Source organism: Streptomyces sp. NPDC001373 (assembly GCF_042895815.1).
In the GTDB taxonomy this organism is placed as follows: Bacteria; Actinomycetota; Actinomycetes; order Streptomycetales; family Streptomycetaceae; genus Streptomyces.
The window spans coordinates 1-112,379 of record NZ_JBIAWQ010000018.1 but is presented as its reverse complement, the minus strand read 5'-3'; the positions used below and the strand labels follow the sequence as shown (position 1 = coordinate 112,379).

General features: G+C 74.8%; 106 protein-coding genes and 2 pseudogenes (1 of these 108 running past the window's edge). 67 read left to right on the top strand and 41 right to left on the bottom strand.

Going from position 1 to position 112,379, the window contains the following annotated elements; translation table 11 throughout:
• From ACFY15_RS29995 to ACFY15_RS29965, 7 genes are all read left to right on the top strand, one after another.
• Positions 1-269: the end of a YcaO-like family protein gene (locus ACFY15_RS29995; protein WP_390826397.1), read on the top strand. It extends 1,096 nt beyond the left edge of the window; 269 of the gene's 1,365 nt are visible here — the last part of the coding sequence; its start codon lies beyond the left edge, outside the window; the stop codon is at positions 267-269.
• Entirely contained in the window at positions 244-963 is a 720-nt protein-coding gene (locus ACFY15_RS29990; protein ID WP_390826396.1) for a type II CAAX prenyl endopeptidase Rce1 family protein, read from the top strand. Before ACFY15_RS29995 ends, ACFY15_RS29990 begins: the two co-directional genes overlap by 26 nt.
• Positions 960-1,721 carry a type II CAAX prenyl endopeptidase Rce1 family protein gene (locus tag ACFY15_RS29985; RefSeq protein ID WP_390690325.1) on the top strand — a complete coding sequence of 254 codons (762 nt, stop codon included), beginning with the start codon at positions 960-962 and terminating at the stop codon, positions 1,719-1,721. The genes ACFY15_RS29990 and ACFY15_RS29985 overlap by 4 nt, the downstream gene beginning before the upstream one ends.
• A complete protein-coding gene (locus tag ACFY15_RS29980) occupies positions 1,718-2,722 on the top strand; it encodes an ABC transporter ATP-binding protein (RefSeq protein ID WP_390690324.1) in 1,005 nt (334 codons plus the stop codon). Before ACFY15_RS29985 ends, ACFY15_RS29980 begins: the two co-directional genes overlap by 4 nt.
• 1 nt (position 2,723) lies before the next feature.
• The gene (locus ACFY15_RS29975) at positions 2,724-3,473 is read left to right on the top strand and encodes an ABC transporter permease (RefSeq protein WP_390690323.1); all 750 of its coding nucleotides are present in this window, start codon (positions 2,724-2,726) and stop codon (positions 3,471-3,473) included.
• 2 nt (positions 3,474-3,475) lie between these two features.
• The gene (locus ACFY15_RS29970) at positions 3,476-4,282 is read left to right on the top strand and encodes a class I SAM-dependent methyltransferase (protein ID WP_390690322.1); all 807 of its coding nucleotides are present in this window, start codon (positions 3,476-3,478) and stop codon (positions 4,280-4,282) included.
• Positions 4,283-4,375: 93 nt separating this feature from the next.
• Positions 4,376-5,545, top strand: coding sequence for a D-alanyl-D-alanine carboxypeptidase family protein (locus ACFY15_RS29965; RefSeq protein WP_390690321.1), 1,170 nt, complete (start codon positions 4,376-4,378; stop codon positions 5,543-5,545).
• Positions 5,546-5,576: 31 nt separating this feature from the next.
• Here the strand turns inward: ACFY15_RS29965 and ACFY15_RS29960 are convergent, their stop codons facing one another.
• From ACFY15_RS29960 to ACFY15_RS29940, 5 genes are all read right to left on the bottom strand, one after another.
• Positions 5,577-6,557 (bottom strand): 1-phosphofructokinase family hexose kinase, encoded by a 981-nt coding sequence (locus ACFY15_RS29960; protein WP_390690320.1) that lies wholly within the window; start codon positions 6,555-6,557, stop codon positions 5,577-5,579.
• Positions 6,554-6,802: a hypothetical protein gene (locus tag ACFY15_RS29955; protein WP_390690319.1), complete on the bottom strand. Its 249-nt coding sequence runs from the start codon at positions 6,800-6,802 to the stop codon at positions 6,554-6,556. Before ACFY15_RS29955 ends, ACFY15_RS29960 begins: the two co-directional genes overlap by 4 nt.
• A 15-nt stretch (positions 6,803-6,817) precedes the next feature.
• Positions 6,818-7,423 (bottom strand): CBS domain-containing protein, encoded by a 606-nt coding sequence (locus tag ACFY15_RS29950; protein ID WP_390690318.1) that lies wholly within the window; start codon positions 7,421-7,423, stop codon positions 6,818-6,820.
• A 171-nt stretch (positions 7,424-7,594) separates the two neighbouring features.
• Positions 7,595-9,094 carry a sensor histidine kinase gene (locus ACFY15_RS29945; protein WP_390690317.1) on the bottom strand — a complete coding sequence of 500 codons (1,500 nt, stop codon included), beginning with the start codon at positions 9,092-9,094 and terminating at the stop codon, positions 7,595-7,597.
• On the bottom strand, positions 9,091-9,834 hold the full coding sequence (locus tag ACFY15_RS29940) for a response regulator transcription factor (protein ID WP_390690316.1): 744 nt from the start codon (positions 9,832-9,834) through the stop codon (positions 9,091-9,093). The genes ACFY15_RS29945 and ACFY15_RS29940 overlap by 4 nt, the downstream gene beginning before the upstream one ends.
• A 184-nt stretch (positions 9,835-10,018) precedes the next feature.
• Between ACFY15_RS29940 and ACFY15_RS29935 the strand changes: the two genes are divergently transcribed.
• The 3 genes from ACFY15_RS29935 to ACFY15_RS29925 are packed head-to-tail and all read left to right on the top strand — an operon-like array spanning position 10,019 to position 12,655.
• The gene (locus tag ACFY15_RS29935; protein WP_390690315.1) at positions 10,019-11,389 is read left to right on the top strand and encodes a ferric reductase-like transmembrane domain-containing protein; all 1,371 of its coding nucleotides are present in this window, start codon (positions 10,019-10,021) and stop codon (positions 11,387-11,389) included.
• Positions 11,390-11,436: 47 nt separating this feature from the next.
• Positions 11,437-11,877 carry an FMN-binding protein gene (locus ACFY15_RS29930; RefSeq protein ID WP_390690342.1) on the top strand — a complete coding sequence of 147 codons (441 nt, stop codon included), beginning with the start codon at positions 11,437-11,439 and terminating at the stop codon, positions 11,875-11,877.
• On the top strand, positions 11,870-12,655 hold the full coding sequence (locus tag ACFY15_RS29925) for an FAD:protein FMN transferase (RefSeq protein ID WP_390690314.1): 786 nt from the start codon (positions 11,870-11,872) through the stop codon (positions 12,653-12,655). Before ACFY15_RS29930 ends, ACFY15_RS29925 begins: the two co-directional genes overlap by 8 nt.
• Before the next feature lie 27 nt (positions 12,656-12,682).
• Here ACFY15_RS29925 and ACFY15_RS29920 read toward each other — a convergent pair whose 3' ends face one another.
• Positions 12,683-13,261, bottom strand: a complete 579-nt coding sequence (locus tag ACFY15_RS29920; RefSeq protein WP_390690313.1) for a hypothetical protein — start codon at positions 13,259-13,261, stop codon at positions 12,683-12,685.
• A 15-nt stretch (positions 13,262-13,276) separates the two neighbouring features.
• A complete protein-coding gene (gene htpX / locus ACFY15_RS29915; protein WP_390690312.1) occupies positions 13,277-14,191 on the bottom strand; it encodes a zinc metalloprotease HtpX in 915 nt (304 codons plus the stop codon).
• 340 nt (positions 14,192-14,531) lie between these two features.
• Between htpX and ACFY15_RS29910 the strand changes: the two genes are divergently transcribed.
• The 3 genes from ACFY15_RS29910 (at position 14,532) to ACFY15_RS29900 (ending at position 18,612) form a co-directional block, all read left to right on the top strand.
• Positions 14,532-14,780, top strand: coding sequence for a three-helix bundle dimerization domain-containing protein (locus ACFY15_RS29910; RefSeq protein WP_390690311.1), 249 nt, complete (start codon positions 14,532-14,534; stop codon positions 14,778-14,780).
• A 127-nt stretch (positions 14,781-14,907) separates the two neighbouring features.
• On the top strand, positions 14,908-16,740 hold the full coding sequence (locus ACFY15_RS29905; protein ID WP_390690310.1) for a glycoside hydrolase family 15 protein: 1,833 nt from the start codon (positions 14,908-14,910) through the stop codon (positions 16,738-16,740).
• A gap of 375 nt (positions 16,741-17,115) precedes the next feature.
• Positions 17,116-18,612, top strand: coding sequence for a purple acid phosphatase family protein (locus tag ACFY15_RS29900; RefSeq protein WP_390826410.1), 1,497 nt, complete (start codon positions 17,116-17,118; stop codon positions 18,610-18,612).
• A gap of 71 nt (positions 18,613-18,683) precedes the next feature.
• Here the strand turns inward: ACFY15_RS29900 and ACFY15_RS29895 are convergent, their stop codons facing one another.
• Both ACFY15_RS29895 and ACFY15_RS29890 read right to left on the bottom strand, forming a co-directional pair.
• A complete protein-coding gene (locus ACFY15_RS29895) occupies positions 18,684-19,571 on the bottom strand; it encodes an SDR family NAD(P)-dependent oxidoreductase (RefSeq protein WP_390690308.1) in 888 nt (295 codons plus the stop codon).
• A gap of 122 nt (positions 19,572-19,693) precedes the next feature.
• Positions 19,694-20,446 carry an ABC transporter ATP-binding protein gene (locus ACFY15_RS29890; protein ID WP_390690307.1) on the bottom strand — a complete coding sequence of 251 codons (753 nt, stop codon included), beginning with the start codon at positions 20,444-20,446 and terminating at the stop codon, positions 19,694-19,696.
• Between the two features lie 198 nt (positions 20,447-20,644).
• On the opposite strand from ACFY15_RS29890, the gene ACFY15_RS29885 reads away from it, so the two are divergent.
• The 3 genes from ACFY15_RS29885 to ACFY15_RS29875 are packed head-to-tail and all read left to right on the top strand — an operon-like array spanning position 20,645 to position 27,821.
• Positions 20,645-23,935: an FtsX-like permease family protein gene (locus ACFY15_RS29885; protein ID WP_390690306.1), complete on the top strand. Its 3,291-nt coding sequence runs from the start codon at positions 20,645-20,647 to the stop codon at positions 23,933-23,935.
• Complete coding sequence (locus tag ACFY15_RS29880) at positions 23,932-26,865, top strand: hypothetical protein (protein ID WP_390690305.1); 2,934 nt, start codon at positions 23,932-23,934, stop codon at positions 26,863-26,865. The genes ACFY15_RS29885 and ACFY15_RS29880 overlap by 4 nt, the downstream gene beginning before the upstream one ends.
• Positions 26,862-27,821 (top strand): ABC transporter ATP-binding protein, encoded by a 960-nt coding sequence (locus ACFY15_RS29875; protein WP_390690304.1) that lies wholly within the window; start codon positions 26,862-26,864, stop codon positions 27,819-27,821. The genes ACFY15_RS29880 and ACFY15_RS29875 overlap by 4 nt, the downstream gene beginning before the upstream one ends.
• Positions 27,822-27,967: 146 nt before the next feature.
• Here the strand turns inward: ACFY15_RS29875 and ACFY15_RS29870 are convergent, their stop codons facing one another.
• From ACFY15_RS29870 to ACFY15_RS29860, 3 genes are all read right to left on the bottom strand, one after another.
• A complete protein-coding gene (locus tag ACFY15_RS29870) occupies positions 27,968-28,261 on the bottom strand; it encodes a hypothetical protein (RefSeq protein WP_390690303.1) in 294 nt (97 codons plus the stop codon).
• A gap of 140 nt (positions 28,262-28,401) precedes the next feature.
• On the bottom strand, positions 28,402-29,280 hold the full coding sequence (locus ACFY15_RS29865; RefSeq protein ID WP_390690302.1) for a universal stress protein: 879 nt from the start codon (positions 29,278-29,280) through the stop codon (positions 28,402-28,404).
• Positions 29,281-29,394: 114 nt separating this feature from the next.
• The gene (locus ACFY15_RS29860) at positions 29,395-30,072 is read right to left on the bottom strand and encodes a CBS domain-containing protein (protein ID WP_390690301.1); all 678 of its coding nucleotides are present in this window, start codon (positions 30,070-30,072) and stop codon (positions 29,395-29,397) included.
• A 373-nt stretch (positions 30,073-30,445) separates the two neighbouring features.
• On the opposite strand from ACFY15_RS29860, the gene ACFY15_RS29855 reads away from it, so the two are divergent.
• From ACFY15_RS29855 to ACFY15_RS29815, 9 genes are all read left to right on the top strand, one after another.
• Entirely contained in the window at positions 30,446-31,132 is a 687-nt protein-coding gene (locus ACFY15_RS29855; RefSeq protein ID WP_390690300.1) for a helix-turn-helix domain-containing protein, read from the top strand.
• Positions 31,129-31,884, top strand: coding sequence for an HAD family hydrolase (locus ACFY15_RS29850; protein WP_390690299.1), 756 nt, complete (start codon positions 31,129-31,131; stop codon positions 31,882-31,884). The genes ACFY15_RS29855 and ACFY15_RS29850 overlap by 4 nt, the downstream gene beginning before the upstream one ends.
• The gene (locus tag ACFY15_RS29845) at positions 31,881-34,280 is read left to right on the top strand and encodes a glycoside hydrolase family 65 protein (RefSeq protein WP_390690298.1); all 2,400 of its coding nucleotides are present in this window, start codon (positions 31,881-31,883) and stop codon (positions 34,278-34,280) included. The genes ACFY15_RS29850 and ACFY15_RS29845 overlap by 4 nt, the downstream gene beginning before the upstream one ends.
• A gap of 91 nt (positions 34,281-34,371) precedes the next feature.
• On the top strand, positions 34,372-34,821 hold the full coding sequence (locus tag ACFY15_RS29840; protein ID WP_390690297.1) for a universal stress protein: 450 nt from the start codon (positions 34,372-34,374) through the stop codon (positions 34,819-34,821).
• Positions 34,822-34,952: 131 nt separating this feature from the next.
• The gene (locus ACFY15_RS29835) at positions 34,953-35,450 is read left to right on the top strand and encodes a flavodoxin domain-containing protein (RefSeq protein WP_390690296.1); all 498 of its coding nucleotides are present in this window, start codon (positions 34,953-34,955) and stop codon (positions 35,448-35,450) included.
• A gap of 38 nt (positions 35,451-35,488) precedes the next feature.
• Entirely contained in the window at positions 35,489-36,085 is a 597-nt protein-coding gene (locus tag ACFY15_RS29830; RefSeq protein ID WP_390690295.1) for a hypothetical protein, read from the top strand.
• Positions 36,086-36,190: 105 nt separating this feature from the next.
• Positions 36,191-37,111, top strand: a complete 921-nt coding sequence (locus ACFY15_RS29825; protein ID WP_390826395.1) for a universal stress protein — start codon at positions 36,191-36,193, stop codon at positions 37,109-37,111.
• On the top strand, positions 37,108-37,965 hold the full coding sequence (locus ACFY15_RS29820) for a universal stress protein (RefSeq protein WP_390690293.1): 858 nt from the start codon (positions 37,108-37,110) through the stop codon (positions 37,963-37,965). The genes ACFY15_RS29825 and ACFY15_RS29820 overlap by 4 nt, the downstream gene beginning before the upstream one ends.
• A gap of 96 nt (positions 37,966-38,061) precedes the next feature.
• Positions 38,062-39,792: a GAF domain-containing protein gene (locus ACFY15_RS29815; RefSeq protein ID WP_390826394.1), complete on the top strand. Its 1,731-nt coding sequence runs from the start codon at positions 38,062-38,064 to the stop codon at positions 39,790-39,792.
• A gap of 36 nt (positions 39,793-39,828) precedes the next feature.
• On the opposite strand, the gene ACFY15_RS29810 is transcribed toward ACFY15_RS29815, so the two are convergent.
• A complete protein-coding gene (locus ACFY15_RS29810; protein ID WP_390690291.1) occupies positions 39,829-40,488 on the bottom strand; it encodes a CBS domain-containing protein in 660 nt (219 codons plus the stop codon).
• Between the two features lie 139 nt (positions 40,489-40,627).
• Positions 40,628-41,299, bottom strand: a complete 672-nt coding sequence (locus ACFY15_RS29805) for a DUF4232 domain-containing protein (protein ID WP_390690290.1) — start codon at positions 41,297-41,299, stop codon at positions 40,628-40,630.
• A 768-nt stretch (positions 41,300-42,067) separates the two neighbouring features.
• Here ACFY15_RS29805 and ACFY15_RS29800 point away from each other — a divergent pair.
• The 3 genes from ACFY15_RS29800 (at position 42,068) to ACFY15_RS29790 (ending at position 45,687) form a co-directional block, all read left to right on the top strand.
• Complete coding sequence (locus tag ACFY15_RS29800; RefSeq protein WP_390690289.1) at positions 42,068-43,105, top strand: NAD-dependent epimerase/dehydratase family protein; 1,038 nt, start codon at positions 42,068-42,070, stop codon at positions 43,103-43,105.
• Entirely contained in the window at positions 43,099-44,406 is a 1,308-nt protein-coding gene (locus tag ACFY15_RS29795) for a DegT/DnrJ/EryC1/StrS family aminotransferase (protein ID WP_390690288.1), read from the top strand. The genes ACFY15_RS29800 and ACFY15_RS29795 overlap by 7 nt, the downstream gene beginning before the upstream one ends.
• An 81-nt stretch (positions 44,407-44,487) precedes the next feature.
• Complete coding sequence (locus ACFY15_RS29790) at positions 44,488-45,687, top strand: MFS transporter (protein ID WP_390690287.1); 1,200 nt, start codon at positions 44,488-44,490, stop codon at positions 45,685-45,687.
• A 10-nt stretch (positions 45,688-45,697) separates the two neighbouring features.
• Here ACFY15_RS29790 and glpK read toward each other — a convergent pair whose 3' ends face one another.
• On the bottom strand, positions 45,698-47,215 hold the full coding sequence (glpK, locus tag ACFY15_RS29785) for a glycerol kinase GlpK (protein WP_390690286.1): 1,518 nt from the start codon (positions 47,213-47,215) through the stop codon (positions 45,698-45,700).
• Between the two features lie 38 nt (positions 47,216-47,253).
• A complete protein-coding gene (locus ACFY15_RS29780; protein ID WP_390690285.1) occupies positions 47,254-48,102 on the bottom strand; it encodes an MIP/aquaporin family protein in 849 nt (282 codons plus the stop codon).
• A 1,052-nt stretch (positions 48,103-49,154) separates the two neighbouring features.
• On the opposite strand from ACFY15_RS29780, the gene infA reads away from it, so the two are divergent.
• Positions 49,155-49,379 (top strand): translation initiation factor IF-1, encoded by a 225-nt coding sequence (gene infA / locus ACFY15_RS29775; protein ID WP_390690284.1) that lies wholly within the window; start codon positions 49,155-49,157, stop codon positions 49,377-49,379.
• Between the two features lie 179 nt (positions 49,380-49,558).
• Here the strand turns inward: infA and ACFY15_RS29770 are convergent, their stop codons facing one another.
• Complete coding sequence (locus ACFY15_RS29770; protein ID WP_390690283.1) at positions 49,559-50,326, bottom strand: helix-turn-helix domain-containing protein; 768 nt, start codon at positions 50,324-50,326, stop codon at positions 49,559-49,561.
• Positions 50,327-50,754: 428 nt separating this feature from the next.
• Here ACFY15_RS29770 and ACFY15_RS29765 point away from each other — a divergent pair, with 428 nt between their 5' ends.
• From ACFY15_RS29765 to ACFY15_RS29750, 4 genes are all read left to right on the top strand, one after another.
• Positions 50,755-52,167 (top strand): phenylacetate--CoA ligase family protein, encoded by a 1,413-nt coding sequence (locus ACFY15_RS29765; protein WP_390690282.1) that lies wholly within the window; start codon positions 50,755-50,757, stop codon positions 52,165-52,167.
• Positions 52,164-53,117, top strand: a complete 954-nt coding sequence (locus ACFY15_RS29760; protein ID WP_390690281.1) for a hypothetical protein — start codon at positions 52,164-52,166, stop codon at positions 53,115-53,117. Before ACFY15_RS29765 ends, ACFY15_RS29760 begins: the two co-directional genes overlap by 4 nt.
• Entirely contained in the window at positions 53,114-53,629 is a 516-nt protein-coding gene (locus tag ACFY15_RS29755) for a GNAT family N-acetyltransferase (RefSeq protein ID WP_390690280.1), read from the top strand. Before ACFY15_RS29760 ends, ACFY15_RS29755 begins: the two co-directional genes overlap by 4 nt.
• Positions 53,630-53,807: 178 nt before the next feature.
• Entirely contained in the window at positions 53,808-54,206 is a 399-nt protein-coding gene (locus tag ACFY15_RS29750) for a hypothetical protein (protein WP_390690279.1), read from the top strand.
• Here the strand turns inward: ACFY15_RS29750 and ACFY15_RS29745 are convergent.
• Positions 54,181-55,035: a class I SAM-dependent methyltransferase gene (locus ACFY15_RS29745; protein WP_390826393.1), complete on the bottom strand. Its 855-nt coding sequence runs from the start codon at positions 55,033-55,035 to the stop codon at positions 54,181-54,183. The genes ACFY15_RS29750 and ACFY15_RS29745 overlap by 26 nt on opposite strands.
• Positions 55,036-55,151: 116 nt before the next feature.
• Between ACFY15_RS29745 and ACFY15_RS29740 the strand changes: the two genes are divergently transcribed.
• The 6 genes from ACFY15_RS29740 (at position 55,152) to ACFY15_RS29715 (ending at position 60,079) form a co-directional block, all read left to right on the top strand.
• On the top strand, positions 55,152-55,904 hold the full coding sequence (locus ACFY15_RS29740) for an IclR family transcriptional regulator (protein WP_390826392.1): 753 nt from the start codon (positions 55,152-55,154) through the stop codon (positions 55,902-55,904).
• 108 nt (positions 55,905-56,012) lie between these two features.
• On the top strand, positions 56,013-56,339 hold the full coding sequence (locus ACFY15_RS29735) for a putative quinol monooxygenase (RefSeq protein WP_390690276.1): 327 nt from the start codon (positions 56,013-56,015) through the stop codon (positions 56,337-56,339).
• Between the two features lie 399 nt (positions 56,340-56,738).
• Positions 56,739-56,954, top strand: coding sequence for a hypothetical protein (locus ACFY15_RS29730; RefSeq protein ID WP_390690275.1), 216 nt, complete (start codon positions 56,739-56,741; stop codon positions 56,952-56,954).
• Between the two features lie 8 nt (positions 56,955-56,962).
• Positions 56,963-57,760, top strand: a complete 798-nt coding sequence (locus ACFY15_RS29725; protein ID WP_390826391.1) for a hypothetical protein — start codon at positions 56,963-56,965, stop codon at positions 57,758-57,760.
• An 86-nt stretch (positions 57,761-57,846) separates the two neighbouring features.
• On the top strand, positions 57,847-58,461 hold the full coding sequence (locus ACFY15_RS29720; protein ID WP_390690273.1) for a TetR/AcrR family transcriptional regulator: 615 nt from the start codon (positions 57,847-57,849) through the stop codon (positions 58,459-58,461).
• Positions 58,445-60,079 carry an isovaleryl-CoA dehydrogenase gene (locus tag ACFY15_RS29715; RefSeq protein ID WP_390690272.1) on the top strand — a complete coding sequence of 545 codons (1,635 nt, stop codon included), beginning with the start codon at positions 58,445-58,447 and terminating at the stop codon, positions 60,077-60,079. Before ACFY15_RS29720 ends, ACFY15_RS29715 begins: the two co-directional genes overlap by 17 nt.
• A gap of 90 nt (positions 60,080-60,169) precedes the next feature.
• Here the strand turns inward: ACFY15_RS29715 and ACFY15_RS29710 are convergent, their stop codons facing one another.
• The 13 genes from ACFY15_RS29710 to ACFY15_RS29650 form a co-directional block, all read right to left on the bottom strand.
• Positions 60,170-60,760 carry a hypothetical protein gene (locus tag ACFY15_RS29710; protein ID WP_390690271.1) on the bottom strand — a complete coding sequence of 197 codons (591 nt, stop codon included), beginning with the start codon at positions 60,758-60,760 and terminating at the stop codon, positions 60,170-60,172.
• 193 nt (positions 60,761-60,953) lie between these two features.
• Positions 60,954-61,724: a hypothetical protein gene (locus ACFY15_RS29705; RefSeq protein WP_390826390.1), complete on the bottom strand. Its 771-nt coding sequence runs from the start codon at positions 61,722-61,724 to the stop codon at positions 60,954-60,956.
• On the bottom strand, positions 61,708-62,994 hold the full coding sequence (locus ACFY15_RS29700) for a hypothetical protein (protein WP_390690269.1): 1,287 nt from the start codon (positions 62,992-62,994) through the stop codon (positions 61,708-61,710). The genes ACFY15_RS29705 and ACFY15_RS29700 overlap by 17 nt, the downstream gene beginning before the upstream one ends.
• Before the next feature lie 200 nt (positions 62,995-63,194).
• Positions 63,195-64,436: an NAD(P)/FAD-dependent oxidoreductase gene (locus tag ACFY15_RS29695; protein WP_390690268.1), complete on the bottom strand. Its 1,242-nt coding sequence runs from the start codon at positions 64,434-64,436 to the stop codon at positions 63,195-63,197.
• The gene (locus tag ACFY15_RS29690) at positions 64,433-64,864 is read right to left on the bottom strand and encodes a (2Fe-2S)-binding protein (RefSeq protein WP_390690267.1); all 432 of its coding nucleotides are present in this window, start codon (positions 64,862-64,864) and stop codon (positions 64,433-64,435) included. Before ACFY15_RS29690 ends, ACFY15_RS29695 begins: the two co-directional genes overlap by 4 nt.
• 103 nt (positions 64,865-64,967) lie before the next feature.
• The gene (locus ACFY15_RS29685; RefSeq protein ID WP_390690266.1) at positions 64,968-65,756 is read right to left on the bottom strand and encodes a crotonase/enoyl-CoA hydratase family protein; all 789 of its coding nucleotides are present in this window, start codon (positions 65,754-65,756) and stop codon (positions 64,968-64,970) included.
• A gap of 278 nt (positions 65,757-66,034) precedes the next feature.
• Positions 66,035-67,180, bottom strand: a complete 1,146-nt coding sequence (gene galK, locus ACFY15_RS29680) for a galactokinase (protein WP_390690265.1) — start codon at positions 67,178-67,180, stop codon at positions 66,035-66,037.
• A complete protein-coding gene (gene galT / locus ACFY15_RS29675) occupies positions 67,177-68,205 on the bottom strand; it encodes a galactose-1-phosphate uridylyltransferase (protein ID WP_390826389.1) in 1,029 nt (342 codons plus the stop codon). Before galT ends, galK begins: the two co-directional genes overlap by 4 nt.
• A gap of 45 nt (positions 68,206-68,250) precedes the next feature.
• A complete protein-coding gene (locus tag ACFY15_RS29670; RefSeq protein ID WP_390690263.1) occupies positions 68,251-69,249 on the bottom strand; it encodes a LacI family DNA-binding transcriptional regulator in 999 nt (332 codons plus the stop codon).
• Positions 69,246-71,042, bottom strand: a complete 1,797-nt coding sequence (locus tag ACFY15_RS29665; protein ID WP_390826388.1) for a glycoside hydrolase family 36 protein — start codon at positions 71,040-71,042, stop codon at positions 69,246-69,248. The genes ACFY15_RS29670 and ACFY15_RS29665 overlap by 4 nt, the downstream gene beginning before the upstream one ends.
• 2 nt (positions 71,043-71,044) lie before the next feature.
• Positions 71,045-71,893, bottom strand: a complete 849-nt coding sequence (locus ACFY15_RS29660) for a carbohydrate ABC transporter permease (protein ID WP_390690261.1) — start codon at positions 71,891-71,893, stop codon at positions 71,045-71,047.
• The gene (locus ACFY15_RS29655) at positions 71,890-72,813 is read right to left on the bottom strand and encodes a carbohydrate ABC transporter permease (protein WP_390690260.1); all 924 of its coding nucleotides are present in this window, start codon (positions 72,811-72,813) and stop codon (positions 71,890-71,892) included. Before ACFY15_RS29655 ends, ACFY15_RS29660 begins: the two co-directional genes overlap by 4 nt.
• Positions 72,810-74,159, bottom strand: a complete 1,350-nt coding sequence (locus ACFY15_RS29650; protein ID WP_390826387.1) for an ABC transporter substrate-binding protein — start codon at positions 74,157-74,159, stop codon at positions 72,810-72,812. The genes ACFY15_RS29655 and ACFY15_RS29650 overlap by 4 nt, the downstream gene beginning before the upstream one ends.
• 197 nt (positions 74,160-74,356) lie before the next feature.
• Here ACFY15_RS29650 and ACFY15_RS29645 point away from each other — a divergent pair, with 197 nt between their 5' ends.
• From ACFY15_RS29645 to hypE, 20 genes and pseudogenes are all read left to right on the top strand, one after another.
• Positions 74,357-76,357, top strand: a complete 2,001-nt coding sequence (locus tag ACFY15_RS29645) for a hypothetical protein (protein ID WP_390826386.1) — start codon at positions 74,357-74,359, stop codon at positions 76,355-76,357.
• Between the two features lie 265 nt (positions 76,358-76,622).
• Positions 76,623-77,351, top strand: coding sequence for a ribonuclease H (locus ACFY15_RS29640; RefSeq protein ID WP_390826385.1), 729 nt, complete (start codon positions 76,623-76,625; stop codon positions 77,349-77,351).
• 131 nt (positions 77,352-77,482) lie between these two features.
• On the top strand, positions 77,483-80,173 hold the full coding sequence (locus ACFY15_RS29635) for a SpoIIE family protein phosphatase (protein WP_390690341.1): 2,691 nt from the start codon (positions 77,483-77,485) through the stop codon (positions 80,171-80,173).
• A 270-nt stretch (positions 80,174-80,443) separates the two neighbouring features.
• Positions 80,444-81,073: a hypothetical protein gene (locus ACFY15_RS29630; RefSeq protein ID WP_390690256.1), complete on the top strand. Its 630-nt coding sequence runs from the start codon at positions 80,444-80,446 to the stop codon at positions 81,071-81,073.
• 253 nt (positions 81,074-81,326) lie between these two features.
• Positions 81,327-81,698 (top strand): hypothetical protein, encoded by a 372-nt coding sequence (locus ACFY15_RS29625; RefSeq protein WP_390690255.1) that lies wholly within the window; start codon positions 81,327-81,329, stop codon positions 81,696-81,698.
• Between the two features lie 191 nt (positions 81,699-81,889).
• Complete coding sequence (locus ACFY15_RS29620; protein ID WP_390690254.1) at positions 81,890-83,656, top strand: enoyl-CoA hydratase-related protein; 1,767 nt, start codon at positions 81,890-81,892, stop codon at positions 83,654-83,656.
• 71 nt (positions 83,657-83,727) lie between these two features.
• A complete protein-coding gene (locus ACFY15_RS29615; RefSeq protein WP_390690253.1) occupies positions 83,728-84,783 on the top strand; it encodes a hydrogenase expression protein HypE in 1,056 nt (351 codons plus the stop codon).
• A 60-nt stretch (positions 84,784-84,843) separates the two neighbouring features.
• Positions 84,844-86,628 (top strand): nickel-dependent hydrogenase large subunit, encoded by a 1,785-nt coding sequence (locus ACFY15_RS29610; RefSeq protein ID WP_390690252.1) that lies wholly within the window; start codon positions 84,844-84,846, stop codon positions 86,626-86,628.
• A complete protein-coding gene (locus ACFY15_RS29605) occupies positions 86,625-87,155 on the top strand; it encodes a hypothetical protein (protein WP_390690251.1) in 531 nt (176 codons plus the stop codon). Before ACFY15_RS29610 ends, ACFY15_RS29605 begins: the two co-directional genes overlap by 4 nt.
• Positions 87,152-87,787 carry a DUF5947 family protein gene (locus ACFY15_RS29600; RefSeq protein WP_390690250.1) on the top strand — a complete coding sequence of 212 codons (636 nt, stop codon included), beginning with the start codon at positions 87,152-87,154 and terminating at the stop codon, positions 87,785-87,787. Before ACFY15_RS29605 ends, ACFY15_RS29600 begins: the two co-directional genes overlap by 4 nt.
• Positions 87,784-88,479, top strand: a complete 696-nt coding sequence (locus ACFY15_RS29595) for a DUF6084 family protein (protein WP_390690249.1) — start codon at positions 87,784-87,786, stop codon at positions 88,477-88,479. Before ACFY15_RS29600 ends, ACFY15_RS29595 begins: the two co-directional genes overlap by 4 nt.
• Positions 88,476-89,891, top strand: coding sequence for a hypothetical protein (locus tag ACFY15_RS29590; RefSeq protein WP_390690248.1), 1,416 nt, complete (start codon positions 88,476-88,478; stop codon positions 89,889-89,891). The genes ACFY15_RS29595 and ACFY15_RS29590 overlap by 4 nt, the downstream gene beginning before the upstream one ends.
• Positions 89,888-90,424, top strand: coding sequence for a hydrogenase maturation protease (locus tag ACFY15_RS29585; RefSeq protein WP_390690247.1), 537 nt, complete (start codon positions 89,888-89,890; stop codon positions 90,422-90,424). The genes ACFY15_RS29590 and ACFY15_RS29585 overlap by 4 nt, the downstream gene beginning before the upstream one ends.
• Complete coding sequence (locus ACFY15_RS29580; RefSeq protein ID WP_390690246.1) at positions 90,421-90,525, top strand: DUF6893 family small protein; 105 nt, start codon at positions 90,421-90,423, stop codon at positions 90,523-90,525. Before ACFY15_RS29585 ends, ACFY15_RS29580 begins: the two co-directional genes overlap by 4 nt.
• A gap of 392 nt (positions 90,526-90,917) precedes the next feature.
• Positions 90,918-91,295, top strand: coding sequence for a hydrogenase maturation nickel metallochaperone HypA (locus ACFY15_RS29575; RefSeq protein ID WP_390690245.1), 378 nt, complete (start codon positions 90,918-90,920; stop codon positions 91,293-91,295).
• A 2-nt stretch (positions 91,296-91,297) separates the two neighbouring features.
• Positions 91,298-92,083 carry a hydrogenase nickel incorporation protein HypB gene (hypB, locus tag ACFY15_RS29570; RefSeq protein WP_390690244.1) on the top strand — a complete coding sequence of 262 codons (786 nt, stop codon included), beginning with the start codon at positions 91,298-91,300 and terminating at the stop codon, positions 92,081-92,083.
• Positions 92,083-94,461: a carbamoyltransferase HypF gene (hypF, locus tag ACFY15_RS29565; protein WP_390690243.1), complete on the top strand. Its 2,379-nt coding sequence runs from the start codon at positions 92,083-92,085 to the stop codon at positions 94,459-94,461. The genes hypB and hypF overlap by 1 nt, the downstream gene beginning before the upstream one ends.
• Positions 94,430-94,711, top strand: a pseudogene (locus tag ACFY15_RS29560) (HypC/HybG/HupF family hydrogenase formation chaperone); the annotation flags it as partial. The gene hypF and the pseudogene ACFY15_RS29560, both read left to right, overlap by 32 nt.
• 113 nt (positions 94,712-94,824) lie before the next feature.
• Positions 94,825-95,997 (top strand): hydrogenase formation protein HypD, encoded by a 1,173-nt coding sequence (hypD, locus tag ACFY15_RS29555; RefSeq protein WP_390690242.1) that lies wholly within the window; start codon positions 94,825-94,827, stop codon positions 95,995-95,997.
• Positions 95,990-97,051, top strand: a complete 1,062-nt coding sequence (hypE, locus tag ACFY15_RS29550; RefSeq protein WP_390690241.1) for a hydrogenase expression/formation protein HypE — start codon at positions 95,990-95,992, stop codon at positions 97,049-97,051. The genes hypD and hypE overlap by 8 nt, the downstream gene beginning before the upstream one ends.
• 22 nt (positions 97,052-97,073) lie before the next feature.
• Here the strand turns inward: hypE and ACFY15_RS29545 are convergent, their stop codons facing one another.
• The 4 genes from ACFY15_RS29545 to ACFY15_RS29530 all read right to left on the bottom strand — a co-directional run bounded on the left by ACFY15_RS29545 (position 97,074) and on the right by ACFY15_RS29530 (position 100,313).
• Positions 97,074-97,376, bottom strand: a complete 303-nt coding sequence (locus ACFY15_RS29545; protein ID WP_390690240.1) for a DUF1876 domain-containing protein — start codon at positions 97,374-97,376, stop codon at positions 97,074-97,076.
• A 102-nt stretch (positions 97,377-97,478) separates the two neighbouring features.
• Positions 97,479-98,297 (bottom strand): 3-hydroxybutyrate dehydrogenase, encoded by an 819-nt coding sequence (locus ACFY15_RS29540; RefSeq protein ID WP_390690239.1) that lies wholly within the window; start codon positions 98,295-98,297, stop codon positions 97,479-97,481.
• Positions 98,298-98,436: 139 nt separating this feature from the next.
• Positions 98,437-98,604: a hypothetical protein gene (locus tag ACFY15_RS29535; RefSeq protein ID WP_362067758.1), complete on the bottom strand. Its 168-nt coding sequence runs from the start codon at positions 98,602-98,604 to the stop codon at positions 98,437-98,439.
• Positions 98,605-98,735: 131 nt separating this feature from the next.
• On the bottom strand, positions 98,736-100,313 hold the full coding sequence (locus tag ACFY15_RS29530) for an alpha/beta hydrolase (RefSeq protein ID WP_390690238.1): 1,578 nt from the start codon (positions 100,311-100,313) through the stop codon (positions 98,736-98,738).
• A gap of 163 nt (positions 100,314-100,476) precedes the next feature.
• Between ACFY15_RS29530 and ACFY15_RS29525 the strand changes: the two genes are divergently transcribed.
• Together ACFY15_RS29525 and ACFY15_RS29520 are read left to right on the top strand one after the other, a co-directional pair.
• A complete protein-coding gene (locus tag ACFY15_RS29525; RefSeq protein ID WP_390690237.1) occupies positions 100,477-101,001 on the top strand; it encodes a GNAT family N-acetyltransferase in 525 nt (174 codons plus the stop codon).
• Between the two features lie 142 nt (positions 101,002-101,143).
• Positions 101,144-101,833, top strand: coding sequence for a phosphatase PAP2 family protein (locus tag ACFY15_RS29520; RefSeq protein WP_390690236.1), 690 nt, complete (start codon positions 101,144-101,146; stop codon positions 101,831-101,833).
• A 25-nt stretch (positions 101,834-101,858) separates the two neighbouring features.
• Here the strand turns inward: ACFY15_RS29520 and ACFY15_RS29515 are convergent, their stop codons facing one another.
• Positions 101,859-103,127: a serine hydrolase domain-containing protein gene (locus ACFY15_RS29515; protein ID WP_390826384.1), complete on the bottom strand. Its 1,269-nt coding sequence runs from the start codon at positions 103,125-103,127 to the stop codon at positions 101,859-101,861.
• 384 nt (positions 103,128-103,511) lie between these two features.
• On the opposite strand from ACFY15_RS29515, the gene ACFY15_RS29510 reads away from it, so the two are divergent.
• The 5 genes from ACFY15_RS29510 (at position 103,512) to ACFY15_RS29490 (ending at position 108,043) form a co-directional block, all read left to right on the top strand.
• Complete coding sequence (locus ACFY15_RS29510) at positions 103,512-104,462, top strand: SpoIIE family protein phosphatase (RefSeq protein ID WP_390690234.1); 951 nt, start codon at positions 103,512-103,514, stop codon at positions 104,460-104,462.
• A gap of 133 nt (positions 104,463-104,595) precedes the next feature.
• Positions 104,596-105,567: an MASE1 domain-containing protein gene (locus ACFY15_RS29505; protein WP_390690233.1), complete on the top strand. Its 972-nt coding sequence runs from the start codon at positions 104,596-104,598 to the stop codon at positions 105,565-105,567.
• 79 nt (positions 105,568-105,646) lie between these two features.
• A complete protein-coding gene (locus ACFY15_RS29500) occupies positions 105,647-106,105 on the top strand; it encodes a MarR family winged helix-turn-helix transcriptional regulator (RefSeq protein WP_390826383.1) in 459 nt (152 codons plus the stop codon).
• Positions 106,106-106,276: 171 nt separating this feature from the next.
• Complete coding sequence (locus ACFY15_RS29495) at positions 106,277-106,678, top strand: ribonuclease domain-containing protein (protein WP_390690231.1); 402 nt, start codon at positions 106,277-106,279, stop codon at positions 106,676-106,678.
• A 156-nt stretch (positions 106,679-106,834) separates the two neighbouring features.
• Positions 106,835-108,043 carry a cytochrome P450 gene (locus ACFY15_RS29490; RefSeq protein WP_390826382.1) on the top strand — a complete coding sequence of 403 codons (1,209 nt, stop codon included), beginning with the start codon at positions 106,835-106,837 and terminating at the stop codon, positions 108,041-108,043.
• Positions 108,044-108,086: 43 nt separating this feature from the next.
• On the opposite strand, the gene ACFY15_RS29485 is transcribed toward ACFY15_RS29490, so the two are convergent.
• The 3 genes from ACFY15_RS29485 to ACFY15_RS29475 form a co-directional block, all read right to left on the bottom strand.
• Positions 108,087-108,512 (bottom strand): DUF5133 domain-containing protein, encoded by a 426-nt coding sequence (locus ACFY15_RS29485; RefSeq protein ID WP_390690229.1) that lies wholly within the window; start codon positions 108,510-108,512, stop codon positions 108,087-108,089.
• 251 nt (positions 108,513-108,763) lie between these two features.
• Positions 108,764-109,537, bottom strand: coding sequence for a maleylpyruvate isomerase family mycothiol-dependent enzyme (locus ACFY15_RS29480; RefSeq protein WP_390826381.1), 774 nt, complete (start codon positions 109,535-109,537; stop codon positions 108,764-108,766).
• A gap of 47 nt (positions 109,538-109,584) precedes the next feature.
• Positions 109,585-110,220 (bottom strand): TetR/AcrR family transcriptional regulator, encoded by a 636-nt coding sequence (locus ACFY15_RS29475; protein ID WP_390690227.1) that lies wholly within the window; start codon positions 110,218-110,220, stop codon positions 109,585-109,587.
• A 121-nt stretch (positions 110,221-110,341) separates the two neighbouring features.
• On the opposite strand from ACFY15_RS29475, the gene ACFY15_RS29470 reads away from it, so the two are divergent.
• Positions 110,342-111,796 carry an amidase gene (locus tag ACFY15_RS29470; RefSeq protein WP_390690226.1) on the top strand — a complete coding sequence of 485 codons (1,455 nt, stop codon included), beginning with the start codon at positions 110,342-110,344 and terminating at the stop codon, positions 111,794-111,796.
• Between the two features lie 39 nt (positions 111,797-111,835).
• Here the strand turns inward: ACFY15_RS29470 and ACFY15_RS29465 are convergent.
• Together ACFY15_RS29465 and ACFY15_RS29460 are read right to left on the bottom strand one after the other, a co-directional pair.
• Positions 111,836-111,960 (bottom strand): annotated as a pseudogene (locus ACFY15_RS29465) (IS5/IS1182 family transposase); the annotation flags it as partial.
• Between the two features lie 173 nt (positions 111,961-112,133).
• A partial coding sequence (locus ACFY15_RS29460) for a transposase (protein WP_390690225.1) occupies positions 112,134-112,379 on the bottom strand: 246 nt, incomplete at its 5' end.

Here is a 112,379-nt window from a genome sequence, read left to right as displayed (position 1 = left end):
GGCGGATCGGCTTCGCCGGACTGCCGGGCTACGCCGACGACGACACGACGGCGATCCGCCGGCTGCTGGCGGACCTCGCCGGGGTCAGCGAATACGCGGGCTACCTGGACTTCACCCCGCCGGAGCTGGCCGACACCCCGTGGCGGGTGGTCCGGGCGGTCGTCCCCGAGCTGCTGAGCATGTGCCTGCCCGGGTTCCCGCCGAAGGGCCATCCCCGGATGCGAGCGCACGGGGGCGTGACCCATGTGGTCCCACACCCGCTCCCTTGAGCTGCTGGTCCTGGCGGCCACCGTCGCGCCCGCCGAACTCATCCGCGTCGCCACGGCGTTCGGCCCCGCGGCGAAGGCGGGCGCGGACCGGGAACGGGCCGCCCGCCGCGGGCTGCTGGGCGCCCCCGCCGCCTACCTGGTGGTGACCGCGGCCGCCCTCGCCGTCGCCGCCGACGGCGGGTTCGTCCCGGACACCCTGACCGGCAGGCTGCCCGGCGCGCTCTGGCTGCCGGCCGCGGCGGCGGCCGGCGCGGCCCTGGTCGGTGCGGAGTTCGCGCTCGGCGCGGTGCCCCGGCTTCTGGACGGGACGGGCCTGCCGCGGCTCGCGGTCCACCGCGGCGGCGGCGCGGTGGGCGGTGGGTACGCGGCGGCCGTCCTGGCCACCGCGGCCGCCGAGGAACTGCTGTACCGGGGCCTGTGGATCGGTGTCCTCCACGAGGGCCTGCGCCTGCCGGCCGGGGCGGCGGTCGCGGCGGCCGCGGTGGCCTACGCGGTGGGGCACCTGTTCTTCGGCGGGCTCGCCGTGGCGCAGAAGACACTGTCCGGGACGGTCTTCGGACTGCTCATGGTGGTGTCGGGCAGCCTGGCCGTGCCGCTGGTGGCGCACCTCGCGCAGAACGGGGTGGTCCTCGCCCTGGCCGTCCGTCAGGAGCGCGGCGCCCGCCGGCCCGGCGGACGGGAGGCGGTCGGATGAGCGTGCCCGCCTTCACCGCGCTCACCACCGCCGTGGTCGCCGTCTGGCTGGCCCTGTACCGGCTGCCGTTCAACGATCCGGCACGCCGGCGGCGGACGGCCCTGTGGCTCGCCGGCCGGACGGGACTGCGTCCGGAGGCGGCCTTCGCCGTGTTCGGCACCGTCGTGTACCTGACGCTGGGCGCGGTGGCCCTGGCGGTGCTGCTGGCGTCTACGCCGCTCGCGTTCCACCGGCTGTTCGCCGCCCCCGCGCCCGGGACGGCGCTCGCCCTGCTGCTGGCGGTCCTCGGCACCTCCAGCGCCACCGTCCTGTGCGTGTCTCTGCTCTACCGGGCCGACCCGCGGGCGGACGTACCCGGCGAGATCGCCCGTATCCAGTGGATCGCCTCGATCCTCGCCCTGCCCCGGCACTACCGGTGGATCGTCCCGGCGGCCGCGGCGCTGTTCGAGGAAGTGGTCTTCCGCGGGGCGGTCCTGCTCGGGCTCAGGGCACTGGGCGGCGGCCCCGCCTTCGCCCTGGCGTTCAGCACCTGCCTGTTCGCGGCCGGGCAGGTCGCCCTGGTCTCCACCCGCACCCAGGCGTACGTGCTGGGCACCTCCAGCCTGGTCCTCGGCACGCTCGGCGGCCTGCTGACCACCGCCACCGGCGGCGTGCTGCCCGCCCTGGTGCTGCACATGTCGTTCGCCGGCTTCTACACCAACCTCAGCGCCTCCGCGACCCCCGGAGCGCGCACGGCCCCCGGGAGGCTCAGCCTGTGACCACCAACCAGCCGTCCGCCGACCCGGCCACGGCCGCGCCGCAGCCGCCGCCCGGCCCGGACGACGACGCCGTCGTGCACGCCGACCGGCTGACCGTCGCCTACGGCGCCTTCACCGCCGTCCGCGACGTATCGTTCAGGATCCTTCCCGGGGAGGTGTTCGGGCTCATCGGGCCGAACGGGGCGGGCAAGACCTCGGTCGTCGAGGCGGTCGGCGGCCTGCGGCCCGTCCGCGGCGGCACGGTCACGGTGTGCGGCCACGACCCCCGCCGCGACCGCGGCGCGGTCACCCGGCTGCTCGGCATGCAGCTCCAGGAGTCCCAGTTCCCCAGCCGGGCCCGGGTCGGCGAGCTGTGCGAACTCTACGAGGCCGTCTACCGGGCGCCCGGCTCAGCGGCCGCGCTGCTGGAGACCTTCGGCCTCGCCGACCGCCGCCGCAGCATGATCTCCGACCTCTCCGGCGGCATGCGCCAGCGGCTGGCCCTGGCCCTCGCCCAGATCGGCGACGTCCGCCTGGTCGTCCTCGACGAACTCACCACCGGTCTCGACCCGCACCAGCGCCGGGAGACCTGGCGCTCGGTCCTCGGCCTCGCCGCGCGCGGCGTCGCGGTGCTGCTCACCTCGCACGCCATGGACGAGGTCGAGGCGCTCTGCGGCCGGGTGGGCGTCCTGCGCTCCGGGCGGCTCGTCGCGCTCGACACGCCGGCGCGGCTGACCGAGGCGCACGCGGGCCCGTCCACCTTCGCCGTCGACCTCGGGGCCCCCCGCACCGGCCGGCCCGCCGGCATCGAGGAGCGGCTCGGCGGCCTCGGACTGACCCGGCTGCCCGGCGCACCCGACCGGCCGGAGTTCGCCGGAAGCCACCCCGCCGACTACGACCGCATCGTGAGCCTGCTGGCGCACGCCGGACTCCCGCCGTCGGCGGTGAGCCGTCGCACCCCCACCTTCGAGGACGCCTATCTGCGGCTGGTCGGGGACACCGCCGCGCAGGAAGGGGCCTGAGATGTCGACGCTGTGGCCGATCGTACGATTCGAGTGGCGGCGGATGCGACGGAACTTCGCCCCGGTCTTCTTCGCCCTCGCCTTCCCGGTGCTGATGCTCTGCATGTTCGGCGGGATCTACGGCAACGAGCCGTCCGCGCAGTTCGACGGCCGTGGAACGGTGGACATGTCGGTGCCCGCCTACCTGGTTCTGGTGGTCGCCGTCACGGGGCTGATGAGCTTCCCGCTCGGCCTCGCCGAGTACCGCGACCGCAAGGTCCTCAAGCGCTTCCGCGCGACGCCGGTCGACGCGTCCGCCTTCCTGGTCGCCCAGGGCCTGGTCAACCTCGCGCTGAGCCTGCTCGGCGCCCTGCTCCTGGTCGCCGCCGGGTACCTGTTCTTCGACCTCCACCTGCCGGCCTCCCCGGCCGCGGCCGCCGCGACGGCCGGAGCCCTGCTCCTCTCCGCCCTCGCCATGTACGCGCTCGGGGGAGTGGTGGCCGCGGTCGCACGGTCCGAGCGGGCGGCGGTGGCCATCGCCAACCTGGTCTACTTCCCGATGATCTTCCTTTCGGGGGCGACCATCCCCCTGCAGATCTTCCCGCAGGCCATGAAGGACATCAGCGCCGCACTGCCCGCGACCTACGCGGTCGAGCTGCTCCAGCACGCCTGGCTGGACGGCGCCGCAGACGTCGCCCTCGACCTGGGCGTCCTCGCCGGCGTGGTCGTCCTGGGCACGGCGGCCGCCGCACGCCTGTTCCGGTGGGAGTAGCGGTGCCGGCCGCCCACCCTCCGCCCGCCGGGGAGGTGCCCGCCACCGCCTACCTCACCGCGCTGGCCCGCGCCCGCGCGACGGCCGGGCCGGACGGCGTGCTGCGCGACCCCTTCGCCGACCGCTTCGCCCGCCGCTGCCCCGACTCCGTCGCCCGCGTCACCCGGCACACCGCGGGGACCTCCGTCGTCATCGCCCGCACCCTCCTGATCGACCGCCTGCTGTCCGAGCTGTTCCAGGAGGGGCCCTGGGACGTCTGCGTCAACCTCGGCGCCGGGTTCGACGCCCGCACCCACCGCCTGGACTGGCCCGGCTCCTGCCGGGTGGTCGAGGTCGACTGCGCCCCCGTCCTCGACCTCAAGGACCGCCTGCTGCCCGCCGCGACGGCGCCCGTTCCGGTGGAACGACTGCGCTGCGACCTCCGCGACCCCACCGCTCTGGCCGCGCTCCTGCGGCCCCGCACGGCCGGCCGCAGGACCCTCCTCCTGGCCGAGGGGCTGCTCACCTACCTCACCGAGGGCCAGGTGCGCGCCCTCGCGGGCGCGGCGGCCGACACGGCCGACGCCGGCAGCGCGTGGATCTGCGACGTCCTCTCCCCGGCCTCCGCGCGCACCCTCACCGCCGCCGCCCGCGCCGCGGGAACGGCCCTGACCCTGCACGGCCTGCCCGACCTCGGCGCCTTCGAGCCCGCGGGCTGGCGCTGCGAGCGCCTCGAACCCCTGCCCACGGCCCGGCCGCCCACCCGGGCCACCGGCACGGCCCGGCTGCCCGACGGCGTCCTGCGACTGAGGCGGGCCGGCGCCGTCTGACGGTCCGTCGCCGTGCGCCGGCGGGAGGGGGACGCTACGCCGGTCGGCCCATGTCCGGCTGCCGACGCGCGCCATCCTCCCTACCGTGACCGGATGACCCTCAGTCCGTCAGTGCGCAGGCTCCTGTCCGGGGCGGCCGTCCTGGCCGCCGGTGCGAGCGTCCTCCTCGGGCCGCCGTCCGCCGGCGCGGCGGCCCGGGCCGAGCCGGCCCCGCCGCGGGCCCAGGCTCCGCCGGACCCCGCCCTGCTGCACCGCCCCGGGGTCCACCTGCGGCCCCGCCGGGGCGCCCCCGACCTGCCCGACGACCTCTCCGCCCTGTCCTGGCTGGTGGCCGATGCCGGCAGCGGTGAGGTGCTCGCCGCCCACAACGCCCACCTGGGCCTGCCGCCCGCCAGCACCATGAAGACGCTCTTCGCCCTCACGGCCCTGCCCCGGCTGCCGCGGACCGGCACCCACACCGTGACCGACGCCGAACTCGACGACGTGGGCGAGGGCAGCAGCCTGGTCGGCCTCGACGCCGGCCGCACGTACCGGATCGGGGACCTGTGGCGGGGCGTCTTCCTCAGCTCCGGCAACGACGCCGTCCACGTCCTCGCGGCCATGAACGGAGGCTGGGCGCAGACGGCCGTCCAGATGCAGGCCCGGGCCCGCGCCCTGGGGGCCACCGACACCCATGTCGTCTCCCCGGACGGCTACGACGCGGAAGGCCAGGTGTCCTCCGCCTACGACCTGGCCGTCTTCGGCCGTGCCGGGCTCACCGATCCCGACTTCGCCCGCTACGCGGCCCTCACCGACGCCGCGTTCCCCGGGGACACGGACGCCGAGGGCCGGCCGACCTGGACGTACCCCATCGAGAACACCAACCGGCTGCTGACCGGCGAGGACGGCGTCGGCCGCTACCCGGGCGTCATCGGCGTCAAGAACGGTTACACCTCCGACGCCGGGTACACCCTGGTCACGGCGGCACGGCGCGACGGCCGCACCCTCCTGGCCACCGTCATGAACCCCCAGCGGGGCGGCGCCTTCGCGGTGTACGAGGAGGCCCGGGCCCTGCTGGACTGGGGCTTCGCCGCCGCCGGACGGGTGGACCCGGTCGGATCGCTACGGCCGCCGCCGGCCCGGCCCGTACGGACCGCCGGGCCGCCGGTCGCCGCCCCCACGCCCCCCGCGCGGTCCCACACGGGCTACGCGTGGTCGGCGGCCCCCCTCCTCGCGGTCCTCGCCGCGGCCGCGGTGGGCCTGCACCGCCTCCGGCGCCGCTGAGTCCGGCCCGTACGGGCGAGGGCCCGCCGACTCACGCGCCCCGGTGCCGTGCGCCCGTCCGGAGCCTGGTCCTCACCCGGGAGCGCAGGGACCGGGCCACGTCCACGTCGAAGGACTCCGTGCTGGGGGTGAGCATCGCCGCGGCGGCGGTGGCCACCCCCAGCGCGCAGGCGTCGACGGGGTCCTCCCCGGCGACCAGCCGGGTGACCAGGGCGGCGACCATGCTGTCCCCCGCCCCGGCGTCGCTCAGGGGCCGGCCCGGCAGCGGCGGCGCGTAGAGCTCGGTATGGCCGTGGCCGGTCGAGCACAGCGCGCCCAGCGGTCCGAGGGTGGTGACGGCGACCTCCGCGGCCCCGGTGGCGAGCAGCCGCTCGTTCAGCGCCTCGGCGTCGTCGAAGCCGCCGATGGGCCGGTCGGCCAGGCTCTCGGCCTCCGTCCTGTTGCACCTGAGCAGGAACACCCCGTGCGCGAGCGCTCCGCGGAGCGCCGGTCCCGAGGTGTCCAGGACCAGCCGGGACCCGGCCGCCTCGACGCGGCGGGCGACGGCCGCGTAGAAGTCGTCGGGCAGGCCGCCGGGCAGACTGCCGCTGGCGACGACGTACGGGCACCCGGCAGCGGCCCGCTCCAGCACGTCCAGGCACCGCCGCGCCTCGCGTTCGTCCAGGTGCGGGCCGGGCGGCACGATGTGGTAGCTGCGGCACGGTCCGGCCTCGAACAGCACGAGCGCCTCGCGGGTGTCGCCGTGGATGCCGATGGGGACGTGGTCGACGCCCTCCTCGTCCAGCAGCCGGTTCAGGCGCAGGCCGACCTCGCCTCCGGCGGTGTGGACGGCGGTGGCCCGCCCGCCGAACCGCACCACGTGGCGGGCGACGTTGATCCCTCCGCCCCCGGCGGCCACCGACCTGACCCGGGCGCGGTTCTTGCCGGCCTCCTCCAGGTGCCCGACCTCCCAGCAGAGGTCGACCGTGGGGCTCATCGTCAGGGTGAGGACCGGAGCACCGGCCGCGTTCATCGCACCGCCTCCGTGGGCGCCAGGACGTCCGACCGGGGGCCGGCGGGCAGGACGCTGCACGAGACCGGGCCGAGCAGGTCCGCCACCCGGCGGAAGACGTCCACCGGCAGGTCGTCCACGGTCGGCATGCCCCCGAGGCGCCGGCAGCCGACGCCCCGGGCGTCCCTCACCCCGGCCGCCTCACCGATGGTCGTCGTGGCGGTCACGGACACCGCGGGTGCGGACACGGACGCGGACAGCTTCATCGTCCGGCTCCTTCCTCACAGCCGGTCGACAGCGGCGGGCCGTGACACGGTCAGCCTGCTGTCGACGTCCACGACTCCGTCGACGCTCTGGCAGAGCCGCACGATCACGGGCAGCAGCCCGGGCCGTGACACCGTCCCGCTGAGCGTCACCCGCCCGTCGTCCACGGCGACGGTGATCGCGGACGGAGCGAGGTGCAGGGTCTGCGTGAGGACGTCCTCCACGACCTCCTCCCGGATGGCGTGGTCGCGGCGGAGGAACAGCCGGACGAGATCGCTCCGGCTCAGTACACCGACGACCCGGCCGTCCGTGTCGACCACCGGCAGGCGCTTGACGCCGCTCCGCTGCATCACACGGGCCGCCCGGACCACGCTCCACTCGGGGCGGGCGGTGACGGCCGGGCTCGTCATGAGGCCCTGGGCGGTGGGCGCCGCGCCGGCGCCGCGCCTGCGGAGCAGGTCCGCCTCCGAGACGACCCCGACCGGGCGCCCGGCATCGTCGACGACGGGCACGGCGGTGATGTCGAACTCCTGGAGGAGCCGTGCGATCTCCTTGAACGCCGTGGAGGGGCGGACCGTGACGGCAGCCGGTGTCATCAGGTCGGCGACGCTGCGGTGCCTCATGGCATTCCTCCGTGAAGGGACCGTCCGCGACGCGACGGCCGGGAAAGCCGGGCGGCGCCGCGTCCCCTCCACCATCCACCGGTGCCGGCCGGCGGATCGAGGGCCGAACGGCCCCGTTCCGGCCTGACCGGCCCCAGCGGACCGCGCTTCCCCGGGATGCGCGGCATCCGCTCAGCGGCCCGGCCCGCTGTCGCCGGCCCCGTCCGGGCCGTCCGCCCCGCCGGCCGGCGGGAGCGGCCCGGCGGGCAGGAGCAGCCGGAACCGGGTGAGTCCGGGGCGGCTCTCGGCCGTGACGGTGCCACCGTGCGCGTGGGTGATGGCCTCCACGATGGACAGCCCGAGGCCGGTGGATCCGGTGTGGCGGGAGCGGCCGGTGGCGCCGCGGGAGAAGCGCCGGAAGAGGTCGGGCAGCAGCTCCGGCGGGATGCCGGGTCCGTCGTCGGTCACCGTGAGTCCGGCCTGCCCCGCGCCGGCGGACAGCGCCACGGTGATGTGGGTGCCCGCGGGGGTGTGGAGGCGGGCGTTGGCCAGGAGGTTGGCGACCACCTGGTGCAGCCGGTGGGGATCTCCCGGGACGATCACGGGGTCCTCCGGCAGGTCCAGTTCCCAGCGGTGGCCGGGGGAGAGCGCGTGGACGTCGTCGAGCACGTCGAGCACGATGCGGGTCAGGTCGACCGGCTGCCGCTCCAGCGGACGCCCGGCGTCGAGGCGCGCGAGCAGCAGCAGGTCGTCGACCAGGGTGCTCATCCGCTGCGATTCCGCGGCCACCCGGCGCAGTGCGTGGCGCACCTCGTCGGGCACCGGGCCGCCGTGGCGCAGCGCCAGCTCGGTGTGGGCCCGGATCGTCGCCACCGGGGTGCGCAGCTCGTGGCCGGCGTCGGCGGCGAAGCCCCGCAGCCGCTCCTCGCTGACGTGGCGGCGTGTCAGGGCGTCGCCGACGTGGCCGAGCATGCGGTTCAGGGCGGTGGCCACCCGGCCGACCTCGGTGTCCGGATCCGCGTGCGGAACGGGACCGGGCATCTCCACCTCGCCGGTCGCGAGCGGCAGCCGGGTGACCTCGGTGGCGGTCCGGGCGACCTGTTCGAGGGGACGCAGGGAGAACCGGACCCACAGCGCGGCGGCGCACCCGGCCGTGACGAGGGCGGCGCTGAAGACCACGGCCTCCACCGCCTCCAGGCGGTGGACGGTCTCCTCGACGGGATGCAGGGGCAGTCCGGTGACCAGGACGTCGCCGTCGTCGCCCGGAGCGGCGACCACCCGGTAGCGGCCGAGGGCCGACAGCCGCACGCTGTACCCCCTGCCGTCGGGCCGCACCGCGCTCAGGGTGCGGACGTCGGCCGTGCCGAGGGGGACGGACCGCTGGCTGGCGTCGTCCACGACGGCGGCCTGCGTCACCCGGCCGCCCAGCAGGCGTGCGCCGAAGGTCCCCGCCGCCTGGCCCCGGGTGTCGGGGCGGTTGTCGGCGTCGGGTTCGGCCTCGTGCTCCAGGCTGGCCGCGAACCGGCCCCCGCTCGCGGTGAGCTGCTGGTCGACCCGGTCGATGAGGAAACCGTGCAGCGCGAGGGCGGTGACCGTCCCGACGGCCGCGCACGCCAGACCCAGGAGGACGACCAGCCCGGCCGTCAGTCGGGCGCGCAGCGAGCGGGGCGGGCGGAGCCGGACGCGGCTCACCGCTGCTCCGGCTTCAGTACGTAGCCCACGCCGCGGACGGTGTGGATCATCGGGGGGCGCCCCGCGTCGATCTTCTTGCGGAGATAGCTGATGTACAGCTCGACCACGTGCGCGCGGCCGCCGAAGTCGTAGGACCACACCCGGTCCAGGATCCGCTCCTTGGACAGCACCCGGCGGGGGTTGCGCATCAGGAACCGCAGCAGCTCGAACTCCGTGCGGGACAGCTCGACGACCTTCCCGCCCCGGCTGACCTCCCGTGCCTCCTCGTCCATGACCAGGTCGCCCACCACCAGACGGGGGTTCTGGTCACCGCGCGCCATCCCGGCCCGCCGCATCAGCCCCCGCAGCCGCGCCAGGACCTCCTCCAGGCTGAACGGCTTGGTGACGTAGTCGTCGCCGCCCGCCGTGATGCCCGCGATGCGGTCCTCGACCGCGTCCCGCGCCGTCAGGAACAGCACGCACACACCGGGGCGGCGCGTGCGCAGCGCGCGCATCACGGACAGGCCGTCCAGGTCGGGGAGCATCCAGTCCAGTACGACGAGATCCGGCTCGAACGACGCCGCGCAGGCCAGGGCCCCCGCGGCGTCGCCCTCGGTACGGACGTCCCAGCCCTCCGCGCGCAGGGCGGCCCCGAGCACGTCGGTGAGGTCCGGTTCGTCGTCGACGACCAGGACGCGGACCGGGGCGCCGTCGGGCCGCAGGAGCGGGGAGGGAGGAAAGGAAGGGGCGGGAGGGTGCATGGTGCGTCCAGCATCGCCGATGGCGGCGCCCTGCCGCACACGCCCCGTCTTTGAGTTTCCTCTGAATCCTCTCGGAACGGGCCCCTTCAAAGGCTTCTCAGAGGAACCTCCGCCACGGTGGGAGCCGCCCCACCGGCCGCTCCCGTCCCCGACGGCGGCGGGCCCCGACAGACAAGGAGACGCCGTGGCCGTCCACCCCGGCTTCGACGCGACCCGGACGCCCCCGAGCGGGGCCGTCGGGCCCCCGCTCGCCCCCCGGCTCGTGCCGGCCGGCCTGCACGTGCTGGGCTGGGCCGGCGCCGCCGCCGTGCTCGGCCTGTGGTGGGCCGACACCACCGCCGTGGTCGGTCCCGCCGGCTGGCTCACCGGCGCGGGCCGGATCACGGGCCTGCTCGCCGGCTACGCCTGCGCCGTCATCGTCGTCCTCATGGCCCGCGTCCCCTGGCTGGACCGCACGGTCGGCAGCGACCGCCTGGCCCGTTGGCACGCGGCCGGCGGCCGGTACGCCATCTCGCTGGTCCTCGCCCACACCCTGCTGACCGTCTGGGGCTACGCGCTCACCGGCCATACCGGCGTGATCGACCAGACCGGCCGCCTGGTCCTGCACTACCCGGAGATGCTCAAGGCCACGGCGGCCTGGTTCCTCTTCGTCCTCACCGCCGTGGTCTCGGCCCGTGCGGCCCGGCGCCGGCTCTCGTACGAGACCTGGCAGCTCCTGCACCTGGCCACCTACGCGGCGGTCTTCCTCGCCTTCGGCCACCAGCTCGCCGACGGGGCCGACTTCGTCGGCAACCGCAGCGCCCAGGCCCTCTGGTACGCCATGTACCTGTCGGCCGCGGGCCTCGTGCTCTGGTTCCGCTTCCTCCTCCCGCTGCGGTCGGCGCTCCGGCACCGGCTGACCGTCGCGGAGGTCCGCCCCGAGGGCCCGGGGGTGGTCTCCGTGCTCGTCACCGGGGACCGCCTCGACGAGCTCGCCGCGCTCCCGGGCCAGTTCCTCCGCTGGCGCTTCCTCGCCCCGGGCCTGTGGTGGACGGCCAATCCGTACTCGCTGTCGGCGCCGGCGCACCCCCGGTTCCTGCGCATCACGGTGAAGGCGCTCGGGGGCCACAGCGCCGCCCTGGCACGGCTCCGTCCCGGGACCCGGGTCTGGGCCGAGGGCCCGTACGGCGCCCTCGTCGCCCGGAACGCCCGGCCCGGCAGCGCCCTGCTGCTGGCGGGAGGCATCGGGATCACCCCGCTGCGCGCCCTGTTCGAGACCATGCCCGGCGACCTGGTCCTCGTTTACTGGGCGCGCACCCCGGCCGATCTGGTCCTGCGCGGTGAGCTGGACGCCATCGCCGCCCGGCGCGGCGCCCGTGTGTACTACTCCGTGGACGAACCCGCCGGACACACCCTGCCCCTCACCGCCTGCGCCCTCACGGCCCTCGTCCCGGACCTCGGCCGGCGCGAGGTCTACCTGTGCGGGCCGCCGGGCATGACCGCGGCGGCCGGAACCGCCCTGCGCGAAGCGGGCGTCGACCCGCGACGCATCCACCAGGAGTCCTTCGCCCTGTGAGATCCGCCCCCGCCCGACCCGCCCTCCCAGGAGCCCCCGTGCGCCGCATGGCCCTCACCACCACGGCAACCGTGACCGGCATCGTCTCGCTGCTCGCGCTCAAGCCGCACCACGGCGACCGGCCCGCCGTCTCCGCGCGCCCGTCGCCGGGCACGGACCCGGCATCCGGCGCGGCGTCCGGCCCGACGGCCGGGTCCCCCGGGGCGAACCGCCCGGGTACCTTCACCGGATCCGTGATCGACACGCGCTACGGTCCCGTACAGGTCGCCGTCACCATGAGCGGGGGCCGGCTGACGGCCGTCGAGGTGCTCCAGGTGCCGTCGGAGAACCGGCGCGACCGCACGATCGCCACGTACGCCGTCCCCCGTCTCACCGACGAGGCGATGGGCGCCCAGAGCGCGGACATCGACGCGGTCTCCGGCGCCACCTACACCAGCGAGGGGTACATCCGCTCCCTCCAGAGCGCCCTGGACCGGGCCCGTGGCTGAGGACCCGCCCGGCCCGGCACGGCGCCTGCGCCACACCGAACACGTCATGGGCACGGTCTTCTCCTTCGACCTGCGCCACCCTCCCACCCGGCGGAACCGGGCCGCGCTGGGGGAGGCGGTCGCCTGGCTGCACCACGTGGACCGGATCTTCTCCACCTACCGCCCCGACAGCGCCGTCAGCCGCATCGGCGGCGGGTCGATGAACGTCTGCGACGCCCCGCCGGAGGTCGACCGGGTCCTGAGGATGTGCGAGCGGGCCGAAAGCGCCAGCCGGGGCGGTTTCTCCGCCCGCGCCGGCGGCCGCCTGGACCCGTCGGGGCTCGTCAAGGGCTGGGCGGCCGAGCAGGCGTACGGCATCCTGCGCGCCGCCGGAGCACCGAACAGCCTCGTCAACGGGGGAGGCGACATCCGCCTGGGCGGCGAGCCGGCCCCCGGCCGCCCCTGGCGCGTGGCCCTCGCCGACCCCTGTCGGCCGGGCGGAGTGCTCACCACGGTCGAGGGGCGGGACTTCGCGGTGGCGACCTCCGGCAGCGCCGAGCGCGGCTCCCACGTCCTCGACCCCCGCACCGGCCGCCCCGCCCACCGCCTGCTCGCCGCCACGATCACCGGCCCGGACCTGACCTGGGCGGACTGCTGGGCCACGGCGGCGGTGGTGCTGGGGGACGACGCGCACGCCTGGATCGGGTCGCAGCCGGGATACGAGCTCCTCACCGTCGGCCTCGACGGCCGGGTCCGCCGCAGCGCCGGATTCCCTCTCCGCCGGATCGACGGGCCCTGAGGCGAGGGGGGCTCCGGCGTCCCGCGTTCACAGGCCGGGGGCTCCCCACACCGGGAACCAGCGGCTCAACTCGGCCTCGACGCGGAGGTCGTCCTTGACCACGGCCTTGATCTGGAGTTCCAGAGAGTTGTCCCGCTTCTGGCCGGGCAGCGGGGCGAAGGGGTAGAAGGTGCCGCGCTTGTACAGGTAGACCAGGGCCAGGGGGCGGAGCTCGGCGTCGCGGAAGGACACCAGGGAGCACAGGAGCTGCGGGCCGAAGCCACCGTCCTCCAACGCGGTGTTGACGGCGTGCAGGTCCCCCACCAGCGCGGGCAGGTCGTCGGGGGCCCGGCGGGAGAGCAGCCACGTGTATCCGTATCCGTCACGGCTGAACTCCACCGGCGGGCCGCCGCGTGCGGAGTCCGCGTCCAGCAGGGCCCGTACCTCCTGCCGGATCCCGGTGAAGGCGCCGCCCTCGATGGAGGCGAAACAGACCGAGCCCGCTCCGGTCGGTGTGAAGCCGACGGCCGCCTGGAGGGTGACGGCGGCCGAGGGCAGGCCGAAGAGCTGGTCCAGGTCGGGTCCGACCGGCTTGGACCGCCCGAGCAGCACGTCCCAGAAACCCATGGGCTCCCCCTCCCCTCACGCTTCCCCGCCACCCGGTCCGCCCAGCTCGGCGGCGACCTCGGCGAGGGCCTCGAGCCGCCGCTCCAGGGTGGGGTGGGTGGCGAACAGGTGGGCCAGCGCCGTGCCGGGGCCGAGCGCGGGGGTGAAGAAGAACGCGTTGAACGCCTGGGCGGTGCGCAGGTCCTCCGTCGGGATGCGGGCGATGTCCCCCGTGACCTTGGTGAGGGCCGAGGCCAGCGCGGACGGCTTGCCCGTGAGCATGGCCCCGGCGCGGTCGGCGGCCAGCTCGCGGTAGCGGGACAACGCCCGGATCAGCAGGAAGCTCAGCGCGTAGACGAGGGCCGAGACGGCCATCACGGTCAGGAAGACGACGGCGGTGTTCTGGTCGCGTCCGCGCCCGCCGAACGCCTGGGAGTAGAACGTGAAGCGCACGGTCAGCCCGGCGATCACGCCCAGGAACGAGGCGATGGTGATCACGGTGACGTCCCGGTGCGCGACGTGCGAGAGCTCGTGCGCCAGGACGCCTTCGAGCTCCTCCGTGGTCAGACGGCGCTGGAGCCCGGTGGTGACGCACACGACGGCGTGGTCCGCGTTGCGTCCGGTCGCGAACGCGTTGGGCAGGTCCATGCGCGAGACGGCGACCCGGGGCTTGGGCATGTCGGCCGTGGCGCACAGGCGGTCGAGGATCCCGTGCAGCTCGGGCTGCTCCTCCGGCGTGACGATCTGCCCGTGCATGGCGTACAGGGCGATCCGGTCCGAGTACCAGTACTGCACGCCGAGCAGTCCGGCGGCGATGACGACGACCAGGACGGTGGACTTGAGCAGCACGATCAGCGCGGCGACGAACGCCACGTAGACCAGCCCCAGCAGGAACATGGTGACCGCCATGCGGGCGGTCAGCTGGCGGTCGGGCTCGAAACGGCTGCGCACCGCCATCACCTCGGGTCCGGGTCGTCGGGGCCGGCCCCCGGCTCGTGGAGCCCGACCGGCCGCGCTGCGGCGGTCCCGTACCGGCCGCCGCCGGAAATCCACACGATCATGATGTCGCCTCCGGGTCGGACGGTCCCTCCGGCCGTTCGCGGAGGCCGGGGACCGGTCCAGGGGAGTCCTCCTTCCATCATCGCGCAGTGGCGGCAGCGTTCGCCCGGTCACGGCGGCCGTCCGTCGGGGCCGGCCGGTCCCGGTCGGCTGAAGGCCGGGCTTCCGTGCGCGGACGGGCTGCGTCAGAGTGGAGGGGTCGATCCAGGTCCCGTGAAGGAGGCCGTCCCGCATGCCGGAGGACCCCGAGGACGCCGACACCCTCGCCCGTGTGGCCGACCGGCTCTTCAGGGCCTTCGCCGGGCTCGGCCGCGAGACCGTCGAGAGCGCGGTCGGCACCGCCTACGCCGAGCTGCGGTACGCGCGAGTGCGTACCTACCTCCCGATCCTGGTGGAGCGCCGTGCCCGCGACCTCCTCGCCGCGGCGGGCGACGACCCGTTCCCCGGCGGGGACGGCGACGGGGACCCGGCGGGTCGCTGACGGCCTGCGCGGCCCGGCGCCCCGGGCGCCCCGGAGCGGGACGGCCGTGCCCGACCTACCATGACCAGGGAGGACCAGGTCTCTTCGGACCCCGCACCTGCCACGGCACACCGGTAGGGAGGCCGGCATGGAGTTCCGGAACGGATCCGGGGGAGGGGACGGCTCGCGCTACCTGCCGATCTCCGAGCACGGCCTGATCGGCGACCTCCGTACGGCCGCGCTCGTCGGGACCGACGGCACGATCGACTGGTACTGCTGCCCCCGCTTCGACGCGCCGAGCGTGTTCGCGTCCATCCTCGACGCCGACCGGGGCGGATCGTGGGAGCTCGCCGCCGACGTGCCGGCGCGGACCCGGCAGTTCTACTTCCCCGACACGAACGTGCTGATCACGCGGTTCTACGCCGCCGACGGGGTGGCGGAGATCCAGGACTTCATGCCCGTCGTCGACGAATCCCGCGAGGCGTCCCGGCACCGGCTGATCCGGCGGGTGATCTGCGTCCGGGGCGCCCTGCCGTTCCGGGCCCGGGTCGCGCCCCGCTTCGGCTACGGCGCCGAACCGCACACCGTGCGCACGCAGACCCACGAAGCGGTCTTCGAGTCCCCGTCCCTGTCGCTGGCGCTGTCCACCACCGCGCCGCTGGAAGCCGACGGCGCGGACGTCACGTCGCACTTCAAACTCCTCGAAGGCGAGTCCGCGGTGTTCGCCCTCGACCGGATCACCGGCGACGTCCGTCCGCGGGCCTGCCCGCACGCCGAGGCCGAGGAGCAGTTCGAGGCGACGGCCAGGTTCTGGCGCACCTGGCTGGGCCGCTCCCGCTACCGGGGCCGGTGGCGGGAGATGGTGAATCGCTCGGCGCTGACGCTCAAGCTGCTCACCTACGTGCCGACCGGCGCGATCGTCGCCGCCCCGACGACCAGCCTGCCCGAACGGGCCGGCGGCGAGCGCAACTGGGACTACCGGTACGTGTGGGTCCGCGACGCCGCCTTCTGCGTGTACGCGATGCTCCGGCTCGGCTTCACCTCGGAGGCCGAGGCGTTCATGGGCTTCCTGTCCGAACGGTGCATCGAGCTGGGAGCCGGCCCCAGCGGTCCGCTCCAGATCATGTACGGCATCGACGGGCGCACCGACCTGCCCGAGTCCGAGCTGCGCCACCTTGAGGGGCACCTGGGATCCGCTCCGGTGCGGGTGGGCAACGCCGCCACCGGCCAGCTCCAGCTGGACATCTACGGAGCCCTGATCGACTCCGTCTACCTGTACGACAAATGGGGGAAGCCCATCAGCAGCGACCACTGGGACGAGGTCGGGGCCGTCGTGGACTGGCTCTGCGAGAACTGGGACCAGCCCGACGAGGGCGTCTGGGAGACCCGTGGCGGCCGCAGGAACTTCGTCTACTCGCGGCTGATGTGCTGGGTGGCGATCGAACGGGCCGTCCGCATGGCGAACCGTCGCGGCCTGCCGGCCGATCTCGCCCGCTGGCAGCGGAGCCGGGACGCGATCTACCGTCAGATCATGCGGGAGGGCTGGTCGGCCGAGCGCGGAGCCTTCGTCCAGGGGCTGGGCGACGACGTCCTCGACGCGTCCGTGCTGATGATGCCGATGGCCAAGTTCATCTCGCCCACCGACCCGAAGTGGCTCTCGACCCTGGACGCGCTGACCGCGGAGCTGGTCTCCGACTCGCTGGTCTACCGCTACGACCCCCAGGCCAGCCCGGACGGCCTGCGCGGAGCCGAGGGCACGTTCTCGATCTGTTCCTTCTGGTACGTCGAGGCGCTCACCCGCGCCGGACGCCTGGAGGAGGCCCGGCTGGCCTTCGAGAAGATGCTCACCTACGCCAACCACGTCGGCCTCTACGCGGAGGAGATCGGCCGCAGCGGAGAGCAACTCGGCAACTTCCCGCAGGCCTTCACCCACCTCTCGCTGATCAGCGCCGCCTACAACCTCGACCGCGCCCTCGGCTGAGGCCCCCTGGGGACGGCGGGGCGGCCGGAAGGCGCGCGGGAGGCCGCACGGGTGGCGCTCGTCCCCATCGGCCCGGCGGCAGGACACGCCCCGTCCCGTGAGGCACGCCTCTGCGGCGAGGCCGCCGCAGCCCCCGGCGACCACCGGGTGGTGCCTCCGGGAAACTTTCGTTCAAGAGTGTTCCCCGCAGGCCGCGGGGCGGCCGGTCGCACCTAGGGTGCAGACGGTCAACTTCCTTCGAGACAAAGGCGTTCCATGTCGATTCCGCGCAGATCGTTACTGACCGGCTCGACGGCCGGCGCCGCGGCCGCCGTCGTCGGGGGTGCGGGGAGTGCCGGGGCCGTCGGGCGGCCCGTGGCCGCGGCGTCGCCGTTGGTGCAGCGCACGCCCAGCCGGATCGGGGTGCCGGGCGTGGCCGGGCTGCACCTCCAGTTCGGTGCCGATCCCGCTACCGAGATGACCGTCTCCTGGATCAGCCCCCAGTCCGTCCGACGCCCGCGGGTCCACCTCGGGTCACCGGACGGCGGCGCCGGGCGCACGATCGACGCCGAGACCCGTACCTACCGCGACGGGCTCTCACAGCGGGAGGTGTACGTCCACCACGCGCGCGTCACCGGGCTGCGGCCGGACACCACGTACCTGTACTCGGCCGGGCACGACGGCGCCGCGCAGGAGACCGGGTCGTTCACCACGGCGCCGCGCGGCCGGACCGCGTTCACCTTCACCAGCTTCGGCGACCAGGGCACCCCCAACCTGCGCCGGAGCCTCAAGTGGCCCACGAAGGACACACCGCCGCCCCTCGGCCCCTTCCCGCTCTACACCAGCACCCAGGGCGGCACCGAGGCCTCCGCCGACATCGTGGCCGCGGTCGAACGGGTCGCCCCGCTGTTCAACCTCGTCAACGGCGACCTCTGCTACGCGGGCGTGGCCGGTGCCATCGGCGAGGACCGCGTCGCGACCTGGGCCGACTGGTTCATCAGCAACAGCCGCTCGGCGCGGCTGCGCCCCTGGATGCCCTGCGTCGGCAACGGCGAGACCGAGAAGGGCAACGGCCCCCTGGGCCTCACCGGCTACCAGACCTACTTCACGCTGCCGGGCCCGACGTCCGCCGCCGACCCCGGGACGGACGGCCTGTGGTACGCCTTCACCGTCGGCGCGGTGCGCTTCATCAGCCTGGCCAACGACGACGTGGCCATCGCGGACACCGGCGACCTCTATCTCCGCGGATACTCCGGCGGTGCGCAACGCCGTTGGCTGGAAAGAGAGTTGAAGGCGGCGCGGGGCAGCTCCGGCATCGACTGGATCGTCGTCTTCATGCACCATCCGATGGTCTCCAGCCACCGCGGCGGCGGCAGCGACCTCGGGGTCCGCGAGGCGTGGGGCCCGCTCTTCGACGCGTACGGGGTCGACCTGGTGCTCTGCGGCCACGAGCACTACTACGAACGCTCGCTGCCGGTCCGCGGCACCCTGCCGAACGACGCCCGCACCCCCGTCCCGGTCTCCACCCGCACCGACGTCGCCGACACCGGTCAGGGAACCGTCCACATGATCATCGGAGGCGGCGGCAACTTCGCCACCACCCAGGACGACCTCTTCGAGGAGCCCAGGGCCCGCGTCGTGGTCGACGTGAGCAAGCAGCCCGAGGGCCGCCACCGCACACCGGTCTACCTCACCGAGGACGCCCCCTGGCGCGCCGTCCAGGACCGCGTCCACTCCCACGGCTTCGCCGCCTTCGACGTCGACCCGGGCACCCGAGGCACCGGACGCACCCGGATGCACGTCACGTACTACACCTTCGACGGCCCCTACGGGGAGCTGACCCCGGTGGACACCTTCACCCTGGAACGCCCCCGCGCGGACGCCCCGCACTGACACCGGCCCGACGGCCGCCGCCCGGGCGGCGGCCGCCGGGCCGGGTGCGGTGGGGGTGCGGGTACGGAGGGTCAGGGCGTGAGGAGGCGGTCCTGCTCGACCAGGGGGCGGCCGCCGTGCCAGTCCAGGGCCTCGCCGAAGCGGACCAGCTCGCCGTACAGGGCGGGGTCCGCCTGGGGGGCGGACACCAGGTCGAGCACGGCCCGCGCCGCCTCGGCGGGCGACAGGGCCCCGCTGAAGTCGGTGAACCACGGGCGGGAGGTCGCGGTGTCGACTGTGCCGGGGCACACGGCGGCGATCAGGGTGCCGTCCGCGAGGTCGCGGGCGCGGCGTTCGGCGGCGACCGCGCGGACGGCGGCGACCTGGGCCACCTTCGAGGGCACGTTCAGCCAGCGCGGCCAGCCCGTCTCGGCCGCCGTGTTGTGGTGGATCGCGGCGCGCCAGGACTCGACGGCGTACTCGACCTGGTCGAGGCTCGCGCCGTCGAACAGGGGGTGCAGCCGGGGGTCCAGGTGCCCGAGGGTGCCCAGGCCGCTGGCTACGATGAGCAGTTTGCCGCCGGGCCGCAGGACCGGGCCGAAGGACCGCAGGACGGAATGGGTGGCCGTGTTGGAGACGTCGATGAACTCGTCGGCCCGCGCGGCCTGCGACTCGTGGGGCAGCAGGCGGGTGACGGCGTTGGAGACCACCTCGTCGACGCCGCCGTACCGGGCCCGCAGCTCCTCGGCGAGGCGGGCGATCTCCTCGGTGTCGGTGACGTCCAGGACGCGGCCCTCCACCCGGGCGCGGGTGGAGGGCAGGTCCGCCGCCTCGCGGGCGGCTTCGGTGACGCGCCGGTGGTCGCGGCCCGTGAGCAGGACCAGGTCCTCCGGCCGCATGCGGGCGGCGAGGCCGCCAACCAGGGCCCGGCCCAGGCCCTGGTTGGCGCCGGTGACGAGTGCGATGCGTGAAGTGTTCATGCCCTCACGTGAGGAAGCCGGGGATACATGCGTCCAACGAAACTTACGCATCGGTGGTATGCGTAAGCGTCATGGACTTCCCTGAAGACCCTCCCGGCGCCGACGGCCGCCGGCGGTGCGCCCTACGCGCCGGACGCGGGGGCGTCGGCCTCGACGACGCGGCCGTCGCGCAACTCCACCACGTGGTCGGCGAGTTCGATCAGGTGGGGGTCGTGGGTGGCGACGAGGACGGTGACGTCCTTGCTGCGGACCACCGCGCGCAGCAGCTCCATGATCGACCGGCCGGTCTCCAGGTCGAGCTGGCCCGTGGGCTCGTCGGCGATGATCAGCTCGGGGTCGTTGGCCAGGGCCCGGGCCAGCGCGACGCGCTGCTGCTGGCCGCCGGAGAGTTCGCCGGGGCGCTGTTCGGCGTGTTCCGCGAGGCCGACCAGGGCGAGCAGGGTCCTTGCGTGTTCCTCGCGCTCCTTCGCGGGGACGCGGCGCAGCCGCATCGGTACGCCGACGTTCTCCAGGGCGGTGAGGACGGGGATCAGCCCGAAGGACTGGAAGACGAAGCCGATGCGGTCGCGGCGCAGGGCGAGCAGGCCCGCTTCGTCGAGGGACGCCAGGTCGGTGCCGTCGAGGGTGATCCGCCCGCTGCTCGGTCTGTCGAGGCCGCCGACGAGGTTGAGCAGGGTGGTCTTGCCGGACCCCGAACGCCCCCGCAGCGCGGTGAGCGCGCCGCGGCGGATCCCGAAGGACACCCCGCGCAGGGCGTGGACGGCCTGCGGTCCGCTGCCGAAGCTGTGGTGCACGTCGTCCACCACCACGATCGGTGCGCCGCGGTCCTCCCGGTCCGGCGCGGCCGTCGCCGCAGAACTCTGATGGGCTGTCATGAAACGTGCTCCCCCGTGGAGTCGAGTGCGCCGCGCCCCCGGACCCGTCTCCCGTACCCGTAGGGCCGCTGTGACTTTCTGATCACATTTGCGCACCTGTCACCTACTTCACGCAAGTCCCTTCCGTTGATCATCCGAATCTGACAGCATCGTCCGCTATCCGGGACTGCGAGTCCGGACGGGGGAGGGACTGCACACGTGCTCGGCTTCGTCGTGCGCCGACTGCGCGGGCGATGGCCGCTCGCCGTCGCCGCACTGCTCACCGTACTGATCACGGCCACCGCGCTGACCGCGCTGACGGCGTTCACCCGCGGGGTGGGGGAGGAAGGGCTCCGACGCGCCCTGGCCGGCCCGGAGCGGTCCCGGACGACCGTCGTGGTCACCAGCGGCCGTCCCGCCGCCTCCCGGGCCGCGGACGACGAGTCCGTCCGGGCGTTCTCCGGCAACGTGTTCGGGCGACTGCCGGTGGCCTCGCAGAGCGTGGCGCTCAGCCGCTCCTACGGACTCCCCGGGGCCTCCGCCTCGGGCCGCGACGCCGACCTCACCCTGCTCGCCGCGCTCGGCCGCACGCACGTACGGCTGCTGGAGGGGCAGTGGCCCCAGCCGGTGACCGGCCCCGTCACGGGCGGTGCCGCCCCGCCCCACGTGGCCGTGCCGCGCACGGCGCTGGCGCGCCTCGGCCTGACCGGATCGGCCCTGCCCGCGCAGGTCCGCCTCGACGACCGGTTCGGCGGGCCCGCGCTGACGGTCCTGGTGACCGGCGTGTACCGGGCCGCCGATCCGGACGACGCCTACTGGCGGCTCGACCCGCTCGGCGGCCGGGAGATCCGGACCGGCAGCTTCACCACCTACGGCCCGCTCCTGGTGGACGACAGCGCGTTCACGGCCGGCGGCCTCCTCCAGGAGTACCGCTCCACGCTCCTCACCCCGGACCTGGGTACGATCCGCACCTCCGAAGCCGAGGCGATCCGCACCGCCGCGGGCCCCGCGGGGCGCGACCTGGAGCGCACCGCCTCGCTCCGCACCTCCACCGAACTCCCGGCACTGCTCGCCGAGTCGGACTCCGGACTGCGCGTCGCCCGGTCCGCCCTGCTGGCCGGCGCCCTCCAGCTCGCCGTCCTGGCGGCCGCCGCACTGCTCCTCGTCTCCCACATCATGACGGTGCGCCAGGAGCCCGAGCGGGTCCTGCTCACCGCGCGCGGCGCCTCACGCCGGCGCCTCGGCGCACTGGGCGCGGCCGAGTCGCTGCTGCTGGCCCTGCCCGCCGCCGTCCTCGCCCCGCTGCTCACCCCGCCCCTGCTGCGCCTGTCCGGCCGGATCGGACCGCTCGGCCGGGTCCACCTGGAGATTCCGGACACCTGGCTGGTCTGGCCGGTCGCGGCCGGCTGCGCCCTGGCCTGCGTCCTGCTGACGACGCTGCCCTCCGTCCTGCGCGGCGCCTCCGCCGCCGTACTGCGCCGGGCCGGCAGCCGGCAGGCCCTGGTGACGGGCGCCGCCCGATCCGGACTGGACCTGGCCGTGGTGGCCCTCGCCGTCCTGTGCCACCAGCAGCTGTCGCACTACGGGGGCGCCGACGGCGCGGGCCCGGGCACCGGCCCCGCCGACGGCGGGCTCGGCGTGGACCCCGTGCTGGTCGCGGCCCCGGCCCTGGCCCTGTGCGCGGGCACGCTGCTCGTCCTGCGGCTGCTGCCGCTCGCCGCGCGGGCCGGCGGACGGCTGGCGGCGCGCGGTCGCGGCCTCGGCCCGGCCCTGTGCGGCTGGCAGCTCGCCCGACGGCCCGGCCGGGCCACCGGGCCCGTGCTGCTGCTCGTCCTCGCCGTCTCCAGCGGGGTCCTGGCCCTCGGCCAGCACGCCGCCTGGTCCGCGTCCCAGCGGGACCAGGCGGACTTCGCGACCGCCGGCGGGCTGCGGATCTCCGGCAGCAGCATGTCCCCGATGGGCCAGGGCGGACGCTACGGGGCCCTTCCCGGCGCGGACCGCCTGATCCCGGTGTTCCGCCAGGACCAGCAGCTGCCGGGCGGAGGCACCGCCGACCTGCTCGCGCTCGACGCCGCCAAGGCGGCCGCAGGCGTACCGCTGCGCGCGGACCTGCGCGGCGACCGCTCCGTACGGGAGCTGTTCACCCCGCTCGCCGCCCCCGGGCCGGAGGCCGCCGCCCCCGGCGTCACCCTGCCCGGCTCCCCCCGCCGCATCGACCTCGACGTCACGGTACGGTCCACCGGTACAAGCTGGGCCGCCGTGAGCCTGCTCCTGCGCGACCGGTTCGGGACCGTCCACACGACCCCGCAGGTCCCCCTGCCCGCCGCCGGCGACGGCACCCTCCGCTTCCCGCTGGACGCCCTGACCGACGCCCCGATCGGCTCGGCCGCGACCCCCCTGGCGCTGGCGGGCGTCAGCCTCTCGTACGCGGGGGACGGCGGCCCGGCGGGCGACGGCGCCGAACTCGCCCTGCGCCGGATCGCCGCCTCCGACACCCCCGACGGGAGCGCCGTACCGGTCGCCGCCTCGGCCGCAGCCGGCCCCGCGGGCGCCGGGGGCTGGCAGCTGGCGCCCCCGCAGCCGCCCCGCTCCTCGGGAGCCCCCGCCCTCGCCCCGGTCGCGGCCGGCTCCACCGACGTCCTGCGCCTGCGCTACTGGGGCGGGTCCGGCACCGACCGGGGCGTCCACGCCCTGCTGTTCCCCGCCCCCGCCGCCCCGCCCGCCGCCGTGCTCCCGGCGGTCGCCACCACCGGATACCTCCGCGCCCTCGGCGCCTCCACGGGGGACACGGTCCACCTCACCGTCGACGGGGTGACGGTCCCGCTGAAGATCACCGCCGCCGTCGAGGCGCTCCCCGTGGCCGGACGCAAGGCGCTCGCCGTCGACCTGCCCGCACTCGGCCGGTTCCTTCTGGAAACCGCCGGGCAGCAGGGGGCCCCGCCCACCGAATGGTGGCTGCCCGCCGCCTCGGCCGCCGACCCCGCCCCGGCCCGCGCGGCGGGCCTGCTCCGCGAAGGGGTCAGGACCGAACGCGTCCAGCTGAGCGGGGAGATCGCCGACGGCCTGCTCGACGACCCGCTGAGCGCCGGCCCGCAGAGCGCGCTGGCCGCCCTCGCCGCCGCCTGCGCGGTCCTCGCCGCCATCGGTTTCGCCACCGCCACCGCCGCCGAACGGCGGGTGCGCGGACGGGAGTTCTCGGTACTGCTCGCACTCGGCGCCCCGCGCCGCTCACTGGCCCTCGCCGCCGCCGCCGAGAGCGGGGCGCTGATCGTCCTGGGGACCGCGGTCGGCACCGCGCTGGGCGTCGCCCTCGTCCACCTCATGGCGCCCCTCGTCGTGCTGACACCGGCCGCGCGGCGGCCGTACCCGCCCGTCCGGGTGGACATGCCGCTCTGGCAGACCCTGCTGACGGCCGCCGCCATAGTGGCCGTCCCCCTGCTGTCGGCCGCCTTCAGCGGTCCCCGGGGCCGCGACATCGCCGCCCGGCTGCGCCCCGTGGAGGAGATGTGACCACCCTGCCGCCGTCGGTGACCCCGGAGTCCTCCGCCCCTGCGCAGCCCCCCGAGGCCGTCCCGCGTCCCGCGCCCTGGGTCGGGACCCGGCTGCGGGCCGCCAAGGCCGGCAGCGTGCTCGCCGCCGTGCTGGCGTTCGTCGCCGTCCTGCTGGCCGCGGCGCTGCCACGGGCCCAGGACCGCGGAGCCGACCAGGCGCTGCGGTCCTTCCTCCAGCGCGGCGGGCCCAGCTACACCGGCCTGCTGGCGACCGCGCCGCCGGAGCGGGGACAGGGCCTGGAACGCCTCGACGCGACGAAGGCGACCCTGCTCGCGCACACCGGAGGCAGCTTCCACGTCGAGCCGGACTCCGTCGTGTACGGCAACTGGACCGTCAAGGGCCGCAACCTGCTGAACCCGGGGCTCGCCGCCCCCTCGGGCCTGCCGCCCGTGATGCGCCTGCTGTACGTGCGCAACGCCCGGTCGCACGTCCGGCTGGTGGAGGGGCAGTGGCCGGCCGACACCCCCGTCGCGGGCACCCCGCCCGCCGCCGCCTCGGGCGGCGCCGCCGAGGACGGGCCCCCCTTGCGGATCGCGCTCTCCCAGCGTGCCGCCCGCACCATCGGGGCCCGCCTCGGAACGGTCCTGACGACCTCGCCCGTGCCCGGCGCCGGCCCCCGCGCGGAGGTCGTCGGCCTCTACACGGTCCCCGACGAGACCGAGGACTTCTGGGTGGACCTGGGATGTCTCGACCTCGCCTGCGAGTACCACCAGGGGGAGAACTCCTACTGGGCCGCCGACGCCCTCGTCGAAGCCCCCGACCTGCCCCGGCTGGACGGCTGGAGCTCCACGGCCGAGGACTTCTGGCGGCTCCCGGTCGACACCGGCCGGCTGCGTGCGGACCGGCTCGCCACCACCGAGCAGGACATCGCCTCGTACGTCACCGGGCCCGTCGCCGCCGAACTCGTCACGCAGACCGGGCGCGACATGCTCCGCACCAACTCGCGGCTGCCCGAGCTGTTCGCCCAGGCCCGGGCCCGCAGCCAGGCCGCGGCACCGCTCGCCGCGATCGGACCCGCCGGGGTGGCCGGGGTCGCTTTCGTCGTCCTGTGCCTGGCCGGAGCGCTCGCCGCGGACCGCCGGGAGGCCGAGCTGCGACTCCTGCGGGCGCGCGGCGGCTCGCGCGCCGGCATCGTCGGCCGGCTCCTCGGCGAGGGCGCCGTCACCGTCCTCCCGGCGGCCGCCGCGGCCACCGCGCTCGCCGTCCTGCTGCTGCCCACGCCCCGGCTCGCGGCCTCGCTGCTCTCCGCCGCGGCCGTCACCCTGCTCGCCCTGCTGGCCTTCCCCGTCCGTGCGGCCGTGCTGCTGTCCCCGCCGCGCCCGGCCGCGCGGTGGCGCAGGCCCGTGGCCGAACTACTGGTTCTCGCCGCCACCGCGGCCGCGGTGTCGGAGGTGCGCCGTCGCGGGGTCGCGCCCGCCGGCAGCGGCACGGACCCGCTGCTGATCGCCGCTCCGCTGCTGCTCGCGCTGTGCGGCGGCCTGCTGCTGGCCAGGCTCCTGCCCCTGCTGACGGGGTGGTTCGCCCGCGCGGCCGCCCGCGGCCGCGGGCTGGTCGGCTACCTGGGGCTGGTACGGGCCGCGAGCGGCCCCGGCCGCCGCGGGGCCGCCGCCCCGGGGCGCGGCCGGACCGGCCCCTCCCTCCTGCCCCTTCTCGCCCTGCTCCTGGCCGTCACCACCGGCGGGTTCGGGTCCGCGGTGCTGGAGTCCGTGGACGCCGCCCGCGTCCAGGGGGCGCACCGGACGATCGGCGGCGACGCGGGCATCTCCGCGGTCGGGGCCGGGACGCTCCCGGACGCGCTCGTGAAGGCCGCGGGCGAACTGCCGGGCGTGCGGACCTCCGTCGCCCTGTGGACGGACGACGACTCCTTCGTCCTCGGCACCGCCGAGGGCCGCACCCGGGTCACCCTGGTCGTCGCGGAACCCGCCGCGTACGCCGCGCTCTCCCGCGGCCTGGGCTGCGGCGCCTTCGACCCCGCCCTGCTGGGCGGCGGCGCAGCGGGCTCCGCGGACGCCCCCGTGCCCGCGCTGTTCAGCGCCGGACTGGCACGGCAGGCGGGCCGGGGCACGTACGCCCTGCGGCCCGGACCGGGCGGGGAGCTGCGGGTACGGCCCGCCGGCGTCGTCGACTGCACCCCCGCCCCGTCGGGCCCGGGCGGGGAGACCGTCGTCCTGCCGGCGGGCCCCGCGACGGCCCTCATCCGCGGCGCCGACCATGCCAACCGGTGGCTCGCCCTCGGCTCCGTCGACGCCGGGCGGCTGCGCGCCCTGGCCCGGGCCGCCCGCCCGGCACCGGCCGCGACGCCCCCGGCCGCGACGTCCCCGGCCGCCCCGGCGCCGCAGCAGACGGCGGAGCCGGCCGCGGCACGGGACGCGGGCGCCGGGGCGCAGCGGGCCGACGACCGGTACCTGGTGCGCACCAGCGCCGAGTACGTCGCCGAGCTGGGCGCCGACCCGCTCCAGGGCTCGGCCGAGCGCCTGTTCTGGTCCTGCGTGGCCGCGGCCGCCGGCTTCGCCCTGCTGGCCGTGCTGCTCACGCTGCTGCGCAACGTCCCCGAACGCGCCGCGCTGCTGGCCCGGCTGCGGACCATGGGGCTGCGCCGCCGCCAGGGCGTGGCGCTGATCCTCGCCGAGGCCCTGCCGCAGACCCTGGCCGCCGCGCTGGGCGGGGCCCTGACGGCGGCTGCGGCGGTCGCGCTGCTGGGCCCGGCGACGGACCTGTCCACGCTGGTCGGGGCCGGCGCGCCGACCGGCGTACGGCTCACCGCGGGGGCCGTACTGACACCGGCCCTGGGCCTGGCCGCCCTGGTCGGCGCGGCCGTCCTCGTCGAGGCGGCGACGTCCGGGCGACGGCAGATCACCACCGAGTTGAGAGCGGGAGACCAGCGTTGAACACCGACCAGCCGACCTTCGAGGAACTGCGCCGCAGGGCGGCGGCGGCCACGGAGTCCCGCACCCCCGCCGCGGACGCCGCGATCGCCTGCGACCGCCTGGTGCGGATCTTCAGCACGGACGGCGTCGAGGTGCAGGCCCTCCAGGGGCTGGAGCTGACCGTCGCCCAGGGCGACCTGGTGGCGCTCGTCGGCGCCTCGGGCAGCGGAAAGTCCACCCTCCTCAACATCCTGGCGGGGCTGGACGTTCCGACGGCGGGCAGCGCCGCGGTCGCCGGATACGACCTGCTGGAGCTGTCGGCGCGGGACCGGCTGCGCTACCGGCGCGAAGCGGTCGGCTTCGTCTTCCAGCAGACGGCCCGCAACCTGCTGCCGTTCCTGACGGCCGCCCAGAACGTGGCCCTGCCCATGCAGTTGCGCGGCGGCGGCTCCCGCCGCGGCGCCCGCGCCCGCCAGGCCGCCCGGGTCGCGGAGGTGCTGGACGCCCTCGGGATCGGCGACCTGGCGCACCGGCACCCGGCGCAGCTGTCGGGCGGGCAGCAGCAGCGCGTCGCGATCGCCGTGGCGATGGCGAACGATCCCATGGTGCTGCTGGCCGACGAGCCCACGGGCGAACTGGACTCCGAGACGGCCGCGACGGTCTTCGAGGCCCTCCGCACCGTGAACAGGGAACTCGGCGTGACGGTGGTCGTCGTGACCCACGACCCGATGGTGGCGGGGGAGGTCCGCCGCACCGTGGCGATCCGCGACGGCCGCACCAGCAGCGAGGTCCTGCGCAGCCTGGTCACCGACGAGCACGGCGAGGAATCGGTCAGCGAACGCGAGTACGTGGTCCTCGACCGCTCCGGGCGCGTCCAGCTCCCGCCGAAGTTCCTGGCGGCCCTGGGCATGGAACACCGCGTGGCGGTCGACCTGGCCCCGGACCGCATCGAACTGCGACCTGACCGGAACGAGTGACCCCGCGCCCGCCGGACCGCACACCGGCCCGGACGCACGGGGACGCGAACGGAGCGTACCGCGCGGTGCGGGGCCCGACGCGGAGGCGCTGCGCGGACCGGCCGTGAGGCCCGACGGCCGCCGTACGCGCCCCCGTGCGCCGGGACTCAGACCGCCGAGATGATCGGCGGGGGAGCGAAGCGCACCGCGCCGCCCGCGCGGACGGCTTCCACCGCGCTCTGGTGTATCAGGCGGCTCGACTGCGGATCGCGGCAGGCCACCGGGCTGCCGGCCAGGGCGTACCACTCCTCGCCGTCCCCATACCCGACCGCGACGTGCGCGCGGCCCTCCTGCCACTCGGTGTGCACGGTCAGTTCACCCGACAGTGCCCCGGCCTGCTCCGTGAGCACCCCGCCGTGCCCTGCGAACACACCCGGGGTGGTCCATGAAGTGGGTTCCATCTCAGCTCACCTCGCCGACGGCTTCGTCTTCCAGTCCGGTGCCGTTCATAGTGCCGACGCCCGGCCCGCCCGGTCCAGGGCCGTGTGGCCCCTCGCGCGGGACCACCCGGTCCGGCCGCCCCGGGCCCCGCCCCGCCGGGTCACTCCCGGACACCCCCCTCGATCCGGGGCACGACCGCGACGGGGCAGTGGGCGTGGTGCAGCAGGGCGTGGGCGACGCGGCCCGGCTGCAGGCCGGAGTGGTGCGCCCGGCGGTGCGCGCCGACCACCACGAGGCCGGCCGCCGCCGTGCGTTCCAGGAGCACCTTGTGCGCGGGACCCTCGACGAGGGTCCGGTGCGGGACGACCCCGGGGTGCTCGCGCAGCGGCCCGGTCAGGGCCTCGTCCAGCAGGGTGTCCGCGCGCGCCTGATGGTAGAGGCAGACCCCGTCGGCGAGGGCGGGGTGGGGGGTCGTCTCGTGCGCGGGGCAGTGCCAGGCGCGCACCGCCTCCAGGTCGCAGCCGCGCACGGCCGCCTCGCGCAGCGCGAACCGCACGGCCTCCACGCCCCCGGGGGCGTCCGACACCCCGAGCAGGATCCGCCGGGGCCCCTCGCCGGATCCGTCGCCGCGGACGACGACGACCGGGCACAGCGCACGGGATGCGACGGCCAGGCCGACCGAGCCCAGCAGGAGCTCCTTGAAGCCGCCGCGCCCCCGCGAACCGGTGACCACCGCCCACGAGGTCCGGCTCTCCCGCACCAGCGCCTGGGCGGGGTCGTCGGCGACCACCGCGGTGTCCAGCCGGAGCTCCGGAGCGCGCTGCCGGGCCCTGCCGACGGCCGTCCGCAGGGCCTCGGGGCCGGTCTGCTCCTCCGCGCGCTGTCCCACGGGGCCCGGGGAGAGCTCGCACCACTCCCAGCGGGAGGCGTACACCACCCGCAGCGGGAGCCCGTGCAGGGCGGCCTCGTCCACGGCCCAGTCCAGGGCCCGCAGCGCGTGATCGGAGCCGTCGACACCGACCGTAAGGGGCAGCTCCATCGCGGCAACCTCCTGCGCCGGGCGCTCCGCCGGTGTCGGTCCGGGCCGGCGATGACCCCTCCATGCTGCTCGTACGCCCATCGGCGCGCGAATCGGCGGGGAGGGCGGCGACCGCTACGGGCCCTCGCCCGGGGCCTCCGCGGCCCGGAGCCGGCAGTGCACGTCGACGACGCCCTCCACCGACCGGGCGAGGTGCTCCGCCATGGGGATCAGGCCCGGGTCCCGGACCCGGCCGGTCAGCGTGGCGACACCGTGCGCGACGGTGACCGCGACGGCCTCGCGGGAGAGCGGGAACAGGCGTGCGACGACGCTCTCGCGGATCTCCGCGGCCAGGTCCTCGTCGGCGCGCAGGAAGACCTTGAGGAGGTCGGCGCGGCTGACGATGCCATGGAGCCTGCCGTCGGCGTCGACGACGGGCAGACGCTTGAGGTGCCGGTCGGCCATCAGACGGGCGGCCCGGGGGAGCGTCGCGTCGGGGCGGATCGTGACGGCGGGGGTGGTCATGAGGTTCTCGGCGCGGGTGGAGCCGGCTTTGGCGGTGTCGCCGAGGCGGCGCATCTGCTCGATCAGGCCGGGGGCGTGCTCGTGGAACTCCTCCTTGGGCAGGAGGTCGGCCTCGGAGACCACGCCGACGACGCGGCCCTCCCCTTCCAGGACGGGCAGGGCGGTCACCTTCCAGCGCCCCATGGCGGCGGCGATGTCCTTGAAGCCGGTCTCGGGCGTGACGGCGACCACCTCGGTGGTCATCACATCGGCGACGGTGTACGGAGTGGGGGCGGCGGGAGCGGTCATGGCGGGGGTCCCTCGGTGTGCGGAGGCGGGCGCGGGCACGGAGCACGGTCCCGGGCGGCCCGCCCCGGTTGCGGCGCCACAGGTCCGCGACACCCTGGAAGAGGCCGCAACCGACGAGTACCAGGGCGCGGTCGCTCTCGACCGGCCGGATTCCACCGTGGCATCCGCCACGGCGCGGCGGCGAGACCCGACCGGTCCCCGGGGAGGGGGCCGACCGGCCCAAGCGGGGCGCGGCCGGGCAGGAGCAGCCTGGCGGTGACCCCGTCCTTCACCCAGCACGAGAGGCCGCAGTCATGGGAGACGCCCCCGAGGCCGTGTCCGGCGGACCGCGGCGCGACACGGCCGCCCTACCGCTCCAGGAGCAGTGAGTGCCATGCAGAGTACGCCGAGCACCCATCCGCACCCGTCCGGAAGGACGGCCGGACGAACCGACCTCGGCCGCCGCCTGGCGGCCCGCCGTGAAGCCCTCGACCTGACCCGCGAGGAACTGGGCCGCAGGTGCGGAGTGGACGGCAATTACATCGCGTACCTGGAGGAACACGCCGCCTCGCCGTCCATCGGCACCCTCGTCCGGCTCGCCGACGTGCTCGGCGTCACGGTCGACGACCTGACCGGCGCCAACGCCGGCCGGACGCCCGGCCGGTCCACGGGCCGGCGCGACACGGCGATGGTTGCGCTGGACGAGGAGGAGTGCCGGGAGCTGCTGGGCACGCATGGCGTGGGGCGCATCGCCGTCTTCACCCCCGAAGGCCCGGCCGTCCTCCCGGTCAACTACCTGGTCGCGGGGACCGACATCGCGTTCCGCACCGCCGCGGAGGCCATCGCCGCCCGGGCGGCCGGGACGGAGGCCGCCTTCGAGATCGACAACATCGACGACGTCACGGCCGGCGGCTGGAGCGTCCTGGCCGTGGGCGAACTGAGGGCCGTCACGGCCGCCGAGGAGATCCGCCACCTGGCGGCCACGGCCCGCTCCCAGCCCTGGGCCGGCGGTCCGCGCAGCCACTGGATGAAGATCACCCCCCTCCGGCTCACCGGCCGCCGCGTCACGCACGGATCATGAGCGGCGTGGGAGCGGTCGTCTTCGACACCGACGGCGTGCTCCTCGCCACGGCGGCCCGCCACGCGGCCGCCTGGAAGGAGGCCTTCGACGGCTGTCTCCCCGTGTGGCAGCGGGTCGCCGCGGGACCGTCCCGGCCCTTCGACGCCGTCCGCGACTACCGGGACCTGGTGGACGGCAGGTCCCGCCTCGACGGGGTGCGCGCGTTCCTCGCCTCCCGCCGGATCGACCTGCCCCCGGGGACCCCGCAGGACGCGCCCGGATGCGCGACCGTCCACGCGGTCGCGGCCCGCAAGGAGCGGATCTTCTCCGAGGCGCTCCGGACCCACGGCGTCGAGGCCTACGACGACGTCCGGCCCGTGCTCCTGCGGCTGCGGGCGGCCACCGTGCGGTGCGCGGCCGTCTCGGCCTCGCGGCACGCGCGCCCCCTCCTGGAGGCCGCGGGCCTCCTCGGCCTCTTCGACGCCGTACTGGACGGCCGGGACGGCGGCCTGCTGGGCCTGCCGGGAAAGCCCGACCCCGCCCTCTTCCTGGAGGCCGCCGACCGCCTCGGCGCGGTTCCGGAGGGGACCGCCGTGGTGGAGGACGCCCTCGCCGGCGTGGAGGCGGGACGCGCAGGAGGGTTCCGCCTGGTCGTCGGAGTCGACCGCGACGGCGACCCGGGCAGGGGCGCGGCCCTCCTCGCGCACGGCGCCCACCTCGTCCTCACCGGCCTCGCGCCCCTGCCCGCCGCCCTTGAGGACGGCCGCCTGTGAACGCCCCTTGGCGCTGGGAATACCCCCGCTACGACCCCGGGACCGAACGGCTCGTCGAGGCCCTGTGCACCCTCGGCAACGGCCGTTTCGCCACCCGGGGTTCGGCCCCCGAGTGCGTCACGGACGACGTCCACTACCCGGGGACGTACCTCGCCGGCTGCTACGACCGGCTCACCTCCACCGTCGCCGGGCGGGAGGTCTCCAACGAGGACATGGTCCGGCTGCCGGACTGGACCGCCCTGCGGTACCGCTGCCTGCCCGACGGCGCGGCGCCCGGCGACTGGCTCACCCCCGACCACCCCGCCCTGCGCCACTGCCGCGTCTCGCTGGACCTGCGCTCGGGAACCCTCACCCGCCGCCTGCTCTTCCACGACGCCGAAGGCCGCCGCCTCGGCGTCACCCACACCCGCCTCGTCCACATGGGCGACCCGCACCTCGCCGCGCAGCGCACCGTCCTCAGCGCGTACGGCTGGCAGGGCGGGATCGAGGTCGAGGCCGTGCTCGACGGGGACGTCGCCAACGAGGGCGTGGACCGCTACCGGGCCCTGGCCGGACGGCACCTCGTCGGCCACCGGACCGGAGTCGAGGCGCAGGGCACGGCCTGGCTGTCCTGCGCCACCGCCGGCTCGCACCTGCGGATCGGGCTCGCCGTACGCACCTCGGCGCACCCCCTGGCCCCCATCGGCGCGGCCTGCACGGACACCGCCGCGCGGCAGACCCTCGTCCTGCCCGTCCGGCGCGCGCGGCCGGTCGTGATCGTCAAGACCGCGGCCCTGTTCACCTCGCTCGACCGCCCCTGGGGCGATCCCGTGGGGCGCAGCGTCGAACACGCGGGATCGGCGCCGGACTTCCCGACCCTGATGGCCTCCCACCGGGCGGCGTGGCAACGGCTGTGGAACGACGGGCAGGTGAGGGCGCCCGGCGGAAGCGGGCGGGCCCTGCGCCTCCACGTCTTCCACGTCCTGCAGACGCTCTCCCCGCACACCGCGGAACTCGACGCCGGCGTCCCGGCCCGAGGCCTGCACGGCGAGGCCTACCGGGGCCACGTCTTCTGGGACGAACTGTTCGTCCTGCCCTACCTCGCCCTGCACTTCCCCGAAACCGCCCGCGCCCTGCTGATGTACCGCCACCGCCGGCTCCCCGCCGCCCGCGAGACCGCCCGCCGCGCCGGGGCCAAGGGAGCCGCCTTCCCCTGGCAGAGCGGCAGTTCCGGATCCGAGGAGACCCAGCGGCTGCACCTCAACCCGCGCTCCGGCCGCTGGCTGCCCGACCACTCGAACCTCCAGCACCACGTGGGGTCCGCCGTCGCCTGGAACGTGTGGCAGTACGGCCGGGCCACCGGCGACACGGGGTTCATGCACGGGCCCGGAGCCGAACTCCTGCTGCACATCGCCCGGTTCTGGGCCGACACGGCGACCTGGGATCCCGGGACGGGCCGCTACCGGATCCGCGGCGTCGTCGGCCCGGACGAATACCACGACGCGTACCCGGACACCGACGCCCCCGGCATCGACGACAACGCCTACACCAACGTCACCGCCGCCTGGGTGCTCGCCCGCGCCCTCGACCTGTACGGCGAGCTCCCCGCGGCCCGCCGCGGGGAGCTCCTCGCGCAACTCGGCATGGACCAGGACGGCCTGCGCGCCTGGGAGGACGTCTCACGCCTCCTGTACGTGCCGTTCCACCGCGATGTGATCAGCCAGTTCCACGGCTACGGCGACCTCGCCGAGCTGGACTGGGAGGCGTACCGCGCCCGCTACCACGACATTCGCCGGCTGGACCGCATCCTGGAGGCCGAGGGCGACACCCCCAACCGCTACCAGGCCTCCAAACAGGCCGACACCCTCATGCTGGGCTACCTCTTCCGCCCCGACGAACTCGGCCGGCTGTTCGCCCGGCTCGGCTACCCGATGGACGAGGCGCTCTGGCGCCGGACGGTGGCCTACTACCTGGGGCGGACCTGCCACGGCTCGACGCTCAGCAGCCTCGTCCACGGCTGGGTCCTCGCCCGGCAGCACGGCGCCGACGCCTGGCGGTACTGCCGGGAGGCCCTGCTCGGCGACATCACCGACATCCAGGGCGGCACCACCGGCGAGGGGATCCACCTCGGCGCCATGGGCGGCACCCTCGACCTCGTCGAACGCGGCATCGTCGGCCTCGCCCCCGGCACCGACGGCCTGCACGTCGATCCCACCCCCCTGTACGAGGTGCCGGCCTCCTCGTTCTCCGTCTGCTTCCTCGGGCACCGGGACGTCCGCGTCACCTTCCGCACGGGCCGCATCGGCGTCAGGGTCCCGCCCTCCTCCCGGGGCCCCCTGCCCCTCGTCCTCCCCGGAGACCGGCGCGAGAGCGTCGCCGCGGGCCAGGAGAGGTGGTTCTCCCTGCGCAGGCGCTGAACGGCGGGGGCCGCGTCCGGCGCTTCCCCGTGTGGCGGTGTCCGAACGCCTCCGACACTGTGGAGGTACAGGTACGGGAAGGTGAGTCGGAATGGACAGGCAACCAGAGGAGACGCGGGTCGTGGTGGGCCTGGACGGATCGCCTTCGTCCCAGGCCGCGCTGCGCTGGGCGGTCCGGTACGCCGGCCTGGTGAACGGCAGGGTGGTGGCCGTCAGCGCGTGGGACGTGCCCGGGGCCGCCTCCTGGTCGGCTCCGGCGGTGGACACCGAGTTCGACGAGGAGGAGGCCGAGCGGAGCCTGGTCGAGGAGGTCCGCACGGTCCTCGGCCCGGAGGGCGCCTCCCGGGTGCACCAGCGCCTGGTACGGGGCAATCCCGCCGACGTCCTGGTGGACGCGGCCGAAGGCGCCGACCTGCTCGTGGTGGGCAGCCGGGGCCGGGGCGGCTTCCGCCGGGCCCTGCTCGGCTCGGTCAGCCAGCAGGTCGCCCTCCACGCCCCCTGCCCGGTCACCATCATCCGGCCGGACTCCGCCGCCGGGTAGCGCGGCGGGACCGGACGGGACCGGGGAGGACCGGATGGCCCCCTCGGGGAGCCGTCCGGCCCATGCGGCGGCGCCGCCGGCCGCGTGAGAGTGGGTGCAGACCCCGCCACGCGTACCCAGGAGGATCCGTCATGAGCACCAAGCGCGTTCTGGTCGCCTACGGCACCGAGTACGGCGGCACCGCCGGCATCGCGGAACAGATCGGCGAGACCCTCCGCGAGGACGGCCTCGAAGCCGTCGTGCTGCCCGCCGCCGACGTCCACGACGTCCGTGCCTACGACGCCGTCGTCCTCGGCGGGTCCCTCCGCGGCGGCCACTGGAGCAGCAAGGCCGCCCACTGCGCCGAGCGCAACGCGGACTCCCTCAGGCACCGGCCGGTATGGCTGTTCAGCAGCGGCCCCCTCGACCGCTCCGCCGAGGAGCACGACATACCCCCCGTCGCCGCCGTCGCCCGGCAGATGCAGCTCATCGGAGCGCGCGAGCACATCACCTTCGGCGGCAGCATCACGGCCCGGACCCCCGGGTTCCTCGCCAGGGCACTCATCCGGCAGGGCAAGGGCGGAGACTTCCGCAATCCCGAGCGGATCCGGACCTGGGCCCACCACATCGGCGCCGAGCTGGCCGCCTGAGCGGGCGGCCGACAGCGGACGCAGCACGGAGGCGCGTCATGGACCACCGTAGGCCGGGGGACCCGGCCAACCCGCTCCGCCGTGACGCCGACCGCGCCCGCACCCGTCTGCGCGCCACCTTCGTACTGGCCTGCCTGCTGGCCGCGGTCTTCGGTGCCGTGGTCGGACGGGGCGCCTGGGCGGCCGCCGAACGCGCCGCCGAGGAGACCGCACGCCACCGGCACTCCGTCACGGCCGTCACGGTCGGCGAGGCCGCCTACCGGGACGGGCCGGGGGAGAACACCCGCTCCCTGCCCGTGGCACCCGCCACCTGGAACTACCCGGCCCACCGCGCCCACACCGAGACCGTCCCCGTCCCCGGATCGACCCGCAACGGGGACACCGTCCGGCTCTGGGTCGACGACCACGGCAGCCCGGCCGCAGAACCCCCCGGCACGGCCGACATCGCCCTCAACGCCGTGGGCCTGGGCACCGGTGCCTGGGCCGTGCTCGTCCTCGCCGCCGGCGTCGCCGTCTACGCACGGCTGTGGAGCGTCGACCGGCACAGTGCGCAGGAGTGGGAGAGGGAGTGGGAGCAGGTCGAGCCGCACTGGTCCGGACGGCTGCGCCCCGGCCAGGGCAGCAGCGACGACTGAGGCCGTCGGCGGGGACCTCCGGCCCCGGCCGCGGTCCCGGGCGGACCTCCTGCGCCGGTGCCGGCGTGAAGGGTGTCCCTCATCGTGTTCTCGTTGGGAGGAACCGTGGAAAGCACATCCCGCACTCCGGACACCGGCCCGCTGGTCGTCGGTGTGGACGGTTCGGACGCGGCGCGCACCGCCGCCCTGTGGGCGGCCGCCGAGGCGGTGCGCCGTGACCGCCCCCTGCACGTCGTCCACGGGGCCGATACCGAAGGCACGGCCCTCCACCTGTCCGCGCAAGCCCTCGAACGGGTCCGCGCCGACGCACGGAGCGCCGGCCGGGAGCTCCTGGACGCGACGGCGAAGGCCCTGCGGGCCGAGCACCCCGGCCTCGACGTGACCACCGGGTTCAGCACCGCGGACGCCGTCGACAGCCTGCGGCGGGCCGCGGGCCCCCACGGCACCATCGTGGTGGGCCACCGGGGCCAGGGAGGGTTCGACTCCCTGATGCTCGGCTCCGTCGCCCTGGACGTCGCGGCCGCCGCCACGACGCCCGTCGTCGTGGTCCGCGGCACCGGAGGGGACGAGGGGACCGGCACCGTGCTCGTCGCCGTCCGCGACGTCCGCGACCTCCCGCACGCCCGCTACGCCGCGCGCGAGGCCGAACTGCGCAAGGCGTCCCTGCGCCTCCTGCACGTCTGGAACGTCCTGCACTCCGTCGGCCTGGTCGCCGGCACGCTCGGCGGCGTCGACGAGACCGCCGGGGCGCACGCCGCCGCCCTCACGGCCGTCGGGGACGCCGTCGGCGACGAGTTCCCCGAGCTGGAGGTGAGCGCCGACGCCGAGAAGGGCTTCTCCGTGGCGGGCGCCCTGGTCGAGGCCTCCCGTGCCGCCGACCTGCTCGTCATGGGCGGCCGCCGCGACCCCGGCACCCACCGGATCGCCCGCGGCCTGGGCCGCGTCACCCACCGCGTCCTGCACCACGCGCACTGCCCCGTCCTCCTGCTCCCCAGGCCGGACGGCGACTCCGGGAACGGGTCATGACCGGGCCCCGCGGGCACGCCGTCGTCGTCGGCATCGACCCGGCCGGGAACTGGCGCCTCCCCCTGGCCTGGGCCGCCGACGAGGCAGAACGCCGCCACCTGCCCCTGCGCCTGGTGCTTGCCGTGCCGCCGCGGCACGACACCCGGCACGCGGACGGGGCCCCCGGCCCGACGGCCCCCGCCCAGGAGGTGTCAGACAAGCTCGAAGAGGCCTGTGGCTGGGCACGCGGCCGGCAGCCCGAGCTGGAGGTCTCCGGCGAACTGCCGGCCGGGTTCCCCGCCGCCGCCCTGGGCCGCGCGGCCCATGAAGCCCGCATGGTCGTGCTCGGCTCCCGGCACCTCAGCCGGACGGCCGAGTTCCTCAGCGCCGGATCCACCGTGGTCCCCGTCAGCGCCCAGGCCGGCTGCCCGGTCGTCGTGGTGGGCGACGCCGAGCACATCAGCCGGCAGCCGCCCTACCTCGTCGTCGGCGTCGACGGCAGCCCGTCCGCCGGGGCGGCGCTGGCATTCGCCTTCGACGAGGCCGACCTGCGTGCCGCCACGCTCCGGGTCGTCTGCGTCTGGCAGCCGCCCGCCTTCTCCCCGCAGGACGGGGAGGCGGCCCTGCGGGCCCAGCGCGCCATGCTCTCCGAGGCCACCGCCGGACTGGCGGACAAGTACCCCGACGTGCGCGTCACGCACGAGGCCCTCACCGGCCACCCGGTCGAGGAACTCGGGCGGGCCGCCGAGTACGCCCTCGCCGTCGTCGTGGGCCGCCGCGGGTGCGGCGGCTACACCGGTATGCGGCTCGGGTCGGTCGTCCACGGCCTCCTGCACCGCGCGCACTGCCCGGTGATCACCGTACCGGGGCGGTGAGGCGCGGTACGGCGCTGTGTCGGAGGGGAAAACCGGGGCCGGCGGGACTACCGTGGAGGAAGGTGTTCTCCGTAGAGCCGTCGGCCGGAGGTGGACATGAGCGGAGAGGGCCAGTCCGCCCGGGCCGGGGTGCCACGGCTGCGGCTGGACGAGCTGCTCGACGAGCTACAGGCGCGCATCCACGAGGTCAGGGGGACCCGGGACCGGCTGAACGGCCTGCTCGAGGCCGTCATGTCGGTGGGCCGCGAACTCGACCTGCCCCAGGTGCTGCGCGGCATCGTCGAGGCCGCCGTGGTACTTGTGGACGCCGAGTACGGGGCCCTCGGCGTCATCGGCGACGACCGGAGGCTGGCCGAGTTCCTGCCCGTCGGCATCAGCGACGAGCTCCGCGCGCGCATCGGCGACCTGCCCTCGGGCCACGGCATCCTCGGCGAACTCATCCGCCGCCCCGAACCCCTGCGGCTGTCCGAGCTGTCCGAGCACCCCGCCTCCTACGGCTTCCCGGCCCACCACCCGCCGATGCACTCCTTCCTCGGCGTCCCCGTCCGCGTCCGCGAGGAGGTCTTCGGCAACCTCTACCTGACCGAGAAACGGGGCGGGATCGCCTTCGACGAGGAGGACGAGGCCGTCCTGTCCACGCTCGCCGTCGCCGCCGGCATCGCCATCGAGAACGCCCGGCTCTTCGAGGAGGTCCGCCTGCGCGAGCGCTGGCTGGCCGCCGGCTCGGACATCACCAGCGCCCTGCTCTCCGGCACCCGCCGGGACGAGGTCCTCGAAGGGATGCTGGAGCGGGCCAAGGACATCACCCGCGCCGACATGGGCGTCTTCTACCTCCTCGGCGCGTCCGGGGAGCCGTGCGGCTCCCTGGCCCTGGGGGAGGGGGCCGCGGCACACCGCGGCATCGTCCTGCCGAGCACCGCCGGGACCCTGGCCGAGGCCGCCCTGGCCGGGGACGGGCCGGTCACGGTCGCGGACGTGGCGGACGACCCGCGCGTCAGCGTCCAGCCGGAGCGGTGGGCCGGGTTCGGCCCGGCCGTGGCGGTCACCGTCGGCACCAAGGAGAAGCTCAGCGGGGTCCTGGTCCTTGCCCGCAGGCACGGCCGGGCGGCGTTCGCCACCGCCGAGGTCGCCGCCCTGACCGGGTTCGCCGGCCAGGCCGCCCTCGCCCTCGAACTGGCCGAGCGACGCCGCGACGCCGAGCAGATGAGCATGCTGGAGGACCACGACCGCATCGCCCGCGACCTCCACGACCTCGCCATCCAGCGCCTCTTCGCCACCGGGATGACCCTTCAGAGCGCCCAGCGCCTGGTCGACCACCCCGAGGCCTCCGAACGCCTCGCGCGCGCCGTGGACGACCTCGACGCCACCATCAAGATCATCAGGTCTACGATCTTCGGGCTCCGCGACCACGAGGCCTCCGGCGCCCTGCCCAAGCTGCGCTCCCGCACCGTCCGGGTCGTCGACGCGGCCGCCGCGGCCCTCGGCTTCGTCCCGGCACTGCGCATGGAGGGCCTGATCGACACCGACGTTCCGCCCGCGGTCGCCGACGAGGTCCTCGCCGTTCTCGGAGAGGCCCTGACCAACGTCGCGCGCCACGCCCGGGCCACCCGCGCGGAGGCCTCCGTCACCGTCGCCGGCGGGGTCCTCACCGTCACGGTGTCCGACAACGGCGTCGGCCCGCCCGTGGGCGGCCGCCGCAGCGGCCTGCACAACCTGGAGGAGCGCGCCGCGAGACTCGGCGGCGGGATGGAGGTCGGCCCCCGGCCGCAGGGGCAGCGCGGCACCCGGCTCACCTGGTGGGTGCCGCTCGCCCCGCCGCCGGGATGACGGCGGCCGGACGCAGGAGCCCGGCGGCGGGGCTGCTCACGGGCGGGTGCCGACGTCGTCCGTCTCCCACGCCAGGTGCTCCGTGACGCCGACGACGCCGTCGACGGTCCGGCACAGCCGCTCGACGACGGGGACGAGGCTCCGGAAGGGCACCACGCCGTGCAACGCCACCCGTCCGTCCCGGACGGCGGCGGACACGGCCGTCGGATCCAGGCGCAGGGTCCGGTCGAGGATCTCCGCGGTGATCTCCTGGCGGATGGCGTCGTCGTCGCGCAGGAAGATTCGCAGCAGGTCGCCGCGGGTCACGATGCCCACGAGCACGTCGGTGCCGTCGACCACCAGGAGCCGTTTGACCCGCTGGCTCTCCATGAGCCGCGCGGCCTCGGCGACGGTCCAGTCGGGGCGGGCGCAGACGGCGGGCGCCGACATCAGCTCCTCCGCCCTCGTGCCGGCGGCCTTGTCGCTCTCCCATGGCTCGGGGCGCGGCAGCGAGCGGAACCAGTCGCCCTGGTCGGCGGACTTCGGCAGCAGGTCGCCCTCGGAGATCACACCGAGCGGGTGGCCGGCGGCGTCGGTGACCGCCACCGCGGACACCCGGTGCTCGCCGAGCGTGCGCACGATGTCCTTGAACGCGGCGTGAGCGGGGACCGTGACCACCTCGCGGGTCATCAGCTCGCCCACTTCTCTGTGCCTCACCGTTGTCTCCTTCCGCCGGGGCCGCCGCCCGGCCGCCGGCGTCCGTCCCCTCCACACTGGCCTCCCCCGCCCACGGGGAGTAGGGCCGACCGGGCCCCGGACGGGGGCTGAGCGGCCCGAGCCCCGGGCCGCCGCCCGCCTAGAGGGTCTTGAACGAGTCGCGGGCGCTGACGTGGTAGAGCCCGACCTTCGGGCGGGCGACGGCGCCCGGCGCGGCCAGCGGCAGGCTGACGCCGTCCGCGTTGGGCATGTGGCTCGGGTCGGCCAGGATGTTGATCTCGTCGGCGACGGGACCGGCGGCACCCGACGGGTCGAGGTCCACGGCGGCGTAGGCGGTGGACCCGGGCCGGACCGGGTGCGCCGGTCCACCGATGCCCTCGGGGGGCGTCGCCTGGACGCCGAGGGCGGCGCCCTTGGCGCTGAACCCGACGGCCGGGTGGAGATCGAGCCCGCAGCTGGTCGAGCCGTTGTTGGTCACCGCGATGATGCGGACGGTGGCCGGGAAGCCCTGTTCGGAGGCGACCTTGACGATGAGGTTCCGCGCCGAGCACGGGTGGGTATAGGCGTAGGCCTCGTCCGTGCCCTTGCCGTCCGGGGCCGTCCGCGCCGCGCCGCCGGACGGCGTGGGGGCCGACGTCGGAGCGGGGGCGGGGGGCGGCGTCGGGGAGGCCTGCGGGGCCGTCGTGCTGCGGCTGGGAGCCGGCGCGCCGGCCGCTGCGCCGGTGGACCCGCCGCCCTGGCAGGCCGTCAGGGTCAGGGCGAGCCCGACGAGGGTGGCCAGGGCCGTGGAACGGCTCCGGTGGATGCGCATGGTGGATCTCCCCGTGTCGTACGTCCGGGGCGTGGGCCGCCCGGGTGTGATCCACTATGGCCCCCGCGGCCCGCGACGCGGACCTGGCCCGGGGTGCTGCGGGACGGCGTGTCGGCTCCGTCGGGACGGGGCCGGGCCGGGCACCCCGGGGGGCGGGGTGCCCGGCCCGGCGGGACCGGAGCCCTCATCGGGTTCCGGTTCTGGTGACCGCGACCGCCGTGGCCTTCGGAGCCCGGCGGGCGGACCCCGCACACGCGCGGGGCATGTGCGGGGAACCGTACGGTGTCCGGCTCACCGCCTCCGCGCCCTTCGGGCGGAAAGGCGCCGTCCTGGCCGAAAGGACGAGTCCGCCTGAATCGGCCATCCGGGCCCGGCCGTCGAGTGGTGCCGCCGCGCTTCCGGTTCGGGCGGAATCCCTCCGTCCGTGCTCGATCATCGCGAAAACAGACCAACTCCGCTCTTCTCGGTACCGCGCGGCCGGGCGGCGGGCAGTCTCGGCCACTCTCCCCGGCGCCCCTTGCGCCGACGGGGAGGAGCCGTGGTGAACTGGCAGAGCCGTAACCGATCAGGTGCGTGAGCGCCACTGCCGGTCCGGGCCAGGGTCGAACAGCACCGCCGCCTCGAGAGCGCACCGCCGGGTGTGCGGCAGGCGGGTGCGCCCCGGGAGACACCGGCCGGTGTCCACCCGCACCGCCTCCCCCCGCCTCCCTCCCGCCTCGCACCCCGCCTCGCATCCCGAATGGAGCGATCGTGCAGCACGGTCCCGACATGCCCGAAACCCCCTACGAGGAGGTGGCCGTCACCGGCGGAGCCGGTTTCGTCGGCCGGCACCTCGTCACGGCCCTCAGCCTGCTGTCCCGGAAGGTCACCGTCGTCGACCACGCCCCCCTCCCCGCCGAACTCGCGGCCCTGCCCGGCGTCTCCCACGTCCGCGCCGACCTGCGCGACTACGGCGAGACCTTGTTGGCCCTGCAGGGCGCCGACGCCGTGTTCCACCTGGCCGGCAACGCCAGCGGCACCGAGTCGGTCGCCGACCCCCGCCGCGACTTCCACCTCAACGCCCTGGCGACCTGCAACGTCGGCAACGCCTGCCTGGAACTGGGCGTGCGCCGCCTCGTCTACCTCTCCTCCGCCATCGTCTACGGCACCCCGCTGCGCAGCCCGATCCGCGAGGACCACCCCACGCAGCCCTTCCTGCCCTACGGCGCCTCGAAGCTCTCCGGCGAGCTGACCCTGCGCAGCCTGTACGCGACGGCCGGGCTGCCCGTCGTCATCGGCCGGTCCTTCGTCGTCTACGGTCCCGGAGAGGACCCGCGCCGGGCGGGCGGGGAGGTCTCGCAGTTCCTGCGCTGGCACCTCAACGAGCAGCCCATCCCGGTGGTCGGGGACGTCGACCGCAAGCGCCGCGACTTCATCCACGTCGAGGACCTGTGCCGGGCCCTGATCGTCCTGGCCGCCCGCGGCGCCGACGGTGAGACCTACAACCTGGGCACCGGCACCGCCGTCTCGATGCGGGAGCTGGCCGGCGCGGTGGGGACGGCGACCGGCCGCCCGGCACTGCTGGACGCCGACACCTCCAGCCTCGCGGACAGCTTCACGCTCCTGGCCGACGTCACCCGTCTGGCCGGACTGGGCTTCGCTCCGCGGGTCACCCTCGCCCAGGGGCTCTCCAGCCTGGCCGCCCTGCTCGGCCCCTTCCCCGAGACCCCCTCCGCCAGGGCGGTGTTCCGCCGCGAGGCCCCGGCCCGCAGGCGGCCGGCGCTGACGCCGGCCGGCACGGCCGGTGAGGAGGCCGGGGCGTGCTAGCCGTCGACGGGGGCTCCCCCCTCCTCTCCGCGCACGAGTCGGCCCCCTGGCCCTACATCGTCGACGCCGACCGCAAGGCCGTGCTCGACGCGCTGGACCGGGCGACCCCCTGGCACTGGCCGATGCGCACGGTGAACGACCTGGAGGCCGCCTGGGCCGAGTTCACCGGCATGCCCCACGTCCTGGCCGCCAACTCCGGCACGGCGGCCCTGCACATGGCGATCGCCGCCGCGGGAGTGGAGCCGGGCGACGAGGTGCTCGTCCCGGCCGACACCTTCCTGGCCTCGGCCTCCTGCGTGCTCCAGGCCAACGCCATCCCGGTGTTCGTCGACACCGACCTCGCGACGTTCAACCTCGACCCGGCCCGGATCGAGGAGCGGATCACCGACCGCACCCGGGCCGTCGTCGCCGTGGACCTCAACGGCCTGCCCGCCGACTACGAGGCCCTGCGGGCGATCACGGACCGGCACGGGCTCGTCCTCATCGAGGACGCCTCCCAGGCCCACGGCGCCGAGTACCGGGGCCGCCCGGTCGGTTCCCTCGGCACGATGAGCGGCGCCAGCCTCAACGGGTCCAAGACCCTCTCCGCCCTCGGCGAGGGCGGCCTGTTCGCGACCCGCGACGAGGAGCAGCACCGGCTGGCCCGGCGGGTGCTGATGTTCGGTGAGGAACTCCCGGGCCAGAGCCGCGACTACAACGCCCGCATCATGGGCTGGAACTACCGCATCGACGTCCTCGCCGCCGCGTTCGCCCGCTCCCAGCTCACCCGGCTGCCGCAGATGTCCCTCGTCCGGCAGGCCAACGGTGCCGCCCTCACGCAGGCCCTCGCCGGTGTGCCCGGCATCCGCCCGCCCGTCGTGCCCGAGGACCGCACGCACGTCTACTTCTTCTACCCGCTGCTCGTCATGCCCGAGGAGCTCGGGCTCGACGGCCTTCCCGTCGCCGCCTTCCGCGACGCGCTCGCCCGGGCGGTCAACGCCGAAGGCCTGCACATCATGCGCTGGCAGCCGCAGCCCGTCCCCGGGCAGACCCTCTTCCGCGAACTGCGCGGATACGGCCGGGGCTGCCCCTGGAGCTGCGGGCACGCGACCCCCGGACACCGCTACGATCCCGCGCAGTACCCCGTGAGCGAGGAGGTCTGCCTGCGCCGCCTGGTGCTGGGCCAGAGCTTCAGCTCGTTCGGCCCTCCCAATGACGTACGGACGATGCACCGCTACGCCGAGGTCCTGTACAAGGTCCTCGTCGAGGAACGGGAGGCGCTGATCGCCCTGACCCGGCGGACGGCCGACGCGGCGCGGTAGGCGGACGGCCGGTCCCCCCGCCGGGACGCGGGGGGACCGGCCGGGCACGGACCGGCACGAACGACGAAGGGGACGAGGTACATGCGCAACGAGCCCGGGACCGCGGCCGGACGCACCACGGCCTCCGCCCGCGGCCGGAGCCCGGGTCCGCGGGCGATGCGGGCGGCCGTCTGCGCGGTCTTCTTCGTCACGGGAGCCGCCTTCGCCACCTGGGCGGCCCGGGTCCCCGCCGTCCAGGACCGGCTGGACCTGTCCGCCGGGGAGCTGGCCGTGGCCCTCGTCGGTCTGAGCGGCGGCGCCTTCCTCGGGCTCCCGCTGGTCGGCGGCCTGGTCGCACGGTTCGGCAGCCGCACGGTCCTGTGCGTCGGCATGGCCGCCTATCTGGGCGCCCTCGTGAGCCTGCCCCACGTCCCCGGCCTCGCGGTACTGACGGCGGCCCTGGCCGTGTTCGCGTGCGGCAACACCGCCGTCGACGTCGCGATGAACACCCAGGGCGTCCTCGTCGAACGGGCCTACGGCCGCCCCGTCCTCGGCGGCTTCCACGCCATGTTCAGCCTCGGCGGCATCGCCGGCGCCACGGCGGGGGGCCTCGCGGCCGCCGCCGGGATCGGCATCCGGACGCACTTCACGGTGGCGGCCCTGGTCCTGCTGGTGGTGGCGGGGGCGGCGGCCACGGCCCTGGCCCCCGATCCGCCGCCGGCCGGGGGCCCGTCCCGGAGGGATCCGCTGCTGGCCCTGCCCGGGCCGGGCCTGTGGGTGCCGGGCCTCGTCGCGTTCTGCGCGCTGATGGGGGAGGGGGTCGTCAACGACTGGGGCGCGGTGTACCTGAAGGAGGAGACCGGCGCCTCGGCGGGCGCGGCGGGCCTGGGGTACGCCGTCTTCTCCGCGGGCATGGTCGTCGGACGCCTCAGCGCCGACCGGCTGCGGGCCCGCCTCGGGACGATCGCCTTCACACTCCTGTGCGCCGTGGTGGCGGGCGCCGGGGCCCTCGTCCCGATCCTCGCCGCGACGACGGCGGCGGGCTTCGTCGGCTACGCCCTGCTGGGCCTGGGGATGGCCGCGGTCATCCCCCTCGTCTTCGCCCACGCGGCCGCGCTGCGACCGGAACGGACCGGGTCCTCCATCGCCGCCGTCTCGGCGGTGGGCTACGTCGGCTTCCTCGCGGGACCGCCGGTCATCGGCGCGCTCGCGGAGGCGACGGACCTGCGGTGGGCGATGCTGGTGCTGCCGGCGCTGATGGCGGCGATGGCGGCGCTGGCCCCCCGCCTGCGCCGCCCCTGACCCGCTCCGCCTACTCCACCTTGGCCCAGTCCAGGGTGCGCTCCACGGCCTTCTTCCAGCCCGCGTACCCCTCGGCCCGCTGTTCCTCGGACCACTGGGGCTCCCAGCGCTTGGACTCCTGCCAGTGGGTGCGCAGTTCGTCCGTGTCCTGCCAGAAGCCCGTCGCCAGGCCCGCGGCGTAGGCGGCGCCGAGCGCGGTGGTCTCGGCGACGACCGGACGGCTGACCGGGACGCCGAGGACATCGGCCTGGATCTGCATGCAGAGGTCGTTGGCCGTCACGCCGCCGTCGACCTTGAGCACGTCCAGGTGGACGCCCGAGTCCTGCTCCATGGCCTCCACCACGTCGCGGCTCTGGTAGCAGATGGCTTCCAGGGTGGCCCGGGCCAGGTGGCCGTTGCCGTGGTAGCGGGCGAGGCCGACGATCGCGCCGCGGGCGTCGGAGCGCCAGTACGGGGCGAACAGGCCGGAGAAGGCGGGCACGAAGTAGATGCCGCCGCTGTCCTCGACGGTCGAGGCCAGGCGTTCGGTCTCCGCGGCGTCGGTGATGATCTTCAGCTGGTCGCGCAGCCACTGGACCGCGGAGCCGGTCACGGCGATGGAGCCCTCCAGGGCGTAGACCGCCGGCTGTCCCGCGAACTGGTAGGCCACGGTGGTCAGCAGGCCGTGCCGGGACCGGACCGGTTCGGTGCCGGTGTTGAGCACCAGGAAGTTGCCGGTGCCGTAGGTGTTCTTGGCCTCGCCCGGGGCGTAGCAGACCTGGCCGACGGTGGCCGCCTGCTGGTCGCCGAGCACCCCGGTGATGGGGATGGCGGCCCGCAGCGGCCGGGAGGTGCGGGCCTGTCCGTACGCCTCGGGGTCGGAGGAGGGGTTGATGGTCGGCAGCATCGACCGCGGCACGCCGAAGAAGCCCAGGAGCTCGTCGTCCCAGTCCAGGGTCTCCAGGTCCATGAGCATGGTGCGGCTGGCGTTGGTGACGTCGGTGGCGTGGATGCCGCCGTCGGGGCCGCCGGTGAGGTTCCACAGCACCCAGCAGTCGGTGTTGCCGAAGAGGGCGTGCCCCTGCTCCGCGGCCTCGCGGACCCCGTCGACGTTCTCCAGGATCCACTGGATCTTGCCGCCGGAGAAGTAGGTCGCCGGCGGCAGCCCCGCCTTGCGCCGGATCACGTCGCCCCGGCCCGAGCGGTCCAGCGCCGCCGCGATGGAGTCGGTGCGGGTGTCCTGCCAGACGATGGCGTTGTAGTAGGGACGGCCGGTGCGCGGGTCCCAGACGACGGTCGTCTCCCGCTGGTTGGTGATGCCGATGGCCGCCAGGTCGGTCGCGGAAAGGTTTCCGTGCCGCAGGGCGTTCTGGATCACGGAGTTGGTGCGCTCCCAGATCTCGACCGGGTCGTGCTCGACCCACCCCGAGCGGGGCAGGATCTGGGAGTGCTCCAGCTGGTGCCTGGCCACCTCGCTGCCCGCATGGTCGAAGATCATGAAACGGGTGCTGGTGGTGCCCTGGTCCACTGCGCCCACGAAGTCAGCCATGGGTTGCCGCCTCTCTAGGTCCCGAACTGCGGGTCGGCTCAGCTCTCGTCCGGTACCGGCACCCGTCCCGCGGGCTCCGGTTCGGCGGTCGGCAGGTACCGGCCGACGAGGAACTTGTACAGAGCCCCTCCCACCAGACCGCCGATCAGCGGGCCGACGATCGGCACCCAGAAGTAGAAGTTCCCGTACTGGTCGCGCCACGCCCCTCCGTAACCGGTGAGGAAGCTGGCCAGCCTCGGGCCGAGGTCGCGCGCCGGGTTGATGGCGTAGCCCGCGTTGGTGCCCCAGGCCATGCCGATCGCGACGACGATGAGGCCGACGATGAACGGGGCGAGGTTGGCGCCGGGGGGTGTGTTCAGCAGGTCCGTGACCGCGAGGATCAGCAGGAGCAGGATCGCCGTGCCGATGATCTGGTCGCGCAGCGCTCCCCATTCGGTGACCGGCAGGTTCGTGTTGCCGTTGGCCGGCAGTGTGGAGAAGACGCCCTGCGTCTTGATGGTGTGGGTGGGGTCCGCCTTCGCCAGCGCCTCGCTGTAGTTCCAGCGCACGACGAGGGCGGCCACGAACGCGCCGGCGATCTGGGCCACCACGTACGGGCCGACGCTCTTCCACGGGAATCCCCTGAACGCCGCCAGCGCGACGGTCACCGCGGGATTGAGATGGGCGCCGCTCAGCCGGGCGGCGACGTAGACGCCGAGGGTGACGCCGAGGCCCCAGCCCCAGGCGATGCTGTCGTGGTTGCCCAGCCCGCCCGGCGGATTGGTGAGGGCGCCGCCGGCAACCACCTGGGCCACCACGCCACAGCCGAAGAGGATGAGGATCATCGTCCCGGCGAACTCCGCCGAGAGCTCGCCGATCAGTCCCGATCTTTTGAGCCGCGCCGCCATGGGTGCCCGCTTCCCGCCGGCGAGAGACCGGCCGTCGACTGCCCCGAGTCTTCTAGCGACATCGTAAGTCCGGCGGGGGCATCGGGCGCGGGCACGGAACGGCGCCCCGGGGGAAGGGCGGAGGCTACGGCCCCTGTCGGCAGCCCTGTCCCGGGCGTGGCCGCGCAGGGCGGCGATTGCCGCGTCGAGGTCGTCCGTACGGGGCCGGTTGTGCGGAAGGCGGCCGAGAAGGGCGGCCATGCACCTCGCCCCTCCGGCAGCCCGCCGGGGGGCGCAGTCCCGGCGGACGTCGAGGACGACGAAGTCCGGCGCACCGCGCCGCCGGTCGGCGAGCCCGGCGAAGGTCGCCCGTACGCCCGGGGGTATCTGGGGGCCAGTGAAGCCCCCTTCCGGGGACGTGCGGGAATCCGCACCTCGGCTCCGCGGGCATAGGATCGGCGGCACCGGTCGGGCGCGGGAGAGGTGGGTGTGAGGGCGGACGGCGGCGACCCGCAGGGTCCGGCGCAGGAGATCCGGGCTGCCCTGGTGTGTTACCTCCCGGGGCTCAGGACGGAAGGCCGCCCGGGCGGGACGCGCTGACGGAGCGTCGGACCGGGGTGGGAGATCACACGCAGCATGCCCAGCGGACGGCCATGCGATAGACGCGAGTGGAAAACTCTTTCCGAATCGGGCCCGAGGCGGGTCACCGCGCGCAGGACGGTCGGCGGCGGGGGAGGAGCGGGCCGCCGCCGTCTGCGAAAACCGGTTGGGCGGAGGTGGGCCTCCCGGGTACGGTGCGGAACACCGTGGCAGAGCGCGAGGAGGTGGGACCCGTGAACGCTGTGGCGAAGTGGGTGCTCCCTCTCTCCCTCACGGTGTGCGACTGACCCAGGTGTCGTCGGGAGCGGTGCGGAGTCACCACCGGACGCCTCGAGCGGCAGTACGTCGTGTCCGCCGCCCCCGGCTCCGCCGCCGTGCCACCGCCCGCCGGGGGGCCTCGGGCTACCCGGAGACGGTCCGCCACTGACCGCCCCCATCGAGCCGTCCACCGAGAGACGAGAGACGAGAGACATTTGCCGAGAACAGCCAAGGGCATCGAAGTCGAAGGCACCGTGGTCGAGTGCCTGCGCAACGCGACCTTCAAGGTGCAGCTGCCCAACGGGCACCACGCGCTCGCGCACATCAGCGGGAAGATCCGGAAGAACTACATCAAGATCCTTCCGGAGGACCGGGTGCTCGTGGAACTGAGCCCGTACGACCTGACGCGCGGCCGGATCGTGTACCGGTACCGCAGCTGAGCGAGTGAGCGTGCGCCCGGCGTCCCCGGGCGCACGCCCCGGACCGCCACCGCGCTCGGAGACCGGCCCGGCCCGCGCGCACCGGCTGCGCTCCGGGCAGGCCGAAGCGGAGGGCCGCCTCCCCGGTGGGGGAGGCGGCCCTCCTCAGGACGTGCGCGGGTCCGGTCGGCCCGGCCGCCTCAGCGGCTCTGCTCGGCCGGAACCGCGAGGCCCTGCACGCCCCGGCCCACCGGCGGTCCCGTCCGGCGGGGCCGGGACGCGGGATCCGGCAGGCGGGCCAGCCTGGTACTGATCATCGACGCCGCGCGGCCGACGGCGTCGCACAGCGGGGGGATCAGCTGCGCGTCCAGGGCGGTCGCCGCCACGGCGGCCACCACCTGCCCGGACGCCGAGAAGACCGGAGCCGCCACGCACGACAGCGAATCCACGCACTGCTGGTAGTCGAACGCGAGCCCCCGCTCGCGGATCCCGGCCACCTCGCGCGCCCAGGCGGCCTCCGTCCACCCCGCCGGCCGCTCCGCCGCCGGGCCCGACGCCGCCAGGACCAGTTCGGCCGCACTGCCGGGCGGCAGCACCACCCCGGAGCGCAGCGGGAAGACCTCGTCCACCTCGCCCCTCATGCCCCCGACGACGGCGATCTGTCCCGCCTCGGACACCGACAGGCTCAGGCTCACCCCGCCTCCGCCGACCGCCGCGAGCTCCCGCAGCGGCTGGGCCGAGGCGGCCCGCAGTGCCCGCGCCGGATGCCAGGCCTGCCCCAGCCGGAACGTCCGCGGGCCCAGCCGGTAGCGGCCCTCGTGGCTCTGCACCGCGCCCAGGGCGACCAGCTGCCCGAGCAGTCGGTGGGCGGTGGCCTTGGGCAGCGCGGCATCGGTCGCCAGCCGTGTCAACCCGACCTCGTCGTCGTGCGCGAGTACCTCCATCAAGGCGAACGCGCCTTCCAGCACGCCGCGTCCCTCTGCGCCCGATCGCGCCATGAGGGTCCCCCTCTCATGCAGGGGTCCATCGAGCGGACGGACCCCACAATTCCCCGTTCGGACCAGGTCAGTTGGGATGTCGGAATGGTTCCCGTCACCCTCCGGTCCGCTGAATGGACCCGATCATTGCCCGCCCGGCGCAATCGCGCCACTGTGTTCTCCGTCAAGCGACGGAACGTTGCGGCTCCACCAGGAGTCCGGCGGCCGTCGACCCACAGCACACCTGAGGAGGCTCACATGAGCGCCATCAAGACGAGCGCCAAGCAGTTCAAGTACGTCATGGGTGCCATGACGTCGGTCTTCTTCTCCTACTGCTCCGTCAGCTGACGTAGAGCCGAAAAGAGGGGGTGGGGGCGGTTTCCGCCCCCACCCCCTCGCTACGCCCAAGGGAGGCATGAGTGCTGGAGACCGGTGTCCGGCAGGTACGGGTGGCGCTGTCCATGGTGTTCGGCCGACGGCTGAGCGCACGGACCGTGGAGCGGCTGGTCGCCGACGCCCTTGCCACGCTTGAGGAGTTCGGCTCGCTGGGCGACGACGTCGACGAACTGGCCGACGGGCCGTTCACCGACCCGGACGAGCGCCGGGAGCTGCAGAACCGCGCGCTCCAGCGGACCGTGCGCAAACTCGCCAAGCGCTCGCCCTTCTACCGCGAGCGGCTCGCCGGAGTGGACCTCGCGGGGCTGACCACCGAGACGCTCACCCGCATCCCGGTAACGCGCAAGGCCGACCTGATCGAACGCCCCGCCGACTTCCTGTGCAGCCCCCCGTACCTGGCGACGCAGACGACCGGCACCACCGGCCGTCCCGTTCAGATCTGGCTCTCCCGCTACGAGATGGAACTCTGGCCCGCGCTGATCGCGCTGTCCCTCGTCCTGCGCGGCGAACTCGGCCCGGGCGACCGGATGCAGATCAACCTCAGCTCCAGGGCGACGGCCGCCGTACAGGAGGACGTCGCGGTGTGCCGCCTCGCCAACGCGTCGTGCCATGTCGTGGGGCAGATTCCGCCGGACGAGTCCATCGAGCACCTGCTCGGCCGGAACGGCACCCAGCCCTCCATACTCACCGGCGCCCCCAGCTACCTGGGCCAGCTGGTTACCGCCGCACGCCAAAGCGGCTACGGCCCTGACGACTTCGGGCTGAGGGCGATCTACGGCGGCGGGGAGATGCTGTCGCGGAACCTGATGGACGCCTTGCGCGAGACGTTCGGGGCCGAGGTGGTCGGCGATGCCTTCGGCATGACCGAGCTGCTGCCCGTCGGCGGCCGTACCTGTAGTCGGCGCCATCTGCACATCGATCCCAACATGGGGTACACGGAGGTGCTCGACCTGGAGACGGGCGAGCCCGCCGCACCCGGCCGGCTCGGCGAGCTGACGGTCACGCCGTACTACCCCTACCGGGAGTGCATGCCCGTCCTGCGGTACAACACCGGTGACGTGGTCCGCGCCCTGGAGGAAGAGCCGGACTGCGAACTGGCGATGGTGCCCGCGGTCTCCTACATCCTCGGCAAGGCGGGCCAACTGCACCGCACCAGCGACGCCGTCGTGACCCCGCGCGAGATCGTGGAGGCGCTGGACGGCACCCCCGGGCTGCCGTTCCCGCTGCGCCACCGGGCAGCCGTCGGGGCCGACGGCCGACTCCATGTAGAGGTCGCAGCCAAGGAGGTCACCGCCGCCGAAGTGACCGAGCGGCTGCGGGCCCAGGGCATCGAGGCGGACGTCACGGTCCTGCCGCTCAGCGACGAGGAGGCCGCGCGGCGCTTCCCCCTCCGCTGCGACCTGTTGGAGCACACTTTCACCCGGAGCCCCGCATGACGGTCTTCTTCCAGCTCGCGGTCACCATGGCCCTGGCGCTCGCGGTGTGCGCCGGAGCGGTCAGCTACTTCCGTACCGTACGCGCGGCGAGGCCGCCGGTCGGCGTCTTCAACGGCCGCGACATCTTCGTGATCATGGGCTTCGTCCTGGCGCTGCCGTACGTCTACCTCGCGCTGCCCGGCGCTGTCCTCCCGGTCGTGCTCGCCCTCGTCTTCGCGGGCGGCCTGTCCGTCGGCTACCAGCCCGTCATCGGCAACGGACGGCTGCGCTGGGCGCTGATCGCCGTACTGATCGCCGGCGTGTTCGTCGCCCACCTGGCCTTCGGCGAGCTCGCCGCGCCGTACTGGATCGCCAACAGCTGCGTCGTCGGCCTGGTCGTCGTCTCCGCCACCAACCTCAACGTGCAGGGCGGCATGCGGCTGAGGAACGTCGCGTGGTTCCTGCTCGCGCTCACCCTCTATGACGCGTTCTTCGCCTGGGTCGTCCCCCTGACCGAGGAACTGTCCGAGGCCGTCCAGGGCTATCCGTTCGCCCCCGCGGCCGGGCTGCGCATCGGCGAGGACCTCGGCGCGGTGGTCGGCATGGGCGACCTGTTGGCCTACGCCCTCTTCACCACCACCGCGTACAAGGCGTACGGGAAGACGGGGCTGCGCACCGGGGTCGCGCTGGTCCTGCTCTTCGGCGCGGTGGCCCCGGTGGCCGCCCTGTACATCGTCGACGCGGTCACCGGGCACGCCCCGGCGGTGATCCCCGCCCAGGTCTTCTTCGGACCGGCGGCCTTCATCGGTTACCTGCTCCTGCGCCGCCGCGGCCCGGAGCGGCGGATGGCCGAGATCGTGTTCCGCCGCGACCGGAGGGGAACCCCGGAGCGTCGGCCGGCCCGCGCCGCCCGGGTCCCGGCCGCCGACCGATCCGGACCCGGCCGCTCCGGGGATACCGTGGCGCGATGACACGGATACGCGCCATGGGTCGGGCCGACATCGAGGCGGTCTCGACGATCCGGGTCCGGGGGTGGCGGGCGGCGTACGCCGGCCTGATCCCCCGAACCTACCTCGACGCCATGACGGTCGAGGACGACGCCGAGCGGCGCCGGCAGTGGTTCGCCCGGCCCGGCCGGACCTCGCGGGACCTCGTGGCCCTCGGCGACGGCGGCCCGGTGGGGTGGATCTGCCTCGGCCCCTGCCGGGACGAACTGCCCGACCGGGCCGGGGCGGCCGAGGTCTACGCCCTGTACGTCACCCCGGACCTGATCGGCACGGGCATCGGCCGGCGCCTCCTGGACGAGGCCCACGCCGGGATGAGGGACGAGGGCTTCACGGAATCGGTCCTCTGGGTCCTCGACGGCAACGAACGGGCCCGGCGCTTCTACGAACGGGCCGGCTACCGGCCCGACGGCGCGGCCCGGGACGACGACTACGACGGGACCGCCCTCACCGAACTGCGCTACCGGCGCCGGCTCTGAGCCCGCGGGAGGGCGGGGCGGTGTGGGGGCTTCCACCGCGAGCTCCGCGCCGGGACAGGTTGATTCCTGCGGGCCGGGACCCGAGGATGGCCGGATCGTGCGTACGCGCCGCGCCCGGGGGTACAGGAACCCGGCATGGAGGGGGCCCGTACCGGGTGTCGAGGACAGGGAGAGCGGTGTGAGGACGAACGTGATGGCCAGGGTGGTTCCGGTATTGCTGCTGGCAGGGCTGTTCATGGCCCCGCTGCCGGCCGGCGCGGTGGAGGCCCCCGCGGCCCAGCGGTCCGGGCCGGCCCACAGTGCGGAGGCGGCCAAGGCCCCGGCAGGAGCGGCGGCCGGATCCGTACGCCGGGCGGACGCCCCGGCCGGGCACACCTTGGCAGGGGCCGCCTCGAAGGACGTCTCGAAGGGCCTCTCGAAGGACGGGAAGAAGAAGTCCAAGAAAAAGAAGAAGAAGGGCTTCCTCGGGAAGCTGGGCACCGCCGCGCTGGTGGTGGGCGTCCTGTTCGTCCTGCTGATCGTGGCCGCCGTCATCGCCCTCGTCGTCGTGATCAGCCGCCGGCGCCGGCGGGCCTGACCTCCTCCGGCCGTGTCGCGGTGATCACATAGTAGTCGAGGAGGCCCTGCTCCCAGGCCCGCAGGAAGTTCCTCGGCCAGGTGCCCGGTTTCCACTGGGCGGACAGCCAGTGGTCCCAGCCCGGCCACACCGAGGGGCCGATGGACTCGCAGCCCACCCCCGTCAGACCCGACCGGGTCAGGGCGCCGGTCAGTTCGGAGGGCGGGCGGGCGATGTCCAGCCCGTCCGCGAAGGTGTCCAGCAGCTCCGCCAGCCGGGGAGCGGCCCCGGGGTCCGCCGCGAAGAAGCTGGTCACGGCGGCCCGGCCGCCCGGCCGCAGGACCCGGGCGGTCTCCGCGGCGAACCGTTCCAGGTCGTCGAAGTGCTGGGCGGCCTCCACGCTGTAGACGCAGTCGAACTCGCCGTCCCCGAACGGCATCTCCTCGGCGGCCCCGCGCACCAGCCGGAGCCGCTCGGGCCCGGGCCCGTCCAGCAGGCCGGCGTTGGCCCGGCGGGCCCGGTCCAGCTGCTGGGGATGGATGTCCATGCCGGTGACCCGGGCGGGGCCGTACTCCCCGACGGCCAGGGCGCAGCCCACGCCCAGCCCGCAGCCCACCTCCAGCAGCTGCCCGCCGGCGGGGGGGCCGGCGGCGTCCAGCACCCGACGGTACAGGTCCTGCTGGCTGCGGATCCGGTCGTCCACGCTGGGCGGGCCGTCGAGGTCCTCCGGCCGCCAGTAGCCGAAGTTGATGAAGCCACCCGCGAAGACGGGGACCGCACTGAGGTCGGCGGGACCGTACGTCTCGCGTACGGTGGCCCGCATCTCGCCGTGCCGGTCGGCTCGGGTCATGTGTGCACCTCCGTGCCCAGTGTGGCCGCACGGTGACGGTCTGTCGACGGTGCCTCCGTGTGCCCGGCGTAGGCTGGAGCCCGTCCTGCCGCCCACCACGGGGAACCACCAGCACCATGCCGCACACCGGTCCGCAGTCCCTCGACCGCGCGCTGGCCCTCGTCGACGCGGTGGCCGCCGCGCCCGGCCCGGTCAGCGCCAAGGCGCTGGCCCGACGCGCGGGCTGTTCGCTGTCCACCGCCTACCACCTCCTGGGGCCGCTCACCGAGCGCGGCTACCTGGCGCGGACGGCCCAGGGGTACGCACTGGGGCCCGCGCTGCCCCGGCTGCACCGCAGTTTCCTGCACCAGCTGGCCCCGGCCCCGGGGATGGCCGACCTCCTCGTCCGGCTGCGGCGGGCGACTGGCGGCGAGGCGTACTACACGGCGTACCGGGGCGGGGTGATCACCGTCGTGGACACCACGGCCCCCGTGACGGACACCGCCACCCCGTTCGCCCCCGGCCGCGAGACCCGTGCACACGCCACCGCCCACGGCAAGGCGCTCCTCGCCCGGCTGACCCCGCGGGCGCGGCGGCGCTACCTCGCCGAGCACGGGATGGCCCGGCTGACCCCGGCGACGATCACCAGCGCCGAGGCCCTGGAGGCGGAGCTGCTGCGGGTGCGCGTGGCGGGCTTCGCGGTGTCCGTGGGGGAGGCGGATCCGGCCTGGACCTGCGTGGGCGTCGCCCTGCCCCGGGCCGGCGAGGCGGCGGGGGAGGAGCCGGACGCGGTGCACGCGCTGTCGGTGTCGGTGCCCTCGCAGGAGTTCCGCCGGCGCCCGCAGGCGATCCGCACCGCGCTCGCGGAGGCGGCCGCGGGCGGGATCTGACGGGTCCCCGCGCGGCCGCCCCGCCGGGGGCCGCGCCCGGATTCCGGCCCTGCCGGAATGCCGGGCGTCGGGCGTGCACCGGCCCGCCCAGCGTGCCAGGCTGGTCGCATGATCTTCATCGCCGTCAGGTTCGACGTCCGCCCGGAGTACAGCGACAACTGGCTCACGCTCGTCGACGACTTCACCCGCGCCACCCGGTCCGAGCCGGGCAACCTCTTCTACGACTGGTCCCGCAGCGTGGACGACCCCAACAAGTACACCCTGCTGGAGGCGTTCACCGACGCCGAGGCCGGCGCCGCGCACGTCGCGTCGGACCACTTCAAGGCCGGCATGGAGACTCTGGCCGGAGCCATCGCCACCACCCCGGAGATCATCCACGTCGAGGTCCCCGGCCAGGGCTGGAGCGCCATGGCCGAACTGTCGCCCCGCGACTGACCCCGAGGACCGGCCCCGGGACGCTGTTGTGACGTCGCGGGGCGGACCCCCTGGCCGAAGACCGGCTGTGTGGTGACTGCCCCGTCGTCACGGTCGCTTCCGTGGCGGCGGCGGTCGTTCCGGCCGTCCAGCAGGTGGCCGGAGGGGGATTTCGAGCCATGGGCGACGGCAGAGGTGGACCGGACGTGCCGCGTCCGGAGAACGACGCGTCGGTCCCGTCCCACACGCCCCCCGGCACACCGGCGGAGCGCCGCCGCCCCCTCGCCCGGCCGGCGCCCACGCACGCTCCGAGCGGGGGTGACGATGGTCATGATCAATTCAACCGGACCTGAGAGTAGGGTGGTTGTCGTACGCCGGTTCGCGACCACACGTCGCACATCACGTCCAGGGGGACCACGCATGAACCCGACCACCCGCAACGCCGCCGTCGTCGCGGCCGCCGTCGCCGCCCTCGCCGGAGCGGCCACCGCCGTCGCCGCCAACCCGGGCGGAGCGGACGACAAGGGCGCGATCAGCGTCGTCGCCCACATGGGGATGCTCTCCGCGCCCGTCGACCCCGCCCCCGCTCCCGCCGACGGCGAGCTGGCCGTGGTCGAGCACATCGCCATCGGCTGAACCCCGAAATGGTCGACCGCCGGGCCGCCGCCCCGGCCGGACCGCCCGTGGTGGAGAGGCTGGTCGAGCTCTCCACCCGGTTGCAGGCGATGTGGGACGCCGACCCGACGGTGGGGTTCCCCGGCTGGGGGCACCCGTTCCGCGCCCTCGGGGAGCTGCTCCCCGAGGGCGACGTCCTGCACGCGGACCGGCATCCGCAGATGGTGCCGCTGCTGTGGTACCCCGCCCTGCGCTCGCGCGGTCCTCACGGCGCGGTGGTCGAGGTCTTCGACCACCTGCCGGGAGAGCGCGGCGCGGCCGCGCTGATGCTGCGGCGGCGGGACCTCGCGGGACTGTACAGCTGGGCGCTGGTCACCGCCTCCGTGGTCGACTGGATCCGCGGGGCCGTCGGTGGTGCGGACCTGCTGGAGGCCGGGGCCGGATCCGGCTACTGGGCGCGGCAGCTCTCCCTCGGCGGCCTCGACGTGCTGGCCACCGACCTGCACGGGGTGGAGGCCAACGGCTTCACGCACGGCTTCCGTTACGCCGACGTCCAGAGGCTCGGGGCAGTGGACGCCGTACGGCGGAACCCCGGCCGCGCCCTGCTGCTCGTCTGGCCGCCGCCCGCCGATCCGATGGCCGCCGAGGCCCTGCGTGCCTACGGCGGGGACGTCTTCCTGTACGCCGGGGAGGGGCCGGGCGGGATGTGCGCCGACGCGGGCTTCTTCGCCGAGCTGGAGCGCCACTGGGTGGCCCGGGCGGTCTGCCCGCTCACCGTCCGCTGGCTCGGCCACGGCGACGCCGTCACACTCTACCGCCGCCGCTGACCGGTGGCCGACGGCTCTGCCACGCAGCACGACCGAAGCCTGCACAGGGCTGGTATGAAGCAGTGAATCACTGCTTCAATCCTTCCATGCCCTACCGCCGCCCACCCGCCGTACAGGCCCGTCTCGACGCCCGTCGCGACCGGGTCCTGGAAGCCGCCGTCCGCCTGCTCTCCCGGGAGGGGTACGCCGGCTGCTCCGTCGCCGCGATCGCCGCAGAGGCGGGCATCTCCACCGGGAGCGTCTACCAGTCGTTCTCCGGCAAGTCCGAGCTGGCCGCCGCCCTTTTCCGGACCCTCGTGGCACGGGAGGTGGAGGCGGTGACCGCCGCGGCGGACCGCCCCGGTACCGCCGCCCAGCGGGTGGCTGCGGCCGTCGAGACCTTCGCCTCGCGCGCGCTCCAGGCGCCCCGGCGGGCCTTCGCCCTGCTCGCGGAGCCGGCCGACGCGGCCGTGGACACCGAACGCCTCGTCTTCCGGCGGGCGTTCCGCGACGTGTTCGCCCGGCAGGTCGCCGCCGGTGTGGCCGCCGGCGAACTACCGCCGCAGGCACCCGAGCTGACAGCCGCCGCCCTGGTCGGCGCGATCGCCGAGGCGCTCGTCGGACCGCTCGCCGACGGCGACGCGGCCCCCGGCGAGGTCATTCCGGGCCTGATCACCTTCACCCTGCGTGCCCTTGGAGGACACGATGCCGCAGACGCATGAGGTCACCAACCAGGTTCCGCCGCACCACGGTTACGACGCGGCCGCCGACCCCGCCCTGCTGGAGGCCCTCGCCCGTGAGGGAGCCGCCTGGGCCGCGCCCGAGCTCCACCGCCTCGGCGTCCTCGCCGGGTCCGAGCAGGCCGCCGAGTGGGGCCGGCTGGCCAACGAGAACGAGCCCGTCCTGCGCACCCACGACCGCTACGGCCACCGCGTCGACGAGGTCGAGTTCCACCCGTACTGGCACGAGCTGATGAACACCGCCGTCTCCCACGGGCTGCACGCGGCCCCCTGGGCGCAGGGCGAGCCGGGCGCGCACGCCGCCCGCGCCGCGAAGTTCATCGTCTGGAGCCAGGTCGAGGCGGGCCACACCTGCCCGGTGTCCATGACGTACGCCTCCGTACCGGCGCTGCGCGCGGCGCCCGCCCTCGCCGAGTGGCTGGAGCCGCTGCTCGCCTCCCGCACCTACGACTTCGGACTGCGCCGGCCCGACACCAAGCGCGGGCTGATCGCCGGCATGTCGATGACGGAGAAGCAGGGCGGCTCCGATGTCCGCGCCAACACCACGACCGCCGTCCCGGCCGGGGACGGCACGTACCGGCTGACCGGGCACAAGTGGTTCACGTCGGCGCCGATGTCGGACGTCTTCCTGACCCTGGCGCAGGCCCCGGGCGGCCTGTCCTGCTTCCTGCTGCCGCGTGTCCTGCCGGACGGCACCCGCAACCGGCTGCTGCTCCAGCGCCTCAAGGACAAGCTGGGCAACCGCTCCAACGCCTCCTCCGAGATCGAGTACGACGAGGCGTTCGGCTGGCTGGTCGGCGAGGAGGGGCGCGGAGTGGCGACCATCATCGAGATGGTCAACATGACCCGCCTCGACTGCGTCCTGGGCGGAGCCTCGGGCATGCGGCTCGGCCTGGTCCGGGCCGTCCACCACGCCACCCACCGGCGGGCGTTCGGCCGGAACCTGATCGACCAGCCCCTGATGCGCAACGTCCTGACCGACCTCGCCCTGGAGTCCGAGGCCGCCACGGCCGTCGCCATGCGCCTGGCGGGGGCCACGGACCGGGTCACGCGCGGCGACTCGGACGAGGCGCTGCTGCGCCGCCTGGGCCTGGCGGTGACCAAGTACTGGGTGTGCAAGCGGGCTCCCGCGCACGCGGCCGAAGCCCTCGAATGCCTCGGCGGCAACGGCTACGTCGAGGACTCGGGCATGCCCCGGCTCTACCGGGAGGCGCCGCTGTCGTCCATCTGGGAGGGCTCGGGCAACGTGGCCGCCCTGGACGCGCTGCGGGCCATGGCCCGCCGGCCGGAGACCGTCGAGGCGTTCTTCGCGGAGGTGGGCCGGGCGGCCGGGGCCGACCGGCACCTGGACGCGGCGGTGGCCGGGCTGCACAAGCAGCTCGCCGACCCCGCCGAGGCCGAGTACCGGGCCCGGCAGCTGACCGAGACCATGGCCCTGGCCCTCCAGGCCTCGCTCCTGGTGCGGCACGCCCCGGCGGCGGTCGCCGACGCGTTCTGCGCGTCCCGGCTGGGCGGCGAGCACGGTGGCGCCTACGGGACCCTCCCGACGGGAGTGGACACCGAGGCCGTCCTCGACCGTGCCCGGACGCCCGCCGCCTGAGCCGACCGCCGTCCGACCCGTTCGCCGTATGAGCCGTTCGCCGGGTCAGGCGGCGCACCCGCCGCCTGACCCGGTGCTCCACCCGCCCGGTTACGGGTGCCAGACCTCCTTGATCGAATCGATCTTGCCCTCGCCGTCGACCGTGATGTCGTAGATGTTCCCCGAGCAGCTGTACGGGGCCTTCACGGCGGACGGGTTCGTCATGCAGTCGCCCGCGTGCATCCACAGCTCGCCGACGGGGACCGACTTGGTGGATCCGGAGCCGGTGGCCAGCTCGGCCTTCACCTCACCGGCGGCGAAGAGGTAGTACTTCGCCTCGCCCTTGCCGTGGTAGATCCAGTCGTTGGGGGTACAGGTCGGCTGGGCGTCCTTCGCGGACATCGAGCCCTTGGACGGCGGTGCGACGGGTTCGACCATCTTGTGGCCGGCGGGCAGCTTCGGCGGCTGCCCGCAGTCGCCGCCGGGCGCGGCGGAGCCCGCGGACGCCCCTCCGGCCGGAGCCTTGGCGGAGGGCTTCGCGGCGGCGCCGGAGCCGGCCGAACCGGCGCTCGACGCGCCGCCGGTGCCGGAGGACCCGCCCGTGCCGGCCGAGCCCGAGGTGTCCTCGGGGCCGCAGGCAGCGACCGAGCCGAGTGCCGCGACCAGCGCGAACGTTCCGATGATGCGTCGAGTCGACGACATGTCAATTCCCCCGATGTGGCTGAAAAATGTTGTGATCACGTCCGATCGGTGATGTGTTCTACACGAGACGCGCGACAAGATCCAATCGCCTCCGGCCGCAACCGGTCCGCCCCAGCCGGCCACCCCGGCGCCGACGTGGCCGAGAGCGTCATCCGCCCACCGCCCAGTCCTGACGCCCCCCGCCGTCCGGCGGTCAGACCGGCGGGATCAGATCGCTCTCGCTGATGGTGTACGAGAGCGGGGGGTAGACGAAGTCCGTCTCCCTGTTCTCGCGGCGCCGCAGCCCGTAGAACTCGCTCCTCTGCTCCTCGTCGGCCAAGGAGAGGCGGGTGCCCTGCGGGAGATGTCCGTGGCCGCCGTGGAACCGGACGAGGGTCTTCGCGGTGCGGAACGTCACGCCCAGCCACGTGTTGTCCGCCGTCGGAACGGGCCTGTCCAGGACGATCTTGTGTCGGAGGCGCCGGTTCGAGCCGGTGGAGAACGCGACGACGCCGTGGTGGGCGAGGGGGATCTCGAACCTCCCGCCGCCGGGCTCCTTCGACTCGAAGACCAGCTTCCTCGGCGGGCCCGAGTCGGGGTGTTCGTAGCAGGAGAAGACGGCGATGAACGAGTCGTCGGCCAGGTCGAGGGCCTGGTCGCAGTGGCTGCCCATGGTGGTGTAGGCGTTCGTGTAGCGCTCGACGAGGGCGTTGTTGAAGCCGACCGGAAGCGCCGCACGCTCCTGGACCCGCCGCGCCAGCCGTTCGTGGACTTCGCGGAAGGGCTGCGCCGGGCTGCCGTACCGGGTGGTGGTGCGTACGAGGGGCACCCCGCCGGCCTCGTCGACCCTGGTGAGCACGGCGCCCCGCCGGCCCTTGCCCACGTCTTCCCAGCGGACGGACCCGGACAGCTCCGCGAAGAGGTCCTCCCCGGACGGCAGGGCGCAGGAGACGATCTCGTCCGCGATCTCAGACATGGGGGGCAACGTAGTCTCCCGTGTTCATGCTGAAGAGGAACTTCCCGCCGTAGTCGACGAAGGACGAGGTCCGGTTCTCCTCCGCGTACAGCCTGCGGAGATCGTCCATGCCGGCCGGGGTGGGCGGCTCCAGCCTCACCGGCCCCCCGGCCGTCTTGAGGAACGTGTGGCCGTCCCGGTGCACGGCCTCGGTGCTCGAACAGCGCACCACGTATCCCAGACGGGTCGGGAGCAGGTCGGCGTCCAGCGCGGACGGCCGGATCTCGTGCGTGTACAGGCGGTTCGTGGACAGCGGCACGAAGAGCACGGAGCCGGGGTGGAGGGTCACGGTGAACGTCGCGGGCAGCGCGACGGCGTGGCGCTCCGCGGCCGGCTCCTTGAGGCGGAAGTGGAGTCGGGTCAGCCCGCTGACCCCCCTCACCCCGTGGTCGAAGGCGTCGTCGGCCAGGGGCTGGAGCCCGTCGAGCCGGTCGTAGAAGGTGCAGAAGGCCATGACGCCGTTGGCGGGCATGTCCTTGGTCTTGTCGGCGTGCGCCGAGATCCTGGCCTTGGACTGTCTGCGCTCCGCCGTGGCACGGGTGTTGGGGTAGACCTGGGCCAGGACGTGGTTGAGCGGTGCCTGGTCGCGGAAGACGGTGGCGGCCTCGCGGTTCAGGGCCTCGACGATGTGCGTGTCGGTCGGGCGGAACCCCTCGGTCGGCCCCGAGAGGTTCGTGGAGCACCGGAGCAGGCGGAAGTGCAGTGCGTCGCCCTCGCGCGTGACGGGCGTCAGGTAGATCCCGCTGCGACGGGCGGTTCCGGGCTTGGTGGACTCCGTCAGGGACTGGAAGGCGTGCTCCGCGCGGATCCGCCCGAAGTGGTCGTCGCCGGGGTCGAAGAAGCGGGGGTAGTACACGCCTGCGCCGTGCACGCGGAGGGGGATCCGGCCGAGGCCAACGGGTGTCCAGGGGCGGCCGGCGTCCCCGTGGCAGCCGTGCGACAGCTCCCGGACGACGAACACCCGGGCCGCCGCGCGCAGTCGGCGGCTGTCGATCCGGGACACGTCGCCGCACAGGTAGACGGTCTTGCGGGCGAGGTCCGGGGAACCGGAGGCGAGCTCCTCCGGCGTGATCACGGATCCGAAGAAGTCCCTGACCAGGTCGGTGTCCCGCAACGCCGAAGGCGCGACCAGGACCTGGTGGGCGTCCTCGATCCGGGCTTCCGCCGGCCGGTCCCGCCCGCCGCCCCCGGCCGGGGCGGTTCGGGGCGTCGCCCGCAGGTGCGGGGAGACGTCGTCCATGGTGAGGCCCTTCCTGGTCCGCCGGCCGGTCTAAGCCATTGTGCGGCAGCCCGAAGGGGCCCCGGATCAGGGGGTGTTCCTCCAGGCTCCTCCGCCCTGCGCGCCCGGGACGCCCGCCGGGTCCCCGAGCGGGGTCCTGCCCGTCGTCGGTGCGATCGCCCGGGGCCGCTGCGGCGCGAGGGGGCGCGGCCTCGGGGCGGTCAGGGCCGGGACGGGGCCAGGAGGAGGTCCGGGGGGCCCGGGAGGAGGAGGTCCGGGGGGCCCGGGAGGGGGCGGCCGAGGAGGGTGCGGAGGGTGGCGTACGCCGTCGTGTCGCCCGCCAGGACGCCGCCGAGGAGGGCGCCGGTTGAGGGGTCGAGGACCAGTTTGGCGTAGCGGGAGCCGCCGCGGTCGGTGCGGATGAACTCCAGCGCCCCGGCGGTGCGGGCGTGGGCGTCGCCGAAGCTGCCGACCTCCACGCCGAGCAGCTTGAGCTTGGTGGACAGGTCGGGATCGGCGAAGGCGGGGCCGGGGTCCTCGCCGGCCAGGTCCCGGGCCACGAGTTCGGCCATGCGGTAGCCGGGGCCGACCAGGCCGTGGCAGCGGCCGTCGACGGCGGCGCAGTCGCCGACGGCCCGGATCAGCGGGTCCGCGGTGCGGCAGCGGGCGTCGACGAGGAAGCCGCCGCGCTCGCCGGTGGCCAGGCCGGCCCCGGCGGCGAGCTCGTCGCGCGGCCGGACCCCGGTGGAGAAGACCACCAGGTCGGCGTCGAGGACCTCCCCGTCGGCCAGGGTGACCGACCGCACGGCCCCGTCCGCTCCCGCGTCGACGGACCGCAGCCCCACCCCGCAGCGCGGCCGCACGCCGAGTCCGTCGACGAGCCGGCCGAGGACCTCGCCGCCGCCCTCGTCGAGCTGGACCGCCATCAGCCAGGGCGCCGCCTCCACCACCTGGGTGCGCATGCCGAGGGCCGCGAGCGCGCCCGCCGCCTCCAGCCCGAGGAGCCCGCCGCCGACGACCACCGCGGGGCGTCCGGACCGGGCGGCCGCGCGGATCGCCGCCACGTCGCCGAGGGTGCGGTAGACGTGGCAGCCCGGCAGGTCGTGGCCGGGCACCGGCGGGACGAAGGGGCGGGCGCCGGTGGCCAGGACGAGGGCGTCGTAGGAGGTGGCGGAGCCGTCCGCGCAGACCACGGCGCGGGCCTCCCGGTCGATCCGCACGGCCGCCCGCGAGAGCCTCAGCTCGACCTGGTCGTCGTCGGCGAAGGAGGCCCCGTCCAGGACGAGTTCCTCCGGGTCGGCGCCCCGCGCGTACGAGGACAGCAGGATCCGGTCGTACGCGGGCCGGGGCTCCTCGGCGAGGACCACGACCCGCCACTCGCCGCCGCGGTCGCGGTCGCGCACCTCGCGGACCAGCCGGTGGCCGACCATGCCGTGGCCGACGACGACGAGCACCCGCCTCATGACACCGCCTCCTGTCGTGTCTCCTCCGCGGCCCAGGCCGCGCACCGGGCCCGGACCTCCTCGGCGCAGCCCCCGCAGCCCGTGCCGGCGCGGGTGGCGGCCGCCAGCGCGGCGGCCGTACGGGACCCGGCCCGCCAGGCGGCGGCCAGGGCGTCGCCGGTGACGTGGTTGCAGTGGCAGACCAGGGCCGTGCCCGGTGGCGGGCCGGCCGCGTAGGCGGGGGTCTCGCCGAGCAGCAGCGCCAGCCGGTCCACGGGCACGGGCTCGCCCCGCTGGTGCAGCCGGACCACGCCCGCGGCCGCCCGGTGCAGCCCGACGAGCACCGCCCCGGTCAGCCGCCCGGAGCGCAGCGAGAGGCGGGTGTACCGCCCCGCGGCGGCGTCCCCGAGGACCACGGTCACGAGGCGCACGTCCGTCCGAGGGGGCACAACGAACAAAATCAACGATTCGGCATTTCCCGCGGCAATGTTTTGATACGCCATAGGAAATCCCAAATCGTCACCAACCCGGACGGCGAACGGATTCGGCGCCTCAGCCGGAGAAAGAGCCGTGCCGTCCGGCCCCGGAGGCGAAGCGGGCGGCACCCGAAAGGGTCTCGCCGGCCGACAGGGGCACCATTCCGTGCCGCAGCTCGTTCGCCAGCGCCTCGCCCTCAGCCAGCCCGTGCTGCTCACGCACCGAGAGCCGGTCGTGGCGCAGGCACAGTTGCGGGAAGGCGGCGATCTCCCGCGCGAGCTCCTCCGCGGCCCCGCGGGCCCGCCCGGGCGGCACGAGGCGGTTCGCCAGCCCGATCGCGTGGGCCTCGGCGGCCGGGACCGGACGGCCGGTCAGGACCAGGTCCATCGCCCGGCTCTCGCCGATCAGGCGGGGCAGCCGGACCGTGCCCCCGTCGATGAGGGGCACGCCCCAGCGGCGGCAGAACACCCCGAAGACCGCGTCCTCCTCCACCACGCGCAGATCGCACCAGAGCGCCAGCTCCAGCCCGCCGGCCACGGCGTGGCCCGCGACGGCCGCGATCACCGGCTTGGTCAGCCGCAGCCGCGTCGGGCCCATCGGACCGTCGCCCTCCGGCTCGACGCGGTTGCCGTCCGCGGTCCCGACGGCCTTGAGGTCGGCGCCCGCGCAGAACGTCCCGCCCTCGCCCCACAGCACCGCGACCGACGCCGACTCGTCCGCCTCGAACTCCCTGAAGGCGTCCGCCAGCCGGCGTGCCGTCGGCCCGTCCACGGCGTTGCGGGCCGCGGGCCGCGACAGCACCACCGTGGTCACGGCCCCCTCCCGCTCGACGCGGACGGCGGGGGCGGCGTCGGATTCGGTCATGGCGGCATTCTCGCCCGGCCGCCGCCCGATGACCAGGTCCGGCCGAAGGCCCGGACCGACCGAGGTGATCCGGCGCCCGCCCGCCGCACGAGCCGAGGGCTGCGAGTTCCCGCCCGTCCCCGCCGCCCGCCCGCGGCCGCCCACGCTTCAGCCGCGCCGCCTCGCCTTGTGCCGCGCCGCGCCGCCTCGCGCCGCGCCGCCTCGCGCCGCGCCGCCTCGCGCCGCGCCGCCTCGCGCCGCGCCGCCTCGCGCCGCGCCGCCTCGCGCCGCTTCGCGGCTCAGCCGATCCGGCGGGCGCCCGCCGACGGTACGGCCTCCAGTACGGCCGGAGCCCCGAACCCGGCCGCCGCGAAGGCGTCCGCCACGGCGCCGCCCACGGCAGCGGCCCCGTCGGCCCGTACCAGCGCGATCACCGAACCGCCGAAACCGCCCCCCGTCATCCGGGCCCCCAGCGCCCCCGCCGCGACGGCGGCCTCCACCGCGAGGTCGGTCTCCGGGCAGGAGACCCCGTAGTCGTCCCTCAGCGAGGCGTGGCCCGCCGTCAGCAGCGGACCCAGGGAACCGGGTCCGCCCGCCGCCAGCAGCTCCACCGCCCGGGCCACCCGCGTGTTCTCCGTCACCACGTGCCGGACCAGCGGGACCAGCTCCGCCGGCAGCCGCCCCAGCGCCCCCGGCAGCTCCGGCTCCGCGAGATCCCGCAGGGCGGGCAGGCCCAGCAGCCGCGCCGCCCGTTCGCAGCCCGCCCGCAGCGCGGCGTACGCCCCGTCGGCCAGGTCGTGCTTGACCCCCGTGTCCAGCACCAGCAGCCGCAGCCCGTGCCCCCCGAGGTCGAACGGCACCCGCCGGACCTCCAGGCTCCGGCTGTCCAGGTGCAGGGCGCTGCCCTCGGCGCAGCAGACCGAGGCCATCTGGTCCATGACCCCGCAGGGCACCCCCGCGAAGGCGTTCTCGGCGTACTGGGCCACCTGTGCCAGCTCCGGCCGGCCCAGCCCCAGCCCGTACAGCTCCTCGTACGCCACGGCCACCGCGCACTCCAGCGCCGCCGACGACGACAGCCCGGCCCCCGTCGGAACCGTGCTGTCCAGATGCAGGTCCGCGCCCCCGGCGGGCAGCCCCCGCTCGCGCAGCGCCCAGACCACCCCGGCGGGGTAGCGGGCCCAGCCCGGCACCGTGCCCGGGGCGAGGTCCGCCACCCGCAGCTCGGTGACCCCGCCGTCGCCCTGGGCGCTGTGCAGCCGCAGCAGTCCGTCGGGGCGGCGGCGGGCGGCGAGCACGGCGGTCTGCGGGAGGGCCATGGGCAGGGCGAAGCCGTCGTTGTAGTCGGTGTGCTCCCCGATCAGGTTGACCCGCCCCGGAGCGGCCCACACCCCCTCGGGGGCGCCGCCGTGGACCCGCCCGAAGTCCCGCACCACCCGCGCGTTCACCGGGCCTCCCGCAGCCGCCGCGCCGCCGTCTCCGGCGACACGTCGTTCATGAACGCGTCCATCCCCGACTCGGTCCCGGCCAGGTACTTGAGCTTGTCGGCGGTCCGCCGGACGGTGAACAGCTCCAGGTGCAGGGCGAGTTCCTCCCCGCCCGCCGTCGGGGCCTGGTGCCAGGCGGAGATGTACGGGGTGGGCTCCGCCAGCCCGAACAGCCCGTCGAAGCGCGCCAGCAGGTCCAGGTAGAGGCCGGGGAACTCGGCCCGCTCCGCCTCGCCGAGGCGGGTCAGGTCGGGCACCCTGCGGTGCGGGTAGAGGTGGACCTCGTAGGGCCAGCGGGCGGCGTACGGGACGAAGGCCGTCCAGTGCTCCCCGGCCAGCACCACCCGCTCCGTGGCGGAGCGTGCCTCGGCGAGGAGGTCCTCGAACAGGTTCCGCCCGGTGGCGGCCCGGTGGGCCGCCGCCGCCGCGAGGTGTTTGGCGGTGCGCGGGGTGGGGACGGAGAAACCGTAGATCTGGCCGTGCGGGTGGGGCAGGGTGACGCCGATCTCCGCGCCGCGGTTCTCGAAGCAGTACACCTGCGCCACGCCGGGGCGGGCGCGGAGCGCGGCGGTGCGGTCGGTCCAGGCGTCCAGCACGAGCCGGGCCCGCTCGGGGGTGAGGTCGGCGAAGCCCGCCGCGTGCTCGGGCGTGAAGCACACCACCTCGCAGCGCCCGGCGTCGCCGGACAGCGAGGGGAACCGGTTCTCGAAGACGGCCACCTCGTAGTCGGCGGCCGGGATCTCGCTCTGCCGGCCGTCCCGCGAGGGGCACAGCGGGCAGGCGTCGGCCGGCGGGTGGTAGGTACGGGTCTGCCTGTGGGCGGCGATGGTGACCCAGTCGCCGGTGGCCGGGTCGCGGCGCAGCTCCGGGCTGCTCTCGACGCGGTCCAGGGGGCGCCGGTCCCCGGCCGAGCGGTCCCGGCCGGGGGCGCTGTCGTAGTAGATGAGCTCGCGGCCGTCCGCGAGCTCGATGACGGTCGTGTACACGTCCTCGCCTGTCTGTCGGGGGAGTGCGCGGGGGAAGGGGAGCGGTCAGGCAGGGGTGGCCGGGGCGGTGGAGGCGCGGATGACCAGCTCGGGGTCGAAGAGGAGCTCCCCGGTGGGCACCTCCCGGTTGCCGACCAGCGCGAGCACGCTGCGCCCCACCTCCAGCGCCAGCCGGTCGGCGGGCTGCCGCACCGTGGTCAGCGGAGGGTCGGTGAACTCGGTGACGCCCGTGCCGTCGTAGCCGACGACCGACACGTCCTCGGGGACGGACCGGCCCTGCCGGCGGATCCCGCGGATCGCCCCGAGCGCCATCCAGTCGCTGGCGGCGACGATCGCGGTGGCTCCGAGCTCCAGCAGCGGGGCGGCGGCGGCCTGCCCGCCCTCCACGGTGTACGACTGGCGGATCACCCAGCGTCCGGCGTCCTCGATCCCGCGCCGGGCCATGGCGGCCAGGAAGCCCTGGACCCGGCGGTCGGCGGGGCGGTTGCCGGCCGGGCCGGAGGCCATGCCGATCCTGCGGTGGCCCAGCCGGTACAGGTGGTCCACGGCCAGTTCGGCGGCGAGCAGGTCGTCGGTGGAGAACACCGGGACCGCCACCCCGTCGGCGAACTCGCCGTTGACGCCCACGTACGGGACACGGCGCTGGCGCAGCACCTCGTAGGCCTCGGTGTCGGCGCCCTCGACGGTGTTGGAGGCGGAGAGGAAGACCACGGCCGCGATGCCCTTGTCCACCAGGGAGGAGATGAAGTCGAGTTCCTGGACCCCGCCCGCGAAGGCGGGGCAGAGGATCGTCTTCAGTCCGTGCGGGGCGAGCGCGGACTCGATGCGCTCGGCGACGTCGGCGAAGAAGGGGTTGGACACGTGGTCGGTGACCACGGCCACCAACCGGCCCTGGGTGGTGCGCTCGTAGCCCAGCTCGGCCATCGCCCGCTCGACCGCGTCCCGGGTCTTGCGCGACACGCCCTGGCGGCGGTTGACGACCCGGCTGACCGTCGCCTCGCTGACCTGCGCGCGGGCCGCGACGTCGGTGATCCCTACCTTCATCGCCGTCCTTCCGTGACCGTGAGCGACGCCAGGCCGCCGCGGGGGACGGCCAGCGTGTGCGGCCCCTCCCCGAACAGGGCCGACGCGGACTCGATGATACGGCCGTCCGGTGCGTGGACCACGCGTACGACCTCGGCCGGACCGCCCTGTACGGACAGCGCCAGGGTCTCGTGCGCGGACCCGTTGACCAGCTCCACCCGGCGGTGGGCGGCCAGGTCGAGGGGGACCACCACCCGGCCGTGGACGCTGATCACGCAGCGGTCGCCGGCGCTCGCCCGCACCAGCGGGTACAGCTCGTCGGGCCGCCCGGGCTCCACCTCCCCGTCCAGCAGTGCCGCGCGGTTGGCCCGCCACCACCGCAGCCAGAACGCGACGGCGTCCCGGTGCGCCCGGGGGAGCCGATCCAGGCGGACGGACAGCTGCGGGACGGCGTGCAGGGCGCCGATCAGCTGCCGGGCCACCGCCTCCACGGGGGCCTGCGGGGACCACAGCAGCATGTCGGAGTGGACGGCGCCGCCCACCGCGAGCAGGCCGGTGTCCAGGGTGCGCACCCGGTTGGCGGTGGCGTCGGCGGGGCAGTCGAAGGAGCGCAGCATGTTGCCGAAGGGGGCGGTGCCGGGCCCGGTGTAGGGCTGGCGCAGCTCCAGCAGCAGCCCCTCGGGGCGGACCTCCTCCAGCGCCGTCCGCACCTCGGCGAGCAGGCCGGCCATGGTGCGGCCCACGTCCGGGCCGCCGTCGCCCGCGTAGACCATCGCCTGGTCCAGGAAGTCGAGCTTCAGCCCGTCCAGCCCGTGGTCGCGGACCAGCCGGACACACAGGTCCACGACGTGGCGGCGGACCTCGGGCCGGCGCGGGTCGAGGACGTACGCGCCGGGCACGGTGGCGGGGACGGGGGCGTACGGGGCCCACCGGGCGTGGCAGTCGGCGTCCGGGCCGAGCAGCAGCGGGGCGGTCCAGGCCAGGTAGCGCAGGCCCAGGGCGTGGACCCGGGCGACGTGTGCGGTGAAGTCGGGGAAGGCGGCGGGGTCGGGCCGCCAGTCCCCGAGGCCGGCGTAGCCGCGGCCGTGGCCGTACACCTGCCAGCCGTCGTCCAGGATGAGGGTCCCGCAGCCCAGGCCGGCGGCGAGGGCGGCCTGGGCCTCGACCTCCCCGGCCCCGACGTTCTGGTTGAAGGCGTACCAGGTGGAGTACACGGGTGTACGGGCGCCCTCCGGCACCGGCATCGGCGGCCGTTGCCGGGCGTACCAGGCGCGCAGCGGCCGCAGGGCCGCGGCCGCCGACGGGGCGGCCGGCACGAGCAGGACCCGGTGCGGCCCCTCGCCGGCGGGCAGCCGCAGGTGCACGACGTGCGTGTCCTCCTCCTCGGAGACCCCGAAGCGCACGGTGGTCTCGGGGGCGGGGTCGGCGGCGGCGAAGGTGAGCAGAGTGGCCCCGGAGTAGTCGTAGAGGCAGCCGGCGGCGAGCCCGTCGACCAGGGAGACCGAGGCCCGGCCCTCCCAGTCGGCGAGCAGGGTGCGCCGCCAGCCTCCCTGCGGGTGCCAGTACCCGGCGGCGTCGCCGAGCGGGACCCGGAAGCGGATCTCGGCGGGGGCGCCGCCGGTGTCGGCCTCCAGCATCCGCAGGCCGTCCGGGAGTTCGGCGAGGGTCCAGGCTGCCTCGGCGGGCACGGCGGCGCCCGGGGGATGGGCGAGGACGGCCACCTCGACCGCGTCGAGCAGCGGGGCGTACGGGGCGGGGGCCAGGCCGGCGGTGGTCACCGGGTCCGCGGCCGCCGCGGGGGTCGGGGTCGGCATGGTCACTCCTTCACGGCGCCGGCGAGCAGGCCGGAGACGAAATGGCGCTGGAGCGCGAGGAATACTGCGGCCATGGGCAGGGCCGCGACGGAGGTTCCGGCGAGGATGGCCCCGTAGTCGGTCTCGTCCAGGCCCTGGAGGGAGGCGAGGGCCACCGGCAGGGTGAACGAGGCCCCGTCGCGGAGCACGACCAGCGGCCAGACGAAGTCGTTCCACTGGTAGAGGAAGAGGAAGATCGCCAGTGCGGCCAGCGCGGGCCGCATCGGCGGCAGCGCCACCCGCAGGAAGAGCCGTAGCTCCCCGCAGCCGTCCAGCCGGCCCGAGTCGAGCAGGGAGGCGGGCAGCGTGGCCATGGACTGGCGCATCAGGAAGACGCCGAACGGCAGCGCCAGGTTGGGCAGGACCACCGCCTGGTAGGTGCCCAGCCAGCCCAGGTCGGCCATCATCCTGAACAGTGGAACCAGCGTGACCTGAGCGGGCACGACCAGGCCGAGCATCAGCAGGCCGAACAGGGCCTCGCGGCCGCGGAAGCGGTAGACGGCGAACCCGTAGCCGGCCAGCGTGCAGACCGCGCCGGCGCACACGGTGTAGACGGTGGCGATCAGCAGGGAGTTGAGCAGCACCCGGCCGAACTGCGCGGAGTCCTGGAGGGAGCGCAGGTTCTCCGCCAGGTGGCCGCCCGGCAGCAGCGGCGGCGGGGAGGCGAAGAGCTCGGCGGAGCTGTGGGTGGCGCCCACCGCCAGCCAGTAGAACGGGATCGCCACGACGGCCAGCGTGATGGCGAGCCCCGAGGTCAGCAGCAGGCTCCGGGCCCGTCGGCGGGCTCCGGGCGGCGGGACGGCGGCGGTCATTCCTTGTCTCCCAGCACGCGGAACTGGATCAGCCCGAGGGCGGCGATGAGGACGGCGAGGGCGTACGCGACGGCCGAGGCGTAGCCGAAGTCGAAGTACTTGAAGGCGTTCTGGTACAGGTACACGCCGATGGTCAGGGTGGCGTTGTCCGGGCCGCCGCCGGTGAGGACGTACGGCTCGTCGAACAGCTGGAGCGTGCCGACGGTGGACAGGACCGCCGTCAGCAGCAGCACGGGGCGCAGGCCGGGCAGGGTGACGTGCAGGAACGTCCGCCACCCGGCGGCCCCGTCCACGGCGGCGGCGTCGTACAGCTCGGCGGGCACGCTCTGCAGCCGGGCCAGCAGGATCACCGCGTTGTAGCCGGTGTAGTGCCAGGTCAGGGCGATGCCGAGGGAGACCTGCGCCCACAGGGGATGGGTCAGCCAGGGCACCGGGCCGGCTCCGAGGAGGCCCAGCAGCCAGTTGACGAGCCCGTAGTCCTTGTTGAGCAGGACGGAGAACACGATCCCGTACGCGACGAGTCCGGTGACCATCGGCAGGAAGAAGCCCAGCCGGAAGACGGAACGGCCGCGCAGCAGGCGGGAGTCGAGGGCGACGGCCAGGCCGGTGGCCAGGGCCAGCATGACCGGTACCTGGACGGCGAGGAGGACCGCGGTGTTCTTCAGGGCCGTCCAGAACAGCGGGTCGTGCAGCAGCCGTTCGTAGTTGTCCGCGCCGGCGAACGTCCGGGTGCCGCCGGCCGTGCGGTGCAGGCTGAGCACGAAGGACGAGCCGATCGGGTAGAGCCGGAACACCGCGAACAGCAGCAGGGCGGGCAGCACGAAGAGGTACGGGGCGGGTCGCCGGCGCGGACGGCGGCGGGGTGGCGGCACGGCCCGGGCGGAGGCGGCCGGCGGGGCGGCCGTGTCCACCGCGGTCACCGGACGACCTTGCGGCCCGTCTGCCGGGCGAGCTGGTCGGCCGCGTCCCTGAGCACACCGGCAGGGTCGGCGCCCTTGAGGAGCACCTTGGACTGGGCGTCGGTGACCAGCTTCAGGGCGCGGGCGTAGTCGGCGGTGTAGTCGAAGGCGGGCTGCGGGGCCTTGAGGGCGGCGAGGAAGGTCTCGCCCTTGCGCTGACCGCTGAAGAAGGCGGAGGGCTCGTGGAAGAGGCTGTCCTCGTACGCGGCCATCAGGGCGGGGGCGATGCCCTTGTCGCGGTAGATCCGCACCTGTGAGGCCGGGCGGGTGAGGGCGAACTCGACGAAGGACCAGGCGGCGGCCCGGTGCCGGCTGCCGCCCGCCACCGCGAGGTGGGTGGAGTTCACCGTGGCGGCGGTGGAGCCGCCGCGCCGCACGGCGGGGGGCAGGCGGACCTTCCACTTCCCGGCCTCGCCGGGGACCTGCTCCTCGATGATCCCGCCGAACCAGGTGGGCATGGGCTGGACGGCCGTGGTGCCCTGCTTCAGGGCGCTCATCAGGGCGTTCCAGCCCCCGGCGAGGTCGGCGACGAGTTCCGCGTCGTTGAGGGCCTTGATCAGGGTCAGGGCCTTGACGGCCTCGGGGGAGCCGAGGGTGATCCGCCCCTCCAGGTCGAAGTAGAAGGCGCCCTGGAGCTGGAGCAGCATCTGGAAGAAGTTGGCGGCGTCGGCCTGGGAAGCGGGCTTGTCGAGGCCGATCAGGAACGTGCCGGTCTTCGCCTTCAGCTGCTTGCCCGCCTCGACGGTGTCGTCCCAGGTCTGGAGGGCCTCGGCGTCCACCCCGGCCTTCTCGAAGAGGTCCGCGCGGTACCAGAAGCCGGCGGAGTTGGCCTCCCAGGGCAGGGCGTTGACCCGCTTCCCGTCGGGCGAGACGGTCTGCCACAGGCCCGGTGCGAAGGCGTCCTTGTGGGCGGTCGCCCCCAGCGGCGCCAGGTCGGCGAGACCGCCGGGGAACTTCTCGACGTAGCCGGGGAGGTAGTCCACCCCGATGTGCAGGACGTCGGCGAGGCCCTGGCCGCCGGCCGCCAGACCGGTGGTGATCTTGTCCCAGATGGCCGGGTTGCCGATGTCCTCGACGGTGACCTCGATCCCCGGGTACTTCGCGTGGAACTCCGGTATCAGCGCAGTGAGTTCGGCGGCGGGGCCCTGCCAGGACCAGACGGTGATCCGGCCCTTGTCCTTCTCGCCGTCGGCCCCGCCGGCCGCCGCGGTGTCCGAGCTGCCGGAGCAGCCGGCGGCGGCGCCGAGCACGAGGCCCGCCCCGACCGCGCCGCCCGCCCGCAGCACTCTTCGACGGTCAACTTCCATGCCCATCCCCTCCGTTGGTCGCTGGCTGGCCGGAACTCAATCACGCGGTTGATCGACTTGCAAGACATCGGTGAAAACCTTCAGTCGGATCACGCAAACACAGCTGTCTGATCCATTGCCTGTCCTTCATCCGGCTTGCTAGCGTGCCGCGCGCCCGCCTCGTGGCAGACGAGGATCCAGACGCCCGGGAGAAGCCGATGACGCGTTCCCGCACCGCCCTGCTCACCGCACTGGCCCTGCTCGCCCCGCTCACCGCCCTGACCCTGGCCGGGCCCGCGGCCCCGGCGCGTGCCGCCGGGTCCCTCCCGGGGCCGGAAGGCGGGAGCCCCGCCCCCGCCCCGCTCGCCGTCGTCAACCCGGGCTTCGAACAGGGCTCCACCGGCTGGGAGTTCACCGCCGGGACCGGCGTTGCCACCAACTACCCGCACGGCGGGGGCCGCCTGGTCTACCTCGACGCGGGGGCCGGGAAGAGGGTCGCGCAGACCCTCACCGCCACCGGGCCCGGCGCCTACGACGTCTCCGCCTGGATCGCCACCGGCGGCGCGGGCGGCCGCTTCACCGCGCGCGTCAACGGCGCCGAGCGGGCCGCGCAGGTCCTGCCCGCCGGATCCGTCTACCGGCGCCGGACCCTCAGCCGGATCGCGCTCGCCGCCGGCGACCGGCTGGAGATCGCCTTCGAGTCGGGGGAGGGCTGGGTCAACGCCGACGACCTGATGCTCTCGCCCGCCGCTCCCGCCGACCCCCGGATCAGCTCCTCCGACCCGAAGATCGTCGAGATGTTCGACTGGGCCAAGCGCAAGGCCAACAGCTGGGTCCAGCTCCCGGGCACCGAGGGCCTGCTGAACGTGGACGAGAACAACCGCGCCGGCACCGGCACCGGCGCGTACGGGCCCTCGTACTGGGCGGGGTACGCCAACCGCAGCGGCTACTACTCCCGCGACGCGGCCCACCAACTGGCCGGCGCCGGAGTCCTGGGTCTGTACGCCGAGAACCGGGCCATGCTGCGCAGCTTCGCCGCCTCGGCCACCGCCGAGCAGAAGTACTACCCGGTCTGGGCCCTCAACTTCGACGACCGCAGCCCCCTGGCGATCGACTACCGCGGCCCGTCCCTCTTCGTCCGCGAGGTCCCCGCCACCTTCGAACTGGTGCAGAAGGCCGAGGAGGCCTACCGCTGGAGCGGGGACCGCTCCTACCTCACCGACCCCGTCCTCTGGGACTTCTACCGGCACGCCACCGGGGAGTTCGTCGACCTGCACGACGGGCTCAAGGACAACGGCCCCGTCAAGGTCGCCGAGGGCACCGGCCGGGGCATCTTCCAGGGCACCGCCAGCTACAACGAGCAGGGCAACGAGCCGCTGGCCGAGGCGGGCGACGGCATCGCCGCCCAGTACCGCGCGTACACGGCGGTGGCCGCCCTGGCCAGGGCCAAGGGGGACCGCGTCCTCGCCGCCGCCTACGACACCCGCGCCCGCGACCTGAAGACGTACTTCAACGCGGTCTGGAGCGGTTCCGGATCGGGCGCCGACATGGTGCGCGGCTGGACCACCGACGGGCGCCCGCTGACCGGGTGGGGCAAGGAGAACAGCTGGTTCATGCCGATGAAGCAGATCATCGATCCGGGCCCGCGCCGCGAGGCCTACCTCGACTACATCGACCGGGAGGCGTCGGGCGAGGGCCGCCCCGACAACATCGAGGCCCTCACCTACCTCCCGGACACCTTCTTCACGAACAACCGGCCGGACACCGCCTGGAAGTGGATGAAGCAGGTCTACGACCAGAAGGACCTCCAGCACGTCAACGCCGCCCAGGGCGCCAACGGCGACTACCCCGAGGTCTCCTTCACCCTCCTCGGCCAGACCGTCGAGGGTCTCCTCGGCGTCACCCCTGACGCGCCCGCCCGCCGGCTGACCACCCAGTCCCGGCTGCCCGCCGGCATGGACTGGCTGAAGATCGACGACCTGCGGGTGGGGAGGTCCGGTTTCTCATTGCGGCACGACGGGGCCCGCGCCTCGGCCCTCACCAACACCTCCGGGACGGACCGCTGGACCTGGGAGGCCCGCTTCCCGGGCACCTGGTCCTCCATACGGGTGGACGGGGTGCCCGTGCCGGTGCGCACCAAAGTGGTGGACGGGGTGACGTACACCTACGCCACCCCGTCCGTGGCCCCCGGCCGCACGGTCACGGTCCGGGTGGGCTGAGACCGGGGGCCGTCCCGCCCGCCACCGCCGGCGTCGTGCAGGCGATCGCCTCCGTTTCCGCGGCGGCGGGCCGGGCGGCCGTGCCCGCCGGCCGGGCCCCGCACGGGCCCCCACGGGCCCCCACGGGCCCCACGGGCCCCCACGGGCCCCCACGGGCCCCCCACGGGCCCCCCACGGGCCCCGCACGGGCCCGCCGCCGGGCGGCCGGATGCCCCGGTCCGCGGGGGTGGCCGTCCGGGCCCGCCGGATAGGGCAAGATCGGGGGATGTCTGATCGCATCATCGCCGCCTGTGACGGGGCGGCCAAGGGAAACCCCGGCCCGGCCGGATGGGCATGGGTCATCGCGGACGCCGGGGGCCGGCCGGAGCGCTGGGAGGCCGGCCCGCTGGGGCGCGCCACCAACAACGTCGGCGAGCTCACCGCCCTCCAGCGCCTGCTGGAGGCCGTGGAGCCGGGTACCGCGCTCCAGGTGCGGATGGACTCCCAGTACGCCATGAAGGCCGTGACCCAGTGGCTGCCGAACTGGAAGCGCAACGGCTGGAAGACCGCGGCGGGCAAGCCCGTCGCCAACCGGGAGATCGTCGAGCGGATCGACTCCCTGCTGGCCGACCGTGACGTCGAGTTCCGCTACGTCCCGGCCCACCGGGAGGACGGCGACCACCTGAACGCCATCGCCGACCAGGCCGCCAGTGATGCCGCCGTCAGCCAGGAACCCGCCGGCACCGCCCACGGCGCCACGGCCGTCCCCGTACCGGCGCCGTCCCGCAGCACCCCGTCCCGCAGCACCCCGTCCCGCACCACCCCCTCCCGTACGGGCCCGGCGCGGGGGACCGCCTCCGGGGGTGGCGCCGCCCGCTCCGGGGCGCGCACCATCACGGCGAAGTTCCGTGGCACCTGCCCCTGCGGGCAGCCGTACGCGGCCGGTGAGAAGATCGCCAAACTGGGGACCCGCTGGGGGCACCCGGACTGCCGCGGAGCCGCCGCTCCCGCCTGACCCGAACGGGGGAGCGGGCCGGCCGGACACCATGCCACGGGCGCCACGCCGCCGCGCCGGGGGCCGTGAGCGCCCGGAAGTGCTACAACTGGGGGCGTGACCCCTTCTCGCCACCCGTGCCGGGCACGTCGGTGCGGTCACCTCTAGGCAGCCGATCCCGAAGCGTCGCCAGACAGGTATTCGTCCTCCAGGTGGCGATCGTGGTGTTGCTCGCGGGCGGCGCCCTGCTGGCGCTGCTCCTCCAGTCGCACCACGACATCGACCGCGAGGCGCGCAACCGGTCCGTGGCCGTCGCACAGACGTTCGCGCACTCCGTGGGCCTCCAGCCGGCGCTGAAGTCGGCGGACCCCTCGGCGATCCTCCAGCCGATCACCGAGCGGACCCGCAAGGACGCCGGGGTGGACTTCATCGTGGTGATGGACACCAAGGGCATCCGGTACACCCACCCCCAGCCGGCCCGCATCGGCCAGCGGTTCGTGGGCACCATCGGGCCCTCCCTCGCCGGGCGCACCTACACCGAGAGCGTGAACGGTCCCCTCGGCAAGGAGATGCAGGCGGTGGTGCCGGTCACGGCACCCGACGGCAAGGTCGTCGCGCTGGTGTCGGCAGGCCTCACGGTGAAGAACGTGACCGGCGTGGTCAACCGCCAGCTCCCCGTCATCCTGCTGTCCATCGCCATCGGCCTCGCCCTGGCCACCGCCGGCACGGCCCTGATCAGCAGACGGCTGAACCGGCAGACCCACGGCCTGGGCCCGCTCGAGATGACCCGCATGTACGAACACCACGACGCGGTGCTCCACGCCGTCCGCGAAGGGGTGCTGATCATCGACGGGGACGGCCGGCTGCTGCTCGCCAACGACGAGGCCCGGCGCCTGCTCGGGCTGCCGGAGGACACCGACGGCAGCCGCATCGGGGACGTGCCCGGCCTGGACCGCCGGATGGCCGACCTGCTGCTCTCCGGCCGGGTGGCCACCGACGAGGTGCTGGAGACCGAGGACCGGCTGCTCGTCGTCAACCAGCGGCGCACCCACCCCCAGGGCCGGGCCGACGGCGGCACGGTGGTCACCATCCGCGACTCCACCGAGATGCGGCTCCTGACCAGCCGCGCGGAGACGGCCCGCCGGCGCCTCAAGCTGCTCTACGACGCGGGCGGCGACGTCGGCACCACCCTCGACGTCGTCCGCACCGCCGAGGAGCTCGCCGACGTCGCCGTCCCCCGCTTCGCCGACTACGTCACGGTCGACCTGGCCGAGCCGGTCCTCGACGGCGACGAGCCCGGACCCGGAGCGGACATGCGCCGCACCGCGGTCAGCGGCATCCGCCCCGACCCCCCGCTCTACCCCCGCGGCCTGCTGATCGACTTCCTGCCGTCCACCCCCCAGGCGCGCGGCTACGGCACCGGCAAGGCCGAGCTGGTGCCCGACCTGTCCGCCGACCCCGGCTGGCTCGCCCAGGACCCCCAGCGCACCCGCGCCATCATCGAGTACGGGATCCACTCGCTGATCGCGGCCCCGCTCACCGCCCGCGGCGTGGTCCTCGGCGTGGTCAACTTCTGGCGCGCCCGCAAGCCCGAGCCCTTCGACGAGGACGACCTGTCCCTGGCCGTCGAGCTGGTCGCCCGGGCCGCCGTCAGCATGGACAACGCGCGCCGCTACACCCGCGAGCACGCCCTCGCCGTGACCCTCCAGCGCAGCCTGCTGCCGCGCGCCCTGCCCGAGCAGAGCGCCGTGGACGTGGCGCACTTCTACCTGCCCGCGCAGTCAGGGGTGGGCGGGGACTGGTTCGACGTGATCCCGCTGCCCGGATGCCGGGTCGCGCTCGTCGTCGGGGACGTGGTCGGGCACGGCCTGCACGCCGCCGCGACCATGGGGCGCCTGCGCACGGCGGTGCACAACTTCTCCTCCCTCGACCTCGCCCCCGACGAGATCCTCGCCCGCCTCGACGACCTCGTCCAGCGCATCGACCACGACGACGAAAGCGGCGACACGAGCGGCTCCATCCTCGGCGCGACCTGCCTGTACGCCGTGTACGACCCGGTCTCCCGGCGCTGCACCATGGCCCGGGCAGGACACCTGCCACCCCTCGTGGCCGCCCCCGACGGCACCACCGAGATCGTGGACCTGCCGGCCGGGCCCCCGCTGGGCCTCGGCGGCATGCCCTTCGAGACGGCCGAGCTGGACCTGGCGGAGGGCAGCCGCCTCGTCCTGTACACGGACGGGCTGGTCGAGGAGCGCGGCCGGGACATCGGCGAGGGGCTGGAACTGCTGCGCACCGCGGTGAGCGGTGCCGACGGGGACCCGCGCGAGACCTGCCGGGAGGTCCTCGACCTGCTGCTGCCGACCCGCCCGGCCGACGACGTGGCCCTGCTCGTCGCCCGGACCCGCACCCTCGGCCCGGACCGGGTCGCCGAGTGGAACGTGCCGTTCGAGGCGAGCGCCGTCGCGGAGATCCGCAACGCGGCCGCCCGCACCCTCGACGGGTGGGGCCTGCCGGAGCTCGGCTTCGCCACGGAGCTGATCCTCAGCGAGCTGGTCACCAACGCCCTGCGGCACGGCAGCGCCCCGGTACGGGTAAGGCTGCTGCACGACCACGGCCTGACCTGCGAGGTCTGGGACGGCAGCAGCAACGCTCCGCACCTGCGGTACGCCGCCACCACGGACGAGGGCGGCCGCGGCCTGTTCCTGGTGGCGCAGCTCAGCGAGCACTGGGGCACCCGCTACACGCCCGAGGGCAAGGTCATCTGGGCGGAGCTGGCACCCCCGGGCGCCGTCGAAGCGGAACCGGACCCCATGGCCTTCCTCCTGGACGCGGACCCCCTCTGAGACGGCCCCGGGGCTCCCCGGAGGCGGCCGGGGAACGGTCAGGGGACACCTCCGGCCCGTCCCGGGGAGCGGCCCGGACGGCCTCTGGGTGCGCTCCCGCCCACCCCTTCGGGCCTTACCGCCGGTACCCCTTCCGGGTATCCCTTCGGGGGCACCCCCGATGATCATCCGCGACGGCCCATGGGGCAGAATCCGGAACGCCGGACACGACCCATTCCGGCGGCACAGCACCGGTTACCCCCGGCCCTACGCACGACAGGAGCACGTCCCTTGACCGAGGACAGGCGCGAACAGGTCCGACCCTTCCTGCGTGCGGGGGAGCACCTCGTCGCCGCGTGCGCGTACGAGCTCGGTCCGGGCGTACCCACCCCGCCCGAGGAGCTCCTCCCCCCGGCCGACCCCTCCGCGCTCCACCGCCGGATCGAGGCCAAGCTGCCCCGGCCGCTGGCCCAGCTGGTCCGGACCCGGGTCATCGACCCCCGGCGCTCGCGGCCCGCCGCCGCGGCGGCAGCGGTGGACCGGCTGCCGGACGCCGTGGACCAGCTCGGCACCCGGCTGATGCACGGCAAGAGCATGGAGGGCGGCTGGCAGAGCGCGGCCGGGCACTTCCTCATCAGCCGAGCCGGGGCGCGCGGTTCGGTCACCGGGGTCCTCGCCGTCACCGACCGGCGCTGGTTCGGCCTCAGCGACGTCTCGCACCTGTGGCAGTCGACGCCCGTGATGAAGGAGTACTGGGAAGCACCCCGAACGGCCGTCGCCGCCGTCCGCGCCAAGCCCACGGGCGTGCTCCAGCGGGGGCGCATGGACCTGGAGTTCACGGACGGCTCCTGGGTCGCCCTGCTGGCCTCGGTGCCCGCGCAGGCCGTGTCCTTCGCGGAGGCGGCCGCCCACTACCGCTGAGGCGCCCGGGCGCGGGCCCGCCCCGCCCGGCACCGCCCGCGCCTCACCGGCCGGCCCGACAGCGCTCCGGCGCGCATGCCCGCCGCGGGGGCGGGGCAGACGCCCCGCCACATGGGGAACGGCACCGGCCCCTTCCCTCGGGAACTTGAACCGGCGGACACGGGCTGTTCCTCCCGGTGCGCCGCCGGTGCCGGCGCGGCGGCCGGGCGGGGCCGGCCCGATTGCCGGGGCCGCCCGTGGGCAGGCGCCGGGCATGACCTTCGAGCACCCCGCGAAGAAGACCCGCGAGGGGCGGCGCGGCCGCTTCGAGACCCTCGCCGAGCTGGCCTCGAACTTCACGAGCTCCGCGGCCTTCCTGCTCCTGTGCCTCACCCTGGTGGCGGCGTTCGCCGCCGTACACCTGGCCCGGCTGCCCATGGAGTGGCAGCACCTCGCGGGCGACGCCATGGGTGCCCTGTCCCTGCTGCTGCTGGCCCTCCTGAAGAACTCCGAGCGGCGCGCCGAACACGCCATCCAGCGCAAGCTGGACGCCATCGCCGGCGCTCTCCTGGAACAGCAGGCGGGCGACCGGGGCCGGGCGCGCCAGGACCTGGAGGACGCCATCGGCATGGAGGACCGCCTCTAGCCAGGCGCGCCGCCCGGGGCCGACTGGCCCCCCGGCCGGGCCGCTTTCGGGTGACACCGCCGCCCGCCTGCGCCCCCGCCCCCGGCTCCCCGCGTCAGGATCTCAGGCGGCCGGTCATGACCCGGTCACGACCTGCCGATCGGGCCGGGCGCCGCCGCGCCCCGGCCCCGGAGCGCCGCGGGAGACCCCACGTGCACGTCCTGCTCCTCGCGAGCGCGTTCAACAGCCTCACCCAGCGGGTCCACGCCGAGCTCCGCGACCACGGCCACAGCGTGGCCGTCGAACTCGCCCTCCCGCACCTCCCGCTCGCGGAGACCGTCCGCCGCCACGCGCCCGACCTCGTCCTCGCGCCGATGCTGCGCACCGCGATCCCCGAAGAGGTCTGGTCCGCCCACCCCTGTCTGATCGTCCATCCCGGCCCGGTCGGCGACCGCGGCCCCTCCTCCCTCGACCGGGCCGTCCAGGAGCGGTGCCCCCGCTGGGGGGTGACCGTCCTCCAGGCCGAGGCCGAGATGGACGCCGGCCCCGTCTGGGCCGACGCCGGCTGCACCGTCCCCGCGGTGGGCAAGAGCGACCTCTACCGCGGGGAGATCGCCGACGCGGCCCTGGAGGCCGTCCTGCTCGCCGTGGAGCGCTTCGCCTCCGGGACGTACGCCCCGCAGCCCCAGAGCACCGGCCTCGCCCGCCCCGCCCTGCGCCAGGACGGCCGCCGCATCGACTGGGAGACGGACACCACCGAGCGGGTCCTGCGGGTGCTGCGCGCCGCCGACTCCCGGCCCGGCGTACGCGACGACCTGCTCGGCGGGGACTGGTACCTGCACGGCGGCCACCCCGAGGACCGGCTGCGCGGCCGCCCCGGCGAGCTCCTGGCGACCCGGGCCGGCGCGGTCTGCCGCGCCACGGCCGACGGCGCCGTCTGGATCCCCGAACTGCGGGCCCGCCACGAGCCCGGGCAGCCGCAGGCCCCCCGGCTCCCGGCCGTCCTCGCCCTCGGCGACCGGCTGCCCCCGCTGCGCGAACACCCCGCACCCCTGCACACCGACCCCCGCCGCCGCACCTGGTCCGACATCGGCTACCGGGAGGAGGGGCCGGTCGGCTTCCTCTCGTTCGCCTTCCCGTCCGGAGCGATGAGCACCGACCGCTGCCGCCGGCTGCTGGCGGCCTACCGGACCGCCCTGTCACGCCCGACGTCGGTCCTCGTCCTCGGCGGCGGCCGCGACTTCTTCTCCAACGGCATCCACCTGGGCGTGATCGAGGCAGCCGCCGACCCGGCCGCCGAGTCCTGGGCCAACATCAACGCCATGGACGACCTGGTCGAGGCCGTCCTGACCACCACCGACCGGCTCGTGGTCGCCGCCCTCGGCGGGAACGCCGCCGCCGGCGGGGCCATGCTGGCCCTCGCCGCCGACGAGGTCTGGTGCCGCTCCGGCACCGTCCTCAACCCCCACTACCGGCTCATGGGCCTGTACGGCTCCGAGTACTGGACGTACACCCTGCCGGCCCGCGTGGGCGAGGCCGCCGCCGCCCGGCTCACCGGGGACGCACTGCCGCTGAGCGCCGCCGCCGCCCTCGGCCTGGGCCTGTCCGACCGTACGATCGCCTGCCCGCCGGAGGCCTTCGCCGGGGAGACGGCTCGGCTCGCGGCCCGGCTGGCGGCCCTGCCCGCCACCTCCTCGCGCATCGCCGCCAAGAAGGCCCGCCGGGAGCAGGACGAGGCACGGCGCCCGCTGGCCGCCTACCGAGAGGCCGAGCTGACCCGGATGAAGCGGACCTTCGACGACCCGCACGCCCCCTACCACGCCCTGCGCCGGGCCTTCGTGCGCAAGGAGCCCCCGCGGGAGACCCCGCCCCACCTCACGCGCCGCACCCCTCCCGCACCCGGCGGCGGACGCCCGGCCGGCCCCGGCGTCACTGGACCGGCCGTACAGGACAGCGCGTCCCCCACGGGCCCCTGCTAGCAAGGAAGAGGCGCGGGCCCCCGTCCGCCCCCTCCCCGCCCCCCTGAGCATCCCCTCCAAGGAGGCCCCGCATGGATGCAGCAACGTCGGACCCGGCAGAGGACCCGACGATCCACATCCTCTGGATCAACGCCGGACTGAGCTGTGACGGCGACTCGGTCTCCCTCACGGCGGCCATGCAGCCGAGCATCGAGGAGATCGTCACGGGCACCCTCCCGGGCCTGCCCAAGATCGCGGTGCACTGGCCCCTGATCGACTTCGAGTGCGGCCCCGTCGGCGGCGCCGACACCTTCATCGAATGGTTCTTCAAGGGGGAGCGGGGCGAGATCGACCCGTTCGTGCTCGTCGTCGAGGGATCGATCCCCAACGAGTCCGTCAAGCCCGAGGGCTACTGGTGCGGCTTCGGCGACGACCCCCGCACCGGGCAGCCGATCACCACCAGCGAGTGGATCGACCGGCTCGCCCCCAAGGCACTCGCCGTCGTGGCCATCGGCACCTGCGCGACCTACGGCGGCATCCACGCCATGGAGGGCAACCCGACCGGCGCCATGGGGGTGCCCGACTACCTCGGCTGGGACTGGACCTCCAAGGCGGGCATCCCGATCGTCTGCGTACCCGGCTGCCCCATCCAGCCGGACAACTTCTCCGAGACCCTGACCTACCTGCTGTATCAGGCGGCGGGCTCGGCCCCGATGATCCCCCTGGACGACAAGCTGCGCCCGACCTGGCTGTTCGGGCAGACCGTGCACGAGGGCTGCGACCGCGCCGGGTACTACGAGCAGGGCCAGTTCGCCCAGGCCTACGACTCCCCGCAGTGCCTGGTCCGGCTCGGCTGCTGGGGCCCCGTCGTCAAGTGCAACGTCCCCAAGCGCGGCTGGATGAACGGCATCGGAGGCTGCCCCAACGTCGGCGGCATCTGCATCGCCTGCACCATGCCCGGCTTCCCCGACAAGTTCATGCCCTTCATGGACGCGCCCCCCGGATCCGCCGTGTCCGCGAAGGCCAGCGGAGCGTACGGGGCCGTGGTCCGCAGGCTCCGCGCGGTCACCCTGCACTCCGTCGACCGCGAACCGAAGTGGCGCAACGCCGGCCGCACGCTCACCACCGGCTACCGCCCGCCCTGGTGACGGGCCGCCCTCCCACCGATCCCACCCACCCCGTACGAACGAAGGGTCACGGCACAGACGATGGCAGCGAAGACGAACGCGGCCGGTGACGGCAGCGGCCTGGTCGAGATGGCCTGGGATCCGATCACCCGGATCGTGGGCAGCCTCGGCATCCACACGAAGATCGACTTCAAGCAGAAGCGCGTCGCCGAGTGCTACAGCACCTCATCGGTCTTCCGCGGCTACAGCGTCTTCATGCGAGGCAAGGACCCCCGCGACGCGCACTTCATCACCAGCCGCATCTGCGGCATCTGCGGGGACAACCACGCCACCTGCTCCGTCTACGCCCAGAACATGGCCTACGGGGTGAAGCCGCCCCACCTCGCCGAGTGGATCATCAACCTCGGCGAGTCGGCGGAGTACATGTTCGACCACAACATCTTCCAGGAGAACCTGGTCGGGGTCGACTACTGCGAGAAGATGGTCCGCGAGACCAACCCCGGCGTCCTCGAACTCGCCGAGCGCACCGAGGCCCCGCACGCCGCCGACCACGGCTACCGCACCATCGCCGACATCATGCGCTCCCTCAACCCCATCGAGGGCGAGTTCTACCGCGAGGCCCTCCAGGTCAGCCGCTACACGCGCGAGATGTTCTGCCTGATGGAGGGGCGCCACGTGCACCCCTCCACCCTCTACCCCGGCGGCGTCGGCACCATCGCCTCCGTGCAGCTGTTCACCGACTACATGAGCCGCCTCATGCGGTACTGCGAGTTCATGAAGCGGGTCGTCCCGCTCCACGACGACCTGTTCGACTTCTTCTACGAGGCCCTCCCCGGCTACGAGGAGGTCGGCCGCCGACGCGTGCTGCTGGGCTGCTGGGGCGCCCTCAACGACCCCGAGCACTGCGACTTCACGTACGCCAACATGACCGACTGGGGACGGAGGATGTTCGTCACCCCGGGCGTCGTCGTCGACGGCAAACTGGTCACCAACGACCTCACCCGGATCAACCTCGGCATCCGCATCCTGCTCGGCAGCTCCTACTACGAGGACTGGGAGGGCCACGAGCAGTTCGTCACCCACGACCCGCTCGGAAACCCCGTCGACCCCCGCCACCCCTGGAACCAGCACACCATCCCCGCCCCGCAGAAGCGGAACTTCGACGACAAGTACAGCTGGGTGATGTCCCCCCGCTGGTTCGACGGCAAGGACCACCTGGCGCTCGACACCGGCGGCGGTCCCATCGCCCGCCTGTGGTCCACGGCCCTGTCCGGGCTGGTCGACGTCGGCTACGTCAAGGCCACCGGCCACAGCGTGATCATCACCCTGCCGCGCACCATGACCAAGCCGGAGACCACCTTCGAGTGGAAGATCCCGAAGTGGTCCAACGCGCTGGAGCGCAACCGCGCCCGCACCTACTTCCAGGCCTACGCGGCGGGCATCGCCCTGCACTGCGCCGAGCAGGGCCTGGCCGAGGTCCGCGCCGGACGCACCCAGACCTGGGAGAAGTTCGAGGTCCCCGACCAGTCCATCGGCTGCGGCTTCACCGAAGCCGTCCGCGGCGTCCTCTCCCACCACATGGTGATCCGCGACGGGAAGATCGCCAACTACCACCCGTACCCGCCGACCCCGTGGAACGCCAGCACCCGCGACACCTTCGGCACACCGGGACCGTACGAGGACGCCGTGCAGAACACCCCGATCTTCGAGGAGAACACCCCGGAGAACTTCAAGGGCATCGACATCATGCGCGCCGTGCGCAGCTTCGACCCCTGCCTGCCGTGCGGGGTCCACATGTACGTCGGCGGCGGGAAGACCGTGAAGACCATGCACGTGCCCACCGGCCTGAGCGGACTGGGCGGATGAGCGCCGCCGCCGCCGACGCCCGGCGCGCGGGGGAGCGGGTCGAGGAGGTCCTCGACGGACTGGCCGCGTCCGGCGACCGCGCCGCCTGCGAGGCCGCCGAGGAACTCGTCCGCGTCCTCATGGAGTTCTACGGGGCCGGCCTCGCCCGGATCACCGAGCGGCTCGGCACCGGGGCGCTCGCACCGGTGCTGGGCGACGACCTCGTGGCGAGCCTGCTCACCCTGCACGGCCTGCACCCCGAGGACGTCGACACCCGCATCGGACGGGCCCTGCGCGCCGCCGACGCCCCCGTCGAGCGCCTCGGATTCGACACGGCCACCGGAGTCCTGCGGCTGCGCGCCACGCCCGCCGCGGCCGCCGGCTGCGGCTGCGGTTCCGGCGGTGCGGACGCCGCCCGCGCCGCCCTCGAGGACGCCCTGGCCTGCTTCGCCCCCGAGGTCACCGGCGTCGACCTGGAAACGGCCGCGCCCCCGGCCCCCCTGCTCCAGATCGGCACCCGCCCGCACACCCCGGCCCGGGTGCCGTGACGGGCCCCCGCCCCCGGGGGCTGCGCCGGTTCACCGGCCCCCGCCCGCCCCGGCCCGAGAGCTGCGGACTGTGCGCGGCACCCGTGCCCCCGGACGGCCACCGCCACCTGGTGGAGACCGAGCAGCGGTCCCTGGTGTGCGCCTGCACCGCCTGCGCGCTGCTCTTCGACCGGCCGGGGGCGGCCACCGGCCGCTACCGCGCCGTCCCGGACCGCTACCTCAGTGACCCCTCCCACCCACTGGACGACGCGGCCTGGGAACGGCTGCGGATCCCCGTCGGCGTGGCCTTCCTCTTCCGCAACGCCGCCCTCGGCCGGCTGGTCGCCCTCTACCCGAGCCCCGCCGGAGCCACCGAGAGCGAACTCGACCCGGACACCTGGCAGTCCGTGCTGGGCGGCGGGCGGCTCGCCGGACTCCTCGAACCCGACGTGGAGGCACTCCTGCTGCACCACACGCCCGGCCGCACCACCTGCCACCTCGTGCCCATCGACGTCTGCTACGCACTCGTCGGGCGGATGCGGCTGCACTGGCGCGGCTTCGACGGCGGGGCCGAGGCCCGGGCCGCCCTGGACACCCTGTTCGCGCAGGTCGAGGCCCGCGCCAAGGTGCTCGCGGAGGCCGGCCCCTCATGACCGCACTCACCTTCACCTGCACCGGGGTCCGGGCCGACCCGTACGCCGCCGGCCCCACCCTCGTCCTGCGGCTGCGCATCACCGCGGACCCGGACACCCCGGTCCACGCCCTCGCCCTGCGCTGCCAGATCCGCATCGAACCGGCCCGGCGCGGCTACGGCCCCGACGAGGCCGAGGGCCTCGCCGACCTGTTCGGCGACCGCTCGCGCTGGGGGACCACCCTGCGGCCCGTGCAGTTCGCCCAGGTCGGCCTGATGGTGCCCGGGTTCACCGGGGAGACCGAGACCGACCTCGTCGTCCCCTGCACCTACGACATGGACATCGCTTCCACCCGGTACTTCAACGCCCTCCAGGACGGCGAGGTCCCGCTCCTGCTGCTCTTCTCCGGCACCGCCTTCACCGGGGCCGGCGGGTTCCGCGTCGCACCCGTGCCCTGGGACCGCGAGGCCGCGTTCCGGATGCCGGTCGCCGTCTGGCAGGAGATGGTCGAACAGCACTTCCCCGGCTGCGGATGGCTGCGGCTGCCCCGCGACACCATGGCCGAACTGCTCGCCTTCCGTTCCCGCCGCTCCCTCGCCTCCTGGGAGAGCACCCTGCGCGCCCTGCTGGACGCCGCCGAACCCCCCGTGCCGCCCCCGCTCCCGCTGCCCGGGGCGCCGGCGCCCCGCGTCACCGAGAGGGCGGTGCCATGACCACCACGGCCCCCACGACCACCGCCTCCCGCCCGGGCCGGCGCTTCGACACGGCCCGCCAGGTGGCGGACGCGGTCCTCTTCGAGGGCTACGTCCTCTACCCGTACCGGGCCTCCGCCGCCAAGAACCGGATGCGCTGGCAGTTCGGCGTCCTCGTCCCGCCCGCCTGGGCCCCCGAGCAGGGCGAGCACAGCCTCCAGCGGACCGAGGTCCTCATGGAACCGCGCGGCGCCGCGACCCTCTCCCTCGAACTGCGCTTCCTGCACGCCCAGCGCCGCACCGTCCAACGGGCCCGCACCGACGGTACGTTCGAGGACACCGCCGAACTCCACCTGCCCGACCGGGTCCTCGTCCCCTGGGACGAGGGCACCGAAGAGCGGGTCGAACTGCGCGTCGCCGTACCCGAGCTGACGGAGAAGGAGATCGTCCTCCCCTTCTGCCGCCCCGCCCGCGAGGACACCGAACCGGTGCTCGACGAGCACGGCATGACCGTCGGCCGCCTGGTACGGCGCACCCAGGAGGTCGAGGGCGTCGTCCGCCTGTACGCCGGGGAACTCGACGGCCCCTACCGGGTCCTCAAGCTCACGGCCGTGGTCGAGAACACCAGCGCCTGGACCCCGGACGCCCCGGGCACCGCCCGCGAGGAGGCCCTGCCCCGCTCCCTCGTCGCCGCCCACCTGATGCTGGGCCTCACCCCGGGCTCCTTCCTGTCCATGACCGACCCGCCCGAATGGGCCCGCTCCGCCGTCGCCGACTGCGCCAACCTGCACACCTGGCCCGTCCTGGCCGGCGAGGACGGCCGCGACGACGTGGTCCTCTCCTCCCCGATCATCCTGGAGGACCACCCCGCCATCGCCCCCGAGAGCGCCGGCGCGATGTACGACGCCACCGAGATCGACGAGATCCTCGCCCTGCGCACCGCCGCCCTCACCGACCAGGAGAAGCGCGAGGCGCGCGGTACGGACCCGCGCGCCGCGGCCGTCGTCGACCTGGCCGACTCCCTGCCGCCCGAGGTGCTGGAGCGGCTGCACGGAGCGATCCGCTCCCTGCGCGACACGACCGGACCGGCGGAACCCGAGGAGCCCGCGCCCGACACCCTGTTCACCCCGCAGACCCCCTGGTGGGACCCGGCCGGCGCGGACGCGGCGGGACCCGGCCGGGTGCTGGTCGACGGCACGCCCGTCGGCCCCGGCAGCCGGGTGCTGCTCCGCCCTGGGCTGCGGCGCACCGACGCCCAGGACCTCTTCCTCCAGGGCCGCGCCGCGCGCGTCGAGGCGGTCCTGCACGACGTCGACGGGGGAGTGCACCTCGCCGTCACCGTGGAAGGCGATCCGGGCGCCGACATCCGCCGCGAGCAGGGCCGGTTCCTGTACTTCCAGCCCGACGAGGTCAGCGTGGGGGAGGAGCCGTGAGCGGCCGGGTCCTGGTCGCCGGCATCGGCAACGTCTTCCTCGGCGACGACGGCTTCGGCGTCGAGACGGTGCGGGCCCTGTCCGCGCACGCCCTGCCCGACCACGTGGAGGTGGTCGACTTCGGCGTGCGCGGGGTGCACCTGGCCTACCAGCTCCTGGACGGCTACGACACCCTCGTCCTGGTCGACGCCACCGAGCGGGGCGGCGAACCCGGCACCCTGTACCTGATCGAGGCGCCCGGCTCCGCCCCGCAGGGCCGCGGCCGCCCCGTCCTGGACGGCCACCACATGTCCCCGGACGCGGTCCTCGGCCTGCTGGGCACCCTCTGCGCCGGGACCGGCTCCAAGCCGCCCCGGCGCACCTACGTCGTCGGCTGCGAACCCGCCTGCGTGGACGAGGGCATCGGCCTGAGCGCCCCCGTGGCCGCCGCGGTGCCGGACGCCGTACGGATGCTCCTGGACCTCCTGCCGGCCGGGGAAGCGGAGCCCGAGCCGGACGACAGCAACCGGTGCGAACTGAGGAGAACCCCATGAAGAAGGCCGTCCTGTGCGGAGCCGCGGCCCTGGCCCTGGCCGCCGTCCTGGCCCAGACGCTCCCCGACATCAAGCGCTACCTGCGGATCCGCCGCATGTGAGGCGCCGCGGGTCCGTACCCCGGACCCGCCGACGGGGGGGAAGGCACGGCCCGGAACAGCATGTTCCGGGCCGTTCTCGTACACCTCGGTACGGCTCCCGGGGCGAACGGCGTACCGGAATCGGCGCGGCGGGGGCTGTACCGGAGGGCGGACGTCCCGGTCGGCGGCTCCCGGGGGCGGCCGGGCGTCCGGTTCCGCGCGGGGCTCGTGAAGCGGACGAGCGGAAAGCCCGGTCCGGCTTGACCGGGGCCGCGGTTCGACGGCGTACCACCGCGGCCCCGCGGGGCCGCTCCCGGCGGCCGAACGGAGTACGGGACCGGCGGCGTGTCGGCGTGCCCGCCGTCGCCGTCCGCGCCCTGCCGCTGTAATGAGGCCCGGCAGGACGGAGTCCGATGCACGAGATGTCGATCGCCATGGCCGTCGTGGACCAGGTGGCGGAGGCGGCCCAGGCCGGAGCGGCATGCTCCGTGAGCCGTGTGGAGCTGGAGATCGGGGAACTGGCCGGGGTCGTCCCCGACGCGCTGGCCTTCTCCTTCGAACTGGCCTCCACCGGAACGCCCCTGGAAGGCGCCGAACTGGTCACCCGCTCCGTGGCGGCCCGCGCCCGCTGCGCGCCCTGCACGGGGGAGTGGGCCGTCGGCATGCCCCCCGACCTGTCCTGCCCCGGCTGCGGGAACGGGACCGCCGTGGAGCTCCTGACGGGGCGCGAACTGCGGATCCTGCGCGTGGTCTGGGAAGACGCCCCCGAAACGATCCCCGAGGAGGCCTGACCGTGTGCCGAGTGGTCGACCTGCGACAAGCGGTGCTCGCCAAGAACGACGGAGCCGCGCAGGCCCTGCGCGCCGAACTGACCTCCCGCGGAACGACGGTGGTCAACCTGCTCTCCAGCCCCGGCAGCGGGAAGACGGCCCTGCTGGAGCGCGAACTGACCCTCGCCCGGGAGCGCGGGGTGTCCGCGGCCGCGCTGACGGCCGACCTGGCCACGGAGAACGACGCGATCCGGCTGGCCCGTTCGGGCGTCCCGGTCCGGCAGGTCCTCACGGACGGCCTGTGCCACCTCGAAGCCGACATGCTGGGCCGCCACCTGGACGGCTGGCTCCCCGAGGGCACCCGCCTGCTGTTCGTCGAGAACGTCGGCAACCTGGTCTGCCCGGCCTCCTACGACCTGGGCGAGTCGCTCCGCGTGGTCCTGGCCTCGGTGACGGAGGGCGAGGACAAGCCCCTCAAGTACCCGACCGCCTTCGGGCCGGCCCAGCTGGTGGTGGTCACCAAGACCGACATCGCGGAGGCCGTCGGGTTCGACGAGGAGGCCTTCCACGCGAACGTCCGACGGGTCAACCCGGGCGTGGAGATCCTGCGCACCTCGTCCCGCTCGGGCGAGGGGACGGGCCTCCTCCTGGACCGCGCCCTGGACATCGCGGCCGGCGCGCGCCCCCACACCCCGGTGATGTCCCACCAGGCCGACAGCCACGGCCACGGACACACCCACCACCACACCCACGGCCACCACCACACCCACCCCCACCCGGCCCCCGCCACCGCGGCCGGGCCGCGCTGATGGAGGCCGCGGAACGCCGCCGCGTGACCGTCCGCGGCGTCGTCCAGGGCGTCGGCTTCCGCCCGTACGTGTACACCCGCGCCACCACCCTGGGCCTTGCGGGCCACGTCACCAACACCCCCGACGGCGTCGTCGCCGAGGTCGAGGGGTCCCCGTCGGCGGTGGCGGCGTTCTGCGAGCGCCTCGCCGCGGACGCCCCGCCCCTGGCCGTCGTCGACACCGTCGACCACCGCCCGGTGCCCCTCGCCGGCGGCGCCGGGTTCACCATCATCGCCTCCCGTACCGGAGGCCCGCCCCGCACCCTGGTCTCCCCGGACACCGCCACCTGCGCCGACTGCCTCGCCGAACTCGCCGACCCGGCCGACCGCCGCCACCGCCACCCGTTCATCACCTGCACCCACTGCGGACCGCGCTTCACCATCGTCACCGGGCTGCCCTACGACCGCGCCCACACCACCATGGCCCGCTTCCCCCTGTGCCCCGACTGCGCCCGCGAGTACGCCGACCCCGCCGACCGCCGCTTCCACGCCCAGCCCGTCGCCTGCCCGGCCTGCGGCCCCCGGCTGAGCCTGCTCACCGGCCGGCCGCCGCGCGGGGCGGCCGCCGCCGACCCTGTCGCGCAGGCCCGCCGCCTGCTGGCGGACGGCGCCGTCCTCGCGGTGAAGGGCCTCGGCGGCTACCACCTCGCCTGCGACGCGGGGAACGCCGGGGCCGTGGCCGCGCTGCGGCGCCGCAAGGACCGCGGGGACAAGCCCTTCGCCCTGATGGCCCGCGACCTCGCGGACGTCGAGCGCCTGGCCGAACTCGGCCCCGAGGAACGGGAACTGCTCACCGGACCCGTCCGTCCCATCGTCCTGCTCCGCCGCCGCGCCGCCGTACCCGGCCCGGCGGACGCCGTCGCACCGGGCAGCCCCGACCTGGGCGTGATGCTCCCGTACACCCCCGTCCACCACCTGCTGCTCGGCCTGCCCGGCGACCCCCCGGGCCCCCGCCTGCTCGTGATGACCAGCGGCAACCTCTCCGGCGAGCCCATCGTCACGGACGACGCCGAGGCCCTGGAACGCCTCGCCGGCCTTGCCGACGCCTGGCTCACCCACGACCGCCCCATCCACGTCCCCTGCGACGACTCCGTCGTCCGCGTCTGCGACGGTGAACCCCTGGTCCTGCGGCGCTCGCGCGGCTACGCCCCCCTGCCGGTCCCCCTCCCGCTGCCCGTCCCGCCCACCCTCGCCGCCGGCGGCGACCTCAAGAACGCCTTCTGCCTCGGCGAGGGCCGACGCGCCTGGCTGTCCGCCCACATCGGTGACATGGACGACCTCGCCACCCAGGACGCCTTCGCCCATGCGCAGCGGCAGCTGTCGGCCCTCACCGGGGTCGCCCCCGCACGGCTCGCCGCCGACCGGCACCCCGGCTACCGCTCCACCCGCTGGGCCCGCGACCACGCGGAGGGCCGCCCGCTGGTCCCCGTCCAGCACCACCACGCCCACATCGCCTCCGCCCTGGCCGAACACGGCCTCGACGGCGGACGGCGGGTGATCGGCGTCGCCTTCGACGGCACCGGGTACGGGGACGACGGCGCGGTCTGGGGCGGGGAGGTCCTCCTCGCGGACTACGCCGGGTACACCCGATTCGCCCACCTCGCCTACGTCCCGCTGCCCGGCGGCGATGCCTCCGTGCGCCGCCCGTACCGCATGGCCCTGTCCCACCTGCGCGCCGCAGGCCTCGTGCGGGCGCCGGACCTGCCCTGCGTCGTCGCCTGCCCGCCGGACGAACTGCGGGTTCTGGAAACCCAGTTGGAGCGGGGCCTGAACTGCGTGCCCACCTCCAGCATGGGCCGGCTCTTCGACGCCGTCTCCTCCCTCGCCGGGGTCTGCCAGTACTCCGGGTACGAGGCCCAGGCCGCCGTCGAACTGGAGGCCGCCGCACTCCAGGCGCCGCCCGGTGGCCGCGCGTACGCGTTCGGCCTGAGGCTGCCCGCCCCCGGCACGGCGCGCCCGGTCGTCGCCGACCCGGCACCCGTCCTGGCCGCCGTGGTGGCCGACGTACGGGCGGGCGCGGCCCGCCCCCTGGTCGCGGCCCGCTTCCACGCGGCGGTCGCGGGCCTGGTCGCCGACCTCTGCGTGCTCGCCCGCGCCGCGCACGGCCTGGACACCGTCGCCCTGACCGGCGGGGTCTTCTGCAACACCCTCCTCTCCTGCGCGTGCGCCCGGGCGCTGCGCGCGCGGGGGTTCACCGTCCTGCGGCAGCACCGGGTGCCGCCCAACGACGGCGGACTGGCGCTCGGCCAGCTCATGGTGGCGGCCGCGGCCGCCACCGCCACGGAACACCCACCACAAGGAGAGGCCCATGTGCCTGGCGGTACCCGGCAGAGTGCTTGAGATCGGGGAGCGGGACGGCACCCGGATGGCCACCGTCGACTTCGGCGGCGTACAGAAGGAGGTGTGCCTGGAGTACCTGCCGGACCTCCGGGTGGGCGAGTACGCCATCGTGCACGTGGGCTTCGCCCTTCAGCGGCTCGACGAGGAGTCGGCCCGCAAGACCCTCGACCTCTTCGCCGAACTCGGCATGCTCCAGGAGGAGTTCGGCGACCCCTGGGAGCAGGCCGCCCGTCTCGGCGACGAGGAGCCGCCCTGCGCGGAGGACCGTGAAGAGGACGGGTACGAGGACGAGGACGAGGACGAGCGCCGGGCCGGGGAAGCCCCGGCCGGCGCGGCGGCGGCGACGCGGAAGGAAGCCCGGCGGTGAAGTACATCGAGGAATTCCAGGACCCCGGCCTGGCGCGCAGGATCCTGGACGACATCCACTCCACGGTGACCCGCCCCTGGGCCCTGATGGAGGTCTGCGGAGGCCAGACCCACACCATCATCCGGCACGGCATCGACCAGCTCCTCCCCGAACAGGTCGAGTTGATCCACGGCCCCGGCTGCCCGGTGTGCGTCACCCCGCTGGAGGTCATCGACAAGGCTCTGGAGATCGCCTCCCGGCCCGAGGTCGTCTTCTGCTCCTTCGGGGACATGCTCCGCGTCCCCGGAACCGGCCGGGACCTCTTCCAGGTACGCGGCGAGGGCGGCGACGTACGGGTGGTGTACTCGCCCCTCGACGCGCTGAAGATCGCCCGGCAGAACCCGGACCGCGAGGTGGTCTTCTTCGGCATCGGCTTCGAGACCACCGCCCCGCCCAACGCCATGACGGTGTACCAGGCCCGCAGGCTCGGCATCACCAACTTCAGCCTGCTCGTCTCCCATGTCCGGGTGCCCCCCGCGATCGAGGCGATCATGCGCTCGCCCAGCTGCCGCGTCCAGGGCTTCCTCGCCGCCGGCCACGTGTGCAGTGTCATGGGCACCACCGAGTACCCGGACCTCGCGGCACGCCACCGCGTTCCGATCGTGGTGACCGGCTTCGAACCGCTGGACATCCTCGAAGGCGTTCGCCGGGCCGTACGGCAGCTGGAGCGCGGCGAGCACACGGTCGAGAACGCCTACCCGCGCGCCGTCCGCGCCGAGGGCAACCCCGCCGCGCTCGCCATGCTGGCGGACGTCTTCGAGGTCACCGACCGGGCCTGGCGCGGTATCGGGGTCATCCCCGACAGCGGCTGGCGGCTGTCCGACCGGTTCCGGGAGTACGACGCCGAGCACCGCTTCTCCGTCACGGGCATCACCACCCGCGAGCCGGCCGCCTGCCGCAGCGGGGAGGTGCTCCAGGGGCTGCTCAAGCCGCACGAGTGCGAGGCCTTCGGCACCCTGTGCACCCCGCGCAACCCGCTGGGCGCCACCATGGTCTCCAGCGAGGGGGCCTGCGCCGCCTACTACCTCTACCGGCGCCTGGAACTGCGGCCCGCGGCCCCCCGGCCCGCCACCACCCCGGCCCAGCCCACCGACCCGACCGCCCCGCTGGAGGCGAGCCCCGTTGTCTGAGACCGCACTCGACGTCACGGGCTGGACCTGTCCGGCCCCCCTGCGCGACCGGCCCCGCGTGGTGATGGGCCACGGCGGCGGCGGGGCGCTGTCGGCGGAACTGGTCCAGCACCTGTTCGCCCCCGCGTTCGGCGGCGAGGCGCTCGCGCAGCTCGGCGACTCCGCGGCCCTGCGCCTGGGCGGGGTCCGCCTCGCCTTCTCCACCGACTCCTATGTGGTGCGGCCGCTGTTCTTCCCCGGCGGCAGCATCGGCGACCTGGCGGTCAACGGCACGGTGAACGACCTCGCCATGAGCGGGGCCGAGGCCGCGTATCTGTCCTGCGGGTTCATCCTCGAGGAGGGCGTCGAGATGGCCTCGGTCGCCCGGGTCGCCGAGGCCATGGGGGCCGCCGCACGGGCCGCCGGCGTGGAGGTGGCCACCGGCGACACCAAGGTCGTCGAGGCGGGCCACGGCGACGGCATCTACCTGAACACCGCCGGGATCGGCCTGATCCCGGACGGGGTCGACCTGCGCGCGCAGCGCGTCGTACCCGGTGACGTCGTGATCGTCAGCGGGGAGATCGGCCTGCACGGGGTGGCGATCATGAGCGTCCGGGAGGGGCTGGAGTTCGGCGTGGACGTCGAGAGCGACTGCGCGGCCCTGGGCGGGCTCGTGCGGGCGATGCTCGCGGTCACCCCGGACCTGCACGTCCTGCGCGACCCCACCCGGGGCGGGCTCGCGGCCGCCCTCAACGAGATCGCGGCCGCCTCCGGCACCGGCGTCGTCCTGCACGAGGGGCGCGTCCCGGTTCCGGCGGCCGTGGCGAACGCCTGCGCCGTCCTCGGCCTCGACCCGCTCTACGTCGCCAACGAGGGCAAGCTCGTCGCGTTCGTCCCCCGCGAGCACGCCGAGGCAGTCCTCGACGCCATGCGCGCCCACCCGCTGGGTCGGCACGCGGCGGTGATCGGCGAAGCCGTCGACGCGCACCCCGGCCTGGTCGTGGCGCGCACCGGCCTCGGCGGCACCCGTGTGGTGGACCTGCCGCTGGGGGAGCAGCTGCCCCGCATCTGCTGACCGGGACCCGCCGCCCGCCCGGCTACCGCTCAGGGCGGGCGTCGTCCGGCCAGCCGTACCCGGTGCGCGGCGGGACGGGTACGGCGCCGACCGCGGCCAGGTCGCGGTCGGCGGCGCGCATCAGCTGGGCGGACAGGTCGCGCATCGCGCGGCTCGCCGCCAGCTCGTCGCCGATGGCGGGGACGTCCACGTCCTGCGGATTGCACCGGGCCCGTCCGCGGCCGGTCAGGGTGGTCCTCCCGTTGTCGAGCACGGCCCGGGCCCTGGTGGTGCCGTCCTCCTCCACGAGGTAGAGGTCCACCCTCCACTCCTCGGCGTGTGTCATGGCCTGCCTCCTCCGTGCTGTGCCCCAATCCCAGGATCCCCCCGCGCGGACCGCGGGCAAAGTCCGCACGTCCCCTCACACCGCCGCGGCCCCGTCGTGCGGTCAGGCGGCGGTCCAGCCGCCGTCCATCGGCAGCGAGGCCCCGGTGACGTGCCCGGTGTGCGGGCCGCACAGCCACACGGCGACGGCGGCCACCTCCTCGGGCTCGATCAGCCGCTTGATCGCCGAGCCGCGCAGCAGCACCTCCTCGACGACCCGCTCGGGCGGCAGGCCGTGCGCCCGTGCCTGGGCCGCGATCTGCCGTTCCACCAGCGGGGTGCGGACGTAGCCGGGGTTCACGCAGTTGCTGGTCACCCCGTGCGCGGCCCCCTCCAGGGCGGTGACCTTGCTCAGCCCCTCCAGCGCGTGCTTGGCGGCCACGTACGCGGACTTGAAGGCGCTGGCCCGCAGCCCGTGCACGCTGGAGATGTTGACCACCCGCCCCCACCCGCGCCCGTACATGTGCGGCAGGACCCTGCGCAGCAGCAGGAACGGGGCGTGGACCATCACCCGCTGGATCAGCTCGAACCGCTCCGGCGGGAACTCCTCGATGGCCGCGACGTGTTGCAGCCCCGCGCTGTTGACCAGGATGTCCACGGAGGCCGGCAGGGCGTCGAAGGCCGTGGGGTCGGCGAGGTCGGCCGGATGCGCCACGCCGCCGATCCGCGCGGCCACCGTCTCCGCCGCCTCCGCGTCGACGTCCACGACGTGCACGAAGGCTCCGGCGTCGGCCAGTGCCACGGCGCAGGCGCGCCCGATGCCGCTGCCGCCGCCGGTCACCAGGGCCACCCGGCCCTCGGGTCCGGGTCCCGCCGGGCCGCCGGTCCGCGCCCGGCCGGGCTCCGTGCCGCCGGACGCGCTGAAGGAAGATCCGCTCGTCATGGTCCGAACGTTAGGGACCGGTACGGCCGGTGCCGATGTGCGCCGGACCCACACTCCGCGCATCGCCTGTGGCGGAGACCGCCACAGGTGGAGCCGGCGTCACGCCGGTGCCGGGTTCTTCGGGCCGTGTGGGCCTGGGTCAGGAGGTCCGCCAGCCGGGCAGCCCGCCCGACGGGGGACGGCCCGCCATCACCTGGGCCAGGTGGTGGAGGATCTCCTCCGCCTCCCGGCGGACCTGACCCGGGACATCGCCGCGCTCGCGTACGAGCCGGTCGTAGATCGGCGCTTCACTGCTGGTGCTGCTCACTTAGGACGTCGCTCCCCTGAAACCGGCACCGGCGGCCGGGCGGCACAAGTGTAGGTGGCGGAATCCCGGCACCCGAACACAGGTCGGTACGGGCGCCGGGGCAAAGGCCTGAACAGGGGGCAAAGCGGAATTCAGGAGCAGGTGGTTCCGTCCGCCGGTGCGGTCCCGTCGACGAGGAAGGCGTCGATGGCCTCGGTCGCGCAGGTGTCGTGCCCGTAGACCCCGTGTCCCTCGCCCTTCACCGTGAGGTTGACGCCGACGCCCCGCCCGAGCGCGTCGGCCATCCGCTTCGCGCCCTCGACCGGGGTGGCCGGGTCGCCGGTGTTGCCGACGACGAGGATCGGGGCCGCGCCCCCGGCGGCCACCTGCGGCCGGTCGGACGTACCGCGCACCGGCCAGTCGGTGCAGACCAGCAGGCCCTTCGCCAGGGACGGGCCGAAGACCGGTGAGGCGGAGCGGAAGGCGGGCTCCTGGGCCCGCATCTCGTCCACGGTGTAGCGGCGGCCGGTGTCGGCGCAGCCGATCGCCGTGTGGGCGGCGTCGGTGTTGTCGTAGCGGCCGTCCTGGCCCCGCCCGCTGTAGGCGTCCGCGATGGCGAGCAGGCTGTTCCCGGTGCCCAGCTGCCGCACCTCGTACAGCGCCTGGACCAGGTAGTCCCAGGTCCGCTTGTCGTAGAGGGTGGCGGCGATCCCGGTGAGCGCCATGTCGGAAGTCAGCCTGCGGCCGCTCTTCGTGGGCGCGGGCTGCTTCTCCAGTTTCTCCAGCAGCTCGGCGATCCGCCGGTTGCCCTCGGCGGTGTCGGCTCCGGTGGGGCACTTGGCGGCGTACTTGTCGCGGCAGAACTCCATGGCGTGCTCCAGCGCCAGCTGGAACCCCTTGGCCTGGCCGAGGCCCGCCTGGAGCTCGTCCGAGGTGGGGTCGACCACGGCGTCGAACACGGTGCGGCCGACGTTCTTCGGGAACAGGTGCGCGTAGACGCCGCCCAGCTGGGTGCCGTAGGAGATGCCGAAGTAGTTCAGCCTGGCGTCGCCGAGGACCTGGCGCATCAGGTCCATGTCGCGCGCGGTGTCGGCCGTGCCGACATGGGGGAGGACCTTGCCCGAGTTCCGCTCGCAGGCCTGCGTGTAGGTCCGGACGGCGTCGAGCGGGTTGTCGCCGGCGGGGCCCGGCCCCTCGTCCAGGGCCTTGTCGTCCAGGCAGACGACCGGGGCGGTGTTGCCCACGCCGCGCGGGTCGAAGCTGACCAGGTCGTAGACGGCGCCCAGCTTCTCGTAGTCCTTCGCCGCGTGGGGGAGCGTCTTCACGCCGGAGGCGCCCGGGCCGCCGAAGTTGTACACCAGCGAGCCGACGCGCCTGCCGGGGTCGGTGGCCTTCTTGCGGATCAGCGCCACGTCCAGGGTCTCGCCGCCGGGCTTGGCGTACTCCAGGGGCGCCTTCATCGTGGCGCACTCCCAGCCCTCGCCGGGGGCCTTGCCTCCGCCCTGGGCCGCGGAGGGCGCCGGGCAGGGAGCCCAGTTCGGCTTCTGCCCGGTCAGGGCGGCGGGCAGGGCGGCCGGCGGGGCGGCGGCGGGGGCGCTCGCCGGGGCCGAGGGCTTGAGCGCCGCCGGGGCCTTGCCGCCGCCGTCACAGGCCGCCAGAACGGGGAGCGCCAGCAGGGCGGCGGCGGTGAGGACCGCCGTCCGCGCGGGGCGGCGTATGGGGTGGCGCATGAGGGAGCTCCTGGTGGCGCGGGCGGCATCGGTGCCGTCGGGTAAACGGATGGCAAACTATCCGATCGGTTTGCGGGCGGTGCCCCCGGGGTCGGCGGTGCGGGCGCCGAGGCGGCGCCAGCGAGGCTGAACAGTCGGATGATCGGACTGTTACGGTCGGGTCATGCCCGAACTGATCGCCCCCTCCCCGCACCTGCACTCCTCCTGGCTCGACGCGCAGGCGGAATGGGGCGCCGACGCCCACATGGACGGCGCCGGACTGGGCTCCGACGACGACGTGGACACCCCCGAGGGCTTCGAGGCCTGGACCCGGCGCCTGCGCCGCCAGGCGGACCGCACGGCGGTGGTCGAAGAGGGCCGCGTCCACGCCACGTACTGGTGGATCGCCGAGGGCGACACCTACCTGGGCGCCATCGACCTGCGCCACTACCTCAACGCCTTCCTCCTCGACGCCGGCGGCCACATCGGCTACAGCGTCCGCCCCTCGGCGCGCCGGCGCGGCCTGGCCGGCTGGGCGCTGGGCCGGGTCCTGTACGAGGCCCGCCTGATGGGCATGGACCGGGTCCTGCTGACCTGTGACCCCGGCAACGAGCCCTCGCAGCGCACGATCGAGCGGGCCGGCGGCGTCCTGGAGGACGTGCGCGAGACCCTGATAGGCCCCAAGCGCCGCTACTGGGTCTCCCTCTGACGAGGACTCGCCCCTCGCTCCCCGCCGGTCACGGCCGCCACCCGCGTCCCGCTCGCTACAGTGCGGTACACCCCGAACGCGGGGCAGGCGGACGGGGCGCACCCGCTCCGGCCCCCTTCCAGGACCGTGAGAGGCAGCCCGCATGCCCGACCCCGCCCCCGACGGACGGCGCCGGGCCCGCCTGCGGAGCCCCGGTCCGGCGGCCTGGACGGCCCTGGTGTCCTCGACCGCGTTCGCGCTGCTCGCGCTGTGGGTGAGCCTGGCACCCGTCGGGCCGCTGCCCGGGGACCCGGGCCCGCACGCCTGGTCCCTCGTACACCGGCCGGCCCTCGGCCTGGCCGTGGCCCGGGCGGTCACCGCCACCGGCACGGGGGTCTGGCCGTACGCCCTGGTCGTCCTGGCGGGCCTGTACGCCGGCCGCGGGACCCCGCGGCGCCTCCTGGCGGCGGCCGCGTTCGCCCTGTGCCTCGCCGGCGGGCAGGCCGTGCGGTACACGGTGATGGCCCTGATCGCCCGGCCGCGGCCCCCGGCCGCCGACTGGGCCACCCATGCCGGGAACTGGTCCTTCCCGTCCGGCCACGCCACGACCGGGGCCCTGGTGTCCGGGCTCCTGCTCGCGGCACTCGCCCTGCGGGGCTCCCCGGGCCCGGCCCGGACGGCCGCCGCCGTGCTGATCGTCGCCTGGGGTGCGGCGGTGGGGCTCAGCCGGGTCTACCTCGGCGTGCACTGGCCCTCGGACGTGCTCGGCGGCTGGCTCCTCGCCACCGCCTGGCTGTCCCTCGCCACCCTCACGGCCCGCCGGTACGGCCTGGGGCCCGCCACCGGAACGTAGGCGGCGGGCCCCGGGCGGGAGGGCGTCAGCGGACGTCGCGCTCCGGCAGGTCCACCTCGGCCGGAGCGGAGGCGAAGCCCCGGGCCTTCGCCGCGGCGGCCGGCTTCTTGCCGCAGAACGCCCCCTCCAGGGTCGCGCCGAGCGCGGTGTTCGCGGCGCCCCGGTTCGAGGTGTTCGCCATCGCGGTGAGGCTGCGCCTGCCGTCGCGGGTGGTGAACGCGTACGTGTAGAAGCCCTGCACCGTGCCCGTGTGCCCGTACACCGAGGTGCCGCAGGACAGGTCGTACCGGCGCAGGCCCAGCCCGTAGAAGCGGGTCTTGGCCGCGTCCGTCGGGGTCATGACCAGCATCTCGTCCAGCAGCTTCGGCGCCACCAGCTTGCCGCCCACCAGCGCGGACATGAACGTGCTGAGGTCCGCCGGGCTTGAGATCATCGCACCGGCCGACTGCGCCCAGGACACCGTCTGCTCGGTGGAGTCGACCAGCGGGGCGCCGGCCTCGTCCGGAGTGAGGTAGCCGTGGGTGTGCAGACCGGCGATCTCCGTGCCGGGGTGCACGTAAGCGGTGTCGCGCAGCCTCAGCGGCTTGATGATGCGGCGCTCGTACTCCTTGGCCACCGGCTTCCCGGTGGCCTTCTCGATGAGCATGCCGACGACCACGAAGTTGGTGTTCGAGTACTGGTAGGAGGCCCCGGGCTCGGTCGTCCTGGGCTCGGCCAGCGAGAGGTTCATCAGCTCCTGGTAGCTGAACACCTTGTTGCGGACGGCCTCGAAACCGGGGACGGTCTTGTCGAACATGGCGTTCGTGTAGTCCGACAGCCCGCTGCGGTGGGTCAGCAGGTGGCGCACCGTGATCCGGTCGTCGGGCAGCAGCCCCGGCAGGTAGTGGTTGACCGGGGTGTCGAGCTCGATCTTCTTCTCGTCCACCAGCTGGAGCAGCACGACGGTCGAGAAGGTCTTGGTGACGCTGCCGATCCGGAAGCGGGCCCGGGTGTCCATGGCCGCGCCCGTGACCTTGTCGCTCACGCCCGCCGTCGCGCTCAGGGCGCGGCCGCCCTCGGCGATCCGGGCCAGCGCGCCCGGGGCTCCGGCGGCGAGGGTGTTGCGCAGCGCCTGGTCGACGGCCTCCATGTCCGGGGCCGGCAGCGCGGGGCCGGCGGTGCGCAGGGCCTCGGCGGAGGGGGCGGTCGCGGCCTGGGCGGCGGTGGCGGGGGCCACGCCGGCGACCACGGCCAGCAGGGCGGCGCCGGCGGCCAGGCGACGGTTCAGGGGACGGCGGTGGGCGGACAGGGGCACGTTGCTCCTCGGCTCGGTGGGTGCTCGGTGGGTGCGGATCCCGGGCCCCCGGAGGCAGCCGGGGTGATCATGAGCCTACCGAGGCCGCCGGGGCCGCCTGAGGCTCCGTCACTGCGCGCGCGGCCGAAAGTCGTTGTCCGTTCATACGAGCGCCCGGCACGGCGGGCCGTCCCGCCCGTTGGGGAACACGGCCGGCGCGAGGGCGTACTCAGGCCGTGGCACGGCGGTGGCGCCCGCGAACGGGGGAGGCCCGGCCCGGGGGATCCGGCCGCCCGCCCGGCACCCGGCGGCGCCGGGCGGGCCGAGGCGAGCCGAAATATGATGTGCCTGGGTCTTTCGCACAGCGGGAGCAGAGAGGCAGATGGACGTATCCGGGAGTGGTCCGTGACCCCGCGCCGGCGGCAGCCCCGGCCGGCCAGCGCCGATCTGCTGACCACGCTGGGGCGGCTCACCGCCCAGGCGCGGGAGGGCGCCCAGCTGCACCACACCCGGGTCGAACTGGCCGAGGCCCTCCAGCGTGAGATGCTGCCCGCCACCCTTCCCGTCCTGCCGGGGTTGCGGACCGCCGCCCGGTACGCGCCCGCCCAGCACGGGCTGGACATCGGCGGCGACTGGTACGACGGGTTCCGGCTGCCCGAGGGCGCCCTCGCGTTCTCCATCGGCGACGTCCAGGGGCACGACGTCGCCGCCGCCGCCTTCATGGGCCAGGTACGGGTCTGCCTGCGTGCGGTGTCGGCCGTCGTCTCCGACCCCGGGGAGGTGCTGGGCCGGGCCAACGAGGTACTGCTCTCGCTGGACTCCGAGCTGTTCGCCACGTGCAGCCTGCTGCTCTTCGACCCGGGCACCGGTGAGCTCCAGGGCGCCCGGGCCGGCCACGTCCCCGCCGTCTGGGCCACCGTCGACGGCCGCCACGGCATCGCCGAGGACGCCGGCGGGCCGCCGCTGGGCCTGGTCCCCGGGGCGGGGTACGAGGTCACCCGGCGCAGGCTGACCGCCGCGGGGTCCATCGTGCTGCTGACCGACGGGGTGGTGGAGGGGCCGTCGTTCCCCATCGAGGTGGGGCTGGAGCGGGTGTCCCGGATCGTGCGGGAGGCGGCGGGCGGCGACCCCGACGAGCTGGCCGCCGAGGTGATGAAGGTCGCCGACTCCACCGGCCACGCCGACGACGCGGCGGTCCTCGTCCTCAGCCACGACGGCCTGACCGGCTCCGACGGCTCCGACGCCTCCGACGGCGAGAACGCCTCCGGCGGCCTGAAGAGCGCCGACGGGCTGAACGGCTCCGACGGCCTGAACGGCATCGACGCGTGGGGCGGGCGCGACGCCGCGGGCGCGTGACCCGCGGGCCGGCACCCGCTCTGCGGGCCGTCACCCACCCCCCGGCGGGGCCCGTACGCCGCGCCGTCCCGGGCCCGCCCGCCGGTCGCGCGTGTCACGCCCGGCCGGGACGGCCCACCTGTTGTCTGATGCTGTGGTGCGCACCCTGGAATGGCGGCGTCCGTGGGGAACGCTCCTGCTGGTCCTCGCCGTCGCCGCCGCCTACTACGCGACCGGCCGGCTCGGACTGCTGCGGCAGGTGGTGGTCGACGGCGCGGTCGTCACGCCCCTGTGGCTGCCCACCGGGATCGCGCTGGCCGCCCTGCTCCGGTTCGGTCTGCGGGTCTGGCCGGGAATCGCCCTCGGAACCTACCTCTCCATCGAGCAGCTCGCCGCGTTCCACCTCGCCGACCTGGGCATCGTGGCCGGCAACGTACTGGCCCCGGTCTGCGCCCTGCTGCTCCTGCGCAGGGCCGGATTCCGCCCCGAACTGGACCGGCTCCGCGACGGGCTGGCGCTGGTCTTCCTCGGCGGACTGCTCCCGATGCTGATCAGCGCCACCGCCGGGACGTGCACGCTCGTGCTCACCGGGAACCTGCCGGCCGACAGCTTCTGGCCGACCTGGTCGGCCTGGTGGGCCGGGGACACCATGGGCGTGCTGCTGGTGACCCCGCTGCTGCTGGCCCTCCGCTGGACGGGGCCGCCCCGCGACCCCTACCGGGTGGCCGAGGCGGTGGCGCTTACGGTCGCCACCGTCGTCACCACCCTCATCGCCACCCACAGCGCCCTGTCCCTGCTGTTCCTGGTCTTCCCCCTGCTCATCTGGGCCGCGGTGCGCTTCCAGCTGGCCGGGGCGGCGCCCTGCGCCCTGCTGGTGTCCGTCCTGTCGATCTGGGCGGCGACCGACCACGCCGGCCCCTTCGCCGAGCACAGCCTCCTGGAGGTCATGGTCAACCTCCAGGCCCTCGACGGCGCGGCGGCGCTGACCGGGCTGCTGCTGGCGGCTCTGGTCACCGAGCAGAACAACGTCCGGCTGAAGATCGAGGAGGCCTGCGAGGAGCTCGCCGAGGTGGTCGCCCACCTCTCTCCGGGCGACCGGGGCGACGGCTCCGCCGGCCGGCCCTAGCCGGCGCCGGGCGCGTTGCTGCGCATCTCCTTGACTCCTCAAGCTTTTTTCATATCCTTGAGGAGTCAAGGAGGTAGCAATGAGTGATGCGCTGGATGTGTCCCTGCGCTTGGTGAAGGCCCAGACCGCCCTCGTGCGCCGGTTCGACTCCCGTCTCGGGGCTCTGTACGGGGTGAGCCTGGCCGACTTCCTGGTGCTGCTGCACCTGGGGCGGGCCGAGGGCGGCCGGATGCGGCGGGTGGACCTCGCCGGGGCGCTCGGGCTCACCGCCTCGGGCGTGACCCGGGGGCTGGCGCCCCTGGAGCGGATCGGCCTGGTGGAGCGCGAGACCGACGCCCGCGACGCCCGCGTGGCGTACGCGGCCCTCACGGACGCCGGGCGCGAGCGGCTGGCCCACGCCCTCAAGGCGGCCGAGCAGGTGGCCGCCGACGTCTTCGCGGCCCCGGAGTGGGTGGACGGCGACCTCGGAGAGCTGGGCGGCCTCCTCGCCCGCCTGGGCGCCACCGGCCTCCCCGAGGACCACGCCCCGGAAGCCTGACCCCCCACCGGAGCGACGCCCTGCGCGCAAGCGGAGCCGAGCCCTCAGGGGAACGGTGGTTTACGGGCCGGGGGAGTTCGGGTCGCACCCGGTGCCACCTGGATGAACAGGCCTGGAACAGAAGCGAGTTGGCGTTGACGGGGCCGGGTCTACGCGCGTTGTGTGGGGCGCATGAGGATTCCCCCACGCATCGCGTCCATAGCCGCCGCGGCCGCCGTCGCCGCCACCCTGTTCACCGGTCAGGCCGCCACGGCCGCCCCGGCCCCCGCACCCGCCGCCGTGGCCTCGGTCGGCGGCGTCTGTTACTCCGCGCTGCCCGACGAGGCGTACGACACCCTCGAACTCATCGACCAGGGCGGCCCGTTCCCCTACTCCCAGGACGGGATCGTCTTCCAGAACCGCGAGCGGGTGCTGCCGGCCCAGACCACCGGCTACTACCACGAGTACACGGTGATCACCCCCGGCTCGCCGACGCGCGGCGCCCGACGGATCGTCACGGGCAGGCAGTACCACGAGGACTACTACACCGCCGACCACTACGCCACGTTCCGGCGCGTCAACTTCGGCTGCTGACAAGGGTAGCGGTCCACCCCTGAAGCCTTCCCCCGCCGCCCCCGCGGCCGCGGGGGAAGGTCCGCCCCCCTGCCTCCGGTTACTCCATCACTACGGTGGGGTACACACGCATCGGCGTGTGGCATGCAGGCAACAGGTGCATTCAGGGGGAGTGCCATGGCACTCGGGCCCGAGACGGTCGATCTGCTGGAACTGAGCCCGGACTTCGTCCGGGACCCGTACCCCGTCTACGCGCGACTGCGCGAACGCGGCCCCGTCCACCACGTCCGCACGCCGGACGGCGAGCGCATCTGGCTGGTCGTCGGACACGACGCCTGTCGTGCGGCGTTCACCGACCCGCGGCTGAGCCGCGACTGGCGCCGGTCCGGTGACATCGGCCAGATCATCAGCGCCGAGCAGGACGACCCGTCCCTCGCCCACATGCTGATGTCCGACCCGCCGGACCACACCCGGCTGCGCCGCCTGGTGGCCCGCGAGTTCACCCCGCGCCGCATCGAGGCGCTGGCCCCGCGCATCCAGCAGATCACCGACGAGCTGCTGGACGCCATGGAGGCGAGCGGGGAGCGCCGGGCGGACCTCGTGGGCGCCTTTGCCTTCCCGCTGCCGATGACCGTCATCTGCGAGCTGCTCGGCGTACCCGAACTGGACCGCGAGTCCTTCCGTGACTGGTCCGACGAGATGGTCGCCCGTACCAGTCCGCAGGCCCAGGCCGCGGCCTACGAGGCGATGCCGCGCTACCTGACCGGTCTCATCGACGCCAAGCGCGCCGAGCCCGGCGACGACCTGCTCAGTGCCATGATCCATGCCGTCGACGAGGGCGGCGACCGGCTCTCGCCGTCCGAGCTGATCGGCATGTGCGTGCTGCTGCTCATCGCCGGCCACGAGACGACCGTGAACATGATCGGCAACGGGATGCGCGCGCTCTTCGCCCACCCCGAACAGCTCGCCGACCTGCGCGCGGACTTCGGCCTGCTCGACGGCGCGATCGAGGAGATGCTCCGCTACGACGGCCCCGTCGAGACCTGCACCGAGCGACTCGCACTGGAGGACGTGGAGATGGGCGGGGCGGTGATCCCGAAGGGCTCCGCCGTCCTGATCGCCATGGCCGACGCGGACCGTGACCCGGCCCGTTTCGAGGACCCCGCCCGCTTCGACATCCGCCGCGACGCCCGCGGCCACATCGCCTTCGGGCACGGCCTGCACCACTGCCTCGGCGCCCCGCTCGCCCGTCTGGAGGGCCGGATCGCCCTGCGCTCGCTGCTGGAGCGCTTCCCGGAGCTCACCGGTGACGCCGACGAGGCGAAGCTGCCCTGGATCCCCGGCATGCTGATCCGCGGGGTGAGGCAGCTGCCCGTCCGCTGGTGAACCAGGTCCCGGCGCCCCGTTCCGCGGGGCCCCGGGACCGGTCCTACTCCACCGCGGCCGACAGGTGCTCCTCCGCCGCCAGGACCGCCTGGTGCGTGCTGGGCCGGCCCATCAGCACACACAGGGTGTAGGCGACGTCGTCCATCGCCCGCAGGGTGCCGGGGTCCGTCGGGGCGGCCGCCAGGCGGGCCTGGCAGCCGCGCAGCCGGGACAGCACCTCCTCGGTCCGCAGCCGGCTCGGCAGGATCCCCACCGCCTGGACCGTGCCCGGGCGGGCCGGTCCGCGGGCCGCCTCCAGGGACCGGTGCAGGGCCCGCTCGATCCGTACGGGCATCGGCATGCCGAGGGTGCCGGCGACCATCGCCGCCGCCACCTCCACCGCCGTGACGCGGGCCAGCTCGGCCGCCGCCAGCAGGATCTGCTTCGCCTCGCGCACCGAGCAGGGGGCCGCCGCCATCAGCAGCCCCACCGCCCACGTGTGGGTCGGGCTCTCGCCGGGCGGCCCTCCCCGTGCGGGAGCGACCTCGGCCGGGCCGGCCGGGGACGGCGGATCACCAGGAGGCGCCACGAGAGGTTCCCTTCAGCCCGAGGCCGCGCACTGCGACGACGAGAAGCACGTCTGGCCTGCCGCCCCTCGCGGGACGTGTCCTCTCACACGCTGACACACCCGGTGACGATCCGCATCGCGTGCCCCGCCGCGCCCGGCAGGGCACGGCGGTCTCAGAACTCCGAGTTGGCGAACCAGAGGTCCAGCAGCTCCCGGTCCCCGAGGGCCTCGACCGTCGCGGCCGAGCGGTCCAGGCGGCCGTAGAGCAGGAGGAGGAGGTCGGCGGCCGGGGCGCGGACCACGGCCTCGGCGGGCTCTTCGCCCGCGGTGCCCTCCGGGACCGTGCCGAAGCCGTCGGGGCGCAGCCGGACCAGCCACGAGCCGTCCGTGTCGGTGCACTCGAAGCGGATGCTCCGGTTGGCTCCGCGCAGGTGGGCCACCTTCGGGGCGAAGAGGGCGGCGAAGGGGAGGTTGGTGAGGAACTCGTCCACGCCGTCCCGGCCCCGCGCGAGCCCGATGGCGGAGGGCAGTCCCAGCGCCCGCTCCGCGTCGACCCGGTGGACCAGGGTCTCGAACAGCATCCGGCGCACCCAGAAGCGGGCGTGCCCGTCGGCGCCCCAGACCCACATGGGCGCGTCCAGGTCCGTGCCGGCGAACACCTCGGCCGCCTCGGCGGCGCCCTGCTCCAGCCAGTCGGCGTACCCGTCCGCCCGCTCCGGCAGCCGCAGGTCCACTTCACGGCTGGTCGGCGGCGCCTGGATGCGCCGGCGCAGCAGCACCGAGAACCAGCGGTGCACGCTTCCGGCGTGCCGGGCCAGGTCGGTCAGGTCCCAGCCGGGGCAGGTGGGCACGGGGGTCGTCATGTCGGCGCCCCGGAGCAGCTCGGCGAACCGGGCGGTCTCCGCCGCCACGGCCGCCCGGTGGTCGAGCTGGTCGGCTGTGTTCATGATGGGGAGCCCTTCCGGCCTGTCGGATCATTGCCCCGGGCACTCTTTCACAGCCCGGACGCCGGCCCGCCACCGGCTCCGCCGCCTTCGAGCTCCCAGAGGCGGGCCAGGTGCGCGTGCAGGACCTCCTGGGCCCCGTCCGCGGTGAGGTGCCCGATGAGCACGTGCGTGGTGAGGCCGTCCGCGAGGGCGAGCAGCGCCCGGGCCTCGCGCCGCGGGTCGAGCGGCACGGGCAGGGGGAGGCCCCCGGCCGCCTCCCCGAGCAGCCGGGCGAACACCGCCTCCAGCGCCGCGTAGTTCGTCCTGAGCGTCTCGGCCAGGGGGGCGCTGACCGCCGCCTGGGCGACGAACGCCAGCCAGACGCGGGCCTCCGCCCGGTGCTCCTCGCGCAGCAGGGCGACCTCCGTGGCCGCGTGGCCCAGGGCCGAGGCGGCGGACTGGGCCGGGCTGCGCACGAGCCGGGCCCGCACCCGTTCGCCGACCCGCTCGCCGATCTGCCCGAGGGTGAACAGCAGCATCTCCTCCTTGGTGCGGAAGCAGCGCTGTACGGCGCCCATCGACACCCCGGCCCGCCCGGCGACGTCGCGCAGGGTCACGCCCTCCAGCCCGCTCTCGTCCGCGAGCCGGCACACCGCCTCGGCGATCAGCCGGCGCCGCTCCTCGTGGTCCACCTGCCTGGGCATGTCGTCCCTCGCCTTCCTGTCCGCCGCACTGCCCGGCAGTTTATTCGATGCGAGTGCATCGGTTCCCGGTATATGGTTCCGATGCAAGTGCATCGAAACGAGGACGGGGAGAGTACGAGCCATGCGGGAAGACCTCTGGAAGATGACGGCCGCCGCGCAGGCGGGAGCCGTCCGCGACGGCGAGGTGTCCGCCGCCGAACTGGTCGAGAGCCATCTGGAACGCATCGCACAGGTCAACCCCCGGGTGAACGCCGTCACCCAGCTGATGGCGGAACGGGCCCGCGCGGACGCGGCCCTCACGGACCGCCGGCGCGCCGCGGGCGAGGAACTCGGGTACCTCGCCGGTGTCCCCTTCACGGTGAAGGAGACCACCCCGGTCGAGGGCGTGCCGACCACCTTCGGCGTACCCCGCTTCCGCGACCTGGTCGCGGCGGTCGACGCGCCCCCCGTGGCCCGGCTCCGCGCCGCCGGGGCCATCCCCATCGGCCACGCCAACATGCCCACCCTGGTCCTGGCCGGGATGCACACCCGCAGCGAGCTCTTCGGCGACACCGCCAACCCCTGGGACCCGGCCCGCACCCCGGGCGGCAGCAGCGGCGGCGACGCGGTGGCCGTCGCCACCGGCATGGCCGCCCTCGGCCTCGGCAACGACTCCGGCGGCTCCATCCGCGTGCCCGCCCAGTTCTGCGGGGTCGCCGGACTCAAGCCGACCCCCGGCCGCTTCCCTGCCGACCACCGTGTGATCGGCCCCGACGACCCCGGACCGGCCTCCCAGGCTCTCGTCACCGACGGCCCGTTCGCCCGTACCGTGGCCGACCTCCGCCTCGCCTACGAGGCCCTCGCCGGCACGGACCCCCGAGACCCCAGGGCCGTACCCGTACCCGCGTACGGCCCCGCGCTGCCCGGCCCCGTGAAGGTCGCGGTGGTGGCCGACCCCGGCGGGCGGGGGGTCCACCCCTCGGTGCGCGCCGCCGTCGCCGACGCGGCCGCCGCCCTCGCCGACGCCGGGTACGAGGTGTGCGAAGTCCCCTGCGTACCCCGCCTGGACGAGACCCTCGACGCCTACGACCGCATCACGATCACCGAGTTCGCCCCGACCTGGCCGGTGGTCCGCACCCTCCTCGGCGAGGGCGGCGACCGCTACATGCAGAGCGTCATGGAACGCACCCCGCCCGCCACCGCCGACGAACTCGTGCGGCTGATGGGCACCTGGCTGGGCATCCGGCGCTCCTGGGCCGAGTTCCTCGACGCGTACCCGCTCGTCCTCGGCCCCTCCTTCACCGAGCCGCCGGTCGAGCCGGGGCTGGAATCACGCGACCGGGCGGGCCGGGACCGGGTCGCCTCCGGCATGCGCCTGTGCACCGCGACGAGCTTCGTCGGCGTACCCGCGGTGGCCGTCCCCACCGGACTGCGCGATGGGCTCCCCGCCGGCGTGCAGATCATCGGACGGGCCTTCCGTGAGGACCTCTGCCTGGCCGCCGCCCAGGCCGTCGAGGACCGCCTCGGCGTCCTCACGCCGGTCGACCCCCGTACCGCCGGCCAGGGGCTTCCGGCACCGGGGTCCGTCCGCGGCTAGGCGCCTGGCCGCGCCGCGGGCGGTTGGCCTTTTGGCCGGCCCACCGCGGGACCGGCCCAGCGCCTGGTCGGCTGACGGGCGTGCCTGATCTTCCAGTTCGTCCTCCGCCGCCGCCCCTTTCTGCGAGCACCGGCGGCGTGCTGGTGGGCTCGGCTGATCGTGGAGCGGCGTTCGGCACGGCGGGAGTGCGTGCCTGGGGGCACCTCCCAGCGGCAGCCGGGGGAGCGTCGCGGGGCGGACGGGAGTTTGACGACAGCGCTGAGAACTCCTAAGGACTGTCCCGTAAATGATCTTCGAGTCGGTGTGGACGTGGCCGTTCGCTGTGCGGCCCGCTCGCCTATCCGGCGAGGGCGAGGTTGTGCATGCGGGCGATGCCGAGCATGGCGTGGTGGACGCCGTCGCCTTTGAGGCGGCAGTCGCGGAGGATCTTCCAGGTCTTCATGCGGGCGAAGACGTGCTCGACGCGGGCGCGGACTTGCTTGTGGGATTTGTTGTGCGCCTGTTTCCACTCGGGCAGGTCCTCGCCCTTTCGCCGACGGTGGGGCATGACGAGTCCGGTGCCGGGATAGCCGCCGTCGGCGAT

Excerpts from the sequence above, each read along its gene's own strand:
- ACFY15_RS29950 (WP_390690318.1), bottom strand. The coding sequence starts at position 7,423 with ATGAGGCACCGCAGCGTCGCCGACCTGATGACACCGGCTGCCGTCACG.
- ACFY15_RS29960 (WP_390690320.1), bottom strand. The coding sequence starts at position 6,557 with ATGAACGCGGCCGGTGCTCCGGTCCTCACCCTGACGATGAGCCCCACG.
- ACFY15_RS29850 (WP_390690299.1), top strand. The coding sequence starts at position 31,129 with ATGAGCGGCGTGGGAGCGGTCGTCTTCGACACCGACGGCGTGCTCCTC.
- ACFY15_RS29930 (WP_390690342.1), top strand. The coding sequence starts at position 11,437 with ATGGCCCTCACCACCACGGCAACCGTGACCGGCATCGTCTCGCTGCTC.
- ACFY15_RS29590 (WP_390690248.1), top strand. The coding sequence starts at position 88,476 with ATGACCACCACGGCCCCCACGACCACCGCCTCCCGCCCGGGCCGGCGC.
- ACFY15_RS29500 (WP_390826383.1), top strand. The coding sequence starts at position 105,647 with ATGAGTGATGCGCTGGATGTGTCCCTGCGCTTGGTGAAGGCCCAGACC.
- ACFY15_RS29605 (WP_390690251.1), top strand. The coding sequence starts at position 86,625 with ATGAGCGCCGCCGCCGCCGACGCCCGGCGCGCGGGGGAGCGGGTCGAG.
- ACFY15_RS29490 (WP_390826382.1), top strand. The coding sequence starts at position 106,835 with ATGGCACTCGGGCCCGAGACGGTCGATCTGCTGGAACTGAGCCCGGAC.
- ACFY15_RS29745 (WP_390826393.1), bottom strand. The coding sequence starts at position 55,035 with ATGACCCGAGCCGACCGGCACGGCGAGATGCGGGCCACCGTACGCGAG.
- ACFY15_RS29830 (WP_390690295.1), top strand. The coding sequence starts at position 35,489 with ATGGACCACCGTAGGCCGGGGGACCCGGCCAACCCGCTCCGCCGTGAC.
- ACFY15_RS29965 (WP_390690321.1), top strand. The coding sequence starts at position 4,376 with ATGACCCTCAGTCCGTCAGTGCGCAGGCTCCTGTCCGGGGCGGCCGTC.
- ACFY15_RS29575 (WP_390690245.1), top strand. The coding sequence starts at position 90,918 with ATGCACGAGATGTCGATCGCCATGGCCGTCGTGGACCAGGTGGCGGAG.
- ACFY15_RS29640 (WP_390826385.1), top strand. The coding sequence starts at position 76,623 with ATGTCTGATCGCATCATCGCCGCCTGTGACGGGGCGGCCAAGGGAAAC.
- ACFY15_RS29790 (WP_390690287.1), top strand. The coding sequence starts at position 44,488 with ATGCGCAACGAGCCCGGGACCGCGGCCGGACGCACCACGGCCTCCGCC.
- ACFY15_RS29615 (WP_390690253.1), top strand. The coding sequence starts at position 83,728 with ATGGATGCAGCAACGTCGGACCCGGCAGAGGACCCGACGATCCACATC.
- ACFY15_RS29895 (WP_390690308.1), bottom strand. The coding sequence starts at position 19,571 with ATGAACACTTCACGCATCGCACTCGTCACCGGCGCCAACCAGGGCCTG.
- ACFY15_RS29975 (WP_390690323.1), top strand. The coding sequence starts at position 2,724 with ATGTCGACGCTGTGGCCGATCGTACGATTCGAGTGGCGGCGGATGCGA.
- ACFY15_RS29735 (WP_390690276.1), top strand. The coding sequence starts at position 56,013 with ATGATCTTCATCGCCGTCAGGTTCGACGTCCGCCCGGAGTACAGCGAC.
- ACFY15_RS29820 (WP_390690293.1), top strand. The coding sequence starts at position 37,108 with ATGACCGGGCCCCGCGGGCACGCCGTCGTCGTCGGCATCGACCCGGCC.
- ACFY15_RS29645 (WP_390826386.1), top strand. The coding sequence starts at position 74,357 with ATGACGCGTTCCCGCACCGCCCTGCTCACCGCACTGGCCCTGCTCGCC.
- ACFY15_RS29710 (WP_390690271.1), bottom strand. The coding sequence starts at position 60,760 with ATGTCGTCGACTCGACGCATCATCGGAACGTTCGCGCTGGTCGCGGCA.
- ACFY15_RS29955 (WP_390690319.1), bottom strand. The coding sequence starts at position 6,802 with ATGAAGCTGTCCGCGTCCGTGTCCGCACCCGCGGTGTCCGTGACCGCC.
- ACFY15_RS29520 (WP_390690236.1), top strand. The coding sequence starts at position 101,144 with ATGCCCGACCCCGCCCCCGACGGACGGCGCCGGGCCCGCCTGCGGAGC.
- ACFY15_RS29715 (WP_390690272.1), top strand. The coding sequence starts at position 58,445 with ATGCCGCAGACGCATGAGGTCACCAACCAGGTTCCGCCGCACCACGGT.
- ACFY15_RS29800 (WP_390690289.1), top strand. The coding sequence starts at position 42,068 with ATGCCCGAAACCCCCTACGAGGAGGTGGCCGTCACCGGCGGAGCCGGT.
- ACFY15_RS29725 (WP_390826391.1), top strand. The coding sequence starts at position 56,963 with ATGGTCGACCGCCGGGCCGCCGCCCCGGCCGGACCGCCCGTGGTGGAG.
- ACFY15_RS29495 (WP_390690231.1), top strand. The coding sequence starts at position 106,277 with ATGAGGATTCCCCCACGCATCGCGTCCATAGCCGCCGCGGCCGCCGTC.
- ACFY15_RS29700 (WP_390690269.1), bottom strand. The coding sequence starts at position 62,994 with ATGGACGACGTCTCCCCGCACCTGCGGGCGACGCCCCGAACCGCCCCG.
- ACFY15_RS29990 (WP_390826396.1), top strand. The coding sequence starts at position 244 with ATGTGGTCCCACACCCGCTCCCTTGAGCTGCTGGTCCTGGCGGCCACC.
- ACFY15_RS29920 (WP_390690313.1), bottom strand. The coding sequence starts at position 13,261 with ATGGGTTTCTGGGACGTGCTGCTCGGGCGGTCCAAGCCGGTCGGACCC.
- ACFY15_RS29530 (WP_390690238.1), bottom strand. The coding sequence starts at position 100,313 with ATGCGCCACCCCATACGCCGCCCCGCGCGGACGGCGGTCCTCACCGCC.
- ACFY15_RS29720 (WP_390690273.1), top strand. The coding sequence starts at position 57,847 with ATGCCCTACCGCCGCCCACCCGCCGTACAGGCCCGTCTCGACGCCCGT.
- ACFY15_RS29985 (WP_390690325.1), top strand. The coding sequence starts at position 960 with ATGAGCGTGCCCGCCTTCACCGCGCTCACCACCGCCGTGGTCGCCGTC.
- ACFY15_RS29580 (WP_390690246.1), top strand. The coding sequence starts at position 90,421 with ATGAAGAAGGCCGTCCTGTGCGGAGCCGCGGCCCTGGCCCTGGCCGCC.
- ACFY15_RS29890 (WP_390690307.1), bottom strand. The coding sequence starts at position 20,446 with ATGACAGCCCATCAGAGTTCTGCGGCGACGGCCGCGCCGGACCGGGAG.
- ACFY15_RS29940 (WP_390690316.1), bottom strand. The coding sequence starts at position 9,834 with ATGCACCCTCCCGCCCCTTCCTTTCCTCCCTCCCCGCTCCTGCGGCCC.
- ACFY15_RS29480 (WP_390826381.1), bottom strand. The coding sequence starts at position 109,537 with ATGAACACAGCCGACCAGCTCGACCACCGGGCGGCCGTGGCGGCGGAG.
- ACFY15_RS29860 (WP_390690301.1), bottom strand. The coding sequence starts at position 30,072 with ATGACCGCTCCCGCCGCCCCCACTCCGTACACCGTCGCCGATGTGATG.
- ACFY15_RS29730 (WP_390690275.1), top strand. The coding sequence starts at position 56,739 with ATGAACCCGACCACCCGCAACGCCGCCGTCGTCGCGGCCGCCGTCGCC.
- ACFY15_RS29650 (WP_390826387.1), bottom strand. The coding sequence starts at position 74,159 with ATGGAAGTTGACCGTCGAAGAGTGCTGCGGGCGGGCGGCGCGGTCGGG.
- ACFY15_RS29740 (WP_390826392.1), top strand. The coding sequence starts at position 55,152 with ATGCCGCACACCGGTCCGCAGTCCCTCGACCGCGCGCTGGCCCTCGTC.
- ACFY15_RS29665 (WP_390826388.1), bottom strand. The coding sequence starts at position 71,042 with ATGCCGACCCCGACCCCCGCGGCGGCCGCGGACCCGGTGACCACCGCC.
- ACFY15_RS29470 (WP_390690226.1), top strand. The coding sequence starts at position 110,342 with ATGCGGGAAGACCTCTGGAAGATGACGGCCGCCGCGCAGGCGGGAGCC.
- glpK (WP_390690286.1), bottom strand. The coding sequence starts at position 47,215 with ATGGCTGACTTCGTGGGCGCAGTGGACCAGGGCACCACCAGCACCCGT.
- ACFY15_RS29840 (WP_390690297.1), top strand. The coding sequence starts at position 34,372 with ATGGACAGGCAACCAGAGGAGACGCGGGTCGTGGTGGGCCTGGACGGA.
- ACFY15_RS29540 (WP_390690239.1), bottom strand. The coding sequence starts at position 98,297 with ATGACGAGCGGATCTTCCTTCAGCGCGTCCGGCGGCACGGAGCCCGGC.
- ACFY15_RS29610 (WP_390690252.1), top strand. The coding sequence starts at position 84,844 with ATGGCAGCGAAGACGAACGCGGCCGGTGACGGCAGCGGCCTGGTCGAG.
- ACFY15_RS29625 (WP_390690255.1), top strand. The coding sequence starts at position 81,327 with ATGACCTTCGAGCACCCCGCGAAGAAGACCCGCGAGGGGCGGCGCGGC.
- ACFY15_RS29905 (WP_390690310.1), top strand. The coding sequence starts at position 14,908 with ATGGAGTTCCGGAACGGATCCGGGGGAGGGGACGGCTCGCGCTACCTG.
- ACFY15_RS29755 (WP_390690280.1), top strand. The coding sequence starts at position 53,114 with ATGACACGGATACGCGCCATGGGTCGGGCCGACATCGAGGCGGTCTCG.
- ACFY15_RS29855 (WP_390690300.1), top strand. The coding sequence starts at position 30,446 with ATGCAGAGTACGCCGAGCACCCATCCGCACCCGTCCGGAAGGACGGCC.
- ACFY15_RS29815 (WP_390826394.1), top strand. The coding sequence starts at position 38,062 with ATGAGCGGAGAGGGCCAGTCCGCCCGGGCCGGGGTGCCACGGCTGCGG.
- ACFY15_RS29760 (WP_390690281.1), top strand. The coding sequence starts at position 52,164 with ATGACGGTCTTCTTCCAGCTCGCGGTCACCATGGCCCTGGCGCTCGCG.
- ACFY15_RS29910 (WP_390690311.1), top strand. The coding sequence starts at position 14,532 with ATGCCGGAGGACCCCGAGGACGCCGACACCCTCGCCCGTGTGGCCGAC.
- ACFY15_RS29870 (WP_390690303.1), bottom strand. The coding sequence starts at position 28,261 with ATGGAACCCACTTCATGGACCACCCCGGGTGTGTTCGCAGGGCACGGC.
- ACFY15_RS29525 (WP_390690237.1), top strand. The coding sequence starts at position 100,477 with ATGCCCGAACTGATCGCCCCCTCCCCGCACCTGCACTCCTCCTGGCTC.
- ACFY15_RS29685 (WP_390690266.1), bottom strand. The coding sequence starts at position 65,756 with ATGACCGAATCCGACGCCGCCCCCGCCGTCCGCGTCGAGCGGGAGGGG.
- ACFY15_RS29780 (WP_390690285.1), bottom strand. The coding sequence starts at position 48,102 with ATGGCGGCGCGGCTCAAAAGATCGGGACTGATCGGCGAGCTCTCGGCG.
- ACFY15_RS29695 (WP_390690268.1), bottom strand. The coding sequence starts at position 64,436 with ATGAGGCGGGTGCTCGTCGTCGTCGGCCACGGCATGGTCGGCCACCGG.
- ACFY15_RS29670 (WP_390690263.1), bottom strand. The coding sequence starts at position 69,249 with ATGAAGGTAGGGATCACCGACGTCGCGGCCCGCGCGCAGGTCAGCGAG.
- ACFY15_RS29595 (WP_390690249.1), top strand. The coding sequence starts at position 87,784 with ATGACCGCACTCACCTTCACCTGCACCGGGGTCCGGGCCGACCCGTAC.
- ACFY15_RS29545 (WP_390690240.1), bottom strand. The coding sequence starts at position 97,376 with ATGACACACGCCGAGGAGTGGAGGGTGGACCTCTACCTCGTGGAGGAG.
- ACFY15_RS29835 (WP_390690296.1), top strand. The coding sequence starts at position 34,953 with ATGAGCACCAAGCGCGTTCTGGTCGCCTACGGCACCGAGTACGGCGGC.
- ACFY15_RS29805 (WP_390690290.1), bottom strand. The coding sequence starts at position 41,299 with ATGCGCATCCACCGGAGCCGTTCCACGGCCCTGGCCACCCTCGTCGGG.
- hypF (WP_390690243.1), top strand. The coding sequence starts at position 92,083 with ATGGAGGCCGCGGAACGCCGCCGCGTGACCGTCCGCGGCGTCGTCCAG.
- ACFY15_RS29475 (WP_390690227.1), bottom strand. The coding sequence starts at position 110,220 with ATGCCCAGGCAGGTGGACCACGAGGAGCGGCGCCGGCTGATCGCCGAG.
- ACFY15_RS29660 (WP_390690261.1), bottom strand. The coding sequence starts at position 71,893 with ATGACCGCCGCCGTCCCGCCGCCCGGAGCCCGCCGACGGGCCCGGAGC.
- ACFY15_RS29865 (WP_390690302.1), bottom strand. The coding sequence starts at position 29,280 with ATGGAGCTGCCCCTTACGGTCGGTGTCGACGGCTCCGATCACGCGCTG.